A 113,288-nucleotide genomic window follows, 5' to 3' on the forward strand; every position below is an offset into this window, starting at 1 on the left:
CAGAGCGGCCGTGCTGGCCCGGCCGGTGTGGTTGGTGAGGGCGAGGGTGTGCTTGCTGGAGATGGCGACGCCCTCGGGGCCGGGGTGGCCCTTGGCGAAGCCGGCCTTGTCGATCAGCCAGGCGGCGCTGATCTTCACCAGGTCACCGGCCCCGGGCCAGGACGGCGGCTCACCGAGGTCGGCCGCGCGTTCCCGGAGCAACTGGTAGGCCTCGCGGTCGAGCACCGGGTTGGTGAAGAACGAGCCGACCGACCAGGTGTCCGGGTCGCTGTCGTCGAGCACCATGCCCTTGCCGGCGCGCAGCCGCAGCACGGTGGCCCGGGCGTCGGCCAGCGGCACCCGGTCGCCCACCTCGACGCCGAGCGCGCGGGCCAGTTCGGCGTAGCGGACCGGGCCGGAGAGCGGGGAGCGGGTCAGCCGGAAGTCGACCGAGAGCACGACCCACCGGTCGCTGTACTTGAAGATGCTGCCCCGGTACGCGAACCCGCAGTCCGCCGCGTCGATCCGGCCGACGCCGCCCTCGGTGCGGTCGTAAACCTGCACGCCGGTGATGGTCTCGGCGACCTCCTGGCCGTAGGCCCCGACGTTCTGGATCGGGGTGGCGCCGGCCGAGCCGGGGATGCCGGAGAGGCACTCCAGTCCGGACCAGCCGTTGGCGACGGTGGCGGCGACGAAGTCGTCCCAGGGCTCGCCGGCCTCGACCCGTACGGTGACGGTGTCGGCCTCCTCGGCGACCACCCGCAGCCCCCGGGAGCGCACCAGCACGACGGTGCCGGGGAAGCCCTGGTCGCCGACCACCACGTTGCTGCCACCCGCGAGGATCAGGACCGGGTCGTCCCGCCGTTCCGCTTCCTGCACCTTATGTACGATTTCCTCGGCACTGGTGGCGGTCGCCAACCGACCGGCGGTGCCACCGAGGCGGAGCGTGGTGTATCTCGCCAGGATGGCCGGGTCGGTCGGTTCGGCTCCGGTCGTCGGTTCGGCGTAGACGTCTGACACGCCTTTCACCCTAGGCTGAGGGGTAGCCGCGGCACCCACTGGTGGCCCGGTCACCCCCGGGAGGATTGCGATGAGCAGACTGCACGGCACGAAGGACTTCTGGATCGGCGCGCTGCGGACCGAGGGCCCCGCCTTCGCCGCCGCGGTCGCCGAGGCGCCGCCGGAGACACCCGTGCTGTCCTGTCCCGGCTGGACCGTCGCCGACCTCGCCACCCACCTCGCCGGTGTCTACGCCTGGGTCCGGGGCGTCGCGGGCTCCGGCACGACGGTGGCGCCGGAGCGCCGCCAGCACCCCGACGCGCCCGCCGGGCTCAGCCCCGCCGAGTGGTACCGGCAGGAGTACGACCAGCTCGTCGCGGTGCTGGAGGGACTCGACCCGGAGGCGCCGGCCTGGAACTGGGCGCCGCAACCGAAGAAGGCGGGCTTCTGGCCGCGCCGGGTGGCGCACGAGACGGCCGTGCACCGGTGGGACGCCCAGCTCGCCATCGCGGCCGGCGAGCCGATCGAGGCCAAGCTCGCCGCCGACGGGGTGAGCGAGGTGCTGGACACCTGGCTGCCGGCCGGGCGGCGCAAGGCGTCCGGCCAGTGGCACGGCGTGGTGCAGCTGAGCGCGACCGACGCCGCGCAGGAGTGGTACCTGCGGCTGCGCGGCGAGGGAATGGCCCTGCTGGACACCGCCACCCTCCTCGACCACGACGACCACCACGCCCGGGCGCAGGTCAGCGGCACCGCCAGCGACCTGCTGCTGGCGCTCTGGGGTCGGGTCAGTTTCGACACGCTCGGCGTGAGCGGCGACCCGCGCCTGCTGGACGGTCTGCGGGTGGGCTGACCCGACCGGGCGGGTCCCCGCCCACCGCGAGCACCACGAGGAGTGGCCTTCCCCCGTCGGAAGGCCACTCCTCGTCGTTGTCGGCGCGCTCCGGGACCCCTTTGGTAACGGTCTGAGAGCGCTCTCTTGACAGAAATTGAGACAGGGACCACCCTTTCGTGAGAGCGCTCTCTGAGTCAAGCGAAACACCTCCACCACCCGTACGACCTGAGGGGTCAGATAAGAGATGGCTACCTTCACGCGCCGCCGCCTGGCGGCGGTGGCCCTCGTTGCCACCACCGCACTGCTCGGCACCGCCGCCTGTGGTGGCGGCGACGACGACAAGTCCGCCGCCGGCGGGCCGGTCACCCTGACCGTCGACGTCTTCGGCCAGTTCGGCTACGACGACCTGTACAAGGAGTACATGGCCAGCCACCCCAACGTGAAGATCGTTGAGCGGGGCACCGGCAGCAACCTGGACGAGTACTCGCCGAAGCTGACCCAGTGGCTGGCGGCGGGCAAGGGCGCCGGCGACATCGTCGCCATCGAGGAAGGCCTGCTGGTCGAGTACAAGGCCAACCCGCAGAACTTCGTCAACCTGCTGGACCACGGCGCGGCCGACCTGAAGGGCAACTTCCTCGACTGGAAGTGGAACCAGGGCCTCACCGCCGACGGCAAGCAGCTGATCGGTCTCGGCACCGACGTCGGCGGCATGGCCATGTGCTACCGCAAGGACCTCTTCGCCAAGGCCGGCCTGCCGACCGACCGGGACGCCGTCTCCAAGCTCTGGCCCACCTGGCAGGACTACATCAAGGTCGGCGAGCAGTACAAGGCGAAGAACACCGGCACCGCGTTCCTCGACGGCGCGACCAACACCTTCAACACCATCCTGCTCCAGGCCGCCGGCAACAGCACCGGCTACAGCTACTACGACACCAGCAACAACCTGGTCGTGGACAGCAACCCGGCCGTCAAGCAGGCGTACGACACCACGCTGGACATCATCGACTCCGGCCTCTCCGGCAAGTACGGCTCCTGGTCCGAGGAGTGGGTGTCGGCGTTCAAGCAATCGAAGTTCGCCACCATCGCCTGCCCGGCCTGGATGACCGGTGTCATCGAGGGCAACGCCGGCCCGTCCGCCAAGGGCAAGTGGGACATCGCCAAGATCCCCGGCAACGGGGGCAACTGGGGCGGCTCGTTCCTCGCCGTGCCGAAGCAGGGCAAGCACCAGGCCGAGGCGATCGAGCTGGCCAAGTTCCTGACCAGCGCCAAGGGCCAGATCGGCGCCTTCAAGGCCAAGGGCCCGCTGCCGTCCTCGCCGCAGGCGCTGGAGGACCCGGCGATCGTCGCCTCCACCAACGAGTACTTCTCCGGCGCCTCCGTCGGCAAGATCTTCGCCGAGGGTGCCAAGAGCCTGAAGCCGGTCTACATGGGCCCGAAGAACCAGGCCGTCCGTACCGAGGTGGAGAACGCGGTCCGCACCGTCGAGCTGGGGCAGCGCAGCCCTGAGCAGGGCTGGACCGACGCGGTCAACAACGCCAAGAAGGCCGCCGCCAAGTAGTCCGAGAAGCCAGCGTGCGGGCGGGCCCCGGCAACGGGGTACCGCCCGCACGGCGGAAAGGAGTCACGGGCCATGGCCGTCCAGCTCGACGCCCGGCCGCCGGTCGCACCGGCGCACCGCACCCCCCGCCCCTCCCGGGTCGTCCGGCTCAGCCGGTTCGACACCCGGTACTCGCCGTACCTCTACATCGCCCCGTTCTTCCTGCTCTTCGGGGTGTTCGGGATCTACCCGCTGATCTACACGTTCTGGGTCTCGCTGCACGACTGGGACCTGCTCGGCGCCGAACACCCCTTCATCGGGTTCGACAACTACACCCAGCTGCTGGCCGACCCGGACTTCTGGCACTCGGTCGTCAACACCCTCGGCATCTTCGTCATCTCCACCGTCCCGCAGCTGCTCCTCGCGCTCTGGCTGGCCAACCTGCTCAACCGCCAGCTCCGGGCCCGGACCACCTGGCGGATGGCGGTGCTGATCCCGAACGTCACCTCGACCGCCGCCGTCGCAATCGTCTTCGCGGTGCTCTTCGGTCGCGAGTTCGGAATGATCAACTGGCTGCTGGACCACGTCGGCATCGCCGCGATCGACTGGAAGGCGAACCGGCTCGCCGCCTGGACCGCCATCTCGACCATGGTCGACTGGCGATGGACCGGCTACAACGCGCTGATCTTCCTGGCCGCGATGCAGTCCATCCCCCGCGACCTGTACGAGTCCGCCTCGATCGACGGTGCGAGCCGGTCGCGGCAGTTCTGGTCGATCACCGTGCCGCTGCTCAAGCCGACGATCGTCTTCGCGGTGATCATCTCCACCATCGGCGGGCTCCAGCTCTTCACCGAGCCCCGCCTCTTCAACTCCGGCACCAACGCGATCCGCGGCGGACCGCTGCGCGAGTCGCAGACGGTGACCATGTACATGTTCGAGAACGCCTTCGCGCCGCACTACAACTTCGGCTACGGCTCGGCCATCGCCTGGCTGCTCTTCGCCCTGATCGCGGTGGTCGCGGCCATCAACGTACTGCTGCTGCGCCGGCTCGGCGGCGGCGTCAAGGGGGAGAACTGATGTCCCGGATCTGGTCGGCCGGCCGACTCACCTACCTGGCGCTGACCCTCACCGCCTTCCTGTCGATCTTCCCGATCTACTGGATGTTCGTGGTGGCCAGCAAGACCAGCGACGCGATGGGGCAGGTGCCACCCCCGGTCACCCCGGGCGGCAACCTCGGTGCCAACATCGCCCGGCTCTTCGAGAACACCGACGCGTACTTCCTCACCGGTCTGATCAACTCGGCGATCGTGGCCGGCACGGTGACCGTCTCGGTGGTCTTCTTCTCCACGCTGGCCGGGTTCGCCTTCGCGAAGCTGCGCTTCCGGGGACGTAACGCGCTGCTGCTGACGATCGTCGCCACCATGATGGTGCCGACCCAGCTCGGCGTCATCCCGCTGTACATGCTGATGACGAAGCTGAACTGGAACGACCGGCTGCCGGCGGTCATCGTGCCGGCCCTGGTGACCGGCTTCGGGGTGTTCATGATGCGGCAGTACGCCGGCCAGGCGGTCAGCACCGAGCTGATCGAGGCGGCCCGGATGGACGGCTGCAACACGGCCCGGATCTACTGGAACGTCGTGCTGCCGGCACTGCGCCCGGCCGCCGCGGTGCTCGGCCTGCTCACCTTCATGACCACCTGGAACGACTTCCTCTGGCCGTACGCCGTGCTCAACGACCCGGAGAACCCGACCGTGCAGCTCTCGCTGCGGGCCCTGTCGGACGGCTACTACCAGGACATGTCGCAGGTGTTCACCGGGACGGCCATCGCCACCCTGCCCCTGTTGCTGGTCTTCGTCGTGTTCGGCCGCCAGATCATCGGCGGCATCATGGAAGGCGCGGTCAAGGCGTGAGCGCGAGGAGTGAGGCGGTTCTGCGAGCCCCGCAGTCGCGAACGAGGGTAGGTGCAGCATGAGCGCGAGGAGTGAGGCGGTTCTGCGGGCCCGGCAGTCGCGAACGAAAGAGGACACGGTGAGTGAGCTGCGATTTCCCGAGAACTTCGTCTGGGGGGCGGCCACCGCCGCGTACCAGATCGAGGGTGCGGCCCGGACCGACGGCCGGGGCGAGTCCATCTGGGACACCTTCAGCCGTACCCCGGGGAAGGTGTTCCAGGGGCACACCGGGGACGTGGCCTGCGACCACTACCACCGGTACGCCGACGACGTGGCCCTGATGGCGGAGCTGGGCCTGCGGTCGTACCGCTTCTCGATCGCCTGGCCCCGGATCCAGCCGGACGGCACCGGCCCGGTCAACCCACGCGGCCTGGACTTCTACGACCGACTGGTGGACGAGCTGCTGCGCCGGGGCATCGACCCGATCGTCACGCTCTACCACTGGGACCTGCCGCAGACGCTCCAGGACCGGGGCGGCTGGACCAACCGGGACACCGCCGAGCACTTCGCCGACTACTCGCTGGCGGTGCACGCCCGGCTCGGTGACCGGGTGGGCACCTGGACCACGCTGAACGAGCCGTGGTGCTCGGCCTACCTGGGCTACGGCAACGGGGTGCACGCACCCGGCGAGCAGGACGCCGGGGCGGCCTTCACCGCCGTACACCATCTGCTGCTGGGGCACGGCCTGGCGGCCCGGGCGCTGCGGTCGGCCGGGGTGGAGACCCTGGGGGTCACGATCAACCCGGCGGACGTGCAGCCGGCGGACCCGCACAGCGAGGCGGACGCCGAGGCGGTGCGCCTGGTCGACGGCCTGCACAACCGGATCTTCCTGGACCCGCTCACCGGCGCGGGCTACCCGGCCGACGTGCTGGAGCACGTGGCCCGGCACGTCGACCCGGCGTTCGTCCGGGACGGGGACGAGAAGATCATCGCGGCGCCGATCGACCTGCTCGGGATCAACTACTACTCCCCCACCTATGTCGCGGGCCGGGCGGGCGGGGCCGGCGGCAGCGCCTATCCGGGCACCGACGGGGTGGTGGAGTTCCTGCCGCCGGTCGGCCCGCTGACCGAGATGGGCTGGATGATCGAGCCGGCCGGGCTGACCCGGCTGCTGGAGCGGATCGGCACCGACTACCCGGGGCTGCCGCTGATGATCACCGAGAACGGCGGGGCGTTCCCGGACGAGACGGGCACCGAGGGCCCCGACGGGGCCGGCTGGGTGGCCGACACCGACCGGGTGGCGTACCTCGACGGGCACCTGCGCGCCGTGCACGAGGCCATCGCCCGAGGGGTCGACGTACGCGGCTATCTCGTATGGTCGTTGTTGGACAACTTCGAATGGGCCGAGGGTTACCGGAAGCGGTTCGGAATTGTCCACGTCGACTACCTGACCCAGCGGCGCACACCGAAGGAAAGTGCCCGCTGGTACCGGGAGGTGATTGCCCGGAACGGGCTGTGACGAGGTGGTGGTAACGGGGATGACGACGGCACAGCGACCGACCCTGGAGGCGGTGGCCCGGCGCGCAGGCGTGTCCCGGGCCACGGTCTCCCGGGTGGTCAACGGCTCCACCACCGTCGCGGAGTCCATCCAGCAGGCGGTCCGCCGGGCCGTCGAGGAGCTGGGGTACGTCCCGAACCTCGCCGCCCGGAGCCTGGTCACCCAACGGACCGACTCCGTCGCCCTGGTGATGCCCGAGGAGGCGACCCGCGTCTTCTCGGACGACCAGGTCTTCCCGGGCATCATCCGGGGCGTCAGCCAGGAGCTGGAGGCGGCCGACAAGCAGCTCGTGCTGATGCTGGCCGGCTCGCCCGCCGGCCACGAACGGGTCGAGCGCTACACCACCGGGCGGCACGTCGACGGGGTGCTCTTCGCCTCGCTGCACGGCGCGGACCCGCTGCCGGGCACCCTGTCCCGGCTGGGCATCCCGGTGGTCTGCGCCGGCCGGCCGCTCGACGGCGCCGAGGTCCCGTACGTGGACGTCGACAACGTCGGCGGGGTCACCCGGGCGGTGCGGCACCTGATCTCCGGCGGCCGGCGTCGGATCGCCACCATCGCCGGCCCGCAGGACATGGTCGCCGGCATCGAACGACTCGCCGGCTACCGGGAGGCCGTGGCCGCGGCCGGGCTGCCCAGCCGGGAGGCGTTCGGGGACTTCACCCGGGAGTCGGGGGCGGCGGCCATGCGGCAGCTGCTCGCCGCCCACCCCGACCTGGACGCGGTCTTCGCCGCCTCCGACCTGATGGCGCACGCCGCCCTGCGCACCCTGCGGGAGGCGGGTCGGCGGGTGCCGCAGGACGTCGCGGTGATCGGGTTCGACGACATCGAGACGGCGGCCTACACCGAACCGCCGCTGACCACGGTCCGGCAGCCGATAGTGGAACTGGGCCGGGCGATGACCCGGCAGCTGCTCCGGATCGCCGCCGGTGAGCCGATCGAGCACGCCCTCATGCTGCCGACCGAACTGGTCGTCCGCGACTCCGCCTGAGGCCCCCTGGGCAGCGCCCGGCGTTGCCCAGGGGGCCGGTTTAACCGGTCGCCCGGCAGCGCGCCCGGCACTACGGTCGGCGGGGTGACCGTAGCCCTCGTCCACGTGCCCGAGCTCTCCGACGTCGCCGAGTACGCGTACGCCGCGACCGTCTCCCCGGCCCGGCTGGTCTTCACCGCCGGGGCCTGCCCGCTGGACGCCGACGGTCGTACCGTCGCGCCCGGCGACCACGCCGCGCAGGCCCGACAGGTGATGGCCAACCTGGCGACCGCCCTGGCCGCCGCCGGGGCCCGGCTGACCGACGTCGTCAAGACCACGGTGTACGTCGCCACGACCGACCGGGCCGACCTGGTGACCGTCTGGGAGGTGGTCCGGGACGGCTTCGGCGACCACGACCCGCCGAGCACCCTGCTGGGGGTGACCGTGCTGGGCTACCCCGACCAGCTCGTCGAGGTCGAGGCCGTCGCCGCCGTCGGCGAGGCGAGCTGACCCGACCGCTCAGCCGGCGGCGGCGATCCGCTCGGCGGTGGCGTACGTGTCGCGGCCGAAGAGCACCAGGCGCGCCTCGGTGACGTGCGCCGGGGTCGCCGCGCGGAGCACCGTCAGCGCCTGGCGTACCGCGTCGTCGACCGGCCAGCCGTAGATGCCGGCGGAGATCAGCGGGAAGGCCACGGTGGCCGCGCCCAGTTCGTCGGCGACCCGGAGGCTGTTGGCGTAGCAGTCGCGCAGCAGCGCCGAGCGGTCCTCGCCGGCCGTGTGGACCGGGCCGACGGTGTGCACCACCCAGCGGGCCGGCAGGTTGCCGGCGGTGGTGGCGACGGCCTGCCCGGTGGGCAGCCCCCGGCCGTAGCGGGAGGCGCGCAGCGCCCGGCACTCCGCCAGGATGGCCGGCCCGCCCCGGCGGTGGATCGCCCCGTCCACCCCGCCACCGCCGAGCAGCGAGGAGTTGGCGGCGTTCACGATCGCGTCGACCTGCTGGGCGGTGATGTCCCCCTCGACCAGGGTGATCCGCATGTCAGCGCTCCTCGATGGGCTGGCCGAGCGACCGGCGGGCGAGCAGGGTGGCCCCCGCCACCGCGGCCGGCATGACCAGCACCGCGCCGAGCGGGATCAGGAAGCAGAGGAAGACCGCGACCCCGAACCCGAGCGTGGTCGGCCGGTCGGCCTTGAGCAGCGAACGGCGGTCGGGCAGCCGCATGCCGCGCCGGTAGAACGGGGCGCCGACCAGCTCCAGCGCGAGGAACCAGCCGCCCACCGCCGCGCCGATCACGGGCACGACGGTCTGCCCGACCACCGGGATGAAGCCGGCCGCGAAGAGCGGGATGCCGACCAGCGCGGTGACCGCCACCAGCCGCAGCGAGTCGGCCACGCTGCGCCGCAGCGACGCCCAGAACGGTACGTCGACCGCGCCGGGGGTGCCGCCGTACCGCTCCTCGACGCGTTCGGAGATCTTCTCGTAGAACGGGTCACCGATGACCAGGGTGACCGCGGTGAAGGTGAGCACCCCGAGCAGCCCGCCGAGGCCGAGGAAGGCCAGCCCGGCGACCACCCGTACGGCGCTGCGCCAGGTCGACGACCAGTCGTCGGCGAACGGGGTGACCAGCGCCGCGAGGTCGTCCACGAAGTACACCAGGGCGACGAACGCGCCGAGGAAGAGCGCGCCGGAGATCAGCGCCGGCACGACGCCGAGCAGCATCAGTCCGGGGCTGCGGACGTACAGGCCGATGCCGCGCAGCAGCAGGCCGGCCCCGGAGAGGAACCGGGTGGCGGCGCCGGTGACGGGCGCGGCCGGGCGGGGTGCGTTCACGACCGCACAGCCTAACCGCCGGGCGCACCGGCGGCCGGGGTCCGCGCCTGGACAATGGACGGGTGCGGGCGTCCCGGTTGATCTCGTTGGTGCTGCTGCTCCAGGCGCGGGAGACGATGACGGCGGCCGAGCTGGCCCGGGAGCTGGAGGTGTCCGAGCGGACGGTCTACCGGGACGTGCTGGCGCTCTCCGCCGCCGGGGTGCCGGTCTATGCCGACCGGGGGCGGGCCGGCGGCTACCGGCTGCTCGGCGGCTTCCGGACCCGGCTGACCGGGCTGACCCGCGAGGAGGCGGAGGCGCTCTTCCTCGCCGGGCTGCCCGGACCGGCCGGCGACATGGGGCTGGCCGACGCGGTGGCCGCCGCCGAGTTGAAGGTGCTGGCCGCGCTGCCGACGAGCCTGCGGGACGCGTCCGCCCGGACCGGGCAGCGGTTCCACCTCGACGTGCCGGGCTGGTTCCGGGAGTCGGCACCGCCGCCGTGGCTGACCGAACTGGCCCGGGCGGTCTGGGGGGACCGGGTGGTCGAGCTGCGCTACCGGCGCGGCGAGCGGGAGGTGACCCGCACCGTGCAGCCGTACGGGCTGGTGCTCAAGAGCGGGGTCTGGTACCTGGTGGGCCGGGTCGGCGCGGACGTCCGGACGTACCGGGTGGACCGGGTGACGGGCGTCGAGGTGGGCGAGGAGAGCTTCGCCCGGGACGAGGGCTTCGACCTGGGCGGGTACTGGCGGGAGCAGGCCGAGGCGTTCCTGCGGGGCATGCTGCGGGCCGAGGTCACCGTCCGGCTCAGCCCCGCCGGCCTGCGCGCGCTCCGGCACGTGGCCGAGGCCCCCTTCGCGTACGAGGAGGCGGTGGCCGCCGCGGGCGGACCCGACGGGCAGGGCTGGGTGGTCACCCGGCTGCCCGTCGAGTCCGTCCCGGTGGCGTACGACGTGCTGCTCCGGCTGGGTCCGGAGGTGGAGGTGCTCGACCCGCCGGAGCTGCGGGCGCGCTTCGCCGAGGCGGCCCGCCGGTCGGCCGCCCGCTACGCCGGCCCTCCCGAACGGCCGGGCGGGCCGGACGCCGGTCAGCGGTAGCCGGTGTCGTCGGCCGGCCGGCCCGGCTCGACCACCTCCGTGTAGTAGCGCGCCCAGTTCGGCCGGGTGCCGTCGAGGTCGGTGAAGCCGTACACCTGGGCGAGGCCGCCGCTGTCGACGGACCGGCCGTTCCAGCGGGCCCGGTCCGGGTCGGCGGCCAGCGCGGCGACCGCCCGCCCGACGAGGGCCGGCGTCTCCGACATGACGAAGTGCGGCTCCTTCGCGGCACCGTCCCGCCAGTTCGCCTCGGTGACGCCGAAGTGCTCCAGCATCGCCTCGGACCGCAGCCAGCCGGGCGTCAGCGCCACCGCCGTGCAGCCGTACGGCGCCAGCTCGTGCGCCTGGGTGAAGGCGAGCCGGTTGACCGACGTCTTGGCCAGGTCGTAGAAGACCGAGAGCCGGTAGTTGGCGTCGTTGTGTTCCTTGGTGCCGTCGCCGATCTCGACCACCAGCCCGCCGGGCTTGCGGATCAGCAGTGGCAGCGCGAAGTGGCTGGTGATGATGTGCGTGTCTACGGCCAGCCGCAGCATCCGGAAGCCCGCGTCGAGGGGCTGCTTCCAGACCGGCTTCTCCCAGGTGATCAGCGGGTCGCCGCCCCAGACGTCGTTGACCAGCACGTCGAGGCGGCCCTGCTCGGCGTCGATCCGTTCGACCAGGCGGCGTACCTGGTCGGGGTCCAGGTGGTCGACGGCGGCGGCGATGCCGGTGCCCCCGGCGGCGCTGACCAGCTCGGCGGTCTCCTCGATGGTCTCCGGCCGGTCCAGCTCGGAGCGGCGGGCCCGGGTGCTGCGGCCGGTGCAGTAGACGGTGGCCCCGGCGGCGCCGAGCTGGACGGCGATCTGCCGCCCGGCACCCCGGGTCGCCCCGGCGACGAGGGCGATCTTTCCTGTCAGCGATGTCGTCATGCCACCGACGATGTCAGCGATACCTGACAGCCGGCGTCCGATTTCTTGAGTACCGCCGCATCCCCCAATCGGACACTGACGCCTGTCGATATTTGAGCCTATCTTTCTGATGGCATCTCCGGCGACGGCCCGACACCCCCATTGCGTCCCGCGCCGGCCTCCCCACCCCAGGAGGGACACATGACCCGCAACCGTCTCCACCGGTGGCTCGCCGCCGCCGGCGGGCTCGTCCTCGCCGCCGCCGGGCTCACCGGCGTCGCCGGACCCGCCTCGGCCGGCGCCGCGAACACCCTGGCCTGCACCGCCGCCCAGGTCGTCGCCAACCCGGGCTTCGAATCGGGTACGGCGTCCTGGACCGCCTCGTCCGGCGTGATCGGCGCGGCCGGCGGGCAGACCCCGCACGGCGGCACCCAGTACGCCTGGCTCGACGGGTACGGCTCGACCCACACCGACACGCTCTCCCAGTCGGTCACCCTGCCGGCCGGGTGCACCACCGCCACCCTCCGGTACTGGCTGCACATCGACACCGCGGAGACCGGCAGCACCGCGTACGACAAGCTGACCGTGCAGCTCGGCGCCACCACCCTCGCCACCTGGTCCAACGTCAACGCGGCCGGCGGGTACGTGCAGCGCAGCGTCGACGTCTCCGGGTTCGCCGGCCAGACTGTCACGCTGAAGTTCACCGGGGTGGAGGACGCCAGCCTCCAGACCAGCTTCGTCCTCGACGACATCACCCTCGACGTCTCCGGCACGGGCGGCGGCGGGGGCGGCACCGATCCGACCCGCACCCCGTACCAGGCCGCGTACACGGTCAACCTGACCAGCGACACCAGCGGGGCGAACTGGTCCGGTCGGGAGAGCGTCACCTTCCGCAACGCCTCGCCGCTCGCCCTGTCCGAGGTCTACCTGCGCCTCTGGGACAACGCGCACGGCACCTGCCCGACCGACCAGCCGATCAGGGTGACCAACGTGACCGGCGGGACGGCCGGCGCGCTGGAGGTCTCCTGCACCGCGTTGAAGGTCACCCTGCCCACTCCGCTGGCCCAGGGCGCCCAGGCCACCGTCGGGTTCGACCTCTCCATCGTGGTGCCCAGCGGGAGCGACCGGTTCGGCCGGGACGGGTCGTACAACTTCATCGGTAACGCGCTGCCGGTGCTCGCGGTCCGCGACGGCGCGGGCTGGCACCTCGACCCGTACACCGACAACGGGGAGAGCTTCTATCAGCTCGCCAGCAACTACACCGTCACCCTGGACCACCCGAGCGCGGTGCTGACCCCCACCACCGGGACGGCCACCGAGACGCCGGGCTCGACCGGACGTACGGTCACCACCGCCACCGCCAGCAACGTGCGGGAGTTCGCCTGGGCGGCCGGGCCGTTCAGCCGCTCGTCGACCACCTCGACCGGCGGCGTGAAGGTCAACACCTGGTGGACCTCCGGGGTCACCAGCAGCACCGCCACCAGCATGCAGTCCACCGCCGCGTCCGCCATGGACGGGCACGGCGCGCGGTTCGGCGCCTACCCGTACGGCGAGGTGGACCTGGTGCTGCACAACAACTTCTGGTTCGGCGGCATGGAGTACCCGGGCTTCGTGCTCTCCCAGACCTCGGCCACCCCGGTCATCCACGAGCTGGCCCACCAGTGGTGGTACGGCATCGTCGGCGACGACGAGTACGCCACCCCGTTCCTCGACGAGTCGTTCACCGACTACGCCACCGACCTGCAGCGCGGTGTCACCGGGACGAACTGCTGGAGCAGCGTCTCCTGGGCCTCCTCGGCGGAGAAGATCACCAACTCGATGGCGTACTGGGACGCGAACCCGAGCCGCTACTCCACCGTGGTCTACACGTACGGCAAGTGCGCGCTGCACGACCTGCGCCGGCTGATCGGCGACACCGCGATGACCAACCTGCTCAGGAACTACGCCCAGAGCCACTGGTACGGCGTCTCCACGGTGGCCGAGTTCAAGGCCGCCGCGCAGGCGGCCACCACCACCGACCTGAGCTCGTTCTGGACCACCCACCGGATCGAGGGCTGACGCACCGCGCCCCGCTCCCGGCCGCGTCCGCGCGGCCGGGAGCGGGGGTACGGCGTACGTCTCAGTCGGCCAACCGCACGCGGACCCGGCGGTTGGCGCGGCCCTTGCTCTCCACCTTGACCACCTGGACCTTGCCGATCTGGGCGGTCGACGCGACGTGTGTACCCCCGTCGGCCTGCACGTCCAGCCCGACGATGTCCACGATCCGGACCTCCTGCTCATCCGGCGGGATCAGGTTGGACTGGGTCCGGATGATGTCCGGCAGCGCGAGGGCCTCGGCCCGGGGCAGCACCCGGACGGCGACCGACCGGTCGGCGACCACCTCCGCGTTGACCAGTTCCTCGATCCGGGCCTTGAAGTCCGGCGGCACCTCGGGGAGGTTGAAGTCCATCCGGGCCTCGCCGGGTTCCATCGAGTTCCCGGTCACCAGCGCGCCGAAGTCCCGGAACACCACCCCGCACAGCACGTGCAGGCCGGAGTGGGTACGCATCAACATGGTCCGCCGGTCGTCCTCGACCGCGCCGGTGACGGCGGTGCCGACCGGCGGCAGCGGGTCACCCTCGGCCGGGATCAGCCACAGGTCGTCGCCCTTGCGGGTGCCGACGATCCGGGTCTGCACCCCCTGCCAGAGCAGCACCCCGTGGTCCGGCGGCTGGCCGCCGCCGCCCGGGTAGAAGGCCGACCGGTCCAGCACGATGCCCTGTTCGGGGTCGGCCGCCAGCACCGTGCACGCCCACTCCCGCAGGGTGGGGTCGAAGAGGTCCAGACGGTGCGTACGGCCGTGGTGTGTGACGCCCATGACAGGGGACGTTACCCGTTGAGGAACGACGAGATCCGCTCCCGGAGGTCGGCGCGGTCGGACCAGAGGACGCCCGGACGGTCGTACACGTGCAGGGTGGCGTGCGGCAGCGCGGCGGCCAGCTCCTCGGCGACCGCCGCCGGGTGCAGGTCGTCGCCCGCACAGCCGATCACCAGCGCCGGTGCGGTGACGGCGGCGAGCGCGGTGGCGTCGCGCAGCGGCGCCTGCTCGGGGAGGTCCGCCAGCCCGGGAGCGAGCCCGTCGCGGAGCAGCTGGTCCAGCCGCTGGCGGAGGTAGGCCCACCCGGCGGGGGTGTTCCGCACCGATGGCGGCAGCTCCGTCGCGACCACGTCGGCGACGGCGGAGGCATCCCCGCTCTCCACCGTGCCGAGCAGGGCGGTCAGCCGGGCCCGGGCCACCTCGCCGCGCGGCCGGTCGAGCACGGCGGGCAGGAAGAAGACCAGCTTCTCGAAGCGGTCGGGGCTCTCCACCAGCAGCCGGCAGAGGGCGCCGGCACCCAGGCTGGCGCCGAAGGCCCGGCTCGCCCCGCCGAGGTCGGCGACCGCACGCAGGTCACGGGCCAGGTCGAGATAGCTCCACGGACCGGGCGGCGAGTCGGAGCGCCCGTGCCCACGGAACTGGAAGAAGATCCGGCGGCCGGTGACCGCGCTGCCGAACGGGCGGGTGGTGGCGATGCCGTTGCCCAGCCCGTGCGCGAACACCGTCACCGGATCACCGGAGCCGGTGACCAGCCGTTCCAGTCGTACCCCGTGCGGGGTGGTGACCAGTTCGGTCTCCGGCTCCGGCAGCGCGGGGCGGCCGGTACGCGGCCCGCCGGGGCCGGGACCCCAGGTGCGGGGGCCGCCGTCCGGCGGCGGGGGCCAGCGGAAACCCCTCACCAGAAGCCTTTGCCGTCGTGCAGGTCACGCAGCCCGACCCGGACGTCGAGCAGATAGATCAGTCCGGCCGCGATGCCGACCAGCCCGAAGATGCTGAGCACCCCGCCGAAGCCGAAGAACGGCAGGGTCAGCAGCAGGCAGACCGCCAGGATGGCGATCCAGCCCCCCTTGGGCAGGGTGCCGATCGCGGGGAAGGCGTCGGAGCGCTGGGTGATCGCGTGCACCAGCGCGACGCCCTCGACCACCAGGGCGAAGACGAGCAGGAGCAGCTCGATCACGTAGCGGACGTCGAAGGCGAAGATCGGCGCGGCGTAGGCCATGCCGGCAAGCTTATGCCGACGGCCCCGCAAACGTCCCGTAGGACGCTTCCGGGGCCGTCGGTCCAGGTTCGACTACTGCGCGGCCGGGCGGGTCCGCTTGGTCGCCTTCGGCAGCTTCGCCGACGGGGTGGCGGTGGTGGCCTTCGCGGCGGTGGCCTTGGTGGCCCGGGTCCGCGGGGTCTTCGCGGCGGCCGGCTTGGCCTCGACGATCTCGGCCACCTCGGCCGGGGTCGGCACCTCGGCCGGGGCGACGACGGGCTCCGCCGGCAGGGTCGCGACGGCCTCGGGGGTGACGGCCTCGGTCGCCTCGATGTCCGCGTTCACCGTGTCGGCGGCCTCCAGCACGCCGGCGCCGACGACCCGCTCACCGCGGGCGACCAGCTCGGCGTACGCGGCCAGCGCCCGCGCCTGCGCGGCCTGCGCACCGGCCAGGGCGCGCTCCTGCGCGGCCTCGGCGGCGGCCAGCACGGCGGCGGCGTTGCGGGTCGCGGCCTCGCGGAGCTTGTCCAGGTCGAGGTCGGCCGGGACGGCCTTCTCCCGCAGCCCGGTCGCGGTGACGTTGGCGGTCTTCAGCGTCTCGGTGGCCTTCTGGCGCAGCTCGAAGCCCTGGACGACGGCCTTGCCACCGAGGTCGGCGACGACCCGGGTGCCGAGGTCGGTGACCACGGTGGGGAGCTTGCGCATGCTGGAGGGCCAGCTCGCCGGCGCCGGCGGCGGCGTAGAGCGGGCCGGGATGCGGTTGGTCTTCGGCTGGGTCATCACTTCTCCTCTTCGGCCGCACCGGCGGCCTTGCGAGCGGTCTTCTTCTCGGGCGTGGCGGTGGTCGGGGCGGGGGCGGGACCCGCCTCGGTGACGGCGACCGACTCGAGGACGGCCTCGGTCGGGGTGCCGGCCGGCGTGGTGGGGCCGGTCGCGGCCGGCGCGACGGTGGCCGGGGCCTCCGGCGCGGTGGCCGGCTCGGCGACCGGCGGAACCGGCTCGGTGGCCGGCTGCGCGGCGGCGGTCGCCTCGGCGAGCCGCGCGTTCTCCCGGCGGAACGTCTCGTAGATCTGGGTGAGCGACTGCTTCTGCGCCATGGTCAGCTCGGGGTCGACCGCGATGGCCGCGAGCACCCCCTGGCCCTCCTTGTCGTCCAGCAGCCCGGCCCGCAGGTACATCGCCGGGGTGGAGACCCGCAGCGCGCTGGCCAGCTGCTGGAGCACCTCGGCGCTGGGCTTGCGCAGGCCGCGCTCGATCTGGCTGAGGTAGGGGTTGCTGACCCCGGCCTGCTCGGCGAGCTGCCGGAGCGAGATCTTCGCGTTGCGCCGCAGGTCGCGAATGAACCCGCCGACGTCGGGAAGGTCCTTGGAGGTGGCCATGACTCGACGGTATCCCGGCCTGCTAGCTGCTGCAAGCAAAACGCTAGCGGGAGTTAGCAAGGTCTCAGGAAGGCCGTTGCGTACCCGTCGTCCGGTCCGTACCGTCCTGGGGTGGCCAAGATCGAAGTGAACGGTGCCCTGCTCGCGTACGACGAGGCCGGCAGCGGTTCGCCGGTGGTGCTGCTGCACGCCGGCATCGCCGACCGGCGGATGTGGCGTGCCCAGGTGCCCGCGCTCGCCACCCGGCACCGGGTCGTCGCCCTCGACCTGCGCGGCTACGGCGACTCGGAACTGCCGCCCGCCGACTTCGCCCACCACGACGACGTGGTGGGACTGCTGGACGCGCTCGACATCGGGCGGGCCGCACTGGTCGGCTGCTCCTTCGGGGGCAAGGTGGCGGTGGACACCGCGTTGGCCCACCCGGACCGGGTGAGCGCGCTCGCGCTCCTCGGCAGCCCCGTCTCCGGCAACCAGTGGTCGGAGGAGACCGAGCAGCTCTGGGACACGCTGGTCGGCGAGGTCGATCCCGAGGACTTCACCGCCAGCGCCGCCGGTGAGGTGCGGTTCTGGGTGGTCGGCCCGCACCGCCGGCCGGAGGACGTGGACCCTGAGCTGATCCGGTTCGCCGAGGAGATGGACCGGCGGGCGCTCGCCGCCGAGCTGGCGCTCAGCGCCGTCGAGGCCGGCGAACTCGACCCACCGGCGATCGACCGGCTCGGCGAGCTGCGGATGCCGGTGCTGGCCACCGCCGGTGCCGCCGACGTGCCGGACATCAGTCGGCTCGCCGACCGGATCGCCGCCGAGGCGCCGCACGGGATCCGGCTGCCGGACGTCCCCGACGCCGGGCACCTGCTGCCGCTGGAGCGACCGGAGCCGGTCAACGCCGCCTTGCTCGACTTCCTCGCCTGACCCCGACGCGCGGGGTCCGGGCCCGGCGGCGTCGAGCCCTCGCCGGCCGAGGGTCACCACACGGCGCGGACCGCGCCCACCGGCAGGCCGCCGCCGAGCTGCGGCAGCTCGGCGTACTCGGCCAGGACCGGGGCGTCGACGCCGAGCCGGCGCAGCGCCGAGACCAATACCGGCATCCGCGCGCGGACCGCGCCGTCGTCGATCTTGAGGGCGACGGCGCCGACGCCCGGGACCGCCGCGGCGAAGACACCCTCCGCACCCACCTTGGCCAGCAACCCGGGTACGCCCCGCATCAGCCGGGTGTCGTCGGCCCGGGTGCCGCCCACCAGCTCCGGGTACGCCCGCATCGCGTCCGCCACCGTCCGCTCCACGGTGCCCGGCTCACCCTCGACCAGCCGTCGGAACGCCCCGGCCAGCCCGGTCAGCGACACGGCGAGCACCGGCGCTCCGCAGCCGTCGACGCCGACGGCCGCCGCCTCCTCGCCGGTGAACTCCTCGACCGCGGCCCGCAGGACCTGCTGGAGCGGGTGCTCCGGCCGCCAGTACCGGTCCAGCGGCCAGCCGGCGGCCAGACAGGTCAGCAGCATGCCGCTGTGCTTGCCCGAGCAGTTCATCTGGATCCGGGTGGGACCGCCACCGGCCCGCAGCACCGCCACCCGGGCGTCGTCCCCGAAGGGCAGGTCCGGCGGGCAGTGCAGCGCCGACTCGTCCAGGCCGGCACCGTGCAGCAGCGCGGCGACCCGTTCCAGGTGGAACTGCTCGCCCGCATGGCTCGCCGAGACCAGGGCGACGTCCGCCGGCTCGGTCAGCGTCAGCCCGGCGCGGAGCATGCCGATGGCCTGCATCGGCTTGCTGGCCGAACGCGGGAAGATCGGCGAGGTGACGTCCCCCGCCCCGGCCACCGTCGCACCGGCGGCGTCGAGCACCACCACCGAACCGCGGTGGATGCCCTCCACGAACTCGGACCGGACCACCTCGGCGAGCGGCACGCCGCCCTCGTACGTCTTTCCCACGGGGTGGACGGTACCGACGCCCCGGGAGCGGCCCGCAGCGGGGTGACCAGGGACGTCGACGTGCCGCGTACAGGGGTGGGCGGCGGTGCCGTCCTTACAGGCCGAGCAGCGTACGGGCCTCGGCGGTGGTCAGGGGCGGACGCTGCGCGAGCTGGGCGAAGCCGACCGCGCGGGCGACGAGCTGCATGTTGGACTCGACCGGCCGACCCTTGGCGTAGCTGACCGTGTCCTCCATGCCGACCCGCAGGTGGCCCCCGGCCGAGAGCGACGCCAGCAGCACCGGGATGGTGCTGCGCCCGATCCCGGTGGCCGAGAAGGTGGTGCCCTCGGGCAGGTCCCGCAGCATCTGCTGGGCGGCGACCAGGGTCGCCGTGGTGCCCGGCATGCCACCCGGTACGCCCATCACGAAGTCGACGTGCACGTGCCCGCCGTGCGGCAGGCCGTACTTGCCGAGCAGGCGCTGCAGGGCGGTCAGGTGACCCAGCTCGAAGATCTCGTACTCGGGCACGACGCCCTTCTCCTGCATCCGGGTGTGCAGGTCGACGATGAACTCCCAGCGGTTGAGGAAGACGTCGTCGCCGAAGTTGACCGTCCCCATGGTGCAGGAGGCCATGTCCGGCGCGGCGTCCAGCACGGCGAGCCGGGCCGACTCGGGGTCGGTCACCGCACCGCCCGAGGAGAGCTGCACGATCAGGTCGGTGCTGTCCCGCAGCGCCGCCACGGTGTCCCGCAGGCGACCCTGGTCCAGGGTCGGCTTCGCCTCGTCGTCGCGGATGTGGACGTGGATCACGGCGGCGCCGAGCGCCTCGCACTCCTTGGCGGTCAGCAGCAGCTCGTCGAGGGTCACCGGCAGCGCCGGCACCTCCGCCTTGGCCGACTCCGCGCCGGTGGGGGCAACCGTGATCAACGTCCCTGTCGTCATGCCGGGGATCCTAGCCGCGACGGCCGTTCCCGGTCGACGGCCGGGCCACCGATTTCCGGAAGAATCATGGTTGACGCCCCGGAGAAGCGGAAGAATTCCCGCCTCCGGGGCGTCGTGACGGCACCCTTACTCCGGGTCGATGGCGGCGGCGATCTCCCCGACCAGCAGCCGGGCGTCGGCGGGCACGTTGCGCTTCAGCACCGCGAGGGCGACCTGGCCCAGCTCGTGGTGGTGCACGGCGGTGCCCACGAAGCCGACCGCCCGGCCGTCCAGCGTCACCGGCGTACCGGCGGTCGGGGGCTGGTCGGTGGTCACCCCGTCCAGGTGCAGCAGGACCAGGCGACGCGGCGGCTTGCCCATGTTGTGCACCCGGGCCACCGTCTCCTGGCCCCGGTAGCAGCCCTTGTCCAGGTGCACGGCCGGGGCGATCAACCCCACCTCGGCGGGAATGGTCCGGTGGTCGGTGTCCACCCCGACCCGGGGCTGCCGGGCGGCCACCCGCACCGCCTCGTACGCCCACAGCCCGGCCACCGGCACCCCGGCACCCCGCAGCTCGTCCACCACCTGGGTCATCGCCGCCCGGGGCACCAGCAGGTCCACGCCGAGCGCCACCCGCCGGGCCCACCCGCCGATCGGCAGCGGCCGTACGTCGTACACGACGGTGGGCCGTGCCGGCAGCTCGCCGGCGCGGAACTTCGGACCCGGCACCGCGACCACGTCGGGCGCGGCGAGCCCGGTCACGCCGAGCGGGGCGAGCGCGTCGGCGGCCGCCGGCCCGACCAGCGACAGCAGCGCGTGGTCGGCGGTCGCGTCGCGCGGCTCGACCTTGCTGAAGAAACGCATCCGCTCCAGGTAGGACAGCAGGCCGGCGGTGGCCCCCGGCTCGGTGTCCAGCCAGGTGGTCGCGCCGTCCTCGGCGACCATCGCGTGCTGCTCGACGTGCCCGTGCGGGGAGAGCACCAGCAGCTCGGTGCCCTGGCCGGCGCTCAACGTGGCGAGGTGCTGACTGGTCAGGGTGTGCAGCCAGGAGATCCGTTCCTCGCCGGGCACCGCCAGCACGCCCCGGTGCGACCGGTCCACCAGGCCGACCGCGGTGGAGAGGGTGCGCTGCTCCCGCATCGGGTCGCCGTAGTGGGCGGCCACGCCCCGCACCCCGGCCGCCCGGTGGGCCGGGTCGGGCTGGTCCCGGGTCTCCTCGTCGATCGCCTCGGCGACCACCGCTCCCGCGATGTCGATCATTCCTGTTCCCCGTCCTCGCAGTGGCCGCAGACGCCGAAGAGCGCCACGTGCCCGATGTCGACCCGGAATCCGCGCTGGGTGGCCAGCTGGTCGGCGAGCGGGCGGAGCAGCTCGGGATCGATCTCGTCGATCCCGCCGCACTCCCGGCAGACCAGGTGGACGTGCTGGTGCTCGCCGGCCGCGTGATAGGTCGGCGAGCCGTGCGACAGGTGGGTGTGGGTCACCAGGCCGAGCCGTTCCAGCAGCTCCAGCGTGCGGTAGATGGTGGTGATGTTGACCCCGGCGGCGACCTCCCGGACCGCGGTGTGCACCTGCTCCGGCGTGGCGTGCCCCAGCTCCAGCACCGCCTGGAGGACCAGTTGCCGCTGCGCCGTCAGCCGCAGCCCACGGGAGCGGAGCAGTTCCGCCAGGGAGGATTCGGACACCGTCCGATCATAGTTCGCGCCGCCGCGCCGATCCGGCCACCGATGGCGTACGCCACTAGGCTCGACGGTCGTGGTGGCAGCGCGGGTGGCGGTGCTCGGCCGGGGTGTCGTACCGGCCGGGGAGGTGGTGCTGCGCGGCGACGACCGGGGCGCACTGCACGGCGACGGGCTCTTCGAGACCCTGCACCTGCGCGCCGGCCGGCCCTGGCTGCTCGACGCCCACCTGGCCCGGCTCCGGGCCGGCGCGGCGGCCGTGGAGCTACCGCTGCCCCCCGACGGCGTGCTGGTCGAGCTGCTGGACACGGTCGCCGCGGGCTGGCCGGCCGAGGTCGAGGGGGCGCTGCGGCTGGTGTGCACCCGGGGTCCGGAGGGGGGCGGGCCACCGAGCGTCTGGGCCACCCTCGCCGAGGTGCCGGCGGCATCCCGGCGGGCCCGCCGGGACGGGGTGACCGTGGCGACCCTTCCGCTCGGGGTGTCGGCCGAGGTCCGTGCCGGGCTGGACTGGCTGCCGACCGGCACCAAGTCCACGTCGTACGCGGTGAACACCGCCGCCCAGCGCTGGGCCACCCGCAACGGCGTGGACGACGTGCTCTGGCTCTCCACCGAGGGCTACGTGCTGGAGGGGCCGAGGTCGAACGTGGTCTGGCTCTCCGGTGGGACGCTCTGCACGGTGCCGCCCGCCCGGACCGGAGTACTGCCCGGCACCACCGCCGGCTGGCTCCTGGCCCACGCCCCCGACCTGGGCCTGACCGCGGCCGAGCGGATGGTCACCCCGGCGGAGCTGGTCACCGCCGACGGCGCCTGGCTCACCTCGTCCATCCGCGGCCTCACCGAGATCCGCACCCTGGACACCACCCCCCGCCCGCGCTCCGACCACACCCGAACCCTCCAAACCCTCCTCGGCTTCCCCGTCCCACCCCCATCCCCGCCCACCTCGGCGAGTTGATCATGGGATTGGCGGCGTTCTCGATCTCCTGAACTGCCGCCAACCCCATGATCGACAGGGACTGGCCGTGGGGTCAGCCGGCTACGCGGGTGAGGCGGGCGGAGAGGTGGGGGCTGAGGGGGTGGCCCACGGCGGCCATTTCCTGGGCGTAGAGGAGGGCGCCCTCGACGATGCCGAAGAGGCGGGCACCGGCGGTGACCTCCTTGGCGGTGGCGGTCCGGACCACCGCGTCGGTGGCGAACTCGATCTGCGTGCCCTTGCGCTTGCCGATGTGCAGCTCCATCACACCGGTCGGCACGGTCATCAGCGCCTCGATCTCGTCGGTGACCCGGTCACCGTCCATCACCGGGCGCCACCAGCCGACCTCACGCCCGGCCGGGCGCACCGGCCGACTCTGCTCGTCCAGGATCCAGGCCCGGGACTCGTAGAACAGGAACGGCCGGCCGTCGTGGCTGATCCGGATCTTCTGCGCGAAGTCGAAGTCCTCGATGCTGGGGAAACCGCCCCGCCCGCGCCCCCGCCACACCCCGATGTACGGCAGCAGGCCGTCCAGGCTCGGGTGCAGCTTCGGGCCGACACGCAGGTCGTGGCTCTCCTCGTACGGGTACTCCTCGACCGGCGGCGCGTTCAGCCATGGCGGCTGAAGCGGGTTCTCGCTCACCGGGCCACCTTCGTTCGCGACTGCGGGGCTCGCAAACCCGGCTCACTCCTCGCGCTCACGGGGCCACCTTCGTTCGCGACTGCGGGGCTCGCAAACCCGGCTCACTCCTCGCGCTCACGGGGCCACCTTCGTTCGCGACTGCGGGGCTCGCAAACCCGGCTCACTCCTCGCGCTCACCGGGCCACCTTCGTTCGCGACTGCGGGGCTCGCAAACCCGGCTCACTCCTCGCGCTCACCATTTTCCTCTCGAGATGCGTACGGCCAGATAGACCAGGCCACCGGCGAGCGCGCCCAGGCCGGCGACCAGCAGGCTGACGAACCCGATCTCGGTAACCATCCCGGCCATCCTATGCTGGGCCCCATGGCCCGCTCACTCGTCGTCAAGGTCACCGCCGGCGCGGACGCACCGGAGCGCTGCGCCCAGGCGTTCACCGTCGCGGCGACCGCCGTAGCGGCCGGGGTGGACGTGTCGCTCTGGCTGACCGGTGAGTCGACCTGGTTCGCGCTGCCGGGCCGGGCGCAGGAGTTCGAGCTGCCGCACTCCGCGCCGCTGCCGGAACTGCTGCACGTGATCCTCACCGCCGGGCGGGTGACGGCCTGCACCCAGTGCGCCGCCCGACGGGACATCGGGCCCGAGGACGTGATCCCGGGCGTACGGATCGCCGGGGCGGCGGTCTTCGTCGAGGAAGCGCTGGCCGAGGGCGCGCAGGCCCTGGTCTACTGACCTCCACCCCGCCCGGCCGTCCCTTTCGGGCGGACTGCGGATACCGGCCCGACATGTCCGGCCACTGCCTACGATTCGGTTGTGGGCGAGGCGATCGAGCGGTTCTTCGCGGCACTGCCGGCGCGGGCCCAGGCCGCGGGATGCGGCCCGGTCAGCGGCACGCTCCAGGTCAACCTGACCACCGGCAACCGCACCGAACACTGGCTCGTCGAGCTGCGCCCCCGGTCGGCCCGGGTCAGCCGGGGCCAGGGGAGAGCCGACGCCACCTGGTACGGCAGCCACGACCTCTTCGAACGGCTGATCACCGGTCGCGAGGCCGGCCTGGCCGCGATGATCCGCAACGAGAGCACCTTCACCGGAAAGGTGGCGCTCTTCCTCGCCTTCCGGCGCTTCTTCCCGGCCCCGCCCGGCACCCGGGACCCCCGGGAGACCGCCCGAGAGCAAGCCGGCCGGCCCTGATGAAGGAACGGGTGAGCATCCTCGACGGCAACACCTTCCTGGTCTCCGACCGGCGCGGCGACATCGAACCGTCCTACGACTTCCCGACCGGGCTCTTCTCCTTCGACACCCGGTTCCTCTCCACCTGGCTGCTCACCCTCAACGGGCAACGGCTGCACGCCCTCTCCATCGACGACGCCGAGTCGTACCGGACCCGGTTCTTCCTGGTCCCCGGCGAACCGACGCACTACCTCGACGCCCAGGTGTCGGTGATCCGCAGCCGCTCGATCGGCGGCAGCTTCTCCGAGGAGCTGACCGTGCTGAACCACTCGGCGCAGGAGGTCGGCTTCACGCTCCGGGTCGACATGGGCGCCGACTTCGCCGACCTGTTCGAGATCAAGCACCAGCAGCAGAAGAAGGGACACGCCACGCCGACCGTCGGTGCCGGCGAACTCCGGATCAGCTATCAGCGGGAGGCGTTCCGCCGGGAGGCGGTGATCAGCACCTCCGCCCCGGGCGAGATCGACGACCACGGCATGACGTTCCGGATCCGGGTCGCCCCGCACGGCGAGTGGACCACCCGGCTGCACGTCGCCACCGTCATCTACGGCGCCCGGGGCGAGGACATCCGGGCCACCCTGCCGCTCGGCGGCCACCGCTCGGCCGGCGCGATCCGTACCGAGCAGGACGAGCTGATCGATCGGGCGCCGAAGCTGGGCTGCGACTGCCAGCCGCTGGCCGGGGCGTACCGGCGCAGCCTCAACGACCTCGCGGCGCTCCGGTACGAGTCGATCACCCTGGGCGTACGGCTGCTCGCCGCCGGTCTGCCCTGGTTCATGACCCTCTTCGGCCGGGACAGCATGCTCACCTCGTTGCAGGTGCTGCCCTTCCTGCCCGAACTGGTCCCGCCCACCATCCTGGTGCTGGCCGGTCTGCAGGGCAGCCGGCTGGACGACTTCCGGGACGAGGAGCCGGGCAAGATCCTGCACGAGCTCCGGTACGGCGAGACGTCCGGTTTCGAGGAGCAGCCGCACTCCCCGTACTACGGTTCGGCGGACTCCACCGCGCTCTTCGTCATCCTGCTCGACGAGTACGAGCGGTGGACCGGCGACGCCGACCTGGTCCGCCAGCTGGAGTTCCCGGTCCGGTCGGCGCTGGACTGGATCGACAGCTACGGCGACCTGCTCGGCACCGGCTACGTCTGGTACCGCACCCGCAACCCGGAGACCGGCCTGCAGAACCAGTGCTGGAAGGACTCCTGGGACGCCATCTCCTACCGCGACGGCCGGCTGCCCGGGTTCCCCCGCGCCACCTGCGAACTCCAGGGGTACGCCTACGACGCCAAGCTGCGCGGCGCCCGGCTGGCCCGGACCTTCTGGAACGACCCCGCGTACGCCGACCGGCTGGAACGGGAGGCCGCCGCGCTGAAGGAGCGGTTCAACCGGGACTTCTGGATCCCGGAGCGGGAGTACTACGCGCTGGCGCTGGACCCGGAGGGGCGGCACGTGGACGCCCTCTCCTCCAACGTCGGGCACCTGCTGTGGAGCGGGATCGTCGACGAATCCCGGGCCGGCCGGATCGCCGAACACCTGCTCGGTCCCCGGCTCTTCTCCGGCTGGGGGGTGCGGACCCTCGCCGACGACGAGGGGCGCTACAACCCGATCGGCTACCACGTCGGCACGGTCTGGCCGTTCGACAACTCGATCATCGCCTGGGGGCTGTGGAAGTACGGCTTCCGCGAGGAGGCCGGCCGGATCTGCGAGGCGATCCTGGACGCGTCCCAGTTCTTCGACGGGCGGCTACCGGAGGCGTTCGCCGGCTACGAGCGCGGCCTGACCGACTACCCGGTGCAGTACCCGACCGCGTGCAGCCCGCAGGCCTGGTCCGCCGGCACGCCGCTGTTGCTGCTGCGGGTGATGCTCGGTCTCGAACCGCAGGGCGAGCACCTGATCATCGACCCGGCCGTGCCCGACGGGATGGGCCGGGTGGAGCTGCTCGACATCCCCGGGCGCTGGGGTCGGGTGGACGCGCTGGGCCGCAGCCGCACCCCGCACGACCACCGGGGCGTCCACTGACGGCTCAGGCGGGGCAGCCGGTGGTGACGGTGACCCGGATCCGGCCGTCGAGCCGTTCGGCGATCACGGAGGTGTCGGCGGCGCGCCACGCGTACACCTCGGGGGTGTCCCGGACTCGGGCGGCGCTGCCGCGCGCCGACGCCAGGGCCTCGGCCAGCGACGGGCGGTCGGGTGCGGCGGCCGAGTCGGCGCGGGCGTGCGGGCGGTCCCGCCGCCCGGGCAGGTCACGGTGGAGACGTCCGGCGGGTCCACCGGCCCGCCCCAGGCGCGCAGCAGCCCGGTGGCCCGGTCGGACTCCGGGCCGCCCGCACCGGCCGGCACCGGGTAGCCGTCGCCGAGCGGCCGTGCAGCCGGTCCCGGCGGTCAGCTTCACCCGGTCCGCGCCGGTGGCGCGGCCTGCACCGTGACGAACTCACCGGCGTCGGCCCGCAGCACCGGCCCGTCGCCGGTGGTCTCGACCTCGGCCCGCCAGCTCGCCGGCAGCCGGTCGGCCACCCGCTGGAGCAGCCCTCGCGCGTCGTCACCGGGGAGCACCACCTCGACCGCGCGGGTCAGCGAGACACCGTCCTCCATCGGGGTGATCCGGCAGCCGGGGCGCAGGTCGCCCGGCAGGAGCCGGGCCGCGCCGCCGTCGCCGGCCGCCGCCAGCAGCTCGCCCACCGCGCGGTCGACCACCGGCCCGGACTGGGTCAGGCTGCGCTGCTCGCGTACGGTCGGCGGGTCGTCGCGGACGGAGAGCCAGGCCAGCACGGCGAGCAGCACCGCCCACAGCACGGTCGCGGCCACCAGCCAGCGCAACCACCGCCGGCCGGGCGCCGGCTGGTCGGGACCGGTCGGCGGGGCGTACCCCGCCTGGACAGCACCACTCACCGGGCCATCGTGTCACGCTGCGGCACGTCGCCACCGCCGGCCCGGGACTCCGGTACGGCGACGGGGCCAGCCGTCCCGACGTGCGGGTGGCCGGCCCCGGGGCCGAGCGGAGCCTGGGTCAGGGGGCGACGGCGACCGTCACCTCGTTGATCCCGCGGGCGGCGGTCACGGCGGTGTCGCCGTTGCCGTGCCGGGAGAGGGCCCGGAGGGTCCAGTTGCCCGGCGCGGCGAAGAAGCGGAACTGACCGGCCGGGGAGGTCACCACCTCGGCGGTGAACTCACCGGTGCCGTCGAGCAGCCGGACGTACGCGCCCGGGACGACCTCGCCGGCCTCGGACCGGACCACGCCGGTGATGACGGTTTCCTTCTCCAGGTCCAGGCTGGCCGGCAGCGGGGCGGCCTGGTCGGGCGCGGCGCACCCGGCAGCGGTAGGAGCAGTCATGATCAGGCCTCCCCGGGCTCGTCGCCGAGCGCGACCGGCACGCCGACCAGCGAGCCGTACTCGGTCCAGGATCCGTCGTAGTTCTTCACGTTCCGGTGGCCGAGCAGCTCCTGGAGCACGAACCAGGTGTGCGAGGAGCGCTCGCCGATCCGGCAGTACGCGATGGTCTCCTTGCCGTCGTCCAGACCGGCTGCGGCGTAGATCTTGCGCAGCTCGTCGTCGGACTTGAAGGTGCCGTCCTCGTTGGCCGCCTTCGACCACGGGACGCTGATCGCGGTGGGCACGTGGCCGGCGCGCTGCGCCTGCTCCTGCGGCAGGTGGGCCGGGGCGAGCAGCCGGCCGGCGTACTCGTCGGGGCTGCGCACGTCGACCAGGTTCTTGGTGCCGATCGCGTCCACGACCTCGTCGCGGAAGGCCCGGATCGAGGTGTCCGGCTCCTGCGCCACGTACTGGGTGGCCGGCCGGGAGACCTTGTCGGTGACCAGCGGGCGGGCGTCCAGCTCCCACTTCTTGCGGCCACCGTCGAGGAGCTTGACATCGCCGTGGCCGTAGAGCTTGAAGTACCAGTACGCGTACGCGGCGAACCAGTTGTTGTTGCCGCCGTAGAGGATCACGGTGTCGTCGTTCGCAATGCCACGCTCGGAGAGCAGCGCCTCGAACTGGGACTTGTTGACGAAGTCCCGGCGGATCGGGTCCTGGAGGTCGGTCCGCCAGTCCAGCTTGATCGCGCCGGCGATGTGGCCGGTGTCGTAGGCCGAGGTGTCCTCGTCGACCTCGACGAAGACGACGCCCGGGGCGTCGATGTTCTTCTCGGCCCACTCGGCCGAGACGAGTGCGGTGTCGCGACTCATCAGATCACTCCCTGGTGAGGATGGGTGGTGAGCCAGCGCGTGGAGATCGAAGTTGGTGATTGTCGCACCACGCGCGGGACCCTGAGCTAGGAACGGATCACGGGTTCGTGCGACGGCGCCGCTGCCGGGCGAAGAGGGGAGCACCGGAGGGTGTGTTGACCCTGCGGGCGGATGGCCGCTAGGCAGCCGGGGACAGCCCCGCCGTCAGATGACGGGGCGACACAGGCAGGTGGCCACGCGGCACAGGTCGACCGCGCGCCGTTTGGTGAGGAGCGTCCCCATGACCAGGGAGCCTACCGAGCCGGGCCGCCGGACGCCAGCGCGCCGACCAGCATCCGGGACGCGACCCCGGCCACACCGACGGCCCGACCGGATCGGTCGGGCCGTCGGTGGGGACCTGCGGTCAGCGCACCGAGTTGATGGGTACGTCCCGCGCGTCGGCGGTCACGGTGAGCCCCTCGGGCCTCGGCTCCACCTTGCGGACGTTGAGCTGGAACGGCAGCTCCGGCAGGGGTACGTCGATCGAGATGCCCTTGGCGTAGTTGGTCAGCACCTGACGGGCCAGCGGCAGGTTGGGCAACCCCTCGGCGGTCAGGTCGTTGAAGCGCAACGCCACCTTGCCGTTGTTGACGGTCACCTCGGCGATGCCGTTGACCGTGAGCTTCACGCCCAGCACGTCCACCGGCGCGGTGACGACCAGCTTGCCGCCCCGCTCGCCGAGGGTCAGTCCGGGCCGGTCCAGCAGCTTGGCCAGGCTGTCGTAGGTGATGGTGCCGACGCCGTCCACCCGCTCGGCGACCACGTCGCCCTGGCCCGAGCGGAGGGTGTCCAGCGACGCCTTCACGTTACGGGCGTCGACGTCGAGCCGGGGCACGCTGACCGCCTCGCCCTGCACCGGGCCCTGCACGTCGGTCAGCACGATGGAGATGTGCTGGTATTTCCCGGCGAGCACCTGGGTGAGGAAGGGGACGCCGTCCACCTGCACCTTCGGCGCCGAGGACCGGGCGTCCTGCTTGGCGAGCTCCTGCTTCACCTGGTCGGCGATGGCCCGCTCGGCCATCCCGGCGGCCACCCGGTCGGCGACGACCAGCAGGCCGGCCAGGACCAGGAGCAGGACGACGAGGGTGACCAGCGCCTTCCGTCCGCGTCGCCGGGGACGTTCCTCGTACGCCGGGTAGGCCTCTGCCACCACGCCTCCTGTCTGCGCTGCCGGTGCCGCGTCGCGGCGGATCGTTCGTACCCGATGGCGGCCCGCCTCAACCGCGCTCTCAGAGGAACAGCACGCACATGGCGTACGCGGCGGGCGCGGCGAGCGCGAACCCGCCCAGGGGGCCCTGCATGTGCCGGGCGATCCACATGGTGGGCAGCTCACCGGCCATCAGCCGGCCCGCCTCGGCATAGCCGACGGCCAGATCGGCGAGGACCGCCGTGGCGGCGGTGACCAGCCCGATCAGCGCCCCGCTGGTCGGGGTGAAGCCGACCAGGTAGCTGCCGAGGACCGCGCTGGCGAGGGTGCCCAGCATGGCTCCGACGACCACGCCGGCGGCACCCCGGGGGACCTGCGGGGCGAGCCGCGGCCAGGGGGCGACCGCGTCGGTGATCCGGGCGACGGTGAGCGCGACGGCGGTGGCGGTCAGGCAGACGGTGATCGCCTGGGTGCCCTTCGGTACCCGGCTGAGCACGACCAGGGTGGCGAAGGCGACCACGCCGACCACGAGCAGCAGGGTGCTGCCGAGGGAGTCGGTGACCCGGACCCGGTCGACCCGGCGGACGAGCTGGCCGAGCACGGCGGCGAGGAAGCCGCCGGCGGCCACGTAGCCGAGCGGCGCGAGGCCGGCGATGTCGGACTGCACCGCGGCGGTGTCCGCCGCGGCGGCGGCGCCGGCACTGATCAGGGCGACCAGCAGCAGCGCGGGCGGCCGGATCGCCATCGTCCAGGCGAGGACGAAGAGCAGCTGCACGCCGAAGATGATGAACGCGAAGGGCAGCCGGTGCCCCGGCCCGGCGGTCTGCGCGCCGAGCACCAGGCCGACCCCGAGCAGCGCGGCGAAGCCGGCGACGGTGAGCGCCAGGGGGCGGTGCACCTCGACCGGCTCCGCCTCCTCCTCGGCGTCCTCGTCCACGGGCTCGTCGTCGGCCGGCGGGCCGGTCCGCTCTTGCGGAGCCGGCGCGGTCCGCCCCGGTCACCCCGCTCCCCGCCGTCGTCGGCCGGGCCGGGGGGGGCCCGGCGGGCGGCCGTGGAGGGGTCCGGCCGACGCGTCGTCGGCCCACGGGTCGCGGCCGGTCTCGGGCGAGGTGGAGGGAAACACGCCCCGATCGTGCCAGACCGGGCCGCTCCGGCGGAGGTCACGGTTTCGGCAACGTTAAAACCTGCGGCGCGATCACGGGCAGATCAGACAAACAGGAAAGGACACGGGGGGCGGCGGCCAGGCGATCCGTTACGCTCGACCCGTTACCCGCCCGTCAGCGACGCCGGGACCCACGCAAGTTCTCAGCGCCGCCCTCGCGGGCGTGCCGCTGGTCGCGCGCGGCCACGCCGGCCGCCGGGACGGAGGTGATCGTGTGGAGATCCTGCTGCTGGTGAGCGCACGCGCAGGCGAACCTTCGGCGGTGCTGCCGGCACTCGACCTGCTACCGCACTCGGTCCGTACCGCACCGCGTGACGTCCGCACCCTGGTGTCCGGTCCGAGCCCGGACGCGGTGCTGGTGGACGCCCGCTCCGAGCTGAGCGAGGCACGGGCCACCTGCCGGATGTTGCACGCCACCGGGCTCGGCGTGCCGCTGGTCGCGGTGGTCACCGAGGCCGGCCTGATCGCGCTCAATGCCGACTGGGGCGTGGACGACGTGATCCTGGCCGGGGCCGGCCCGGCCGAGGTGGAGGCACGGCTGCGGCTCGCGGTGGGCCGGTTGAGCAACGCGACCGCCGGGGCCGGCGGCTCGATCCGGGCCGGCGAGCTGACCATCGACCCGGACACCTACGCGGCGAAGCTGAAGGGTCGCCCGCTCGACCTCACCTACAAGGAGTTCGAGCTGCTGAAGTTCCTGGCCCAGCACCCGGGTCGGGTGTTCACCCGGGACCAGCTGCTCCGCGAGGTCTGGGGCTACGACTACTTCGGCGGCACCCGCACGGTGGACGTGCACGTCCGGCGACTGCGGGCCAAGCTCGGCTCCGAGTACGAGTCGATGATCGGCACGGTGCGCCAGGTCGGTTACAAGTTCGTCGTCCCGCCGTCGCGTTCGCTGCCGGAGTCGGAGCACGCCCCGCTCCCGGTCTGACCCGGTCCGGGATCGACGCCGCCCGTCGACCCCATAGGCAATTCTCCGGTACGCCCGATTTGCACAACTTGTCGCCATATCCTGACTGACGGGACTGTCAGGGTGCGAGGGGGCGGCGGTGCGTGCGGTGACCATGGGGGCGACGACATTCCGCGCGGCCGGTGCCCTGACCCTGGCGGTGGCCGCCCTGCTCGGGTCCGCGTACGCCCTCGGCCGGAGCATGGTCCCCGAGCAGCCACCCCGCACCACCGCCTCGACGGTGCACGCCGACGGCCCGCGCTACGCCGACCAGCCACCGGACGACTCCCCCACGCCGCACACCGATGCGCCGGCCTCTCCCGTGCCGGCCTCGCCCGTGCCCGACCAGCGGCCGGCCGGCGACGGCGACGGCCCGTACGGCGCCTGGATGCACACCGGCACGGACCGGGTGGCGCTCACCTTCGACGACGGGCCGGACCCGCAGTACACGCCGCAGGTGCTCGACCTGCTCCGCAGCTACGGCGTCAAGGCGACCTTCTGCGTGGTGGGCGAGAACGCACAGAACCACCCCGATCTGATCGAGGCGATCGTGGCCGAGGGGCACACCCTCTGCAACCACTCCTGGAACCACGACACCACCCTCGGCAAACGCTCGCCGGAGTCGATCCGGGCCGACCTGCTCCGGACCAACGACGCCATCCGGGCAGCCGTCCCGGACGCCCGGATCACCTGGTTCCGGCAGCCCGGCGGCGAATGGACGTATCCCGTGGCGTCGATCTGCGCCGAGCTGGGGATGACGCCGCTGCACTGGGCGGTGGACCCGGCGGACTGGCAGGCGCCCGGGGCCGAGAAGGTCACCTCGGCGGTGCTGAGCGACACCGGCCCGGGCTCCATCGTGCTGATGCACGACGCCGGCGGGGACCGGCGGGGCACCGTCGAGGCGCTGCACCGGATCCTGCCGGAGCTGGTCGGCCGGTACCAGCTGGAGGCACTCCCCACGAACCCCACGTGACCCGCATCGCCCCGCCGGGCCTCCGCGCCGAGCCTGCGGAGTCGACCCCCGGGCCGCTACGGTGACGGAATGAGCAGCACCGAGCCGACCGCAGACCGGGTCTCCCGCGCCGACCGGCTGGCGCCGGTCGAGGTCGCCGAGGTGCTGGCGCTGGCCCGGACGGCCGGGGACGCCGACGGTGCCGACCCGCTCGACGAGCACGTGCTGCTGCGGCTGCGCGACCCGGAGGCGCCCGCGGTGCACCTGACCGCGCGCGCGGTGGACGGCACGTTGACCGGTTACGCGCACCTGGACACCACCGACGCCACCGGGATCGGGGTGGAGTTGGTGGTGCACCCGGCGTACCGGCGGCGCGGCACCGGGCGGGCGCTGGCGCGGGGGTGCTGGCCGCGGCCGGCGGCCCGCTGCGCGCCTGGGCGCACGGCGACCATCCGTCCGCCGCCGCGCTCGCCGTCGACCTGGGCTTCGCACGCGCCCGGGTGCTGTGGCAGCTGCGCCGGCCGCTCACCACCGCGCTGCCGGAGCTCCGCCTGCCCGACGGGGTCGAGTTGCGGGCGTTCCGGCCGGGTGAGGACGACGAGGCGTGGCTGGCGCTCAACAACGCCGCCTTCGCCACGCACCCCGAGCAGGGCCGGTGGACCCTCGACGACCTGCGGGTACGCCTCGCCGAGCCGTGGTTCGACCCGGCCGGCTTCCTGCTCGCCGTCGAGTCGGCGTCCGGCCGGCTGCGCGGCTTCCACTGGACCAAGGTGCACGAGCGCCCGGGTTCGGCCCGGATCGGCGAGGTCTACGTGCTGGGGGTGGACCCGACGGCGCACGGCGGCGGGCTCGGCCGGGCGCTGACCACGGCGGGCCTGGCCCACCTGCGGGACCGGCGTGGGCTGGACCGGGTGATGCTCTACGTGGACGAGTCGAACACCGCCGCGGTGGCCCTCTACGAGCGGCTCGGCTTCGCCCGCTGGTGCGGGCACGTCAACTACCGGCTGGGCTGAACGGCCCGCCACCCGTCCCACCGAACGGTCATGCCGGTGCACCCGGTGGGACGACGGCCGTGGTGGACATATCGCCTCAACAGCGACAACGGGTCGCGAGTTCACGAAAAGGACAACCGCTCCTCAGCCACCGGCCACCGGACCGGGCGCACCTGTTCATCTTCCGTTCACTTGTGACCGGCGAACCGTCTACCTGGCACTTCTAGCTTTCACATCAGCCGGTCCGCCCGGCACCCGGGCCTCCATCCGGGCGACCTGACCAAAGATGTGAAGGGAAACCCCTCAGGTGAAGCTCCAGCGGCACGGCGCCATTGCCTGCCTCGCTCTTACTGCGGTGCTCGGTCTCAGCGCTTGCGGCTCGGACAACAACGAGTCGTCCGCTGCCTCCCCCTCCGGCTCGGCCGCTGCGGCCGACTGCGCCAAGGGCACGCTGAACGCGCAGGGCTCCTCGGCCCAGAAGAACGCCATGGCCGAGTGGATCAAGGCGTACCAGCAGAAGTGTGCCGGCAGCACGATCAACTACGAGCCGTCCGGCTCGGGCGCGGGCATCCAGGCCTTCATCGCGGGCACCGCCGACTTCGCCGGCTCGGACTCGGCGCTCAAGCCGGAGGAGCAGCCGCAGGCCGACGCCAAGTGCTCGGGCGGCAAGGCCATCCACCTGCCGATGGTGATCGGCCCGATCGCGGTCGCCTACAACGTCAGCGGCGTGGACAACCTCCAGCTCAGCCCGAACACGCTGGCCAAGATCTTCGCCGGCAAGGTCACCAAGTGGGACGACGCGGCGATCAAGGCGGACAACCCGGACGCCAAGCTGCCGGCGACCACCATCCAGACGGTGCACCGCTCGGACGAGTCCGGCACCACCGACAACTTCACCAAGTACCTGTCGAAGACCGCCGACGCGGACTGGACCTTCGCCAACGCCAAGGCGTGGAAGGCCCCGGGCGGCACCGGCGCCAAGGGCTCCGACGGCGTGGCCAGCTCGGTCAAGGGCGCGGACGGCTCGATCGGCTACATGGAGCTCTCCTTCGCCGAGAACGCCGGGCTGAAGAAGGCCAAGATCAAGAACGGTGCCGGTGAGTACACCGAGCTGACCGGCGAGGCGGCCGGCAAGACCATCGCCGGGGCCAAGGTCGAGGGCCAGGGCGACGACCTCAAGATGTCGATCGACTACAAGACCACCGAGGCCGGGGCGTACCCGATCGTCCTGGTGACCTACGAGATCGTCTGCAGCAAGGGCCTCGCGGCCGACAAGCTGCCGCTGGTCAAGGGCCTGCTCGGGCACGCGGCCAGCAGTGAGGGCCAGGCCGAGCTGAGCGAGCTGGGCTACGCCCCGCTGCCCGACTCGGTCCGCACCAAGGTCGAGGCCGCGGTCAAGAACCTCTCCTGACCGTCCCGAGCGACACCACTCCTCAATTCGAAGCGAGCGAGCAGATGGGTGAAACCCCTCCCGGCTCGGCGCACGCCGGCACCGGCGGGACCCGCGTGGCCTCAGGTCACGAGTGGACCGCCGGTGCCTCGGCGCGTGTGGCCGAGACCTCTGTCAGCACCCGTACCCCCGACGGGAACGGGTTGGGCGGCGGCGGCGCGACGCTGCCCCGGGCCCGGGCGTTCGGCGCGGAACGGGCGTTCCGCGGTCTCACCCTGGCCGCCGGCACCGCCGTGCTGGTCATCATCGCGGCGATCGCGGTCTTCCTGATCGCCAAGGCCGTGCCGGCGCTGCGCGCGGACACCGAGAACTTCTGGACCTACGAGGGCTGGTCGCCCAACCAGACCGAACCGAAGTTCGGCATCGGCACGCTCGCCTTCGGCACCGTGCTCAGCTCCGCGCTGGCGCTGCTCATCGCGGTGCCGGTGGCGCTGGGCATCGCGCTCTACCTGTCGCACTACGCCCCCCGCCGGCTGGGCACCGCCCTCGGCTTCCTGATCGACCTGCTGGCCGCCGTGCCCAGCGTCGTGTTCGGCCTCTGGGGCCGGGACGTCTTCATCAACCCGGTACGGGACTTCTCCGTCTGGCTGAACGAGTACTTCGGCTGGCTGCCGATCTTCGGTGGCGACGGCCCGTTCGGCAAGTCGGTCATGCTCGGCTCGCTGGTGCTGGCCATCATGGTGCTGCCGATCATCACCTCGCTCTCCCGCGAGGTGTTCCTGCAGACCCCGACCGCCAACGAGGAAGCCGCCCTCGCCCTGGGCGCCACCCGCTGGGAGATGCTCCGCACCGCGGTGCTGCCGTACGGCCGGCCGGGCATCATCGCCGCGGTCATGCTCGGCCTGGGCCGCGCCCTCGGCGAGACCATCGCGCTGGCGATGACCCTCGGCATCACCTTCGGCATCTCGTTCAACCTGATCCAGAACGGCGGCAACACCATCGCCGCGAACATCGCCAACGCGTTCGGCGAGGCGAACGAGACCGGCCGGGGCGCCCTGATCGCCTCCGGCCTGGTGCTCTTCACCATCACGCTGATCGTCAACATCACGGCGCGCGTGATCATCTATCGCCGCCGCGAGTTCACGGAGTCGGCCGCATGACCACCACCGTCGCGAACCACCGCACCCGACCGCCGGCCCAGCCGGCCACGCTGCGTACCAGGCGGCTGCCGAGGTACGCCGCGCCCGCCATCGCCCTGGCGGCCCTCCTGGTCGCCGCCGGGATCGTGTACGGCGCCGGCATCGGTGGCCCGGTCCTGGTCGTGGTCATCGGCGCGCTGCTCTACCTGGCCGGCCTCTTCGTCGCCGCGAACGCGGTGGAGGGGCGCCGGTCGGCGCGCGACCGCACCTGGAGCGCGCTGATCCACTCGGCCTTCGTGCTGGCCGTGCTGCCGCTGGCCTCGGTGGTGTGGACCCTGGTCAGCAAGGGCGCCGAACGCCTGGACGGCAACTTCTTCGGCACCTCGATGAACAACATCGGCGCCCGGGACGCCAACGGCGGCGCCTACCACGCCATCATCGGCACCCTGGAGCAGGTCGGCATCGCCGCCCTGATCACGGTCCCGCTCGGCATCCTCTGCGCCATCTACGTCGTCGAGTACGGGCGCGGCCGGTTCGCCTTCGCGATCCGGTTCTTCGTCGACGTGATGACCGGCATCCCGTCGATCGTCTCCGGCCTCTTCGTCCTGGCGTTCTGGGTGCTCGTGGTGTCACCGACGTTCAACGACGGGCGGCCGAGCTTCTCCGGTTTCGCCGCCGCGCTCGCGCTGAGCGTGCTGATGCTGCCGACCGTGGTCCGTTCCACCGAGGAGATGCTGCGGCTCGTCCCGCCGCCGCTGCGCGAGGGTGCGTACGCCCTCGGCGTGCCGAAGTGGAAGACCATCCTGCGGGTGGTCCTGCCGACCGCGCTGCCGGGCATCGTCACCGGCGTCATGCTCGCCATCGCGCGGGCCGCCGGCGAGACGGCCCCGGTGCTGCTCGTGGCCGGCGGCGGCGCGGCGATCAACTTCAACCCGTTCGAGAACAACCAGTCGTCGCTGGCCCTCTTCGTCTACCAGCAGGCCGGCGACGCCTCCAAGTACTCGCCGGCACGGGCCTGGACCGCGGCGCTGACCCTGGTCGCCCTCGTGCTCGTCCTGACCATCGCGGCGAAGTTGCTGGCCCGCCGCAACCGGCTCGGCCGATGAACCCCGGAGGTACCACCACCATGGCCAAGCGCATCTCCGCCACGAACGTCACCGCCTACTACGGCGCCTTCAAGGCGATCGAGAACATCAACCTGACGGTCGAGCCGAAGACGGTCACCGCCCTGATCGGCCCGTCCGGCTGCGGCAAGTCGACCTTCCTGCGGTCGATCAACCGGATGCACGAGGTGCTGCCCGGTGCCCGGGTCGAGGGCAGCCTGACCATCGACGACCAGGACATCTACGACCGGGACGTGGACGTGACCGCGGTCCGCCGGACCATCGGCATGGTCTTCCAGCGCCCCAACCCGTTCCCCACCATGTCGATCTTCGACAACGTGGTGGCCGGCCTCAAGCTGAACGGGGTCCGGAAGAAGTCGATCCTGGAGGAGGCGGCCGAGAAGGCGCTCCGCTCGGCGAACCTCTGGGACGAGGTGAAGGACCGCCTCGGCAAGCCCGGCGCCGGCCTCTCCGGCGGTCAGCAGCAGCGGCTCTGCATCGCCCGGACCATCGCGGTCGAGCCGCAGGTCGTCCTGATGGACGAGCCCTGCTCGGCACTCGACCCGATCTCCACGCTGGCCATCGAGGACCTGATGTTCCAGCTCAAGGACAAGTTCACCATCATCATCGTCACGCACAACATGCAGCAGGCCGCCCGCGTCTCGGACCGTACCGCCTTCTTCTCCATCGAGAAGACCGGCGACCCCGGCCGCCTCATCGAGTACGACAACACCCAGAAGATCTTCAGCAACCCCGCCATGAAGAAGACCGAGGACTACATCACCGGCCGCTTCGGCTGACCCCCCTCACCCCCCCGCCCCGCCTGGGCGCAATTTCACGGAAAGAGTGGCCATCCGGTGCCGGATGGCCACTCTTTCCGTGAACGAGGGGCCTCACCCGCGAGCGGGGCGGGGCGGGGGGCGGGGTGGGGTGGGGTGGGGCGGGGGTGGGGTGGGACGGTGCGGGCTCAGCGGAGGTGGAAGCGGGCGGTGCCGTCGGCGGCGAGGTCCAGGTGCGGGGTGATGGGGGTGGCGGCGTCGCGGGTGGCCGAGGCGGCCACCACTCCGGCCAGGTCGCCGGCGGCGGCCACCTCGGCGAGGGTGACCATCGTCGGCGGCAGCATCGTCAGCTCCCCGGCCTCCGCCCGGGCCAGGGCGTCCGCGGGACGGATCCACATCGTGTGGTCGGCCTCGCCGGAGACGTCCCGGGTCCGCTGCCCCTCCGGCAGCAACGCCAGGAAGAAGTACGTGTCGAAGCGGCGCGGCTCGAACTCCGGGGTGATCCAGCGGCTCCACGGCAGCAGCAGGTCGGAGCGGAGGGTGAGCTGTCGCCCGGCCAGCAGGTCGGCGAAGCCGACCCGGCGCCCCTCCAGGTCCTGCCGGGCGGTCTCCCAGTCGTCCCCGCTGACGTCGCCCACCACGGTCGCCGCGTCCGGGCCGGCCAGCAGCACACCGGCCTCCTCGAAGACCTCCCGCGCGGCGGCACAGACCACCGCCTGGGCGGCGTCCGGCGCCTGGCCGAGCCGCTCGCCCCAGGTCGCCGGCTCCGGGCCGGCCCAGTCCAGGTGCGCCTGGGAGTCGGAGCGGTCCACGCCGCCGCCGGGGAAGGCGTACATGCCGCCGAAGCTCATCGCGGCGACCCGGCGGATGACGTACACCTGGAAGTCGGTGCCGGCCGGGCGGAGCAGCAGCACCGTGGCCGCGACCCGCGCGGTGGCCGGGGTGCCGCCCTCGGCCCGGAACCGGCGGTAGTGCTCCACCAGGGCGGGGGGTGCGGCGAAGCCGTCGGTCGTCATCCCGCGAGCCTAGTTCCCGCCGACCGGGACGGCGCACCGGCGGGACGTCGCCCGCCTGCCCACCGAGCCGGCCCCCGGTCCGCCGGGGGCCGACCAACCGGACCAGGGGCAGGTGCCCGGCCGCCGGACATCCGCCGCCGGGCCACCGGCCGGGCGGGGGCTTCCCGACGGGTGGATCTTCCGCCCGGTGGTCGGGCGGCCCGGGATAGCGTGCCGGCATGACGCGTTGGGGAATCCTGGCCACCGGACACATCGCCGGCCGCTTCGCCGAGGACCTGAAACTGGTCCCCGACGCCGAGCTGGTCGCCGTCGGCTCGCGTACCCGGGAGAGCGCGGAACTCTTCGCGGCCCGGCACGGCGCGTCCCGGGCGTACGCCTCCTGGGCGGAACTGGCCGCGGACCCGGACCTGGACGTGATCTATGTGGCCACCCCGCACGCCGCCCACCACGAGGCGGCCATGACCTGCCTGGCCGGTGGCAAGGCCGTGCTGGTGGAGAAGCCCTGCACGCTGGACCTGGCCACCACCACGGAGCTGGTGGAGACCGCCCGGGCCCGCGGGGTCTTCCTGATGGAGGCCATGTGGATGCGGACCAACCCGATGATCCTGCGGGTGGTCGAGCTGATCGCCGACGGGGCGATCGGTGAGGTGACCCACGTACGGGCGGACTTCGGGGCGGCGGGGCCGTTCCCGCCCGAGCACCGGATGCGGGCCCGGACGCTGGGTGGTGGCGCCCTGCTCGACCTCGGGGTCTATCCGCTCAGCCTGGCCCACCTGCTGCTCGGCGTGCCGCAGCACATGCAGGCGTGGGCGAAGCTCGGCCCGGAGGGCGTGGACGAGAACACCGGCATCGTGCTCGGCTGGGAGTCCGGCGCGGTCGCCACGCTGAGCTGCGGCATGGTCGGCGCGACCGCGATCACCGCCGCGATCACCGGCACCACCGGCCGGATCGACCTGCCCGAGCCGTTCTTCCGGCCGGGCTCGGCGGTGCTGCACCGGCTCGGCGCCGAGCCGGAGACCATCCCCGCCGACCTGACCGGCGGGGGCTACCAGCACGAGGCGGTCGAGGTGCAGCGCTGCCTGGCCGCCGGGCTGACCGAGAGCCCGCTGGTCCCGCACGCCGCCACCCTGGAAGTGATGGCGCTGCTCGACGACGTCCGCGCCCGGATCGGCGTGGACTACGCGTGAGAAAGGGGCCCTCGTCGTCGACGAGGGCCCCTTCGCGTCGGCTCAGAAGAGCGGGCGGATGACCAGGTAGGTGAGGCAGGCGATCAGCGCGGCCGCCGGGAACGTGATGACCCAGGCGATCACGATGTTGCCGGCGACGTTCCAGCGCACCGCGGAGAGCCGCTTGGTCGCGCCCACACCCATGATCGCCGAGGTGATCGTGTGGGTGGTGGAGATCGGCGCCTTCAGCACCAGGGCGTTGAAGTAGAGCACCGCGCTGGCCACCGTCTCAGCCGCGAAGCCCTCCGGCGGGCCCAGATCGATGATCTTGCGACCGAGGGTACGGATGATCCGCCACCCACCGGAGTACGTGCCCAGCGCCAGCATGGTGGCCGAGGTCCAGAACACCCAGCCCGGGATGTGCGTCTTGTCGGACTGGTAGCCGCCGGTGTAGAGCGCCAGGACGATGATGCCCATCGTCTTCGCGGCGTCCTGCATGCCGTGGCCGACCGACATGGCCGCCGCCGAGGCGGTCTGCGCCCAGCGGAAGCCCCGGTTCAGCTTGCCCGGCTGCCCCTTCCGGAACAGCCAGAGGATGGCCAGCATCACCAGGAAGCCCAGGATCAGACCCACCACCGGCGAGAGCACCATCGGGATGATGACCTTCTCGATGATGTTGCCCCACTGCACCACGCCGTCGGCGGCGAAGAGGGTCGCCCCCACCAGGCCGCCGAAGAGGGCGTGCGAGGAGGACGAGGGCAGGCCGAAATACCAGGTGATCAGGTTCCAGACGATCGCACCGAGCACCCCGGCGAAGACCACCCCCAGGCTGACCACCCCCGGGGGCAGGGTCACCAGGCCGTCGCCGACGGTCTTGGCCACCCCGGCGCCGAAGTGCGCGCCGACGAAGTTGCCGACGGCCGCCAGCGCGAGGGCGACCCGGGGTGTCAGCGCCCGGGTGGAGATGCTGGTGGCGATCGCGTTCGCCGCGTCATGGAAGCCGTTCGTGTAGTCGAACGCCATGGCGGCCACGATCACCGCCAGTACGGCGATGAGTTCGGGACTCACGGGATCAGGACTCCTTGACCGTGATGGTCTCGACGGTGTTCGCCACGTGCTCGAAGGCGTCGCAGGCGGCCTCCAGCTCGTCGGCGACCTCCTTCATCTTCAGCACGGTGAGCGCGTCGTACTCGCCGGAGAAGAGGCGGACCAGCAGCATCCGGTACGCCTGGTCGCCGTCGTTCTCCAGCCGGTTGCACTCGATCCAGTAGTCCTCGAGGTCCTTCATCGACTTCAGCCGGGGCATCGCCTCGGCGGTCAGCTTGGCCTGCTGGTCCAGCACGTTCACCAGCTCGTGCAGCTCGCGCGGCAGCGCGGGGAGCTTGGTGAGGCCGTACAGGTAGAGCAGGTTGCCGACCGCCTCCAGGTGGTCCATCACGTCGTCGAGCAGCGAGCCCAGACGGTAGATGTCCTCCCGGTCGAACGGGGTGATGAAGGTAGAGTTGATCTTCTTGTACAGCTCGTGGGTGATCTGGTCGCTGTCGTGCTCGACCTCGGTGAGCCGCTCGCTGACCGACTGCACGTCGACATCCGGCAGGCCCAGCTCGTTGAGGAGCTCGGTACCCCGCACCAGGTTCTGCGCGGCCCTGGTGAAGAGCTCGTAGAAGGCGCCCTCGGTGGGACGGAAGGAAAACTTCACAGCACGGACCTCGTCGTGTCGGGTGGAAGGGTCGCGGACGCCAGGGCACCCGCTGATGGGCATGCTAGGGACCCGGTGGAACCGCGAATTCGCCGGCCCACCCCTGGTCAGGCCGCATTCACCGCTCGTTCACCTGCCGTTCACCTTGCCCGCTCGATCCGTCCCGCAACCGTCGGCGCTCCTGCTCCACGTCGAATCCGGCGGCCGGATACCCGAGATCCAACCCGTCGAACGTCTCCCGCAGCAGGTGGGCCACCGCCCAGTCCCGATACCACTTCCGGTCCGCCGGGACCACGAACCAGGGCGCGGCGTCCGTGTCGCACCGACCCAGGGCCTCGGCGTACGCGGCCCGGTAGTCGTCCCAGCGGGCCCGGGAATCCAGGTCGCTCGGGTTGTACTTCCAGTACTTGTGCGGGTCGGTGAGCCGTTCCATCAGCCGCTCGCCCTGCTCGGCGTACGAGATGTGCAGCATCACCTTCACCACCGTGACCTGGCCCTCGACCAGCTCCCGCTCGAAGGCGTTGATCTCGTCGTAGCGGGCCCGCCAGGTGGCCTCGTCGACCAGCGACTCGACCCGGGCGACCAGCACGTCCTCGTAGTGCGAGCGGTTGAAGACGCCGACGTAGCCGGGCGGCGGCAGGGCCCGCCGGATCCGCCACAGGAAGTCGTGCCGCGACTCCTCCTCCGTCGGCGGGCCGAACGAGCGGATGTGCAGGCCGAGTGGGTTCATCGCGCCGGCCACCCGCCGGATCGTGCCGTCCTTGCCGCCGCAGTCCATCGCCTGGAGCACCAGCAGCAGCCGGCGCGGCCGGTCACCGTCGAGGTGGGCGTCGGCCGCCGTCGGGGCGCCGGTCGGGGCCTCCGGGCCGGCGGCGCCCTTCGCGGCGGCGTACAGCATCTCCTGCTGCCGGCCCAGCTCGGCGCCGACCAGCTCGACCTGCTCCCGGGCCCACGCCTTGCGCTGCTTACCGTGGCCGGCCGCGCCCGGCAGCCCCGGCGTGGACCGCGGGTCGATCCCGGCCAGCTCGACCCGCCCGCCGTCCGGCGTCACCCGCAGCAACTCCCGCATCGCGCCGCCCTCCGGCCGCACGACGCCCGACTCGTCGACTCCGCTCATGTCTCGATCCTCACCCACCCCGCTGCCGTTCGCCTCCCGTGGACGCCGGATGGCGGTGTCACGTTCCGGGGCGCTGTCGCGTCCGGTGGGAGGGCAGAATGCGCCCCGGGGGAGGGAGAGCGTGGTGGAAGAGCTCGCGACAGGGTTCACGGCCGAGTTCGAGGCGGAGCGGGGGCACCTGACCGCGGTCGCGTACCGGATGCTGGGCAGCCGCAGCGAGGCCGAGGACGCCGTGCAGGAGACCTGGCTGCGGTACGCGGGCGCGCTCGCCGACCCGGCCACCCGCGCCCAGGTGCGCCAGCTGCGCGGCTGGCTCACCACCACCTGCTCGCGGATCTGCCTGGACGTGCTCCGGTCCGCCCGGGTACGCCGCGAGACGTACCCCGGCCAGTGGCTGCCGGAGCCGGTGGTGCGGGACCTGCCGACGGCCGACGGCTTCGCCCCCGACCCGGCGGAACGGGCTGTCCGGGCCGACCAGCTCGGCACCGCCCTGCTGGTGGTCCTGGAACGGCTCACGCCCGAGCAGCGGGTCGCCTTCGTGCTGCACGACGTCTTCGCGGTGCCGTTCGCCACCGTCGCCGAGGTGCTCGGCACCACCACCGAGGCGGCCCGGCAGCTCGCCTCCCGGGCCCGCCGCGCGGTCACCGCGCCGGACGTGCCCCGGCACACCGCCGACCTGGCCGAGCAGCAGCGGGTGCTCGCCGCGTTCACCGCCGCCGTCGAGTCCGGCGAGCTGGACCGGCTGGTCCGGGTGCTCGCCCCGGACGTGGTGCTGATCGGCGACGGCGGCGGGGTCCTCCCGGCGGGTCGCCGGCCGATCGTCGGCGCCGACACGGTGGCCCGCTTCCTGCTCGGCCTCTACGGCCAGGCGCTCCGGCCCGGCACCCGGCTGCGGGTCCGGCCGGTGCTGGTCGACGGCGGCCTCGGCTGGCAGCTGGACCTGGCGCGTCCCGACGGCCGCCGGGTGCTCATGGTGAGCGCCTACGCGGTGCACGACGGACGGATCACCGGCGTCTTCCACCAGCTCAACCCGGCGAAGCTGACCGGGCTGCCGGCGTTCGGGCCGGACGACAGCTGGCCGCCGCCGGCCTAGACCACCAGGGCCAACCACTTCCGGTACGACGTGGCGAACGGCTCGGTGCCGTCGCCGAGCGCGTCGAGCAGCCACCGGGCCGCCGCCTCCGCCTCGACCACCAGGTCGTCCGGGTAGCCGAAGCGCTCCCGGTGCTCGGCGAACTCGTCCTCGTCGCGCAGCTCGACCAGGCCCGTCGTCCGGCGGCGCACCACGTCCAGGTCGAGGTCGACCAGGTGGACGGTGTCCGTCCCCTCCCAGCGGGCCGGGGTGGCGATGTCGCAGTAGACCTCGCTGGTCCGGGGCGGCGGGTTGAACATGCCGGTCCACCACGCGTGGTGCGGCACCAGCAGGACGAAGGGGATCTGCTCGACCGACGGCCGGCCGTGGTAGACCGACTCGGTGCCGGCCGGCACGCCGAGCCAGACGCCGAGGTCGTCCTCGGCCAGCCGGCGGGCCGGGTAGTCGCGGTGCGCGCTGCCGTCGTACTTGCGGTAGACCACGCGGACCACATCGCTCGGCATGACTGGCACCATAACCGATTCCGCCCACGCGCCGCGATCGGCCCGTAACCGGACGCGACCCGGCAACCGGACCCGCGCCACGCGGCGGATCGGCGCGGCCGGTGTCGGCGGTGCCGGGTACCGTCGCACGGTGACCCCGCCCCGCGCCGCCACCGGTTCCACCGTCCCCAAGAGGGGTCGGGGCAACCGGCCGAGCGGGCTCGACCTGCTCGCCGCGGCGGTCGGCGCGGTGCCCGGCGGAGCCGCCCGCCCCGGCCAGCAGCAGATGGCCGAGGCGATCGGACGGAGCATCGCCGACCGCGAGCACCTGCTGGTCCAGGCCGGCACCGGCACCGGCAAGTCGCTGGCCTACCTCGCCCCGGCGCTCACCGTGGACGGCCCGGTGGTGGTCTCCACGGCCACCCTGGCGTTGCAGTCCCAGCTGGTCGAGCACGACCTGCCCCGGCTCGCCGACGCGGTGGAGCCGGTGCTCGGCCGGCGGCCCACCTTCGCCGTGCTCAAGGGGCGGCACCACTACCTCTGCCTGGCCCGGCTGGACAACTCGACCGAGGACGAGCCGGAGGACACCCTCTTCGACGCCCCCGCCCGGCCGGCCGGTGGCACGAAGTGGCTCGGCGAGGCCGGCCGGATGGGCAAGCAGATCCAGCGGCTGCGCGACTGGGCGGAGAAGACCGACACCGGCGACCGGGACGAGCTGGACCCGGGCGTGGACGACCAGGCCTGGCGGCTGGTGTCGATGCCGGCCCGGGAGTGCGTCGGGGCGGCCCGCTGCCCGTTCGGGGCCGAGTGCTTCGCCGAGGCGTCCCGGGCCCGCGCCCGGGAGGCCGACGTGGTGGTCACCAACCACAGCCTGCTCGCCGTCGACATGCTCGCCGGCCGGCACATCGTGCCGCCGCACAAGCTGCTCATCGTCGACGAGGCACACGAACTGGCCGACCGGGTCTCCTCCGCCGCGCAGGCCGAGCTGGTGCCCGAGCTGATCGACCGGTCCGCCCGCCGGGCCCGCCCGCTGCTGCGGCCGGAGGTCGCCGACCGGCTCACCGAGGCCGGTGACGCCCTCGCGGTCGGGCTGGCGGAGGCCCCGGCCGGGCGGCTCACCGCCGGCCTGCCCGGCCCGCTGCGCGAGGCGTGCACGCTGCTCGACGCGGCGACCCGGGCCGCGCTGGAGGCGATCGGCGACGTCAAGGCCGACGACCCCGACCCGGTCCGCAAGCAGCAGGCCAAGGCGGCACTCGACGAGCTCTCCACCACCGCCCAGCGGCTCCTGGAAGAGGGCGACCACGACGTGGCCTGGGTGGAGAAGCCCGACAACGGCAGCCGGCGCGCCCTGGTGGTCGCCCCGCTGTCGGTCGCCGGCACCCTCGCCACCCACCTCTACGACGAGCGGACCGTGGTGGCCACCTCGGCCACCCTCGCGTTGGGCGGCCGGTTCGACACGGTGGCCCGGGCGCTGGGGCTGGACGCGCCCCCTCCCACCCCGCCGACCCCGGCCGCCGCCGCCCTCGCGGCCAGCACGACGCGCGGCGACGCCGCCACCGCCCCGGTGGCCACCGCGCCCGGCAGCAATGCCGCCACCGGCACCGTACCGGCGACGTCCGGGCCGGGCTGGCGGTCGCTCGACGTCGGCTCCCCGTTCGACTACGCCCGGCAGGGCATCCTCTACGTCGCCGCACACCTGCCCCGGCCCAGCGTCTCCGGGCTGCCCGAGGCGGCCGGCGAGGAGTTGCTGGCGCTGGTCGGGGCGCTCGGTGGGCGTACCCTCGGGCTCTTCTCCTCGCGGCGGGCCGCGCAGCAGGCCGCGGAGCTGGTCCGGGCGCGGACCGACCTGCCGGTGCTGCTACAGGGCGAGGAGGCGCTGCCGCTGCTGGTCCGCCGCTTCCGCCAGGAGCGGGAGAGCTGCCTGTTCGGGGTGATGTCGCTCTGGCAGGGGGTGGACGTGCCGGGCGACGCCTGCCAGCTCGTGGTGATCGACCGGCTGCCGTTCCCCCGCCCCGACGAACCGCTCGCGGCGGCGCGGGCCGCGGCGGTCGACGCGGGCGGTGGCTCCGGCTTCGCGGCCGTCAGCGTGCCGATCGCCGCCGTGCGGCTGGCCCAGGGCGTGGGGCGGCTGATCCGTGCCACCGGTGACCGGGGCGTGGTCGCGGTGCTCGACTCCCGGCTGGAGACCGCCCGGGGCTACGGCCCCTTCCTGCGCCGGTCGCTGCCGCCGTTCTGGTACACCACCCGCGCGGACGTGGCGCGCGGCGCGCTGGAGCGGCTGGCCAAGAGCTGACGCCCGCGTCCGGGTTCGGACGCGGGCGTCGGGACGAGCGAGCGGTCAGGGCACCTGGGAGCCGACCACCACCGCGTCCGGCGGGGTGTCCGGCACGGTCCGGGCGGCCAGCCGACGTACGGCGGTGTTGAGCACCGCGATCAGCGGCACCGCGACCAGCGCACCGGCGATCCCGGCGAGGACCACCCCGGCGGCGATGCCGATGATCACGGCGAGCGGATGGATGGCCACCGCCCGACCCATGATCAGCGGCTGGAGCAGGTGCCCCTCCACCTGCTGCACACCGATCACCACGCCCAGGATGATCAACGCGGTCACCGGGCCGCTGTCGACCAGCGCCACCAGCACCGCCACCACCCCGGACAGGGCCGCGCCGACGATCGGGATGAACGCCCCCAGGAAGACCAGTGCGGCCAGCGGGAAGGCGAACGGGATGTCGAAGATGACCAGGAAGATGCCGATGCCGACCGCGTCGATGAACGCGACCAGCACGGTCGCCCGGACGTACGCGCCCAGCGTCGACCAGGACGCCCGGCCCGCGTCGTCCACCTTCCAGCGCGCCGCCACCGGCAGCAGCCGGACCAGGAAACGCCAGATGTTGTTGCCGTCGCGGAGGAAGAAGAACGTCGCGAAGAGCACCAGGATGGTGCCGGTGAGCACCTCGGCCAGGGTGGCGGCGGTGGAGAGCGCCCCGCTGGTGAACTTCGAGGTGTTGCCGTTGATCCAGCCCTGCGCCTCGTCGATGTAGCGGTTGAGCTGGCCGTCCGACAGGTGCAGCGGGCCGGTCTTGAGCCAGTTCTGGATCTGCCGGACCCCCTCCGACGACTTGTCGCTCAACTGCGGCACCCCGGCGATGAACTCGTTCACCACCAGGGTCAGCGTGCCGATCACCGCGGCCAGGCCACCGACCAGCACCACCCCGGTCGCCAGCGACCTGGGGAAGCGGGCCCTGAGCAGCCAGCCGACCGCCGGGGCGAGCAGCGCCGACAGCAGCAGCGCCACCGCCAGCGGGATGATCACGATGCTGATGGTGCCCACGATCTTGAGCAGCGCCCACGTCACCACGCCGATCACGATCAGGCGCCACGACCAGGCCGCGGCGATCCGCAGCGCATGCGGCACGTCCGCGTCGTCCCGGCTGGAGGTGGAGTTGTGCAGGGCGGCCGGCGGCTCCACGCCCACCACGGTCGCCGCGGTCGGTGCCACCGGGCCCGGCACGGCCGGCGAGGCCACCCTCGCCTCCCCCGGTGCGTCGTCGACGTCCCGGCGGCCCGCGCGCACCGACTCACGTCCGGACTCGTACGCGCGGCGGAGCCGTCCGCGTACCCGCTCGAAGCGGCTCAAGCGCACCTCCTGCAACAGAACCGGCCCACCCACGTCGACGGGGGGCCAGGATACGTCGAACCGCCTCACCGTAAGGCGGTTCCGCCACATTGCCCAGCGTGGCCCTCGCGTAACCACCGGCCGGAGCGCCCCGGGCCACCGGGTACCGTCTCCGGCGTGACCGCCGACCAGAACCTCGACTCCGGCCTGCCGATCCGCCTGCTGCACGACCGCGTACTGGTGCGGATGGAGGGCAGCGAGGGCGAGCGCCGCTCCACCGCCGGCATCGTCATCCCGGCCACCGCCGCCGTGGGCAAGCGGCTGGCCTGGGCGACCGCCGTGGGGGTGGGCCCCCACGTCCGCACCGTCGTCGCCGGCGACCGGGTGCTCTTCGACCCCGACGAACGCTCCGAGGTCGAACTGCACGGCCGGGCGTACGTCCTGCTCCGCGAGCGCGACGTGCACGCGGTCGCCGCCGAGCGGGTCGAGAAGGAACCCACCGGCTCCACCGGTCTCTACCTGTAGCTCCCCGCCGTTTGCGCGGCTGCGCGGCGGGAAGCCAGGCACCTCCAGCGCGCCCTGGGGAGGGACCATGCCGGTATTCGTCAAGAAGCTGCTGACCTGGGGAAGCGTCGCGTTCCTGATCTACTTCATGGCGTTCCGGCCGGACGGGGCGGCGCAGATCTTCAAGGCGATCGGCGGGCTGCTGATGGCGATGGCCCAGGGCCTCGGCGACTTCCTCACCGGCCTGATGACCTGACCCGGCACCCGGGCGGTCAGGCGCCCGGCGGCCAGGGTGCGGCCGGGCGCGGGCCGTACCAGCCGGGCGGGCCGTAGCCGGCCGGCCAGGCCGGGGGCGGCGGTGGGGCGAGCACCACCGGGATCGGCACCACCGGCTCGTCGGGCGCCTCGACGGCGCGCTGCGACCCGTCCGGGAACCGCAGGTGGTAGCGGTCCCCGTCCCAGACCCCGACCGGCGCCTGCGGGTCCCGACCCACGAAGAAAGTCCGGTACGCGGCGATCGCGTCCAGCAACTCCCGTTCCTCCCGGGCCGTCCGGTCCCGGTCGGCCTGCTTGCGGTCCAGTCCCCGGCGCATCCCGTCCCGCAGCAGCGCCAGCCGGGTCGCCGCGAACTGGTAGCCGCGCATCGCCTTCAGCCCCCCGTCGCCGGCCACCCGGCGGGCCCAGGTCCGGGCCGCGTGCCGGCGACCGAGGCTGCCCAGCGCCGCCACCTCCGGCGGGGTGAGCCAGCCGGCGCGGACGTAGTCCGGCAGGGTGCGCTCGGTGAGCCGTCCCTCCCAGGCGCGCAGCCAGATCGCCAGCCCGACCATGCCGAAGAAGATCGGCACCATCACCCCGATGTAGCCGTAGAGCGCGATCAGCGGCTGACCGGTCGCCGCGGCCAGCGACGGCAGCAGGTTCCAGGTGCCGTGCAGCATCATCGCCAGCAGCAGGCCGGCGATCGGGGCGAGGACGCGCAGCCGGCGGTCCGCCGCCCGGGCGCTGACGCCCAGCCCCACCCCGGTCATCGAGGTGAACAGCGGGTGGGCGAAGCCGAAGAGCAGGATCCGGACGATGAAGATGGCGATCACCTGTCGGGCGCCGGTCGCCGGGCCGTACTCCTCGACACCCACCCGGTAGCCGTAGCCGCCCAGGTAGAGGATGTTCTCCACCATGGCGAAGCCCACCGCGGAGAGCCCGCAGTAGACCAGGCCGTCGGTGATCCCGGACCATTCCCGCCGCCGGAAGACCAGCAGCAGGATCGGCCCGAGGGCCTTGGTCAGCTCCTCGATGAACGGGGCCACCAGCACGGCGGTCAGCGCGCTGGGCAGCCCCCAGTCCTTGAACTGCCCGGCGAAGAACTCGTTGACCTTCAGCGAGATGGCGGTGGAGACGAACGCGCCCCAGGCGAAACAGAAGATCAGGTATTTCAGCGGCTCCGGCTCGTAGCGGTCGAGCCAGAGGAAGCAGGCGACCAGCACCGGGACCGGCAGGATCGCCGCGATCACGCCGATCAGCAGCGCCTCGGCACCGAGGTTCTCGCCGAGCGTCCACACCATGAAGACCGCGCCGGCGGCGATCACCAGGACGACTGCGGCCAGCGCCAGGAACCGCCGCCAGCCGAGCCGGCGCAGCGGCATCCGGGGGGCCGGCGCGCCGGACGGCGGAACGGCGGGCGCGGTCGGCGGCGGCAGGGCTCCGCCGGGCGGGGTGTCGGCCATGCGGTCAGCGTAGTCACCTCCGGCCCACTGGTCCGGCCGCATTCCGACCGCTATGCTGCCGGGCAGGTCACGAGTGCCAGCGCGAAGCCCCGGCTTGCTGGCCGGCAACCCTCGTCGAGTTCGCGGTGGGGTGCCCCGGGTGATGACCGGGCCCAGCCCGAACGGCGTGCTGGGCAAGCGCGGACCCCGTCCCGGTGCCCACACCCCGGGGTCCCCAGGACCCTGGAGGCTGCTGGCATGACCGTCACTCTCGTACCCCCGACGCCCGTCCTCCCGGCCCCGGCCCGGACCGACCCGCTCGGCGTGCTCGGCGTGCCGGGTGAGATCAACCTGGACTACGCGGCCAGCGCGCCCTGCGCGCGGGCCGCGGCCGACGCGGTGGCCGAGCTGCTGCCCTGGTACGCCAGCGTGCACCGCGGCGCGGGCGCGCTGTCGCGACGCTGCACCCTCGCCTACGAGCGGGCCCGGCAGACGGTCGGCGACTTCGTCGGCGCGCGGGCCGGGGACCACGTGGTCTTCACCCGCAACACCACCGACGCGTTGAACCTGCTGGCCCGGGCGCTCCCGGCCGGCACCACGGTGGTCACCTTCGCCGGTGAGCACCACGCCAACCTGCTGCCCTGGCCGCGCGGCTCGGTCCGGCTGCCGGTGCCGGCCAGCCCCGCCGAGGCGGTACGCGCGCTGGACGCCGCCCTCGGCGAGCTGCGCCGGGTGCCCGCCGGCCGGCCCGCCCCGACCCCCGCCGGCCCACCGGTGCTGGTGGCGGTGACCGGGGCGAGCAACGTGACCGGGGAGCGCTGGCCGGTGGCCGAGCTGGCCCGGGTGGCCCGCCGGCACGCCGCCCGGATCGTGGTGGACGCCGCCCAGCTCGCCCCGCACGCCCCGGTCGACCTCGCCGCCCTGGACGTCGACTACGTGGCGCTCTCCGGCCACAAGCTGTACGCGCCGTTCGGCGCGGGGCCCTGGTCGGCCGGGCCGACTGGCTGGACGCGGCACCGCCGTACCTGGTCGGGGGCGGGGCGACCAGCCACGTCGGGGCGGGCACCCACGAGGTGCGCTGGACCACCGGCCCGGCCCGGCACGAGGCGGGTACGCCGAACCTGCTCGGCGCGGTGGCCCTGGCGGCGGTCTGCGCGGCGCTCGCCGAGGCGGACCGGCCCGCGCTGCACGCCCGCGAGCAGGCGCTGCTGACCCGGCTGCGGGACGGGCTGGCGGCCCTGCCGCACGTCGTGGAGCTGCGCACGTTCGGCCCCCCGACGCGCCCCGGGTCGGCATCGTCTCGTTCGTGGTGGCCGGCCGGGACTCCGCCGAGGTCGCCGCCCGGCTCGCCACCGCGCACCGGATCGGGCTGCGGGACGGGTTGTTCTGCGCCCATCCGCTGGCCCGGCGGCTGCTCACCGAGGCCGCCGCGCGCAGCGGCCGGCGGGACCTGCCGGCCACCGCGTTGCGGGCCAGCATCGGCCTGGGCAGCACCGCCGCCGACGTGGACCGTCTGCTCACCGCGCTGCGTCCGCTCGGGTCGGGCCGCTGACCGGTCGCCACCCGGGCGGTCGGGCCGGGACCGGGGCGCTCAGCCGAGCGGTGGGGCGGTGGGGGGTTTGGGGGCCGGGTTGGCCTCGGCCGGGCCGGCGGACGGTTTGTCGTGGTCGCCGAAGGCCTGGCGGACCAACCGGTTCGCCTCGTCCTGGTCGACACCGGAGGCCACCATCAGGTCACTGGCGGTGGTCCGCACCTGGGCGACCACCACGCTGCCGGAGAAGCCCACCCCCGCCCCGTACGCCCGGCCGGCCTCGCTGACCGCGCGTAGGCACCGCTCCCGGGCCTGCTGCGGCTCCTCGCCGGCGGCGAACTCGTGCCGGAGCAGGCGTACCGACTCGGCGAGGTGCGCGACGGCGTCCGGCATCGGCTCCGGGATCGGCTCCTCGTCCTCGATCATCGTGACCGAACGGCGGATCAGGGTGCCGCTGTTGCGCATCGCCCGGTCGATCGGCTCGGCGGCCTCGGCGTAGTGGGTGAGCTCGCTGCGCCGGTGCCAGCGGGCCGGCGAGATGGTGATGGTCTCCTTGGCGCCCTCGATCGCCTCGGAGAGCGCATTCAGCTCCTCCTTGTTCTCCCGCAGCCGGAACAGCGCCTGCTGCGCCGCGCCCCGGTCCCGGGTACGCAGCGCCTCCGCGCAGACGTCGAGCTGCGCGGAGAGCAGGTCCAGCGCCGGCCGGGCGGCCCGGTTGATCACCCGTAGCGGGTTCAGCGGCAACAGGATCGCGGTGACCAGCAGCGCGATGCCACCACCCACGAAGGCGTCCACGAAGCGCGGGATCTCCAGGTTCTGGGTGGACGGGGTGAGCGTCACGATCAGCACCGCGGTGGCCGCCGCCTGGATCACGATCGCCACGCTGGCCCCGGCGAAGACGGTCACCACGATGGCCGCGGTGACCACCAGGCCGAGCTGCCACGCGCCGGCGCCGAGCAGATAGATCAGCAGGTCGCCGAGGAACACGCCCACCGCCACCCCGGCGATCAGCTCCACGGTCCGGCGCAGCCGTTGACCGACGGAGGCGGCCAGCGTGCCCACTGCGGAGATCGGCGCGAAGACCGGCTGCGGGTTGCCCAGGAACTGGTGGGACACGATCCAGGCCAGCGCGGCGGCCAGTCCCGCCTGCACGGCCAGGCCGAACGCGGCGCGCACCCGGTGCATCCGGTCGTGCAGGGTGGCCTTGCTGCGCTGCCGCAGCTCCTGCATCCCCTCGGCGATCCGGGCCGAGTCGGCGTCCACCAGCCCCTCGCGCAGCACCCCACGGCGCATGAACGGAGGTCTTCGGTCCCGGGCCACGGCGCGGACTACCCGCCCCGGACCCGGCGAATCCTCGCACCGGTGCGGCAGACTGCACCGGGTGGACGAGTTGATCGAGCGGTGGCGGGACGCGGCCCGCGCGGCGGGCGCCACCGACCCGGGTGCGGTGGACCGGGCCGGGGAGCGGCTGCTGGCCGGCTGGCGGGAGCCGCACCGGCACTACCACACCCTCGACCACCTGCTGGCGGTGCTCGACGTCGTCGACGCGTACGCCGGGCTGGCCCGACGGCCGGCGCTGGTCCGGCTGGCGGCCTGGGCCCACGACGCGGTCTACGATCCCCGGGCCGCGGGCGACGCCAACGAGCGGGCCAGCGCCGACCTCGCCGCCGGGCTGCTCGCCGCCGCCGGCACGCCGGCCGACGCGGTGACCGAGGTACGCCGACTGGTGCTCCTCACCGCCGGCCACACGGTCACCGCCGGCGACCCCGACGGCGCCCTGCTCTGCGACGCCGACCTGGCGATCCTGGCCGCCCCACCCGCCCGCTACGACCGCTACGCCGCCGCCGTCCGTCGCGAGTACGCGCACGTGCCCGAGCCGGACTTCCGGGCCGGCCGGGCCCGGGTGCTGACCGCCCTGCTCGCCCTGCCGGCCCGCTACCGGCTCCCGCCGCTGCACGCCCGCTGGGAGGCCGCCGCCCGCGCCAACCTCACCCGCGAACTCGCCGCCCTCACGAGCTGAGGGCGCTCGGTTCAGCGGTGCAGGTGCCGGGGGCGGCGCAGGCCGGCGGCGCGCAGCAGGCGGACCAGTTCCCGGCTGGGGACGACCTGCGCGCCGAGCCAGACCGCCATCGGGAAGCGTTCCGCCGGGATGTCGTAGTGGTCCCGGTCGAAGCCACGGCGGGGCGCGCCCAGCGCCTCGGCGAAGGCGTGCAGCTCGGCGTAGGAGACGTCGCTGATCAGGTGCGACCAGAGCCGCCCCCGCCAGGGCACGGCCGGCCGGTCGAGATACAGCATGGCGGCCACCCTAGCCGGGGACGCGCCCGGTTGATGATCACGCGGGGACGACCTAGCCTTCCCCGCATGGCCGACAGCCCCCTCCTCGACGACCTGCGGGCCGCCCTCGGCGACGCCGCCGTGCTCACCGACCCGGACCTGCTCCGGCTGCACGAGCGGGACGAGGCCGATCTCTGCGCCGCCGGCACGCCGCTCGTGGTCACCCGGCCGCGCAGCACAGACGAGGTGGTGGCGGTGGTCCGGGCCGCCGCCCGGCACGGCGTACCGGTGGTGCCGCAGGGTGCCCGGACCGGGCTGGCCGGCGCCGCGAACGCCGTCGACGGCGCGGTGGTGCTGAGCACCGTGGCGATGGACCGGATCCTGGAGATCGACCCGGTGAGCCGGATCGCCGTGGTCCAGCCCGGCGTCGTCAACGCCACGCTGGCCGGCGCGGTGGCGGAGCAGGGGCTCTACTATCCCCCGGACCCGGGTTCCTGGGAGTCCTCCACCATCGGTGGCAACGTGTCCACCAACGCCGGTGGCATGTGCTGCGTCAAGTACGGCGTCACCACCGAATACGTCCTCGGCCTGGAGGTGGTGCTCGCCTCCGGCGAGGTGCTGCGTACCGGCCGGCGGACCGCCAAGGGCGTCGCCGGGTACGACCTGACCCGGCTCTTCGTCGGCTCCGAGGGCACCCTCGGCGTGGTCACCGAGGTGACCGTGTCGCTGCGGCCCGCCCCCGAGGAGTCGCTGACCCTGGTCGCCGTCTTTCCCTCCACCGCCACCGCCGGCACGGCCGTCGCCGGGATCGCCGAACGGGGACTCAGCCCCAGCCTGCTGGAGCTGCTGGACCGCACCCATCTGGTGGCGATCGAGGCGTACCAGCCGATGGGGCTGCGCACCGACGCGGAGGCGCTGCTGCTGGCCGCCGTGGACACCGGCTCCCGGGCGGCCGACGACCTGGCCCGGATCGCCGAGGTCTGCACGGCGGCCGGCGCCGACGAGGTCTACGCGGCCACCGACGCCGTCGAGGCGGCGGCCCTGCTCCAGGCCCGTCGCCTGGCCCACCCGGCGATGGAGAAGTTCGCCGCGACGACCTTCCCGGACGGCAACGGCGGCCTGGTGATCGACGACGTGGCGGTGCCGCGCGGCGCGCTCGCCGAACTGCTCGACGGGGTGGCCCGGATCGCCCGGGAGTGCGACGTGCCGATCGGCGTGGTCGGGCACGCCGGCGACGGGAACATGCACCCCAACATCGTGGTCGACCGGGCCGACCCGGCCAGTGTCGAGCGGGGCCGGCGGGCCTTCGACGAGATCATGCGGTTGGGCCTGGAACTCGGTGGCACCTGCACCGGGGAGCACGGCGTCGGGCTGCTCAAGCGGGACTGGCTGGCCCGGGAGATCGGCCCGGTCGGGGTCCGGGTGCACCACGCGATCAAGGCCGCGCTCGACCCGGACGGCCTGTTCAACCCCGGCAAGGTGCTCTGACGCTCAGCCCTTCACCTCGGCCGGGGTGGCCTGGGTGAGCAGCAGCAGGATCTCGCCGGCCACCGGGGGCCGCTCCTCGCCCGGGCAGTCCTGCTGGGTGATGGTCAGCCCCGGCGGGATGAGCAGCGTGGAGGTCAGCGTGTCGATGCAGGAGAGCTTGTAGGCGCGTGCCTGGTCGGTCTCCTTCGCCAGCTGCGGATCGGTGGCCATCCGCTGCAACCGCTGGGTCTGCTCCGGGGTGAGCCGGCCGGTCGAGTTGACCCCGTCACCGGCGCAGTCCCGGCAGTCCCAGCTGCCGTCCGGCTTCACCAGGAGCGTCCGGACCGAGCCGTCCGCGCCGACCTTCTGCAGCAGCTCGATCGGGCGGGGACCGGCCGTCCCGGACGCTCCGCCGGTCGGCGCTGTCCCGGTCTTCGCGGTGGCGTCCTCCGCCCGGTCGAGCATCGAGCAGCCGGTGAGGGCGACCGCCAGCAGGGCACCGGCCGAGAAAGGGATGAGACGCGTCCAGGAAGGGCGAAACACGCAGGCGAACCTATCTCACCGCGGCCCGGAGCCGGTACCGGCCGACCGGCCGCCAGGTGAACACCTAGTGGCGCGGCGTCGGATCGACTACCGGGAGGACGAGGGAAGTTCGACGCTGTCGCCGTCGACCCCCCGGTCGGCCGCGAAGCCGCGCACGTCGGGCGCGCCGAGCCGGGCCGCGTCCGCTGCCACGTCGTCCACCATCAGCTGCGACTGCCGCTCCGCCGCCACCCGCGCCCGGTAGTGGGTCACCTCGCGGGCCCGGGTCCCGGCGTCCCAGCCGAGCACCGCGCCCATCAGCTCGGCGGCGTGCTCCGCCGACTCCAGGCCGCGGTGGCTGGTCTCGAAGGAGATCCGGGTACGCCGGGTCAGCACGTCCTCCAGGTGCAGCGCCCCCTCGGCCCGGGCCGCGTACGTCACCTCGGCGGCCAGGTATTCCGGGGCGCCGGCCAGCGGCGAGCCGAGCAGCGGGTCCGCCTCGATCAGGGCGAGCAGTTCCCGGGTGAGCGTGCCGTACCGCTCCAGCAGGTGTTCGACCACGCCGACCGGCACCCCGTGCCGGCGGGCCAGGTCGGCCCGGTCCCGCCACATCGCCGCGTACCCGTCGGCGCCGAGCAGCGGCAGGTCGGCGGTACGCGACGGTCGGTTCCAGCCCAGCCGGTGCACCGCCCGGTCCACCACGTCGGCGGCCATCACCCGGTACGTCGTGTACTTGCCGCCGGCCACCAGCAGCAGCCCGAGCATCGGCTCGACCACCGCGTGCTCCCGGGACAGCTTCGAGGTGGAGTCGGCCTCGCCGGCCAGCAGCGGGCGCAGCCCGGCATAGACGCCCTCGATGTCGGCCGTGGTGAGCGGCCGGTCGAGCACGGTGTTGACCTGCTCCAGCAGATAGTCGATGTCCTTGGCGGTGGCCGACGGGTGGCCCCGGTCCAGCCGCCAGTCGGTGTCCGTGGTGCCGATGATCCAGTGGCCACCCCACGGGATGACGAAGAGCACGCTGGACGCGGTGCGCAGGATCAGCCCGGTCTCGCCGGTGATCGCCGAGCGGGGCACCACCAGGTGCACCCCCTTGGAGGCCCGGACCCGGACCCCGGGGCGCAGCCCGACGTCGTTGAGCATCCGCGACATGTCGTCGCTCCACACGCCGGTGGCGGCGATGACCGTGCGGGCGCGTACCTCGAACTCGGCGTCCGGGGAGTCGGCGGGGGCCTCCAGGTCGCGGACGCGGACCCCGGTCACCTCGCGGGCCTGCCGGATCAGGCCGACCGCGCGGGCGCTGGTCACCACGGTCGCCCCCAGGCTCGCCGCGGTCCGCGCCAGCGTCACCACCAGCCGGGCGTCGTCGACCTGCCCGTCGTAGTAGCGGATCGCGCCGGCCAGGGTGTCCGGGCGGAGGCTGGGGAAGATCCGGCGGGCACCCTCCCGGGTCAGGTGCCGGTGCAGGGGCATGCCCCGCCCACCGCCGAAGACCCCGGCGAAGGCGTCGTACGTCGCCACCCCGAGCCCGTAGTAGGAGCGGCGGAACAGCCGGACCGGCAGGTCGCGCGGGCCCCGGCCGGCGGGGAGCGGGACCAGGAACGGCACCGGGCGGACCAGGTGCGGCGCGAGCCGGGTGGCGAGCAGCCCGCGCTCGGTCAGCGCCTCGTGGACCAGGTGGAACTCCAACTGCTCCAGGTAACGCAGGCCGCCGTGGATGAGCTTGCTGGACCGGCTGGACGTGCCGGCGGCGAAGTCGCGGGCCTCCACCAGCGCCACCTTCAGCCCTCGGGAGGCGGCGTCGAGCGCGGCTCCCGCCCCGGTCACCCCACCGCCGATGACCAGCACGTCGAACTGCTCGGTACGCAGTCGGCGCAGGTCGTCGGCGCGGCGGGCGATGGAGAGCTGGCCGGCGGCGGCTCGGGACACGTTGGGGTCACGCACCCGTCCACGGTAACCGTCCCGCCGTGACAGCGACATCTCCCGTCCGGGCCGTACCGTGATCGGCATGGAGATCGGTCCCCGGCTGCCCGCCCCGCCGCCCGGCCCCGCACCCGACCGGACCGGCCCGTGGCCGGTGGTGGCGGCGGTGCTCGTCGGCGGCTGGGCCGTGCTGGTGACGGTGCTCGGGCAGGTGGTCGGCTGGGCCGCCGACCAGGCGGTGCTCGCCACCGGCCTGCACCGGGTGGTGGCGACCTGGCCGCTGGTCGCCCTGGGCACCGTGCTGCTGGTGGGCGGGCCCACGCTGGCCCTGGCCCTGGTCCCGCGCGCACCGGCGGTCCGGGCCGTCGGCCGGGTCTGGCTGGCCGGCGCGCTGGCGGCGGGCGCGCTGACGCTGCTGCGGACCCTGCCGCCGGTGCACCAGGAGGCGTACCTGGCCGCGCTCGCCGGCACCGGGGCGCTGGTGGCGGTCGTGCTGGCCCGGCTGACCCGCCGCCGCCCCACCGCCGGTCCGGCGACGGCGATCGACCCGTCCGCGCCCGCCGCCGACGGGTATGCCGACGCGGACCGACAGCGCGCAGCCCGAAACCGGGCGCGAGCCGACGACGCACCCGGACGGCACCGGGGCGGCGCACCCCGGAACGGTCCGGCCGACGGCGGGTGGCCGACGGCGGGTCGGTCCGGTGACGCTGCTCGCGGTCGCGGCGGGGCTGGCCCTGCTGCTGCCGTGGGCCTGGGTCGGCGCGCTCGGCGGGCCGCTGGAGACGCTGCTCGCGGTGCTCGCCGCCGCCGCGCTCGGCGGGCTGGCCGGGGTGCTGCTCGGTCCCGCCTTCTGGACGCACTTCACGGTCGGCACGCCGCCCCGACCGGCCCGGCTGGTGCTGGTCGGCGGGCTGGTCGCCGGGGTGGTCCTGGTGCTGCTGGCGGCCGGCGCCGGGCAGTCCGGGGCGCAACTGCCGGCGCTGTTCGCGCTGCCGCCGCTCGGCTTCACGCTGGCCGCGCTGCACGCGGCGGCAGTGCGGGCCGACGGGCCGGCCGGGTCGGCCCCGGTGCGCTGGCTGGTCGGCCTCGGGCTGCTGGGGCCGCTCGCCCTGGTCGACCCGGAAGAGGTCACCGTGCTGCTGGCCGCCGGCCGCGACCTGCCGTTCTGGGTCGCCGTCGCGACGGGCGGCGCGCTCGCCGTCGCGGTGCTGCTCGCCATCGGGTACGCCGTCCTGCTGGCCCGGCCCGCGCGCCGCCCCGCGCCGCCGGGTCGCCGGGCTGACCGCCACCGCCCTGCTCGCCGCCGTCGCCGTGGTTCATGTCGTCCCCGGCCAGCCCGGCCTGTACGGGGAACGGCTGCTGGTGGTGCTCCGCGAGCAGGCAGATCTGAGCGGCGTACCGGCCGGGGTGCCGGGGCGGGCCGGTCGGGACGCCCGGGCCGCCGAGGTCTATCGGCGACTCGTCGCCACGGCCGACCGCACCCAGGGGGACCTGCGCCGCGAGCTGACCCGGCTGCACCTGCACCCGACGCCGTACTACCTGGTGAACGCGATCGCGACGGATGGCGGGCCGGCGGTGCGCGCCTGGCTCTCGGGGCGGCCCGAGGTGGCCCGGGTGCTGGTCGACCAGCGGCTGCGTCCCCTGCCGGCGGCGGCTCCACCGGCGCGCGGCGACCGGCCCGCCCCGACCGGCCCGGTCTGGAACGTCTCCCTGATCGGCGCCGACCGGGTCTGGAACGAGCTGGGCGTGACCGGGGCGGGCATCGTGGTCGGCAGCTCCGACTCGGGGGTGGACGGGCGGCACCCGGCGCTGGCCGGCGGCTTCCGGGGCGGCGACGACTCCTGGTACGACCCCTGGTCCCACACCCGTACGCCGACCGACCGGGGCGGTCACGGCACCCACACGGTGGGCAGCGCGGTGGGGCGCGACGGCATCGGGGTGGCCCCCGGCGCCCGCTGGGTCGGCTGCGTCAACCTGGACCGCAACCTGGGCAGCCCGGCCCACTACCTCGACTGCCTCCAGTTCATGCTGGCGCCCTTCCCGGCAGGCGGGGACCCGTTCACCGACGGCCGGCCCCAGCGGGCACCCGACGTGCTGACCAACTCGTGGGGCTGCCCGCCGATCGAGGGCTGCGACGCGGGGGCGCTCCGTCCGGCCACCGCCGCGCTGGCCGCCGCCGGCATCCTGGTGGTCGCCGCGGCGGGCAACACCGGCCCGTACTGCGGGTCGGTGGCGGACCCGCCCGCGCCCTATCCGGACGTGCTGACCGTCGGCGCGGTGGACCGGCAGCGGCAGCTCGCCCGCTTCTCCAGCCGGGGACCGGCGCCGGACGGGCTCGCCAAACCGGACCTGGTGGCCCCGGGCGCGGACGTGCTGTCGGCGTTCCCCGGTGGCGGCTACGCCAGCCTGGCCGGCACCTCGATGGCCACCCCGCAGGTCGCCGGGGTGGTGGCGCTGATGTGGTCGGCGAACCCGGCGCTGGTCGGCGACCTGGCCCGTACCCGCCGGCTCCTGCGGGACACCGCCAGCCCGGCCGGCGTGCCGGCCGACGCCGACCGCTGCGGCGGCGACGCCGACCTGACCGGTGCCGGCCTCGTCGACGCGTACGCCGCCGTCCGCGCCGCCCGCGGGTGAAAGCACGGGCCCCCTGTTAACGCCTCCGGTAGAGCAGGGGTCCCCTGTTAACAGCCTCGTGGCGGCGGGTCGGACGGTGTCGGGGGCGGGTCGGATGACCTAGGGTCGGCGACCATGGACGTGGAGATCATCGAACTGGGCCCCGACCGGCTGCCCACCGTCGTCGACCTCTGCCGGCGGGCGCTGGACCTGCCGGAGGACGCGGCCGAGGCGACGGCGGTGGTGGACACCCTCGCGGTGCGCGCGGCGGCGGACCGGCCGGTGGTGCTGGTCGGCGCGGTCCGGGGCACGGAGCTGGTCGGGGTGCTGATCGGCTCGGTCGCGCAGCGGGACCCGGGGCGCGGGCACGTCGACCTGCTGGCGGTGGCGCCGGCGGACCGGCGGCGGGGCATCGGACGGGCCCTGCTGGCGGCGGCGGAGCGGCGGCTCGCCGGGCTCGGCGCGGTCGAGCTGCTGCTGGCCGGCAACCCGCCGTACTACGCCTGGCCGGGCATCGACGTGCGCTACACGCCGGCCGTCTGCGCGGCGCTGCGGCTCGGCTTCCGGCAGGACCGTACCGCCTGGAACATGACCGCGGACCTGACCGCCGGCTCCGCGGCGTTGCGGCCGACGGAGGCCGCGGAGCGCCGCCTGGCCGACCAGGGCGTGACGGTACGCCGGGCCGGGCCGGCGGACCTGCCGGCGCTGACCGCCTTCGCCCGGTCCACCTTCGGCGGCTCGTGGGACGGCGAGCTGGCCGGCTCGGTGGGCCGGCCGGACGCCGGGGCGCACCTGGCGGAGCGCGACGGCGAGCTTCTCGGCTTCGCCGCCTACGGGTCGTCGCGGCCGAGCTGGTTCGGCCCGATGGGCACCGCCCCGGCGGCGGAGGGTTCCGGGATCGGCGGGGTGCTGCTGCGCCGCTGCCTGCGGGACCAGGCGGCGGCGGGCCACGGGTCCGCGCAGATCGGCTGGGTGGGGCCGGTGCCGTTCTATGCGGGCAGCGCGGGCGCCCGGATCGAGCGGGTGTTCTGGCTCTACCGGAAACCGATCGACGCAGCTCCGGCGTGACCGAAAGGCGAAAGGGATATAGGCGCTAATAGCGCCATTCCCCCGCGTCCGCCATCGACGGCCCCCTACGGTGCTGCGTAGAGGGAGGCAGCCATGACCACGGACGACGAACAGGCCGACGACCAGCCGGCGGGCTGGCCACCGGCCGGGGAGGTCACCGGCCGACTGCCGTTCGACCGGCTCGACTACGGCGACGCCGAACAACGCGCCGAACTGACCGACGTCGACGCGCCCGCCGCCGAGGAACCGCTGGAACTGGTCGACGAGCCGGTCGTCGTGCCACCGCCGTACGACCGCTCGCACAAGCGCCGCAACCAACGGCGGATACCGGGCTGACCGGCGGCTGCCACACCGACGCGGACGACGGAAAGGGGCGGACCGCTGACGCGGCCCGCCCCTTTCGGCGTACTGGGAGAGCTGGACTCAGAAGTCCATGTCCCCGCCACCCGGGCCAGCCGGGGCGGCCGGGGTCTTCTCCGGCTTGTCCGCCACGACGGCCTCGGTGGTGAGGAAGAGCGCCGCGATGGACGCGGCGTTCTGCAGCGCCGACCGGGTCACCTTGGCCGGGTCGATGATGCCCGCAGCCAGCAGGTCGACGTACTCGCCGCTGGCGGCGTTGAGGCCGTGCCCGGCGTCCAGGTTGCGGACGCGCTCGACGACCACGCCACCCTCGAGGCCGGCGTTGACGGCGATCTGCCGCAGCGGGGCGTCCAGCGCGATCTTGACGATCTGCGCGCCGGTCGCCTCGTCGCCGGTCAGGTCCAGCTTGTCGAAGGCGGTCTTGCCGGCCTGCACCAGCGCGACGCCACCACCCGGGACGATGCCCTCCTCGACGGCGGCCTTCGCGTTGCGGACGGCGTCCTCGATGCGGTGCTTGCGCTCCTTGAGCTCGACCTCGGTGGCCGCGCCGACCTTGATCACCGCGACACCGCCGGCCAGCTTGGCCAGGCGCTCCTGCAGCTTCTCGCGGTCGTAGTCGGAGTCGCTCTTGTCGATCTCGGCCCGGATCTGGTTGACCCGGCCCTGGATCTGCTCGGCGTCACCGGCACCGTCGACGATGGTGGTCTCGTCCTTGGTCACCACGACCTTGCGGGCGCGGCCCAGCATGTCGAGGCCGACGGCGTCCAGCTTGAGGCCGACCTCCTCGCTGATGACCTGGCCACCGGTGAGGATGGCGATGTCGGCGAGCATGGCCTTGCGGCGGTCACCGAAGCCCGGCGCCTTGACGGCGACCGACTTGAAGGTGCCCCGGACCTTGTTGACGACCAGGGTGGCCAGGGCCTCGCCCTCGATGTCCTCGGAGATGATCAGCAGCGGCTTGCCGGACTGCATGACCTTCTCCAGGATCGGGAGCAGGTCCTTCACCGACGAGATCTTGCTGTTGACGATGAGCAGGTAGGGGTCGTCGAAGACGGCCTCCATCCGCTCCGGGTCGGTCATGAAGTACGCGGAGATGTAGCCCTTGTCGAAGCGCATACCCTCGGTGAGCTCGAGCTCCAGGCCGAAGGTGTTGCTCTCCTCGACGGTGATGACGCCTTCCTTGCCGACCTTGTCCATCGCCTCGGCGATGATCTCGCCGACGGTGTTGTCACCGGCCGAGATGGAGGCGGTGGAGGCGATCTGCTCCTTGGTCTCCACGTCCTTGGCGAGCTTGAGCAGCTCCTCCGAGACGCTGGCGACGGCGGTCTCGATGCCCCGCTTCAGGGCCATCGGGTTGGCGCCGGCGGCCACGTTGCGCAGGCCCTCACGGACCAGGGCCTGGGCCAGGACGGTCGCCGTCGTCGTGCCGTCACCGGCAACGTCGTCGGTCTTCTTGGCGACCTCCTTGACCAGCTCAGCGCCGATCTTCTCGTACGGGTCCTCGAGCTCGATCTCCTTGGCGATGCTCACACCATCGTTGGTGATGGTGGGGGCACCCCACTTCTTCTCGAGCACGACGTTGCGGCCCTTGGGGCCGAGCGTCACCTTCACGGCGTCGGCGAGCTGGTTCATGCCCCGCTCGAGGCCGCGGCGCGCCTCTTCGTCGAACGCGATCATCTTGGCCATACGGCGTTGTCCTCCTGGACACTCACGGGCCACCCGAGTGTTGTGCCCCGGATGGGCCGCCTGGTGTACGCACCTTGGGGACGTCGCCACCTGGCGACGACGACGTCCTCCTCGGTCGGGCCGGACAGCCCGCGACGACCGGCCATGTGCCACCCGTGCGCCATCGAGACGCCCGTGCGGCCGTGGCCCTACCGCCCCGACCATTGGCACTCACCGTATGCGAGTGCCAATGACAGGTTTAGCACTCTCCCTTGCCGAGTGCAAGCACGATGGCCCGGGTCAGCCGAGTTCCGCGGCCAGTCGGGCGGCGTTCACCGGGCCCTCGTGGGCCCGCTGCTCGGCGTACGTGACGACCAGCCCGATCAGCTGCGCCACGTTGACCGGCACGACCACCACGGCCACCACCAGGGACACCGCCACGGCGCCCAGCGCCGTGCCCGAGGCGGACAACGGGTGCGCCCCGAACGGGAGCTGCCCGACCGACTCCAGCACGAAGCTGACCAGCGCACCGACCACGATCACCGCGGCGACCAGCGCGAGCCGGCCGAGCACCAGGCCGAACCGCTGGTGGAACATCCCGACCGAGCGACCGACCGGGTTCTGCCGCTCGAAGAGATAGACCGGGCCGACCAGCGCGAGGGCGAAGGCCGCGTAGATCCCCGGCAGCACGCAGAAGCAGACGCCGACCCCGATCAGCAGCGAGGTCACCAACGACCAGCCCCAGAGACCGAGGACCCGGCGCACCCCGTACCCGATCGCGGCCCCGAACCCGACCGGCTCGCCGGCCGCCTGCCGGGCGACCACCCAGGTGCCCGCCGCCCACCCCACGTTCTGCAGCAGGCCGAGCAGCAGGCTGGCGACGAGCACGGTGACGTAGAAGGCGAGCGCGTCGCGCAGGTAGCCGTCCGGCAGGACCGGCGCCCCGTCCGGCCCGGTCGTCGGCTCACCGGTCGGCGCGAGGGCGAGGCCGATCACCGAGACCACCGCGCCCGGCACCGCCTGGGTGAGCAGCATGATCGGCAGCAGCAGCCGCCACCCTCGGCGCAGCGCGCCGCCGACCCGGGAGAACCAGCCGCCGACACCGGCGTGCGGCGGCGTGACCAGCGGATCGGCCGGGTCCCAGCCCGGGCCACCGGGCTGCCAGACGTACGGCTGGCCGGGCATCGGCGGTTGACCCGGGTACGGCTGGCCCGGGTACGGCTGGCCGGGCATCGGCGGTTGACCCGGGTACGGCTGGCCGGGGTGGGCGCCGCCGGCCGCCGGCCAGGTCCACCCCGGCGGCTGCCCGCCCGGCTGGGCCGGGTACGCGGTCCCGGGCTGCCCGGGAGCGCCCGGCACGGCGTACCCCGGGTGGCCGGGCTGCGGAGGGCCGGCCGGTGGTGGTGGCGGGTCGGCCGGCAGGCCGGCGCCGGACGGCGCCGGGTCGGTCGGACCCGGCGGGGGCTGGTCGGACATGGACCCTCCTCAGCGGCAATGGCTGGAACGGCTCATGATCTTCCCCGGTACGCACCCGCACCGCAGCCCCGGATCCCCGGGTGGAGACGCCGCCCGCCGGGCGGCGAGCGGATCAGGCGATGACGCGGACGCGCTCGGCCTGCGGGCCCTTCTGCCCCTGGGCGATCTCGAACTCGACCCGCTGGCCGTCGTCCAACGCCTTGTAGCCGTCCATCTCGATCGCGGAGAAGTGGACGAAGACGTCCTGCCCGCCGTCGACGGCGATGAAGCCGTAGCCCTTTTCGGAGTTGAACCACTTCACGGTGCCCTGTGCCACGGTGCACTTCCTCACTCTGCGCGGCGTTCCACCAGCTCGGACGCCGCGCGGGGCCGCGCCCGGACCACCGTTCCGGCGATCGGCGACGGTCGCTGAACCGGGGATGCGAAATCGCACGCTACACGAGGAGTGACGGCCACGCACGACCCCAGATCGGGCATGTTCCGGCCCGATTCCGCGACCGGTACGACATGGACGGTCATGGTTGGAGTATGCATGCGGAATGACCAGCGCGACCGTCGGCCCGCCCGTCCGGACCACCACCGTCCGCCGGGTCCGCCCCCGCGACGCCGGCCGGATGCGGGCGCTCCGGCTGGAGATGCTCGCCGACTCACCGCTGGCCTTCCTGGAGACGGTCGCCGAGGCGGCGGCCCGCCCGCACGCCGAGTACGCCGCCCGGGTCGCGGCGGTCTCCACCGGCACCGGCGCGGCCCAGTTCGTCGCCGACCCCGGCGGACGGTTCGTCGGTCACGCAGGTGGCATCGCCGCCCCCGGCGAGCCCGCCGTGACGGTGGTCTACGCGGTCTACCTGACGCCCGCCTGGCGGGGCAGCGGACTCCTCGCCGACCTCGTCGAGGCGGTGGCCGCCTGGTCCCGGGAGTGCGGGCGCCCGGAGCTGATGCTGGAGGTGGTGGTCGGCAACGACCGCGCCTACCGGGCCTACCAGCGCCTGGGCTTCACCGACACCGGCGTACGCGTCCCCCACCCCCGCCTCCCCGCCCTGCACGAACTCCAAATGCGCCGCCGAGCCTGACCCACCCGGCGATCATGGACTTGTGGTGTCCGACTCGTCGGCTTCCGCCCGTTCCGCGAGCCGCCACAAGTCCATGATCGACGAGGTGGACCGGGTCAGGCGTGGCGGCGGGACTGCACGATGCGGAAGCGGTTCGCCACGTACGCGCCGTCGGTGAGGGCGGAGTTGGCGGCCGGGTTGGCGCCGCTGCCGTGGAAGTCGGAGAAGGCCGCCGACTGGTTGACGAAGACACCGCCGGTCAGGTTGCAGGACAGGTGCACCCCGGCGTCGATCGCCGCCGCCTCGGCCGCGTCCAGCACCGCCTCGTCGGTGGAGTAGACGGCCGCGGTCAGCGCGCCCTTCTCCCCCACCGTCGCGCGCAGGATCTCCAGGCTGTGCGCCGTGGAGTCGGTGGCGATGGCGAACGAGATCGGCCCGAACCACTCCCGCGAGTAGGTCGCCGTGTCGCCGGCGGCCAGCTTGACGATGGTCGGCGTACGGATCACCGCGCCGGGGAAGGCCGGGTGCTCGACGGTCCGCGACTCCAGCACCGGCTCGCCGACCTTGGTCACCTCGTCGAGGCGTTCCAGCACGCCGTCGTTGACGATCGCGCCGGTCAGCTCGACGCCACGCGCCGGGTCGGCGGTGAGCTTGCCGACCGCGCCGGCGATCCCGGCGGCCACCTCGTCGAAGCTCTTGTGCCCTTGGTCGGTCTCGATACCGTCCCGGGGGATCAGGAGGTTCTGCGAGGTGGTGCACATCTGGCCGCTGTAGAGGGTCAGCGTGAAGCCCAGGTTGCGGCACATCCCGGCGAAGTCGTCGGTGGAGTCGATCACCACCGTGTTCAGGCCGGCCTTCTCGGTGTAGACGGCGGCCTGCCGGGCGTTCGCCTCCAGCCAGTCGCCGTACTCGGTGGAACCGGTGAAGTCGACGATCTTCACGGCCGGGTGCAGGGCCAGCGTGGAGGCCAGCTTCTCGCCGGGGGCCTCGGGGGCGAGCTGGACCAGGTTCGGGTCGAAGCCGGCCTCGGCGAGCACCTGACGGGCGTACTTCACGGTGATCGCCAGCGGCAGCACGGCGCGCGGGTGCGGCTTGACGACCACCGGGTTGCCGGTGACCAGCGAGGCGAAGAGCCCCGGGTACGAGTTCCAGGTCGGGAAGGTGTTGCAGCCGATGACCAGCGCCACCCCGCGCGGGACCACGTGGAACGTCTTGGTCATCCGCAGCGGGTCGCCCTTGCCGGCGGCCTTCTCCCAGCCGGCCGTCCCCGGGTGCCGGGTCATCTCCGCGTACGCGTAGGCGACGGCCTCCAGCGCGCGGTCCAGCGCGTGCGCGCCACCGGCCTGGAAGGCCATCACGAACGCCTGGCCGCTGGTGAACTGCACCGCGTTGGCCAGCTCGAAGATGTGCTTGTGCAGCCGGTCCAGGATCTCCAGGCAGACCCCGACCCGGGCCTGCGGGCCGGCGTCGCGCCAGGCCGGCAGGGCGGCCGAGGCGGCGGCCACCAGCTGGTCGGCGGAGGCGTGCGGGTAGCGGACGTCCAGCGCCAGCCCGAACGGGCTCGCCTCGGTGGCGACCGTGTCGCCGTCCGTCGGCTGGTCCAGGGGGAAGTCGCCGTTCAGGTACGCCTCGAAGGCGGCCTTACCGTCGGCGGCGGCGGTCTCGCCGTAGACCCGAGGGCTGGGCGACTCCGGGTAGGCGGACCAGTAGCCCCGCTCCGTGATCGCGGTCAGCGCACGGTTCAGGGTGTCGGCGTGCCTGTCGTACAGGGGGTGCGGGGTCTCCGTCATGTCCGCCATCATGCAACAGGAAGCCACCAGATCAGTAGACCCGTGTCACATCTCAAACCGTCAACTGCCAGTCCGTCCAGGCGTCGACCGGCCGGAAGCCGAGCTGCTCGTTGATCGCCACCATGTGGTGGTTCTCGGCGGCGTTCCAGGTGTCGATCGCGCGCAGGGCGGGCTCGTGGTCCAGCACGTAGCGCAGATTGTCGATCTTGGTGAGCAGGCCGAGCCGGTGCCCCCGGTGCGGCGGGTCGACCAGGGTGATCTGCTGGTACGCGTGCCAGTCCGCGCTCGGACCGAGGTCGATCAGGGTCCAGGCCACCAGCCGGCCGGACTCCTCGTGCCGCACCGCGTGGTGGTAGCGGCGGCGGCCCCGCGCGTCCAGCGCCCGCTCGGTGCCCCGCAGCCGGGCCACGTCGACCTGCTCCGGCTCCCACTCCAGGTCACCCAGGGGCGCGTCGGTCATCAGCCGACCGTCGAGGTAGGCCACGTCGGCGGCGTACTCCTCGGGGGTGTCGCCCTGCCAGCGGACCGTGCGGTAGCCGACGGCGCGCGCCCGGGCCTCCGCGGCCAGGGCGTCGAGTACGGCATGGTCGAGCCGGCCGGTGTCGAGCCGGCGGCGCACCTCGGCGAGCACCGGCCGGGCGCCCGTCATGGCGGCGAACGCCGCAGGCGCCTCCGGGCGGGCGACTCCGTCCGGCAGCGCCGCGACGGTCATCCACGCCACCCGCTTGCGGCCGTCCTCGCGCAGCACCCGCAACCCGTGCTCGTGCAGGGCCCGGCCGACGCCCCGCCGACGCAGGTCGGGATGCACCACCAGCTCGGCGTTGGCGTTCTCGGTGTTGTCGAGCTGCGGCAGGTCCAGCCGGAGATAGCCGGCCGGTACGCCGTCCAGCCGGGCCAGCGCCCAGCGCGGCGCGTTGCCCGGCATCGGGTGGTGGATCCCGGCGTCGAAGCGCCGCCGGCAGAACGGCGGGAAGTCCGGCAGGTCGGCGGCGTTGGCCGCCGCGCCGATCCGGTACGCCTCGTCGATCGCGCCCCGGTCGGCGGCGTCGAACGGCGCGATCGTGATGCTCATGGGAGCGAGAGTGGTCGCAAACGGCGATCGGGGCCAGCGAATTTCGCTGACCCCGACGGCGACGTTGGTCGGGAGGGACGATCGCACAACGCCTCCGGCGTTGGGTCGTAAGAACTTAGAAAGTCTCCGGCGAAACGCCCTCCCGCACGGAGCATCTTGCGCCGTCCGAATCCTGCCGTCAAGTCCTTACCGGCGGGTTTTTCACACTCACAGCGAAACGCCAGTTACCCCCTGATGCGCCCGATCCCCCCTTCGGGCGATCCCACCCTCCCCCACCCAGCCAGTCGCCCCCGCCTCCCTCGTCGATCATGGAGGCGTGGCGGGCGACAAAACTCGCGAAAGCCGTCTCCCGGGCGCGACAAGTCCATGATCGACGCCGAGGGGGCGGGCGGGACGGGGCGGTGGGGGTGGGGGTGGGGTCAGGTGAGGAGGCCGGCGTCGCGGGCGGCGCGAAGGGAGGGCTTGATGCGGTGGGTGGGGCCGACCTCGGCGGCCACCGCGTCGAGGGTCTTGAGGCCCTCGCCGGTGTTGAAGACCACCGTCTCGGCGGCCGGGTCGAGCTTTCCGGACTCGACCAGCTTGCGCAGGACCGCCACGGTGACGCCGCCTGCGGTCTCCGCGAAGACCCCGGTGGTACGGGCCAGGTCACGGATGCCGGCGCGGATCTCGTCGTCGTCGGCGTACTCCATCCAGCCGCCAGTGCGGCGGACCGCCTCCAACGCGTAGAGGCCGGCGGCCGGGTCGCCGATGTTCAGCGACTTGGCGATGCCGGTGGGCTTGACCGGGGTGATGGTGTCGGTGTCCGCGTGCAGCGCGGTGGCGATCGGATTGCAGCCGGCCGACTGGGCGCCGAACACCTTCCAGCCACCGGCCGGCGCCTCGACCAGGCCGATCTCGACCAGCTCGGCGAACGCCTTGTCGATCTTCGTGAGCAGTTCGCCGGAGGCCATCGGGATCACCACCTGGGCGGGGATCCGCCAGCCGAGCTGCTCGGCCACCTCGTACCCGAGGGTCTTGGAGCCCTCCGCGTAGTAGGGCCGGACGTTGACGTTGACGAACGCGGTGTCCTCGAACTCGTCGGTCTCCACCAGCTCACCGCAGAGCCGGTTCACGTCGTCGTACGAGCCGTCGATGGCGACCAGCTCGCCGCCGTAGACAGCGGTGGTGACGACCTTGCCCTGCTCCAGGTCGCTGGGGATGAAGACCACCGACGGGACGCCGGCCCGGGCGGCGTGTGCGGCGACCGAGTTGGCCAGGTTACCGGTGGAGGCACAGGCGTACCGGGTGAAACCGAGCGCCCGGGCGGCGGTCAGCGCCACCGAGACCACCCGGTCCTTGAACGAGTGGGTCGGGTTGGCACTGTCGTCCTTCACCCAGAGCGGACCGGTGAGGCCCAGCTCGGCGGCGAGGTTCGGGGCGGCGACCAGCGGGGTGAGGCCCGGGTCGACGGTCACCCGGGTGGCCGGGTCCTGGCCGGCCGGCAGCAGGGCCGCGTACCGCCAGATGCTGTTCGGGCCGGCCTCGATCTGGGCGCGGGTGACGGTGGCCAGGGCGGCGGTGTCGTAGTCGACCTCCAGCGGGCCGAAGCACTCGTAGCAGGCGTGCTGCGCGGCGAGCGGGTAGCGCGCCGAACAGGCGCGACAGACCAGGGCACGGGCCGGGCTGAGGGTGGTGTCGATGCCGGTGGCGGCGGGAAGCGTCGACGTCATGTCGAGGAGGTCCTCTCATCTTTCCCCGCATCGCACCCTGCGACGGGGACGGAATTGGCACCTGCCCACGCGGCTCGTCGTCGAGCGTGCGGGTGGTTGCCGGGGCGTCGTCGGGCCGTATCCCTCAGCCCCTCTGGATGAGGTATTCAGTTGTACCGCCGAGTCTAAGCACTCCGTCCACCACCGCCACCCGCGGTTCCCACGCTGTGAGCCACCTGACCCGCACCGCGCACCCACCGGCCCGGAAGCCGCAGCACCGCTCACCGCGGTGCGGTGGGGTCGGGGGTCAGCGGGCGGCCACGGCGAGGGGGTCGACGACCGCCGGGCGGTCGGTGACGGCGCTGGGAGCAGGCGCGCGTGTGGCGTCGGGAACGGCGCGGGACCGGGTCACCAGGTTCGCGGCGACCAGGGCGGCGATGGTCAGGGCCGCACCGACCAGCTCCACCACGCCGGGCCGGTAGCCGCGCGCGGTCTGCACCACGAAGGTGGTCACCGGGACCAGGTTCATGAAGAGCGCGGCGTCCGCCGCGCCCAGCCGGCGGACCCCGGTGTTCCACGCGAGCACCGCGAGCACGGCGGCGACCAGCACGGCGTACGCCAGCTGCGGGGCGACCGCGACGAGGTCGGCGGCGGCGGGCGCGTGCTGGACGCCGGTACGGTCGGCGACGGCGCTGGCGACGAGCATCGCCACGGTGCCGGCGACCGCGGTCAGCGTGGTGTAGCGCAACGGGGACCAGTCGGCGAACCGGCTCGCTCCGTGGGTGTAGACGGCCCAGCCGAGCACCGCGCCGATCATCAACAACCCGCCGACCCCGAACTGACCGAGCCCGTCGAGCCGACCCCGGGTGATCACCAGGCCGACACCGAGCAGGGCGAAGAGCGAGACCACCAGCAACGCCGGCCGGGGTCGTACGCCGTCCCGCACCCAGCGGACCAGCTGGGTGACCAGCGGCACGGTGGCGACGAAGAGGGCGATCTGCTGCGGGGCGGCGTGCCCGAGGGCCAGGTTGGTGAGCACGTTGAAGCCGGCGAAGCCGAGCACCCCGAGCACCACCACCTCGACCGCCCGGCCACCGGAGCGCAACGCGCCGGGACCCTCCCGGAGCAGCAGGAGCGCGACCAGGACGGCGGTGGCGAGCAGGTAGCGGACGGTGGTGAGGTTCAGCGGGTCGACCCGGGTGAGGGCGCTGGCCAGGACGGGGAACATGACGCCCCAGCTGAGCACGGCGAAGAGCGGGAAGGTGGCGTGACGAGAGCGCATCGCAGCTCCAATGTTCGAGTATCGTCGAACCAACGACGCCGACTCTAGGAGCTTGTTCGACGAAAGTCGAACAACGGTTACACTGGTCACATGGAGCTGCACGAGCCCGAGCTGCGCGACGTACCGGTCACCGCCGTCCTGGCGGCGTTGGCCGACGAGGTCCGGCTGCAGATCGTGCGGACCCTCGCCGGGGGTGGCGAGCACGTCTGCGGCACCTTCGAGCTGGGCATCTCCAAGGCCACCCGGAGCCACCACCTGAAGGTGCTGCGCGAGGCGGGACTGACCCGGACCCGGGTCGCCGGCACCAGCCGGTACGTCCGACTGCGCCGCGACGAACTGGACCGCCTCTATCCCGGCCTGCTCGATGCGGTCCTCGCCGCACCCCACCGCCCCTGAGGGCTGAGCCCCGGCGGGGAACGTCCCTTCCCCGCCGGGGCTGACCGCGGCACGGCGTGGCCGGTCAGGCCGGCACCGAGGAACGCGGGGCCGGTCGGGGGCCGGCGGTGGCGGTCCGGCTGCGCCGGAGCACCGCGTCCAGCGCCCAACTGCCCGGGCCGAGGACCGCGATCAGCACGAACGCCCAGCAGAAGAGGACCGCCGGCTCGCCGCCGTTGCGGATCGGCAGCAGCCCTTCGGGCTGGTGCACGGTGAAATAGGCGTACGCCATGGAACCGGAGGCGAGGAGGGCGGCGGGGCGGGTGAGGAGCCCGACGAGCACCAGCGCACCGCAGACCGCCTGGATCAGCGCCGCCCACCAGCCCGGCCACTGCCCCGCCGGCACCGCGTGGCCGGTGCCCCGGTTGCCGCCCAGGACGCCGAGCAGCGACGAGAGGCCGTGACAGAGGAAGAGAAGGCCGACGACCATGCGGTACAGGGAGAGGGCCGGACCGTTCAGCCGGTCGAGACTCATGATGCCTCCATTGATGGGGATGAATGGATTTCTCATCATGGGGCACGTAGACATAGAAGTTAATAGATTCCTTGTGGATGGGAAGGCGTCCCGGTGGCACCGGCTCAGTACGGTGCGGGCACCTTCCCCGAGAGAGGACCCCCCGCCCATGCGCCGGACCCTGCCGAGCCTCGCGACCCTCGCCCTGGTCGGTCTGCTGACCGCCTGTGGAGGCGACTCCGGCCCGGTCGCCTCCGCGGTCACCACGGTCACCCCGCCGGCCGACACCCCGACCGCCGCCGCGACCACCTCCGACGCCACGCCGACCACCCCTGACGAGACGCCGAGCAGCACCACGGCCGCGCCGGTGGCCACCACCAAGGCCCCCGCCCCGAAGCCGGTGCCGGCCACGGTGCCGGCGCTCACCTGCAAGCAACTCGCCGGGGCGCACGTCGGCAGCGCGAAGGTGAAGTTCAACGGCTACCCCGACTACATCCCGCTGCTCGACGGCATCTGGAACGGCGAGGACGGGGCGAGCGTCGAGCTGCAGAAGCCGTGCGGCATCGGCGACTTGGACGGCGACAAGGCCGCCGACGCGGTCGGCGTGGTGACGTTGCGGGCCGGTGGCGTCGGACAGTTCTGGACCGTCGTGGTGTGGCACAACTCGGCCGGCAAGCCGGCCTACCGGACCCTGGTCGACCTCGGCGACCGCAACCCGGTCACCTCGATCAGCGTGAGCGGGCAGCGGGCCACCGTGGTCTGGCTGACCCGCAGCGACGGCCGGAGCATGGCCGAGCTGGACATCAAGCGGACCACGGTCTACCAGCTCGCCGGAACCGCGCTGACGGAGGTCGGCCACACCGACGCCGCGTACACCCCCTGACGTCGTGGGCGGTGACGGCCGGGGCGTCCGCGCCGGCCCCACCGCGCCCACCGTCCGCGCGCCGACCTCAGCTGGTGATGTCCTTGCGGGTGAAGCGCCAGAAGGCCAGCCCCCAGAACAGCGTGGCGTAGCTGACCGCCGAGATGGTGCCGCGCACCACGTCGTCGGTCTGCACCGGGGTGGAGAGCAACCCCAGCCAGGCGCTGGCGTAGTGGGTCGGCAGGAAGGCGCGCAGCGCGCCCAGCGCGGTGATCTGGTCCAGGATGCTGGAGAGGATCCAGAGCAGCACCGCACCGCCGACCGCGCCCAACGCGGCGTCCGTCGTCACCGAGAGCAGGAACGCCAGGCCGGCCACCACCAGGAGTACGACCGCCAGATAGCCGAGCACCGCCAGCAGCCGGAGCAGCCCGTCGGTCGGGGCCAGCTCGGCGGAGACCTGGCTGCGCAGCGGCGACCAGCCGTACCGGAGGGTGCCGGCGAGCAGGGCGGTGCCGGCGAGCAGCAGCAGCGCCAGCGCCGAGTACGCGAGCGCCACCACCAGCTTCACCGTGAGCAGCCGGGCCCGGGGCACCGGGACCGCCAGCAGGTAGCGCAGGCTGCCCCAGCTCGCCTCGCTGGCCACCGTGTCCCCGCAGAACAGCGCCACCACCACGACCAGCAGGAACGACGCCGACACGAAGATCGAGAAGAGGGTGAAGTTGAGCCCGCCCGAGGTGGCCAGGTCGACCAGGCTGGCGAACTCGTTGCGCCCGTTGTCGCCGTCGTTGCCCGAGTCGAACTGGAAGGCGACCAGGATGATCAGCGGCAGCAGCACCATGAACCCGAGCGCCAACTGGGTACGCCGCCGCGACGCCTGCCGGCGGAACTCCGCCCGGAACGGCAGCGTCACCGACGGCCGGTAGCCGACCGCCGCCCCACCCGGACCGACCGGGTCCGTCGTCGAGCCGACCGAAGAGCCCGCCATCACCGGTCACCGCTTCCCCGAGAGTTCTCGCCCACCAGGGCGAGGAACGCGTCCTCCAGGCGGCGCCTCGGCACCACCCGGTCCACCCCGATGCCGGCCCGTACCAGCTCCGCCACCACGTCGCTGCGTGGCGTGCCGTTGGTGTCCACCACCAGGCCGCCGTCGCCGTCGGGCAGCACCCGGACGCCGTGCAGCCGGTCCAGCACCGTCCGGGCGGCGTCCGGGTCGGAGACCTCGAAGAGCACGCTCGGCGACTCACCGACGATCTCCTCGACCGGGCCGGACGCCACGATCCGCCCCTTGTTCACCACCACCGCGTGGGTGCAGGTCTGCTCCACCTCGGCCAGCAGGTGGCTGGAGACCAGCACCGCCCGGCCGTCGGTGGCGTACCGCTGGAGCACCCGGCGCATCTCGGCGATCTGCGGCGGGTCCAGGCCGTCCGTCGGCTCGTCCAGCACCAGCAGCTCGGGCAGGCCGAGCATGGCCTGGGCGATGGCCAGCCGCTGGCGCATGCCGTGGCTGTAGTTCTTCGTCCGCCGGTGCACCGAGTCGCCCAGACCGGCAATCTCCAGCGCCTGGTCGAAGTGCGCGTCGTCCCAGGGCCGCCCGGTCGCCCGCCAGTACGCCTTCAGGTTGTCCAGCCCGGACAGGTGCGGCAGGAAGCCCGGCCCCTCCACCAGCGCGCCGATCCGGGACAGCACCGGCGAGCCCGGCACCAGCCGGTGCCCGAAGACATAGATCTCCCCGGCCGTCGGCTGGGTCAGCCCCATCAGCACCCGCAGCGTGGTGGTCTTGCCGGCGCCGTTCGGGCCGAGCAGGCCCACCACCTGACCGGGGTGCACCTCGAAGTCCACGTTCGAGACGGCGACGAAGCCGTCGGCGTACTCCTTGCGGAGTTGGCGGACCGCGAGCGGGATGCCCGCGTACTCCGGGTGCACGGAGCTGTCCTGGCGGCCACGCCGGCGGCGGGCGAGCAGGACGACCACGACGAGCCCGACCGCGATCGCGGCGAGCAGCCCGACCAGCACCCAGCGCCAGACGGTGGCGGTGGTGGGGATCGGCTCGCCGTCGACCGTCGGCACGGTCAGCGGCCCGGCGGCGGCGACCGTGTAGACGGCCGGCTCGGCGGGGCCGGCGTACGCCTGGTCGGCGGTGGCCACCACGATTCGCAGCCGGTGCCCGGCCTCGACCCGGCGGACGATCGCCGGCAGGGTCACCGTGACCGGCTGGGCGGCGTCGACGGTCCTCGGCAGGCCGGTCAGCCGGACCGGCGCGACCAGGCCGTCGGGGAGCGTGGCGGCGCCCTGCGGGTCGACGTCGTAGAGCTTGACGAAGAGCACCGCCTCGCCGGTCGCCGACGCGGCGCGGAGCCGGACCGTCGGGGAGCCCACCACGTCGACCGCGTCGTCCAGCGGCGCGGACTCGAAGCGGGCGTGCTGGCCGGGGATGTCGCCGGCCACCCCGTCGAGCAGCGAGCCGAGCGCCCCGGCGAAGGGCACCGACGAGATGGCCGCCGGGTTGCCGTTGGGCGGGTTCGCGATCGCCTGGCCCGGGCCGGTCACCTCGACCTCGCGCCGGGTGTCCCCGTCGACGCCGGGATAGTCGGCGGTGCGGTAGCCGGTGGCGACCAGGCCCCGGTCGAGCGCGTCGAAGCCGGCGATCCGGGAGAAGGTGAACCCGTCGCCGGGTGCCGGGCCGTCGCCCTTGACGTAGTGGTCGAGCCACTGCGCGGTCAGGAACTTCACCCGGTCGGAGTCGGAGGTCGGGCCCGAGCCGCCGTCGTGGCCGCCGGTGAACCAGGCGACCCGCACCGGCGTACCGGCGGCGGCGATGCCCCGGGCGTTGGCGTCCGCCTCGGCGAGCGGGAAGAGGGTGTCGGCCTCCCCCTGCACCAGCAGGGTGGGCGCCTTGATCCGGTCCAGCACGCCGGCCGGCGACGAACGGCGCAGCAGGTCCACCGCCGCCTGGTCGGCCCGTCCGGTGGTGGCGATCCGCAGGTAGGCGGCGCAGACGTCGGCGGCGAACCGGCCGCAGGACGGGTCGGCGGCGCCACCGGGGGCGCGGCCGGAGCCGGTGCCGGGGCCCCCGCCGGGCCGGGGGCTGGGCGGGCCGGCCGACGCCGGGGCGCCCTCCGGCTGACCGGCCGTGCCGCCGGAGACGCCGGCCGGACCGGAGCCGGCGCTGCCGCCGCCCCCGAAGAAGATCCCGGCCCAGCCCTTCTTGAACACGCCCTCGGTGGGCGGCTTCCCGGTGCTCTCCGGCAGGAAGGCCCGGGAGAGGTCGTTCCAGGTGATCATCGGGACGATCGCGTCGACCCGGGGGTCCTGGGCGGCGAGCAGCAGGGCCAGGCCACCGCCGTACGAGCCGCCGACCACACCGACCCGGGGGTCACCGGCGGCGTCGGTGCGGATGTCCGGGCGGGCGGCCAGCCGGTCGAGCAGGCGCTGGGCGTCCCGTACCTCGTAGTCGGGGTTGTCCAGGTGGATCTCGCCGCCGCTGCGGCCGAAGCCCCGGGCGGTCCAGGTCAGCACCGCGTAGCCGCGCTCGACCAGGTCCTCCGCGTCGGGACGGACCGACTCCTTGGTGCCGCCGAAGCCGTGCGCCAGCAGCACCGCGGGCACCTTGCGCGTGGCCGAGGCGTCCGCCGGCAGATAGAGCGTGGTGTCCAGGTCGACCGGCTGGTCGCCGGCCGGTCCGGAGCGCACGGTCACCGTCGCCGACTCGGTCCGGAAGACCGGCGGTCCGGACCGGGCCGCCCAGAACACGCCGGCGGCGGCCAGACCGAGCACGACCGCCGCGGCGACGACACGGCGTCGGCGGGTGGCGAGGGCACGCCGGACCCGCGCGGTCGGCAGCGGTGATCTCATGGCGCACACGGTACGGCGCGGAACCTGAGCATTACCTGAGATCCGCCGTACGTCCGTCCGGTAGCGCCGATCGGTGTCCGAGTCCGATCGACCGCGCAGCGTCCAGCACATCCCAGCGGGATGAATTCGGATCACGTGAATTCACATCTACGTTCGCAAACCGTAATCGATGCCGCCATACGACTGCCCAACGGAACGCACGGTGCCGGCCCGGTGAACACCGTGTGACACCGCCCGAAGTGACGCGAAGCCGACTGAGCGACGGCGCTCCCACCGGCGCGCGGTTCGGTTAGTTTCCGGTCCGGTGTACGGGACCACCGCGGCGACCCCGCCCACCCACCCAGAATCCCCCGCCGTCGCCGGAGGAGACCGATCATGACCGTCCCCGCGTCGCGGGCCAGTCGACGGCCCCGGCTGTCGGGCCGCGTCCTGCCGCTGCTGCTCGTGCTGGCCCTGGTCGCCCCGGTCGGGCTGCTCTTCACGCAGACGTACCGGCTGACCGGGGACGACCGGGAACTGGCCGGCCGGGAACGGCTCGGGGTGCGTTACCTGCGCGCCCTCGGCCCGGTGACCGACGCGCTGGTCGAGGCCCAGTCCACCACCGTCGGCGGCGGATCGGTCTCCCGCGGCGCGCTCACCGCCGCCGTCGAGCAGATGGCCACCGTGGACAGCGCCGTCGGCGACGAGCTGCGCAGCCACGAACGGTGGTCCGGGCTCCGGGCCAAGCTGGAGGCCCTGCCGGACCGGGCGATCACCGACCCGGAGGCGGCCTTCGTCGCGTACGGGGAGGCCACCGACCTGCTGCTGCAGCTGTACCGGAAGGTGCGGGAGAGCTCCGGGCTGACCCGCGACCCACAGTCCGACTCGTTCTTCCTCCAGGACGCCATCACCGGGGACCTCCCCACCGCCACGGTGTACGCCGGCCGGCTCGTGGACATGTCCCGGCTGGCTCCCCGACGCCCGGCCGCCGAACGGCCGAAGGCCCTCCTCCAGCTGGCCGAACTTCGGGTGGCCGCCCTCGTCCCGGCCACCGACCTGGTGGCTGACCTGCGGGCCGCGGTGGACAGCTCGGAGAGCACCGACCTGGGCGCCAACGTGCTGACCCCACTGGACACCTACCAGCGCTCGCTCGAGGCGTTCGGCGCGTACGGCACGCCGGCCGCCGGCACCGCGGCACCCGACCCGGCCGGGCTCTCCGCCAGCGGCGGCACCGCCCAGGCCGCCGCCAAGCAGCTGCGCGGCGTCATCTTCGACCAGCTCGACGCGCTGCTGGCCGAGCGCATCGACCGGCTCGACCGGGACCGCTGGGTGGCCGTGGCCGCCGTGGGAGCCGCCGCGCTGCTGCTGGCGGTGCTGGTCTGGACGTTGCTCGCGGCCCTGGGCCGGCCCGCCGGGCCGAGCAGGAACGGCGGGAGCGGCAGGACGCCGACACGCTGCCCGACCCGTGGCAGCCGCCCGCCGAGCCGCGCCAGCTCCAGCCGGTCGGCCCGGTCCGCGGCACCGAGCCGGAACGGTGGGGACCCTTCGATGCTGCTCGGTAGGCTGCGGATCCGGGGCAAGCTCGCCCTGCTCGTGATCATCCCGCTGGTGAGCATGGTGGGGCTCGCCGTACCGGTCGTCCTCGGCCGGGTGGCCGCCGCGCAGCGGGCCGGCGACACCGCCGCCACCGTCCGGGTCGCCAGCCGGATCGGCAGCCTCGTGCAGGACCTCCAGCAGGAACGGCTGCTCTCGGTGGGGCTGCTGCTGGGCCGGGTGAGCCGTACCGAGCTGATCCAGAAGTCGGCGACGGTGGACGACCAGGTCGCCGACCTGCGCGCCGAGTCGCTCCCCGGCCGGGTCGCGGCGGCCCTCGACGGCGTACGCAAACTGGCCGACCTGCGTACCGCCGTGCTCGCCGGGAAGGCCACCCCGGAGCAGATCCTGGCGGCCTTCGGGCCGGTCGACACGGCGCTGATCGAGGCGCTGCGGCTGCCGTTCCAGGTGGACACCGACACCTCCGCCGGGCGGCAGGTGCTGGCGCTGGACGCGCTGCTGCGCGCCGACGAGGGGCTGAGCGCCTGCGCCACCCTGATCGTGCTGGTCAAGGCGACGGGCGACCCGAAGGTCTCGGCGGCCTACATCGCCTGCATGTCCGCGCTCCAGGTGGACAACCTGCGGTTCCGTGGCCTGATCACCCGCGAGCAGTACCAGCTCGCCATGCTGGACGACGCGGCGGTGGCCGCCCGGACCTCGCCCACCTTCCTGGTCGACAGCGTCCGGGACCCGGTCGCCGCGATCGCCGCCGTGCCGCTGGACGCGCTCTTCCCGTCCGTCCGCTCGATGATCACGCTCGGTCAGTTCGTGGAGAAGAAGGTCGTCGCGGACGTCATCGCCGAGACCACCGCCGACCAGCGGCGGGCGCTCACCGTCGCCTGGCTGGTGGGCCTGGCCGCCGCCCTGGTCCTGCTGGTCGTGGTGCTGCTCAGCATGGCCGTCGCCCGGACGGTGGCCCGCCCGCTGACCCGGCTCACCCGCTCCGCCGACCGGGTCGCCCGGGTCGCCGAGGCCGAACTGGTCCGGGTCGCCGACGACGAGTCCGAGTCCGTCCAGCCGGTCCGCCTCGACCCGGTCGACGTCCGGGCCCGGGACGAGATCGGCGACCTGGCGCGGGCCTTCGAACGGGTGCAGAGCACCGCCGCCCGGCTGGTCGAACGGCAGGTCGCCGGCCGGCGCAACGTGGCGCAGATGTTCGGCCACGTCGGCCGCCGTACGCAGAACCTGGTCGGCCGGCAGATCGCCCTGATCGACCGGCTGGAACGGCAGGAGACCGACCCGGGCCGGCTGGAGCACCTGTACCGCCTCGACCACATCTCCAGCCGGCTGCGCCGCAACGCCGGGAGCCTGGTCGTCCTCTCCGGGTCGGCCGGCACCGACGGCCACGTCGCACCGGTGCCGCTGGCCGACGTGGTGCGGCTGGCGCTCGGCGAGATCGAGGACTACACCCGGGTCGACGTGCAGGTCCCGCCCGGCGTGTCGGCCGCGCCGGCCACCGTCGGCGACCTGGTGCTGGCGCTCGCCGAGCTGATGGAGAACGCCACCGTCTCCTCCCCGCCGCACACCCGGGTGGTGGTGGCCGGCGAGCTGACCGACGGAGGCGCCCGGCTGACCGTGGTCGACCGGGGCATCGGCATGACCGCCGAACGCCTCGCCGAGGAGAACGCCCGGCTGACCCGGCGGGAACGACTCGACCTGGCCCCGACCGAGGTGCTCGGCCTCTTCGTGGTCGGGCGGCTGGCCCGCCGGCACGGCTGGAAGGTGGACCTCGTACCGACCGCCGGTGGCGGGGTGACCGCCCGGCTGGAGATCCCCCGGGCGCTGCTGGTGATCCGCCGGCCGGAGCGGGCCGGGGTCACGGTGGCGCGGGCCGCCGTACCGGCCCGGGACCGGCGGTCGCCGGAACACCGGGGGCCGAGCGCCGCCCCGGTCGACGGGCGGAGCGCGCTCGCCGCGCCGACGGAGGACCGGCGGCCGGCCGCTGCGGAGCTGGCCCTGCCCGGCTTCGACCCGGCGCTGCTGAGCCGGGCCACCCGCAGCATGGCGGCGGGCGAGCCGTGGAACGCCTTCGGCACCACCGATGCGGTCGATGCCACCGCGACGGACGCCCCGGCCGCGCGGACCGGGACCGACCAGCCGCAGCAGCCGGTGGCCGGGCCGCCCTGCTCGCCGCCGGGCCGCCCGCCGCGCCGGCCACCGGGGTACGACCGCTGATCCGGCAGCGGGTGCCGGGCGCGAGCCTGCCGCGGACCGGCCCGGTGGGCCGGCCGGTCGACGTCCCGCCGGCCGACCCGGCGGCCGTCCGCGCGCTGGTCGAGGAGTTCCAGTCCGGCATCCTCCGGGCGGAACGCACCCGGCCGAGCACCACCGGGCCGATCCGGACGGACGTCCCGGAACCGATCCGGGCCGACGTCCCCGAAGCGATCCGGGCGGACGCCGCCGAAGCTTTCCGGGCGGCCACGACCGAACCGACCCGGGCCGGCGTCGTCGGGCCGGACCCGGCGGGACCGGTGGAGCCCACGCCCGAGCGACCGCGGCTCAGTCGGCGGGTCCCCGGGGCGAACCTCACCGTCACCGCACCGCACGCACCACCGCCCAGCCCGCACCCCGGCGACCCGGCCGAGGTACGCGACCTCATCACCCAGTTCGAGGCGGGCGTCGCCCGTGCTCTGCGCGAAGTCAGTCCAGACCGCCGCAACGAAGAGGGATCATCACGGTGACCAGCCCTTTCCTGCACGACAACGTCGACAGCCACCCCGGCGAGCTCAGCCCGGAGGCCCGCACCTTCAACTGGCTGCTCGACTCGTTCACCTCCAGCACCGCGGGGTGATGGAGGCGATCGCGGTCTCCTCGGACGGCCTGCTGATGGCCATGTCCGCGATCAAGGACCGCTCCAACGCGGAACGGCTCGCCGCCGTGGTGTCCGGGATGACCAGCCTGGCCGGCGGCGCCGCCAGCTGGTACGCCCTCGGCGGCCTGAACCGGGTGATCGTCGACATGGCCGAGGGCTACCTGCTGATCAGCGCGATCAGCAGCGGCTCGGTGCTCGGCGTCGTCGCGGACCGGTCCGCCAACCTCGGCACCGTCGCGTACGAGATGACGCTCTTCGCCGGGCGGGCCGGTGGCGCGCTGACCCCGCGCCTCATCGCCGAGCTGAAGAACGCCGTTCAGCAATGACCCCCGAGGTCGCCGGCGAGGAACCGGATCCGGACCCCGCCGTCCGGATCCGGCCCTACCTGCGGTCGTCCCCGCCGGCCCGCCCCCGCCGGCGGAGCCGGGAGGGGTCGACACCGGCCCGGACCGGCCGGCCAGCCCGCGACCGTTCGTGCTGACCGCCGGGCGGACGACCGGAGCCGACCCGGCGATCGGCCTGGAGACCCAGGTGACCGCCCGCCCGGAGACCGGCTCGTGGGCGGTGTCGTCCCGGCTCGCCCCCGAACTCCAGGCGATCGTCGCGCTCTGCGGCGAGCCGATCTCGGTCGCCGAGATCTCCGCCCGGATGCGGATGCACTTCGGCGTGACCCGGGTCCTGGTCGGCGACCTGCGCGCCGCCGGCCACCTCGACGTGCACGTCGGCGGTACCGAGGACGTCTTCGACCCGGCCCTCATCCTGCGACTGATTGATGGACTCCGTGCGATCTCCTGAATGGCCCGTCCCGTCGGCGGGCGGGCTCGCCGCCAACAGCGCCGCCGCCCGCTACGGCACCCCGGCCGGTCCCGGTTCCGCTCGGCCGGCCGGTGCCGCCACCGCCCGCGCCGGCACCACCCGGGCCCGCACCCACCTCCGCGCCGCCGCCGTACCGGCCGCCGGGCGGGTCCGCGCCGGCGGTCACGGGCACCCCGGCCAGGACGGCGCCGATCCCGGTGAAGATCCTCATCGCCGGCGGGTTCGGGGTGGGCAAGACCACCACGGTGGGCGCGATCTCCGAGATCGCCCCGCTGACCACCGAGGCCGAGATGACCAGCGCCGGGATCGGCGTCGACGACCCGGGCGTACGGTCGACCAAGACCACCACCACGGTGGCGATGGACTTCGGCTGCGTGACCATCGACCGCAGCCTGAAGCTCTATCTCTTCGGCACCCCCGGCCAGACGCGGTTCGGGTTCATGTGGGAGGACCTGGCCCGGGGCGCGCTCGGGGCACTGGTGGTGGCGGACAGCGCCCGGCTCGACGACTGCTTCCCGGCGATCGACTTCTTCGAGCGGGCCGGGTTGCCCTTCGTGGTGGGGGTGAACGCCTTCGACGGGCGGCTGGCGCACGACCTGGCGTCGGTCCGTTGGGCGCTGGCCATCGGTGACCACGTACCGGTGGTGCAGTTCGACGCACGGGAACGGCTCTCCGTCCGGGACGCCCTGCTGGTCGTCCTGGACCGCGCGCTGGAACGGGCGACCCGGGAGCGGGACGCCTGATCGACGGCTCGACCCGCTTGCCGGAAGAGGGGGACGTGATGAGAGGTGATCTGGACGAGACACTGGCCCGGATGGCCCGCCGGGAGGAGGCGCTGCGGCGCCGGGCGGGCACTCCGGACGACGAGGCCGACGGGATCGCACCGGCCCGGCCCGCCGGTGGGGCGGGGACGTACCGGTCGCGGGACGGGCGTGAGCCGGTCACCCGGGAGCCGGACGGGCGGCAGCCCGTCGCCCGGGAGACGGACGGCAGGCAGCCCGTCGCCCGGGAGCCGGAGGCCGGCCGACCGCTCGCCGGGCAGCCGGTCGCCCGCGACCCGGTGGAGGAGGTCGCCGAGGCGGTCCGCCGGGTGGTCGCCGCGCATCCCGGGCTGGCCGTCACCCTACGGGTGGAGCACGACGGGCGGGCGTACCCCCTGCGGGTGTCCTGGGCCGGGCCGGACGTGACGGTCGGCGCGGAGGCCGTGGCGAAGCCGCCGCCCGCCTGGCCGATGTCGGTGAAGACCGTGTCGGCGCCCGGCCAGGACGGGCCCGGCGCGGACCCGGCCGCCCGGCTCGCCGAGCTGATCCGGCGCGACCCGTCGCTGCTCGCGGACCCCGGTCCGCTGCCCTGACCGGGCGCGCGTCCGCCCGCGCCGCCGCCCGCGCGACCGGGGGCCGGCGGCGGCTACTGTCGGGCGGTGGCGGAACCCGACCTCACCCTGACCGCGAGCCTGCGACCGGCCGCGCTGGACGCCCGGCGCGGCGTGGTCCGCCTGCACCCCGAGGTGCTGACCGCGCTCGCGCTGCGCCCCGGCGACCCGGTACGCCTGGCCGGCCGCCGGGTGACCGCCGGCATCGCGGCCCCGGCCGACCGGAACGCGAGCACCGCCCTGCTGTACGCCGACGACCTGCTCCTGGGCAACCTGGGCCTGCGCGACGGCGGGCAGGTGACGGTGAGCCCGCTGCCGGTCACCCCCGCCCGCCGGGTCACCCTGACCGGCCCGGCGGAGATCGTCGCCGCGGTCTCCCCGGAGATGCTGCGGCTGGCGCTGCTCGGCAAGGTCGTCACCGCCGGGGACGACGTGTCGCTGCTGCCCCGGGACGTGCTCCCGGACGCCCCGGTGCGCAGCCTCGTCGAGGCGGCCCGGCGCAGCCTCGCCAGCGCCGTCGGCTATGCCTGGACCAGCACCCTGCTCACCGTGGTCGCCGTCGAGCCGGCCGCCGGGACGCTGGTCACCATGGACACCGTGGTCGGCTGGGACGACGGCACCGCCACCCGCGGTTCCGGGCCGGTCGGCCAGGACAGCACCGGCCGGCTGACCGACGCACCGCCACCCGGCGGCCCGGCCGGGACACCGGAGCGGGTCCGGCCGGACGACGCACCGGCGCGGGTCGGAGCGGACGGGGCACCGGACCAGGCCGGGGCGGACGGCGCACCGGAGCTGGTCGGGCCGGACGGGGCGCCGAGCGTCGACGAGCTGCCCGGGCTGCGGGCGCAGGCCGACCAGCTGACCGAACTGCTCGACCTCGGCTTCCACCACCGCGAGGTGCTGGGCCGGCTGGGCACCACCGTGTCGCTGGGTGTGCTGCTGAGCGGGCCGGCCGGCTCGGGCAAGTCGGCGCTGGTCCGGGCGGTCGCCGCCCGGGTACGCGCCCGGGTCTACCTGCGCCGCTCTGGGCACCGGAGCTGGCGGCGTTGACCAACGACGCCGCGGCGGCCCGGCTGCGCGCCGCCGCCGAGGCGGTACGCGCCGACGGGCCCGCCGTCCTGCTGGTCACCGACGTGGAGGCGCTCGCCCCGGCCGACGAGCCGGGCCCGCTGGCCACCGTGTTCCGGCAGGTGCTCGCCGAGACCGTACGGGCCGGGGCGGCGGTCGTCTGCACCACCGGCCGGCCGGAGTCCGTGGACCCCGCGTTGCGCGCTCCCGACCTGCTCTCGCTGCGGATCACCGTGCCGCTGCCGGACCAGCCGATGCGCCGCGAACAGTTGACCGTGCTGACCCGGCAGGTGCCGCTCGCCGAGGACGTCCGGCTGGACGAGGTCGCCGGGCGTACGCCGGGGTTCGTCGCGGCGGACCTGGCGGCGCTGGTCCGGGAGGCCGGGGTACGGGCGGCGCTGCGGCAGAGGTCGGCCGAGTCACCGACGGTGGCGATGGCCGACCTCGACGCCGCGCTGGAGGTGGTCCGCCCGACCACGATGGCCGGCTCGGCGAGCCTGGAACTGGCCTCGGTGACCCTGGACGACGTGGGCGGCCTGCACGAGGTGAAGGAGACGCTGACCGAGTCGGTGCTCTGGCCGCTGACCTATCCGGACACCTTCGCCCGGCTCGGCGTGCAGCCGCCCCGGGGCGTGCTGCTCTACGGGCCGCCCGGCTGCGGCAAGACCTACCTGGTCACCGCGCTCGCCGGGTCGGGGCGGGCGAACGTGCTGTCGGTGAAGGGCGCGGAGCTGCTCTCGAAGTGGGTGGGCGAGAGCGAGCGCGCGGTCCGGGAGCTGTTCCGCCGGGCCCGCGAGGCCGCGCCCACACTGGTCTTCCTGGACGAGATGGACGCCCTGGCCCCGGTGCGCGGTCAGGCCACCGACGGGGGTACGACCGACCGGGTGGTCGCCGCGCTGCTGACCGAGCTGGACGGGGTGGAGACGCTGCGCAACGTGGTGGTGGTCGGCGCGACCAACCGCCCCGACCTGGTCGACCCGGCGCTACTGCGTCCGGGCCGGTTGGAGCGGCTGGTCTACGTACCGCCGCCGGACGGGCCGGCCCGGGCGGAGATCCTGCGCGCCGCCGCCCGGAACGTGCCGCTCGCACCGGACGTGGACCTGGCCGGGCTGGGCGAGGAGTTGGACGGCTTCTCGGCCGCCGACTGCGCGGCCCTGGTCCGCGAGTCCGCCCTGGCCGCGATGCGCGAGTCCCTCACCGCCGCCACCGTCACCACCGCCCACGTCGCGGCGGCCCGCGCCCGGGTCCGCCCCTCCCTCGACCCCGGCCAGGTGGCCTGGCTGGCGGCGTACGCGCAGCAGCGGGCCGGCTGACAACCTCCCGCGACGGCTCGACCGTCTGATCAGGAGAGTGGGTCTCGTCGGAGAGGCCCACCGTCCGATCAGGCGGTGATGTGCATGCGTGTTTCTCGCTTCCCGATGCTGCTCAGACTGGTGGCGGCGGCAACCGTCCTCACCCTGCCCGGTACGGCTGTCCTCACCCCGGTCGAGCCGGCGGCGGCCGCGGGGGCCGTCCGCCCGTTCCCGTCCCGGATCCCGCTGCCCGACGGCTTCACCCCCGAGGGCCTCACCGTGGGGCGCGGCGGCACGGTCTACGTCACCTCGATCCTCGACGGCGCGGTCTGGCGCGGTGACCTGCGGACCGGACGCGGCGAGGTGCTGATCCCCGGGGTGCCCGGCACCGACAAGGCGGGCGTGAAGCTCGACCGGTCCGGTCGGCTCTGGACGGCCGACTTCTCCGGCGGCGCCGCCAGCGTGTACGACGCGCGGACCGGTGCCCTGCTGGCCCGCTACCGGTTCACCGACCGACCCGGCAGCCTGGTCAACGACCTGGTGATCACGGAGCGGGCGGTGTACTTCACCGACTCCGCCCGGCCGGTGCTGTACGTCGTACCGCTCGGGCCGGGCGGTCGGCTGCCCGCCGCGTCGGCGGTCCGGGAGTTGCCGCTGACCGGTCCGGCGGCGGTGCCGGACGCCTACCACAACGGGATCGTGGCGCTGCCCGACGGTGACCTGCTGGTGGCGCAGATGCTCCCCGGCCGGCTGGTCCGGGTGGACCCGGTGACCGGCGCCAGCCGCCTGGTGGACCTGGGTGGCTATTCCGTCGAGCGCGCCGACGGCCTGGTCCGCCGCGGCCACACCCTCTGGGTGGTGCGCAACCTGACCAACATGGTCGTCGAGATCCGGCTCGACCCCACCTTCACCCGGGGCACCGTCACCCACGAGACCACCGGCCCCGAACTCCGCGTCCCCACCACCGCCGACCTCTTCGGCAACGCCCTCTACGTGGTCAACGCCCGCTTCGACACCGACCAGACCCCCGAGACCGACTACGACATCATCCGCCTCCCCGCCTGACCCTCCCTGACCCCTCCCCTCACCTCCCCGACCCGGTGATCATGGGGTTGGCGGCAGTCATGGAGATCTACAACGCCGTCAACCTCATGATCACCGGGGCGCTCACCGCCGGGGACGCGAGGCCCGGGGGTTCACCGCCGGGGAGGCGAGGCCCGGGGAAGGGATCAGTCGGTGGGGAGGAGGGGGCCGAGGGGGCCCAGGTCGAGGTTGAGGTCTTCGGGGGAGAGGCCGAAGTAGTCGCGCAGGTGGGTCATCTGCTCCTCCAGCGCCATCAGGGTGGCGCCGACGCGTTCGATCTGGTCGTCGGTGAGGTCACCCAGGTCGACGCGGCGCAGGGCCTGGCGCTCCATGAGCTGGCGGAGCAGCTCGACGACGGTGAGCACCAGGCTGGCCAGGCCCCGCTCGACCGAGTCGGCGTCGACGGCCAGCCGACGGTCCAGCGGCCGGACCCGGGGCTTCTCCCACTGCGGCTCCCCCAGCACGGCGGCCAGTTCAGCCGCCTCGTCCCGGCCGGTCACGACGTCCCCTCCGCCGCCGCACCGGGCAACTCCGGCGACGCGAGCCCGCCGGGCAGCTCCGGCGACGCCAGCCCGCCGGGCAACTCCGGCGACGCCAGCCCGCCGGGCAACTCCGGCGACCCGAGCGGGGTGGGCGGGGCGGGCAGCTCCGGCGGGGCGAGCGCGCCGACGGAGGCGACCAGCGCGCGCAGCGAGATCCGGACCAGGTCGATGTCGGCGATGGCCAGGGTGATGTCGCCGCTGATCACCACGCCGGTGGCCAGCACCCGGTCCAGCAGGTCGACCAGGGCCACCTGGTGGTGGGCCAGCGGATCGTCGGCGCTGCTCGGCGCGAGCGAGGTCACCCCCATCCCGGCCCCCAAACCCCGGTCACACCGGCTCCCCGCGCGCCGGTTCGGCATGCGTCGGCTCCGCGTGCGTCGACTCTCCGCGCACCGGGTCCGCGGGCACCGGGTCCGCCGAGGGTTCCGCCACGAAGGAGTACGGCGGCCACGGGCCGGTCAGCTCCAGCCGCAGCTCCGGGTGCCGCTCGGCCAGCTCGCCGACCAGCGCCGCGAAACCGTCCAGCGCGGCCCGGTCGACCAGGTACGCGCCGTTGAGCACCATCGCGGTGGCCGCCCCGGAGAGCCGCCGGTCCTGCGGGGCGTGCCGGCGGGCGGCGACCGCGTACCCGGCGAGGGCGGTGTGCACGGCGCTGGACGCCTCCGCCGCGATCCGCTGCCCCTCCTCCCGGGCGGTGAGCTGGGCCCGCCGCCGCCGCAGGTACGCCGCACCGGCCCCGCCCCCGCCGACCGGTTCCTCGGTCCGGGGCGTCGCGCCGGGCACCACGTACCCCTTGACGCCCCACTCCTCGCGGCCGGTGAGCCGGGCGAGGGTGGCGGTCAGCTCGGCGCGCCGCTCGGTCAGCACCCGGGCGACCCGCTCGTCGTCGCGGTGCACGGTGGCCAGCCGGGCCGGCACCACCGCGCCCGCCCGGGACAGCGCGTCCACCACCGCGTGGTGGGCCCGGGCGGCCCGCTCCAGCCAGGCCAGGTCCTCCAGGTTGCGGCGCAGCGGCTCCTCGCCGTACTCGGTTAGCGGGGCGCTGCTGACGACGGCGACCAGGCCGGCGGCGCGGACCGCGCGGACCGGCGTGCCGTCCATCCCGGTGATCCCGCCGAGCGTCTGCGGGTCGACCTCGCGGGCCACCCCGTGCAGCCAGGCGCCGACCCCGAGGGCGGCGTCCGCCGAGGTGGACTCAGCGGTCGTACTCATTCCGTTCCTCCCTCAGGGCGCGGGCGGCGACCCGGGGACGCCGGGACGCCTCCACCTCCTCCGGGTCGCGAGGGCCGGGCTCGACGGGCGGCCGGGCCCGGGAACTGAGCCACGGGTCGTGCTCCCACCAGTCGATGCCGATCTGCCGCGCGGTGTCCACCGAGGCGATCACCAGCCGCAGCTTGAGCGTCAGCAGCTCGATGTCGAGCAGGCTGACCCGGATGTCGCCGGCGATCACGATGCCCCGGTCGAGGACCCGTTCGAGGATGTCGCCCAGGTTCGCCGGCTCGTGCCCGGCACCCATCACCTGGCCGCTGTTCTGCACCACCGGGGAAGGTCGTGGAGTCGTCATCTCAGCTCACGTCCCCCTTGCCGCGCTGGTAGCGGCGGGTCCGCCGGTAGCCGAGCAGGCTGCCCGCCATGTCCAGCTCGACCTCGTAGAGGCCGAGCAGGTCGGTCGACGCCGGGATCCGGTGGTCCTCGACCACCTCCACCCCGACCAGCCAGCCGTCGTCGGTGGGCTGGATCGAGGTGATCCCGAGCGGGTCCCTGCCGGTCAGCCCGACGAGCTGGCGCAGCCCCTCCCGGGCGGCCTCGGCGGCCGTGACCGGCTCGTAGTCCTCGTCGTCGGCGTACCGGTCGGGCTCCTCCCGGCCGCCCCGGTCCCGCCACCGCTCCCGGTCGCCGTCGCCGCGGATCCGTACTCCCGTCATCTCATCTCCCTCGCCGGCGGTCCTGGTCAGCCCGTCCGTCCGTGGACCGACGCCGGGCCGGGGGCGGCCGGCGACCCGGGCCGGCGGGCCGGGACGGCGTACGTCCGGTGCCGCCGGCCGGGGTGGTCAACCGGTCCAGCACCTGCTGCTGGCCCCGGTCCCGTTCCTCGGGCGTGATGTCGCCGGCCGCCGCCGCCCGGTCCAGCTCCTCCAGCTCGTGCCGGATGTTGACCGGGTTGTACTGCCGGGTCTCCGCCTCCCGGGCGATCACCTTGACCACCGAGGTCAGCCCCCGCACGGGTGCGTACGGCAGGGTCAGCAACGCCCACAGGATGTCCATGGGTCACTCCACCAGCTGGTGCGCGCTCACGAAGTCGTACGGGGCCAGCGGGCCGAGCAGTCGCATCCGGATCAGGTCCCGACGCTGCTCGGCGAAGTCCTCCACCGCCCGGACGAACTCCTCCTCGTCGTCCGCGCCGACCAGGAAGGCCACGTTCACCGCGTCCAGTTCACTGCTCGGTTGGCGGGGCGCGTTCGCCACCGCGTACGGGGTGAGCGCCTCGACCAGCTCGCGGTTCTCCGCCTCCCGGCGCAGCTCCACCGCTTGGCTGATCATCTCGCCGAGCCGGATCCGCTGCTCCCGGCTCTCCGCCTCCGGCCGGCCGCGTACCTGGTCGGCCAGTGCGGCGGCACCCGCGTCGGCGGCCAGCACCTCGCTGATCAGCTCCGCCTCGTCGAAGCGCCCGTGCACCGTGTACTGGAGCCGGTCCTCGAACTCGTCGAGCGCGGCGGCGAACCGCTCGTGGTGCGCCTCCAACAGGTCGGCCACCGCGTCCGGCCCGGTCACCACCGTGCCGAACCGGACCGGCAGCACCGGCGCGACCGCCGCCGTGCCGTCCAGCAGCGTCTGGTACGCGGTCAGGTCGGCGGGCCGACCCATCGGCTCCTCCAGCCCGACCTCGCTGACCAGGGCGGTCAGGTCGCCGTGCCGGACGGCGGTGATCTCGCCCGGCGGGGTGCCGACCCCCTCCGCGTCGGGGGTCGGCTCCACGTCGGACGGCACGATGCCGTAGATGAACAGGCCGGTCTCGTCGGCCGGCGGAGTCTGCTCGTCGGTCATCTCAGCCCTCCTCGCCCCGGCGGCGACGCGGACGGTCCCGCTTGCGCTCGGCGCGGTCGCTGATCGACTCGGCCACCGCGCCGCTGATCTCCTGCGCGGCCTTGCCCAGGCCGGAGATGGCCTTGCCCTTGGTCGCCGCCCCGGCGGCGTCGCCCACCAGGTCGGGCAGCCCCTTGGTGCCCTTCGGGGTGATGTCGTACCGGTCGACCGCCTCGGCGAACCGCAGGTACGTCTCCACGCTGGCGATCACGATCCGGGCGTTGATCTCCAGGAGGTTGATGCCGACCACGGCGATCGACACCTGCGCGTCGATCACCACGCCCTTGTCCAGCACCGTCTCCACCACGTCGGCGAGGCTTCCCCCGCCGCCACCGCCCCGTTCCAGGGCGCCACCGCCCTGACCGCTGCTCGTCGTCGCAACCGTCATTCGCCACGCTCCTCACGCCGGCGGCGGACCACCGGACGACGGGGCGGCTCGGGGGCCCGACGGGCGGCCGGGCGGGGACGCTCCTCACGCGGCTCCCGCTCCTCGCGCGGCTGCGGGCGGCGCGCCCGCTCCGGCTGGCGGCGGCGCACCGGAGGCCGCTCCTCCTCGGGCTCCTCCTCGTCGTAGCCCTCGTCGAAGTCCTCGCCCTCCTCGTACTCGTCGTACTCCTCCTCCTCGGGGGGACGACGACGCTGCGGCGCCCGACGGCGGCCACGCTCGGCGGGCCGGCGCTCCTCCTCGGGCTCCTCCGCCGCCTCGGGCTCCTCGGCCTCCTCGGCCCGGCCCTGCTGCTGCTGCTCGCGGGCCTCCTGCTCCTCCTGGAGCGCGGTCTCGTGGTCCTTGACCACCTGGGAGTCCTCAATCTCGCCGCGCCAGCCCTCGACCGAGTCCGGGTCGAGCACGGTCTGCGTCATCACGTGCCGGACGAAGTGCTTCAACTCCAGCCGCACCCGCCGGCCCTGGGCCCGCCACAGGTTGCCGGTGTGCTCGAAGAGGCCCTTCGGGTGGTACTCCAGCACGACCAGGATCTTCGTCAGCTCCGGGCCGACCTCGTGGAAGCTGACCGTGCCGTCGACGGAGCCCTTCTCGCCCTTGGACCGCCAGTGGATCAACCGGTCCGGGATCTGCCGGATGATCGTCGACTCCCAGCTGCGGTGCGACCAGAAGATCTGCGCCTTCCAGTTCATCTTCTCGTCTTCGGAGTTCTCCGCCAGCTCGACCTTCTTCATGAAGCTCGGGAAGTCACCGAAGGTGGTCCACTGGTTGTAGGCGACCCGGACCGGCACGCCGACCTCGATGGTCTCGACGATGTTGGTGACCTTGAGCTTCTTGCCGCCGCCCTTGCCACCCTTGCCGCCGCCGAACGCCGACATGAGTTTCTCCTTACCGCCGGCGAGGCCGGCATGGAACATGGCCTTCATCGGGGAGTGGCCCTCGGCGAGCTTCTGCGCGCCGGTGGCGGCGGCGATCAGACCGGGGCCACCGCCGGACTTCGCGTACTCACTGAGCCGACCGGTCGCGCCGGTGAGCCGCTCGGTCACCACCGTCACGGCCCGCTCACCGATCGCGGACGCCAGGTTGCGCAGTTCACCGCCGAGCTGGTCACGCGCCTTGTCGGCGAGGTTCGTCGTCGCTGCCATGGTCACCGCCCCCGCTGCCGGCGGGCGACGGCCGGCTGCCGCTCGTCCGAGTCGTCCTGGTCGAGGTCGTCCCGGGCCTCGGGCTGGTCCGCCAGTTCCTGCTCCTCGTCCGGCGCGGAGCGCTCGTCGGAGGCGTCGTCGGGCTGTGCGGCACCGGACTTCCGGCGCAGCGCGTCGGCGCTGCCCCGCAGCCGGCCGCTGAGGGCGTCGATGCCGCTGCCGGCGGCGGCGGTCGCGGCGGCCTTGCCGGCCGTGGCGAGGGGGGCGCCCAGCTTGCCGAGGTTGCCCAGCTGGGGGGTGCTGTTCAGCAGGTCCGTGCCGTACTTCAGCAGTCCGCCGGGGTTCTTGCTGGCCCGTCCGGCGGCCACCGCCGCGCCCAGGGTGAGGGCGGTACGCAACTTCTTCCGGCGGCCGAGGACGTAACCGAGGCCGACCGCCAACGCGATCCGAGCTCCGCTCTTCATCAGTTCTCCTTCGCTCCCCGGCGTACGGGACTCCCGTCACCACGTCGAGCCGGCCGAGAAACAGCTACCGGGGAATAGCGCAAAAATGGCCTGCGGACGGGCGTCCCGCTCAAGCGGACCCGGCCGTCACTACCCGCAGCCATATCCACAAAACATTTCCGCGCCATTACCGACAGACTCGTCACGGCACAAAGGGATGGCCCGCGACAGGGGTGACATACAAGCGCAAAGCGGTCAGCGGGATCGCGCCCAGCAGGGACTACGCGATAGCCGCCAGGCGAGCGGAAAAACGTCAGACGGCCGGGAGAGCGGCGTCCAGGCAAATCTGCGCGAGCACCGAGCCGTCATCTTCGTGCAATTTCGCGCCACATTTACGGAGTACCGAAATGGCGCCCGCGTTGTCCGGGGTGGTCCGCGCCACGACGGTGTGCATACCGGCCGCGGCGGCCAGGTGGAGCAGTTCCCGCAGCGCCGCCGCGCCGAGTCCCTGACCCCGCGCCGACCGGCCCAGCCACATCCCCGTCTCGACGGTCCCCGGCTCGTCGCAGCGGGCCATCCGGACCATGCCGACCACCTCACCGCCGGCGAGGATGGCGTACATCTGGGTCCCGGTCGGGCCGGCGAGGCCGGCGAAGTGGGCGCGGTGGAACTCCCGGAACGCGTCGCGGCGGGCGGTGGACCAGCCGGCCGGCGCGTCGACCGGGGGCATGACGTCGTCCGGTTCCGCCTCGGCCGCCGCTACCGACAGCAACGGCTCCAGGTTCCCCTCGCTCACCGGCTCCAGCCGTACCGCACCCGTCACGTGCCGCAGTCTGCCGCGCCTGGCGGCCCCAGTCCACCCCATCCGGCCCGGACTGCCGGTCCGGCGGAAGGTACCGGCCGGTCGGACCGGCCCCGTAATCCGCGTCACGCTCCGCTGTCGACGGCGGAGGCCGGTACGGCGACGTCAGGCCGGACCGAACTCGCAGAGCACCACCGAGGCGTCGTCGGCGCGCTTGAACCGGCGCAGCCGGTCCGGGTGGTCGCGTTCGGCGGACCGGACCCGGTCGATCAGCCCGGCCGGCCCCTCGGCGACTGTGACGTCGAGCAGGCCGGCCCAGTCGAAGAGCCCGAACTGCTCCACCGCGCAGGAGGCCCCGTCGCTGAGCAGCGCCGCCCGGCGCAACGCACCCGGCCCGTGCAGCGGCAGCGTCCCGGTCAGCGCGTGGTACGCCGCGTCCGGGTCGGTGGCCGCCGCCCAGTAGCCGTGCGTCCGGTTCATCCGTTCCCGCTGCGCGGTCACCGCCCGGCGGAACCGGGCCGCAGGGTCGTCCCCGGGCAGCTCGGCGGCGAGCCGCCGCAGGTCCGCCATCGCCGTGTCCAGCCGGTCGTCGGAGACCACGCTCACCTCGCCGCCCGCGTCCAGCACCAGCGGACTGTCGCAGAGCACCAGGTAGTCCACCTGTTCCCCGCCCTCGCGCAGCAGGCAGACGGTGGCCGACGGGGTGCCCGGATGGTCCAGGTCGCAGGCGTCGCCGTGGTCGGCGCGGACCGCCAGGATCGCCGCGGCGAGGCTGCTCATCAGCGTCGCGGCCGGTCGGGCGGCGACCGCCAGGCCGATCCGGGCGGCGAGGTGCCGCACCAACCAGGCCGGTCCGTGTACGCAGCCGGTGTCGAAGCCGTCCGGCACGGTCGCCCCGTCGAGCACCCCGACCAGCGGGCCGAACCGGAACACCAGGTCCTCGTTCTCCGGCCGGCCGGGGGCCGGGGCGGAGGCGGAGCGTACCCGCATCATCGGTGCCGCCCCGACGGGTCGCGCCGGTCGGCTCCCGGTCAGGTACCGGCGGTCCGGTGCCCCCATCCGTCCACTCCCTCCGTCGCCGCCCGCCTACCCGGCCCGGCCGGCGACATGCGGACGCGGACCGCCGGCGGCCTCCGTCAACCCAGCGGCATCACCCGACGACTCACGGTAGCGTCAGTTCTGGTTGGCCGTCCGGGCCGCCACCCCACCGGAGCCGGCACGGCGGCCGGTCACGCCCGGAGGCCGTCGACGCGACAGGGGGAATCGTCATGTTGGAACGGTTGCACGAGTCGGGGCTCAAGGCGGAGCACGCCTACCTCGCCGGGTTCGTGAGCATCGGGCTCTCCTTCACCAGCTGGTTCCTCTCCAAGCACCTGGAGCGGGCCGGTGTCGCCCGGGCGGACCGCTGGGGCATCTTCATCGGGGAGTGGGCGCCGACCTTCTTCGCCATCGGCAACGGGCTGCGCACCTACGAGAAGTGAGGCCGGTCAGCGCCGCCGGTTGCGGGCCCGGGAGGAACGCAGCCGGCGCAGCCGCCCGATCAGCACCGGCTCGGCGGCCAGCGCGGCCGGCTGGTCCAGCAATCCGTTGAGCAGCTGGTAGTAGCGGGTCGCGGAGAGGCCGAAGGTGTCCCGGATCGCCTGTTCCTTGGCGCCGGCGTGTTTCCACCACTGCTGTTCGAAGGCGAGGATCCGCCGTTCCCGCTCGGTGAGCCGATCCGCCGGCCCGTCCGGCGCGGCGCCGGCCCCGTCCGGCCGGGCATCCGACCCGTCGGGCGCGGCGTCGGTGTCGTCCGGCGCGGCGTCCGCGCCGGTCAGATCGTCGGGGTACGTCGACCCGTCGGCCGGATCGGCCTCGACGGTCCGGACCGGATCGGCCTCCACCACCGGGGTCGGGCCGGCCTCCGGGGCGGACCGTGGTGGGGGGACCACCGTCGTGCCCTCGCGGCGCCCGACGTCGACCCGGCCGGACGGCTCGGGCCGGTCGGCGGCCGTGGCGGCGTCGGCGGGCATGGCGCTCCTCGGGAGGCGGGGCCGGGCACGACGGCACCGACCGGGGGGACCCCAGCCTAACCAGGGCCCGCCCCGGTCGCACCGGACGCGACGTCCGCGTCGGTCACGGTCGGCGACCGCGGCGACCACGCGTCAGGAGATGTCCCGACGCCGCATCATCCAGAACGCCGCGACCAGCACCACGGCGGTGCCCACCCCGAACACCAGTGCCGAGTCCTGCCAGGTCACCAGCATCTCCTTGGGGGTGCACTGCCCCTGCACGAAGTCGCAGGACCGGTAGTCGATCAGCTTCCACTGCTTCTCGAACCAGGCCAGCGCATAGGTGGACAGCACGTAGCGGTCCCCGAAGCGCACGCCCGCCATCGACACGGCGATCCGGATGCCGATCTCGCTGATCACGCCGAGGCCGACCGCGACGCCGAGCGCCATCGCGGTGTGCCGGCCCAGGGAGGCGAGGGCGAAGGAGACGGCGGCGACCGCCAGCACCAGGGCCAGGGCCCGGACGCCGCTGATCGCGGTGGACTGCCAGACCTCGGAGGTGACCTTCGCGGTGCTGCCCCGATAGGTGCCGATCAGCCAGAAGGCCGCCGTCCACAGCGCGCCGAGCAGCACGGTCAGCCCGGACACGGCGGTGAGCACGGCGGCCAACTTGGTGCCGAGCACGGCGAGCCGTTTCGGCCGCCAGAGCAGCAGGTTCATCATCCCGCCGGTGCTCCACTCGGCCCCCACGAAGGAGGCGCCGACCAGGAACGCGAAGAGCGCCACGGCACCGGCGAAGACGGCGATGAAGTTGGCGAACTCGCTGCGGAAGTCGAACTGGTAGGGCAGGTTCCACTTCGGGTCGAACATGTCCGGTTGCGGCTGCCACTGCCGGCCGCAGTCGGGGCCGTACCGCTCCTCGGTCTGCTCGCCCCGCTTGGCCGCGGCGTCGCACTCGACGATCGACCGTTCCCACTCCTTGACCGCCTGGCGGTAGTCGGCGTCGGCCTTCGCCTGAGCCTGCGCGACGACCGCCGGGGAGAGCTTGTGGCTGGAGAAGGTGAAGGCGGTGGCGATGCCGGCCAGCCCGAGGACGAGCAGCACCAGCAACAGCCGGGTGAGCCGGCGCTTGGCCAGCCGGCGCAGTTCGGTGACGTACAGGCTCATGCGCCCCAACCTCCCCGGCTGCCGGCCTGGCCCGGCTCACCGACCTTCGTGGACTGGTCGACCTGCCGGTGCTGGCCGGGTACCGGCGCGGTGGCGGTCAGTTCGAGGAAGACGCTCTCCAGGTCGACCGCGATCGGGGCCAGCTCGCTGACATAGAGCCCCTGCTCGGCGAGGAGCCGACTGACGGCGGCCGGCTTCTCGACCCCGGCGAGCATCAGGTGGTCGGGCGCGGCGGTGACCCGCAGCCCGGCCCGGGTGAGCGTGTCGGCGGCCTGCGGCAGGTCGGTGACCGCCTCCAGGCGTACCCGGACGCTCTGCTGCGAGTGCTCCGCGAGCACCTGGTCGACGGGGCCGAAGGCGACCCGGCGACCCAGCGAGATGATGGTGACCGAGTCGCAGATGAGCTGGATCTCGCCGAGGATGTGGCTGGAGAGCACCACCGTCATCCCGGCTTCGGCCAGGTCCCGCATCAGCGACCGCATCTCCCGGATGCCGCCCGGGTCGAGGCCGTTGGCCGGCTCGTCGAGGATGAGCAGCTTCGGGTCCTTGAGCAGGGCCGAGGCGACGGCGAGCCGCTGTTTCATGCCGAGCGAGTAGGTCTTCACCCGCTCGCCGGCGCGGTCCCGCAGACCGACCAGTTCCAGCACCTCGTCGACCCGCTGCCGGGGCAGCCGGCCGGCACCGGCGAGCAGGCCCAGGGTGTCGCGGGCGGAGAAGTGCGGGAAGAACTGCGGACTCTCCACGATGGCCCCGACCTGGCTGGCGACCGTGGGCAGCGCCCGGGGCACCTCCTGGCCGAGGATGGCCATCCGGCCACCGTTGGGCCGGATCAGGCCGAGCAGCGTACGCAGGGTGGTGGTCTTGCCCGAGCCGTTCGGACCGAGGAAGCCGTGCACCTGCCCCGCCTCGACCCGCATGTCGAAGCCGTCGAGCGCGTGTCGCGTGCCGCGCCGACGGCTCCGGTACGTCTTGCGGAGACCTTCTATCTCCAGGACAGCCGACAAGCTGACCTCCCCCGATGAGTTCCGGTGACAGCACGACACCATACGCGGTATGCAGGCGCTGACAATACCCGGTATGCATCGGGGTTTTCCCGGATTCGCCTCAGGCGCAGATGACGTGTACTCCCGCGTCGCGGAACGCCTGCACCACCGCCGGGGCCGCGCCGGAGTCGGTGACCAGGGTCTCCACCCGGTCCACCGGGCAGATCCGGGCGAAGGCGTGACCGCCCAGCTTGGACGAGTCGGCGATGACCACCACCCGCTTGGCCCGCGCCACCATCAGGCTGTTCATCGCGGCCTCCCCCTCATGGTGCGCGGCCGCACCGAGGTGCGGATCGATCGCGTCCACGCCGAGCAGGGCGACGTCCAGGGTGACCTCGCGCAGCAGCGCCCCACCCAGCGGGCCGACCAGCTCGAACGACTTGGGCCGGACCACCCCGCCGGCCACCACCACCTTCATCCGGGACCGGACCAGCAGCTCGTTGGCGATGTTCAGCGCGTTGGTGACCACGGTGAGCTGGGCGCCCTCGGCACTGGTGTTCAGGTCCGGCCGGACGGCCAGCGCCCGGGCCACCTCGGTGCTGGTGGTGCCGCCGTTGAGGCCGACCACGGTGCCCGGGGTGACCAGCGCGGCGGCTGCCGCGCCGATCCGCTGCTTCTCGGCCGAGTGCTTGGCGGTCTTGTAGCGCAGCGGCAGGTCGTAGGAGACGCCGTTGGCCACCGCGCCACCCCGGGTACGGGTGATCATCTGCTGCTGCGCGAGCTGGTCGAAGTCACGCCGGATGGTGGCCTGGGAGACGTCGAGCCGCGCCGCCGCCTCCTCCACGCTCACCCGCCCGCTGTCGGTCAGCATTTCCAGCAGGGCGTTCCATCGGGCGTACCGGTCCACCGCGGGGGCCTCCACTGACTCTGCACGATCGGTGATTGATTGCGTGCACAGTAGTGCGCGAAACTACCGGTACGCAAAACCCTGGGTTGCGCGATGTGGGAGTTGGTTGCCACGGCCACCCGGCTTCGCGCAGAATAACGCGCGAAAGACGGCCATAACGAGCCGTATTGCGCAGGGTCTCTCCGGCAAGGAGTTGTCATGGCGTACGTGCACGCGGAGATCGCGAGCCAGCCCGACTGCTGGCGGGAGGCGGCGCAGCTCGCCCCGACCGTCGCCGACCGCCTGCCGCGCCCGGGCGAGCGGGTCGCCGTCGTCGGTTGCGGCACGTCGTGGTTCATGGCCTCGGCGTACGCCGGGCTGCGCGAGCACGCCGGCCAGGGCGAGACCGACGCCTTCCAGGCCTCCGAGTTCCCCACCGGGCGGCGCTACGACCGGCTCATCGCGATCACCCGCTCCGGCACCACCACCGAGGTGCTGGAGCTGCTCGGCGCGCTGCGCGGCCGGGTGCCGACCACGGTCCTCGTCGGCGACCCCGACTCCCCCGCCGTCGAGCTGGCCGACGCGGCGGTCACCATGCCCTTCGCCGACGAGCGGTCGGTGGTGCAGACCCGCTTCGCCACCACCGCGCTGGCGCTGCTCCGCGCCCACCTCGGTGACGACATCGGCCGGCTCGCCGCCGACGCCGAGGTGGCCGTCCGGGCCCCGCTGCCGATCGACCCGGCCCGGATCGAGCAGGTCACCTTCCTCGGTCGCGGCTGGACCGTCGGGCTCGCCCAGGAGGCCGCGCTGAAGTGCCGCGAGGCGGCCACCTTCTGGGCCGAGGCGTACCCGGCCATGGACTACCGGCACGGTCCCATCTCGGTGGGCGCGCCGGGCCGGCTGGTCTGGGCGTTCGGCGGGATCCCGGACGGGCTGCCCGAGGACGTCGCGGCCACCGGCGCCACCTTCGTGCACAGCCGCACCCACGGCTGCCGCACCGTGCTGACCAGTTGGGCGGCGGGACGTACCCCGGTCGACCCGATGGCCGACCTGATCCTGGCCCAGCGCTTCGCCGTCGCGCTGGCCACCAGCCGGGGCCTCGACCCGGACGCGCCCCGCCACCTGACCCGCTCCGTGGTCCTCGCGTGACCGATCGGAGCGTCGTCGTCGCACTGGACGTGGGCGGCACCGGGATGAAGTGCGCCCTGGTCCGCCCGGACGGCAGCACCGTGCACACCGAGCGCCACCCCACCGACGCCGGGCGCGGACCGGACGCGGTGGTCGACACGATCCTCGAGGTGGCCGAGGGGCTGGCCGGCAAGGCCCGCGCCGCCGACCTGACCCCGGTGGCCTGCGGCATCGCCGTGCCGGGCGTGGTCGACGAGGCCCGCGGGGTGGCGGTCTGGTCGGCGAACGTGGGCTTCCGGGACGTACCGCTGCGGGAGCTGGCGGCGGCGCGGCTCGGCCTGCCGACGGCGCTCGGTCACGACGTGCGCGTCGGCGGCCTGGCCGAGGCCCGGCTCGGCGCCGGACGCGGCACCGGCCACGTGCTCTTCGTCGCGATCGGCACCGGCATCGCCGCCGCCCACGTGGTCGACGGGTCGGCCGCCACCGGGGCGCACGGCGCCGCCGGCGAGATCGGCCACATCCTGGTACGCCCCGACGGCCCGCGCTGCGGCTGCGGTCGCCCCGGCTGCCTGGAGGCGGTGGCGTCGGCCGCCGCGGTGGCCCGCCGCTACGCCGAGCTGACCGGCGACCCGGTGACGGCGGCCGAGGTGGCGGACCGGGCCGCAGCCGGCGAGCCCGCGGCGGCCCGGGTCTGGCAGGAGACCGTGGCGGCACTCGCCGACGGACTCGCCACCGGGCAGGCCCTCTTCGACGTGGAGACCGTGGTCATCGGCGGTGGACTCGCCCAGGCCGGTCCCCGCCTGCTGGACCCGCTGCGCGTCGCGCTGCACGAGCGGATGACCTTCCACCGGGAACCGCGCCTGGTCGGTGCGGCCCTCGGCGACGAGGCCGGCTGCCTCGGTGCGGCGCTGCTGGCCCTCGACGCCCTACCCTGAGCTGCCCCCACCCCCGACCACGAGGAGAGAGCTGATGACCCTGCGGGTGACCGGGAAGGTGGTGACCCCGACCGGCGTGATCCGGCAGGGTTGCGTGGAGGTCGCCGGTGATCGGATCCGGGCGGTCGCCGAATACCCGTCGGTGCGCGACGGGCACTGGATCGTCCCCGGCTTCGTGGACATGCACACCCACGGGGGCGGCGGGCACACCTTCACCACCGGCGACGCCGACTCGGCCCGACAGGCCGCCGCGTTCCACCTCGGCCACGGCACCACCACCCTGCTGGCCAGCCTGGTCAGCTCCCCGTTCGAGCTGATGCGGGACGCCACCGCCGCCTACCGACCGCTGGTCTCCTCGGGGGTGCTGGCCGGCGTCCACTTCGAGGGTCCCTACCTGTCGGCGGCCCGCTGCGGCGCGCAGAACCCCGAGTTCCTCCGCGACCCGTCCACCGACGAACTGGCCGAGCTGGTCGAGCTGGGCGGCGGCGCGGTCCGGATGGTGACCGTCGCCCCCGAGCGGGACGGGGCGCTGGACGCGATCAAGCTGCTCGTCTCGCACGGCGTGGTCGCCGCGGTCGGCCACACCGACGCCACCTGGGCGCAGACCCGGGCCGCCGTGGCGGCGGGCGCGAGCGTCGGCACCCACCTGTTCAACGGCATGCGCCCGGTGCACCACCGGGAGCCCGGACCGGTGGTGGCCCTGCTGGAGGCCCCGAACGTGGTCTGCGAGCTGGTCGCCGACGGCGTCCACCTGCACGACGGCATGCTCGGCTTCGCCACCTCCGTCGCCGGCCCGGAGCGGGCCGCGCTGATCACCGACGCGATGGCCGCCGCCGGCATGCCCGACGGCGAGTACGAACTCGGTGGTCAGGCCGTCACCGTGGCCGACGGGGTGGCCCGGTTGACCGACGGCGGGGCGATCGCCGGCAGCACCCTCACCATGGACGCCGCCCTCCGGCACGCCGTGGCGGCCGGCGTCCCGCTGCCCGACGCCTGCCGGATGGTGGCCACCACCCCGGCCCGGGCCATCGGCCTCGGCGACCAGGTGGGCACCCTCCAGGCCGGCCTCCGCGCCGACCTCGTCGTGCTCGACGACGACCTGAACGTGGTGCGGGTGATGCGCGCGGGCGCCTGGGTGGAGTGACGCTGCGAGGCGGGGGTCACGCGACCACGATCGACGCCACGTACCCCGGCCGTTCCTGGCGTGACGGTGCTGGCGTGGCGATCCTGACGTGATGCTGTGACGATCGGGCTGGCGTGCCCGCCGTGGTGGTGACGACGGCAGTCCGGCGTGCCGCCATGGTGGTGGCGACGGCGCGCCGCGCCGCGCTGGTCGCGGATCGTCGGGTGGTGCAAGAACGTCGGTCCGGTGCTGTCGCCCGCCGTCCTCGTGGGTGAGTACTCAATGGACGCTACGAGTTTGATGACGTTGATGAATCACCCGGCAGGGTCGGGAAGGGCCGAGCCGGGCAGCGGCCCGCGATTCATTTACGTCATCAAACTCGTAGGCGACACGAGAGGCGCCGCCACGGCCGGCGGACGCAGCGCGTGTCCCCGCCGCTCGCAGCTCGCAGGACCATCGCGGAACGGTCGATCGGGCCAGGTGCCGGGCCGGCAACGACACTGTGAGCGGCCGCAGCCCGCCAACCGAGCGCACGTCAACCAGCCGCGGGCCCAACAGGGGGCGCCCGCCAACCAGCCGGGTCAGCCGGCGGTGGGCACCTCGACGCCGAGGACGGCCTGCTCGTCGGGGCGGTGCACCAGCACGTCCGCCAGATAGGAGTGCACCGCCTGGCGCATGCCCACGTCCCGGCCGGCCTGCTCGGAGAGCAGCCACTTGTGCTCGATGATCTGCGCGAAGAGCTCCTGCGGCTCCAGCTTGCGGCGCAGGTGCGCCGGCACCGCCCGGACCACCGGCTCGAAGACCTCGGTGAGCCAGCGGTGCGCGGCCTGCTGCTCGTCGACCAGGTCGCTCTCCACCCGGTAGGCGTCCAGGTCGTTGAGGAGCCGCCGGGCCTGGTTCTCCTCGGCGTCCAGGCCGGTCAGCCGGAGCAGCCGACGGGTGTGGTAGCCGGCGTCGACCACCTTGGGCCGAACCAGGTAACGCCCGTTGTCGGCGGTCGACATGGCCACCTCGGCGACGTCGAAGCCCAGCTCGTTGAGGCGGCGGATCCGGCCCTCGATGTCGTGCCGGGCCTCCCGCTCGATCTGCTGCTCGTAGGTGATCTCGTGCCAGAGCCGCTCGTAGCGGGCCACGACCTCCTCGCAGACCACCTCCGGGTCGATCGACTCGTGCAGCAGCCCGGCGGCCTGCAGGTCCAGCGCCTCACCGAAGATGTTGACCCGCGCGATCTCCAGGTCCTCGCCGCGCTGGCCCTCGGAGAGCGAGGTGTGCAGCGCCCCCGTCTCGGCGTCCACCAGGTAGGCGGCGAAGGCACCCGCGTCCCGGCGGAACAGCGTGTTCGACAGCGAGCAGTCGCCCCAGAAGAAACCGGTCAGGTGCATCCGTACGATCAGCGCGGCGAGCGCGTCCAGCAGCCGGTTCATCGTCTCCGGCCGGAGCGTGTTGGAGAAGAGCGCCCGGTAGGGCAGCGAGAACTGCAGGTGCCGGGTGATCAGCACCGACTCCAGCGGCTCCCCGTCGTCGGTCTGCCGGTCGGCGACGACCGCCACCGCCTCGACCGACGGGAAGTCGATCCGTTCCAGGGCGCGGAGCAGGTCGTACTCCCGCTCGGCGATCCGCTCGCGGGTCTCCTTGAACGCGTACACGTAGTCGCCGAGGCGGACGAAGCGCACGATGTGCCGCGAGATGCCCTGCGGCAGCGCGACCAGGTGCTGGGCAGGCCACTCCTCCAGCGGGGTCGACCAGGGAAGGTCGAGCAGCGCCGGGTCGACGAGAGCCGAGGTGATCCGCACGGGGACAAGTGTGCCGGCTCACCCCGCCGGAGCGCTTCCCTTCGTGGGCCGGCACACAGCGATCGACGCCCGCGCGGCTCCGGCACCGCCCGCGGCCGGTAGCGTGGTCGCGTGCGCCAGACCTCGGGGGTACGCGAGAAGCTGCGACTCCGCCCCGTCCGACCGGCCGGCTGGTGGTGGGACGCGGCCCTGCTGGCCGCCCTCGTCGCGCTGACCGTGGCGCTCGCCACCGGCCACCTGTTCGGCCTGGACCGGGCGGTCGCCGACTGGGCGGGGGCCCACCGGCCGACCGCGGCCCGTTGGCTCGCCATGATCCTCAACTACCTGGGCCAGGGCACCCCGCTGACACTGCTCGCCGCCGGGCTGGGCGTGCTGCTGGCGGTCCGGCTCCGGTCGGTCCGCCCGGTGCTGCCGCCGGTGACCGCGTTCGTGCTCACCTTCCTGACCATCGGCCCGCTGAAGGTGTGGACCGCCCGACCGGCACCCACCGCCAGCGTCAAGGAGCCGTTTCTGCCGCCGGACCGGACGCTGCCGCTGTTCCAGCACGACCTGCCGGTGAGCTACGCCCAGTCGTACCCGTCCGGGCACGTCGCCAACGCCATCGTCTGGTACGGCGTGCTCGCGCTGCTGCTCGGTCCGCTGCTGGCCAGCTTCGGCCGGACGGTCCCGCCCCACCTGGTCACCCTGGTCCGGGTGCTGCCGCCGGTGATCGTGCTCGGCACCACCACCTACCTGGGCTGGCACTGGCTGACCGACTCGGTCGCCGGGCTGCTGCTGGGGCTGCTGCTGGACCGGATCCTGCGCCGGGTGCCCTGGGACGACCTGCCCCTGCCGGGCAGGTTCCGGAACTGGAACCGGCCGTTCACCTCGTACCCCTAGGGTCCGGACCGTGGACGAACTGCGGCGGCGGCTGGGCGTACCCGATGCGGTGGTCATCGGTCTGGGGTCGATGCTCGGCGCGGGCGTCTTCGTGGTCTTCGCCCCGGCCGCGGCGGCGGCCGGTGGGGCCGGAGTGCTCGTCGCGCTGGCCCTGGCCGGCTTCATCGCCTGGTGCAACGCGACCAGCTCGGCGCGGCTGGCCGCCCGCTACCCGGAGTCCGGCGGCACCTACGTCTACGGCCGGGAACGGCTGCACCCGTTCGCCGGCTTCGTCGCCGGCTGGGGATTCGTGGTCGGCAAGACGGCGAGCTGCGCGGCGATGGCGTTGACCATCGGGGCGTACCTCTGGCCCGGCCGGGCGCGGCTCGTCGCGGTCGTGGCGGTGGTGGCGGTGACCGCGGTGAACCTGCGCGGCATCGGCAAGACCGCGATGGCGACGTGCGCGCTGGTCGCCGTCGTGCTGTCGGTGCTCACGTTGGTCGCGGTGACCGGTGCGCCGCACGTCGCGGTGGACCGGCTGGACGGTCTGGCCGGCACCGGGATCCGGGGCGTGCTCACCGCTGCCGGGCTGCTCTTCTTCGCCTTCGCCGGGTACGCCCGGATCGCCACCCTGGGCGAGGAGGTCCGCGACCCGGCCCGGACCATCCCCCGCGCGGTGCCGCTGGCCCTGGGTACGGTGCTGGCGATCTACCTGGTGCTGGCCGTCGTCGCGCTGGGCGTGCTCGGCGAGGACCGGCTGGCCGCCTCGACCGCGCCGCTGGCCGACGTGGTGACCGCCGCCGGGCTGCCCGGCCTGGCCTGGGTGGTCCGGGCCGGCGCGACCGTGGCGGTGACCGGGGTGCTGCTCTCCCTGCTCGCCGGGGTGGGCCGGACGACCCTCGCGATGGCCCGCCGCCGCGACCTGCCCCACGGGCTGGCCGCCGTGCACCCCCGGTACGGGGTGCCGCACCGCGCCGAGGTGGCGGTCGCCGCCGTGGTGGTCGTGGTGGTGGCGCTCGGCGACGTCCGCAGCGCGATCGGCTTCTCCAGCTGCACGGTGCTGGTCTACTACGCGATCGCCAACGCCTCCGCGCTCACCCTCGGCCGGGAGCCGGGACGGCGGACGCCGGTGCAGCTGCTCGCCGCCCTGGGACTGGTCGGCTGCCTGGTGCTGGCGGTCAGCCTGCCCACGGCCAGCGTGCTCGCCGGCTTCGGCGTCCTCGCCCTCGGCGCTGCCGGGTACGCCCTCCGCCACGCCGTCACCCGACGGGCCTGACCCGGTGTCACTCCTCCGGCTGTCTCGGCACGGGTGTGCCGGCCGGGGCGGGGGGCGGGGCGGGGGAGGTCTCGCGGAGCAGGGCGCTCAGCCCGGCCCGCCGGGCCACCACGGTCAACCGGTCCCCCGCCGAGATCATCATGCGCGGGTCGGCGGTCCAGTCGGCCTTCTGCCCCGCCCGGGTGTACGCCAGCAGCCGTACCTCGCCGGGCCGGTTCACCGCCGCGAGCGGGCGGCCGTCCAGCGCGGAACCGGCCACCACCGGCACCTCGGTGACCAGCAGGGCGTGCCGGCCGACCGGGATGGTGGCGATCACCGCCCGGTCCAGCAGCGCCGCCACGAACGAGGGCGCCGCCAGGTAGGACACGCTGCGCGAGATGCCGATGCCGAACGCCTTCTGGATCCGCTCGGCGAAGTCGCCGTCGAAGAGGCGCAGCACCACCCGCAGGTCGGCGTTGAGCGAACGGGCGTTCAAGGCGGCCCGCAGGTTGGTGCCGTCGTCGGTGGAGACCACCACGAGCGCCTGGCAGGTGTCGACCGAGGCGGCCCGGAGCGTCTCCTCCAGCCCGGCGTCCCCGACGATCAGCGGTACGCCCAGCCGGTGCGCCAGCGGTGCGCCCCGGGCGTCCGGGTCCTTGTCGATCGTCACCACCTCGACGCCGAAGTCCTGCAGCTGGGCCATCACCCGGGTGCCGATGTTGCCGAGCCCGACCACCACCACGTGACCGGCCCGGGCCGGTTGGATCCGGCCGGCGTGCAGGGCCAGCCGGGCGTTCACGATGCCGTCCACCACCACCGCGGTGATCAGCGGGATCAGCGCCAGCCCGGCGAGGTTGAGCACCACCTGCATGACCTGCGCGGCGGCCGGCTTGTGGACGTCCGGGTCCTGACCGCTGAGCGTGGTGACCAGGGTCAGATAGAGCGCCTCGGCCCAGTCGACGCCGGAGGCACGGGAGTTCAGCCAGCCGAGCAGGGCGATCACCCCGAGCAGCAGGAGCACCGCCATGCCGATCTTGCGGGTGGCGAAGCTGCGGACCGCCCGCAGCAGCACCACCACCGGCTGCCGGCGCCGCCGGGCCCGGACCAGCCGGCGGGCGGCCAGTTCGGTGCCGGGCGGCTGCCCGGTCGCCTCGGCGAGCACCAGGTCGGCCGTCGCCTGGTCCGCCGGCAGCAACCGGGCCGGTGCCGGGTCGGTGGTCACGGCCAGCCCGCAGACGACGTCGGCCGGGCGTACGTCGGCGCGGCGGGCCACGTAGAGGGTGCGTCCGCCGTGCCGGAAGTGGGTGGGCGCGACCTCGCCGAGCGCGGCGGCGACGAACGCCGGGGCGGCCATCGACGCGTCGGAGAGCACCGCCGAGTCCGGGAAGAGCTGCCGTACGCCGTTCGCCAGGCTGGTGTTGAACATGCGGACCACCAGGCGCAGCCGGGGCTCGACCTCCTGGGCGCAGAGCGCCGCGTGCATGTTGCCCACGTCGTCCTGGTGCAGCAGGGCCAAGCCGTCCGCACCGGCCAGCCCGGCCCGGCGGAAGGTCGCCTCGTCCAGCCGGGCGGCGGTGATCACCTGGACACCGTCGAGGTCCCGCCCGTCCGGCCCGTCGGAGCGCCGCCGCTCCGGTACGACCAGGGTGACCCGCACCTGACCGGCGGGCGTCTCGGTGGCCAGCAGCGACCGGACCACCCAGTAGGCGAGCGGGTCGGAGCCGCAGACCACGTAGTGCGGGCGGGCGTCGCCGTTCATCCGCAGCCGCCAGCCGGTGGCGCGGCGGGCACGGTCGCGCAGCGGGTCGGCCATGCCCGGATGGTAGTCAGCCGCTCGCAGCCCGCGCAGCCCCGCGATCATGAACGCATGGCGTCCGCCCTGGCGGGTAGAGCAGCGGCATGCAGACGTTCCTGCCGTACCCGGACTTCCTGGCGAGCGCCCGGACGCTGGACCAGAAGCGCCTGGGCAAGCAGCGGGTGGAGAGCATCCAGGTGCTGCGTGGGCTGACCCGGCCGGACTACGGCTGGCGCAACCATCCGGCGGTGAAGATGTGGGCCGGGTACGAGGAGGCGCTGACCCGGTACGGGCTGGACATGTGCGCCGTGTGGTGCGAACCAGGCCGGGCGGACACCTGCGCGGCGACCATGGTCACCGATCTCGCCACCGCCTGCGGCATCGACGTGGTCCGCACCCAGGCGGAGCTGGCCGGGGCCGGCGAGCTGCCGCCCTGGCTGGGCCGCGACGACCTGCACCGCAGCCACCGCTCCTCGCTGCTGCGCAAGGACCCCGGCCACTACGCCCCGCAGTTCCCCGACACCCCACCCGACCTGGAGTACGTCTGGCCGCCGTCCGACCGCCCCCGCCGCTGCCTGCCCTGAAGGAAGGGCCCCTTCTTAACGCCTCCGGTAGAGCACGGGACCCTTATTAACGGGCGGTGTTAACAGGGGGCCCCTGTACAACGCGAGGCGTTAACAGGGGCCCCCTCCTTGCATCTCGGGCAGACTGGGGGACCCGTGATCCAGGAGAGGTGCTCATGGCGCTGTCGCAAGTGGTCGGCCGGCTGATCGGCGTACGGGAGCACGTGGTGGACCCGGGCGGTGGCGGCGCGGACCGGGTGCCGCGCCCCACGACGGCGGTCGTGGTGGGTGGCGGCATCGCCGGCATGTCGGCGGCGGTGGTGCTCGCCGAGCGCGGCGTGGACGTGACCGTGCTGGAGGCCGCCCCGACGCTGGGCGGCCGGCTGGGTGCCTGGCCGGAGGCGCTGCCCGACGGCGAGCAGCGCAACGAGCACGGTTTCCACGCCTTCTTCCGGCAGTACTACAACTGGCGGTCGATCCTGCGCCGGGTCGACCCGGGGCTGGGCTTCCTCAAGCCGATCCCCGGTTATCCAATTTTGAGCGAGCAGTGGCCGACGGAGGAGTTCGGCAAGTTGCCGCCCGCCCCGCCGGCGAACCTGCTGGCCCTGCTGCTGCGCAGTCCCAGCCTGCGCCTGGCCGACCTGCGCGGGATGGACCGGGACGCCGCGCTGCCGCTGCTCAGCTACGACCCGGTCCGCACCTACGCCGAGTTCGACGACACCACCGCCGACGAGCTGCTCAGCTCGCTGAAGCTGCCGGACCGGGCGCGGGCGATGCTCTTCGAGGTCTTCTCGCACTCGTTCTTCAACCACGAGGCGGAGATGTCGGCCGCCGAGATGATCGCCCAGTTCCACTTCTATCTGCTCGGCAACCCGGAGGGGCTGGCCTTCGACTGCCCCGACGAGGACTACGCGACGGCGATCTGGGAGCCGCTGACCCGGCACGTGTCGGAGCACGGTGGTCGGGTGCTCACCGGTGCCGCCGCCACCCGGCTGGACCACGGCCCGGAGGGCTGGCAGGTCACCGTCGCGGACGGGTCGTCGTACCGGGCCGGGCACGTCGTGCTCGCCGTCGACCCGCCCGCGCTGGCCGCGCTGGTCGCCGCCTCCCCCGGCCTGGTCGCCGTGGCACCGCAGCTGGTGGAGCGGATGCCCGCGTTCGGCCGGCCCGGGCCGCCGTACGCGGTGGCGCGCTACTGGATGGACGGCGACGTGCGCGCCGACCGGGCCGTGTTCAGCGGGGTGTCCCGGCAGCCCACGCTCGACTCGGTGACCCTCTACCACCGGCTGGAGAACGAGTCGCGGCGCTGGGCCGAGCGCACCGGCGGTTCGGTCGTCGAACTGCACGCGTACGCCTGCGAGCCGGACGTGCCGGCAGAGGAGCTGGCCGAGCGGATGCGGGTGGAGCTGACCCGGCTCTGGCCGGAGGCGGCCGACCTGCGGGTGCGGGAACTACGCGCCCGGGTGGAGGCGCAGGCGCCCGCGTTCACCCCGGGCAGCGACGCCTGGCGGCCCGGCGTACGCACCGACGCCGACGGCCTCTATCTGGCCGGGGACGGCATCCGGACGGAGTTCCCGAGCGCCCTGATGGAACGCTCGGCGGCCACCGGCATCATCGCCGCGAACCACATCCTGCGGGCGGCGGGCGGTGCGGCCGAACCGGTCCGCTCGATCCGCCCCCGTGGTCTGCTCGCCCGGAAGTGAGGCAGGGCCCCCGGTCGACGCGGCGATGTCGACCGGGGGCCCGCGGCCTCAGCGGGTCACGCCGTCCCACCGGGTGCCGTGGTACGCGGCCCGCATGAGTTGCTGCATGTCTTCCAGCATCGGCATCCGCGGGTTGGCCGGCGCGCACTGGTCCTCATACGCGTTCAGCGCCTGCTGCGGCAGTGCCGCCATGAACTCCTGCTCGTCCACCCCGATCCGGGCGAAGGACGGCTCGATGCCGACGGCGTCGCGGAGCCGTTCCACCGCGTCGGCGAGGGACGCCACCCCCTCGGCCGGCGTAGCGGCGGGCAGGCCGAGCAGCCGGGCGATCTCGGCGAAGCGCTCGGGCGCCCGGTAGCTCTCGTACCTGGGCCAGCCGGAGAGCTTCGACGGGACGGTGCCGTTGTAGCGGATGACGTGCGGCAGCAGCACCGCGTTGGTCCGCCCGTGGGCGATGTGGAAGGTCGCGCCGAGGGTGTGCGACATGGCGTGCACGATGCCGAGAAAGGCGCTGCCGAAGGCCATCCCGGCGATGGTGCCGGCGTTGTGCATCCGCTCCCGGGCCTCGTCGTCGCCGTTGACCACCGAGAGTTCCAGGTTGGCGAAGATCAGCCGGATGGCGTGCAGGGCCGGCCCGTCGGTGAAGTCGTTGGCATACACCGACACGTACGCCTCGATGGCGTGGGTGAGCGCGTCGAAGCCGCTGTCGGCGGCGATGGCGCGCGGCATGCTGGCGGTCAGCACCGGGTCGACGATGGCGACGGTGGGGGTGAGCGCGTAGTCGGCGAGCGGGTACTTCTTGCCGGTGCGGTGGTCGGTGATGACCGCGAACGGGGTCACCTCCGCCCCGGTGCCCGACGTGGTCGGTACGCACACCAGCCGCGCCTTCTCCCCGAGGTTGGGGAAGGTGAAGGCCCGCTTGCGGATGTCGAAGAACTTCTCCCGCATGTCGTCGAAGACGACCTCCGGGTGCTCGTACTTCAGCCACATCACCTTGGCCGCGTCCATGGCCGAGCCGCCGCCGAGGGCGACGATGGTGTCCGGCCGGAAGGCCCGCATCAGCGCGGCGCCTCGGTCGACGGTGGTGACACTCGGCTCGGGCTCCACGTCGTCGATGATCTGGAGGGCGATCTTCTCGGCCCGGCGTTGCAGGATCCGGTTGACCCGGTCGACGAAGCCCAGCCGGGTCATGGTGGCGTCGGTGACCACGGTGACCCGGTGCACGTCCGGCATCTCGGCGAGGTAGCGGAGCGCGTTCGGCTCGAAGTAGATCTTCGAGGGGACCTTGAACCACTGCATGTTGTTGGTCCGCCGGCCGATCCGCTTGATGTTGATCAGGTTGACCGCGGAGACGTTGTTGGAGACCGAGTTCCGGCCGTAGCTGCCGCAGCCGAGGGTGAGCGAGGGCAGGAAGGCGTTGTACATGTCGCCGATGCCGCCCTGCGAGGCCGGCGAGTTCCAGATGATCCGGACCGCCTTGATCCGCTGGCCGAACTCCTCGACCAGCTTCTCGTCCTCGGTGTGGATGACCGCGCTGTGCCCGAGGCCGTGGAACTCCACCATCTGCTGGGCGTAGGTCAGGCCCTGCTCGCGGGTGCCGGCGCGCAGCACGGCGAGGACCGGGCAGAGCTTCTCGCGGGTGAGCGGCTCGTCGGGGCCGACGCCGCCCACCTCCGCCAGGATGATCGAGGTACGCGGCGGCACCGTCATCCCGGCGGCCTCCGCGATCCATTCGGCGGTCCGCCCCACGACGTCCGGGTTGAGCCGGCCGTTGGGGAAGAGCAACGCCTCCAGCCGGCGCTTGTCCTCGGCCGTGGCCACGTACGCGTGCAGCGTCCGGAACTCGTCCAGCGCGGCGTCCCAGATCGCCTCGTCGACGATGGCGGCCTGTTCCGAGGCGCAGATCATGCCGTTGTCGAACGCCTTGGAGAGCACGATGTCGTTGACGGCCCGCTTCAGTTTCGCGCTCGCCTCGACATAGGCGGGCACGTTGCCGGCCCCGACGCCGAGCGCCGGCTTCCCCGCCGAGTACGCCGCCCGGACCATGCTGTTGCCGCCGGTGGCGAGGATCGTGGCGATGCCGGGGTGATGCATCAGCGCGGTGGTCGCCTCGACCGACGGCTGGTCGATCCACTGGATGCAGTGTGCGGGCGCCCCGGCGGCGACGGCCGCGTCGCGCACGGTGCGGGCCGCCTCGACGCTGCACCGCTGCGCCGAGGGGTGGAACGCGAAGACGATCGGGTTGCGGGTCTTCAACGCGAGCAACGCCTTGAAGATGGTGGTGGAGGTGGGGTTGGTGACGGGCGTGATGCCGGCGATCACGCCCACCGGGTCGGCGATCTCGACGATCCCGTTGATCTCGTCCCGGCTGATGACGCCGACCGTCTTCAGCGTCGCCATCGAGTGCGTGACGTGCTCGCAGGCGAAGATGTTCTTGACGGCCTTGTCCTCGAAGACGCCGCGTCCGGTCTCGTCGACGGCGAGTCGGGCGAGCGCGGCGTGCCGGTCGAGGGCGGCCACGGACGCCTTCCGGACGATGTGGTCGACCTGCTCCTGGGTGAACCGGTCGTAGTCGGCGAGCGCTTTCAGACCGTCGGCGACCAGGCTGTCGATCATGACGTCGAGTTCGGTGGACATGCTCTCTCACCTCGGCGGTTGTGGCGTCAGGGGCAGTTTCAGACTCGGCGGTCCGGCGGCGTGGCGGTGGTGCGGAAGGACCCG

General features: G+C 73.6%; 103 protein-coding genes, 9 pseudogenes and 2 riboswitches (1 of these 114 running past the window's edge). Of the genes and pseudogenes, 51 read left to right on the top strand and 61 right to left on the bottom strand.

Features of this window, described 5'->3' with window-relative positions:
• Positions 1-999, bottom strand: the 5' portion of a protein-coding gene (locus MRQ36_RS10275; protein WP_308194795.1) for a UDP-N-acetylmuramate dehydrogenase. Its footprint begins 93 nt before the window's first position; the window shows 999 of its 1,092 coding nt (coding positions 1-999); its start codon is at positions 997-999; its stop codon lies off the left edge, out of view.
• 70 nt (positions 1,000-1,069) lie between these two features.
• Between MRQ36_RS10275 and MRQ36_RS10280 the strand changes: the two genes are divergently transcribed.
• The 7 genes from MRQ36_RS10280 (at position 1,070) to MRQ36_RS10310 (ending at position 8,271) form a co-directional block, all read left to right on the top strand.
• Entirely contained in the window at positions 1,070-1,828 is a 759-nt protein-coding gene (locus MRQ36_RS10280; RefSeq protein ID WP_242794640.1) for a maleylpyruvate isomerase family mycothiol-dependent enzyme, read from the top strand.
• A 226-nt stretch (positions 1,829-2,054) separates the two neighbouring features.
• Positions 2,055-3,368 carry an ABC transporter substrate-binding protein gene (locus MRQ36_RS10285; RefSeq protein ID WP_242794641.1) on the top strand — a complete coding sequence of 438 codons (1,314 nt, stop codon included), beginning with the start codon at positions 2,055-2,057 and terminating at the stop codon, positions 3,366-3,368.
• Positions 3,369-3,440: 72 nt separating this feature from the next.
• Positions 3,441-4,424, top strand: a complete 984-nt coding sequence (locus tag MRQ36_RS10290; protein WP_242794642.1) for a carbohydrate ABC transporter permease — start codon at positions 3,441-3,443, stop codon at positions 4,422-4,424.
• Positions 4,424-5,257 (top strand): carbohydrate ABC transporter permease, encoded by an 834-nt coding sequence (locus MRQ36_RS10295; protein ID WP_242794643.1) that lies wholly within the window; start codon positions 4,424-4,426, stop codon positions 5,255-5,257. Before MRQ36_RS10290 ends, MRQ36_RS10295 begins: the two co-directional genes overlap by 1 nt.
• Before the next feature lie 118 nt (positions 5,258-5,375).
• Positions 5,376-6,755 carry a GH1 family beta-glucosidase gene (locus tag MRQ36_RS10300; RefSeq protein WP_242794644.1) on the top strand — a complete coding sequence of 460 codons (1,380 nt, stop codon included), beginning with the start codon at positions 5,376-5,378 and terminating at the stop codon, positions 6,753-6,755.
• Between the two features lie 19 nt (positions 6,756-6,774).
• On the top strand, positions 6,775-7,782 hold the full coding sequence (locus tag MRQ36_RS10305) for a LacI family DNA-binding transcriptional regulator (RefSeq protein WP_242794645.1): 1,008 nt from the start codon (positions 6,775-6,777) through the stop codon (positions 7,780-7,782).
• An 84-nt stretch (positions 7,783-7,866) separates the two neighbouring features.
• Positions 7,867-8,271: a RidA family protein gene (locus tag MRQ36_RS10310; protein WP_242794646.1), complete on the top strand. Its 405-nt coding sequence runs from the start codon at positions 7,867-7,869 to the stop codon at positions 8,269-8,271.
• Between the two features lie 9 nt (positions 8,272-8,280).
• On the opposite strand, the gene MRQ36_RS10315 is transcribed toward MRQ36_RS10310, so the two are convergent.
• Both MRQ36_RS10315 and MRQ36_RS10320 read right to left on the bottom strand, forming a co-directional pair.
• Positions 8,281-8,796, bottom strand: coding sequence for an O-acetyl-ADP-ribose deacetylase (locus MRQ36_RS10315; RefSeq protein WP_242794647.1), 516 nt, complete (start codon positions 8,794-8,796; stop codon positions 8,281-8,283).
• Between the two features lies 1 nt (position 8,797).
• The gene (locus MRQ36_RS10320) at positions 8,798-9,589 is read right to left on the bottom strand and encodes an EI24 domain-containing protein (RefSeq protein WP_242794648.1); all 792 of its coding nucleotides are present in this window, start codon (positions 9,587-9,589) and stop codon (positions 8,798-8,800) included.
• A gap of 62 nt (positions 9,590-9,651) precedes the next feature.
• On the opposite strand from MRQ36_RS10320, the gene MRQ36_RS10325 reads away from it, so the two are divergent.
• The gene (locus MRQ36_RS10325) at positions 9,652-10,662 is read left to right on the top strand and encodes a YafY family protein (RefSeq protein ID WP_242794649.1); all 1,011 of its coding nucleotides are present in this window, start codon (positions 9,652-9,654) and stop codon (positions 10,660-10,662) included.
• Here the strand turns inward: MRQ36_RS10325 and MRQ36_RS10330 are convergent.
• Positions 10,653-11,567 (bottom strand): SDR family oxidoreductase, encoded by a 915-nt coding sequence (locus tag MRQ36_RS10330; RefSeq protein WP_242794650.1) that lies wholly within the window; start codon positions 11,565-11,567, stop codon positions 10,653-10,655. The genes MRQ36_RS10325 and MRQ36_RS10330 overlap by 10 nt on opposite strands.
• Positions 11,568-11,747: 180 nt before the next feature.
• Here MRQ36_RS10330 and MRQ36_RS10335 point away from each other — a divergent pair, with 180 nt between their 5' ends.
• The gene (locus tag MRQ36_RS10335) at positions 11,748-13,604 is read left to right on the top strand and encodes a M1 family metallopeptidase (RefSeq protein ID WP_242794651.1); all 1,857 of its coding nucleotides are present in this window, start codon (positions 11,748-11,750) and stop codon (positions 13,602-13,604) included.
• Positions 13,605-13,665: 61 nt separating this feature from the next.
• Here MRQ36_RS10335 and MRQ36_RS10340 read toward each other — a convergent pair whose 3' ends face one another.
• The 5 genes and pseudogenes from MRQ36_RS10340 to MRQ36_RS10360 form a co-directional block, all read right to left on the bottom strand.
• Complete coding sequence (locus tag MRQ36_RS10340) at positions 13,666-14,403, bottom strand: alanyl-tRNA editing protein (RefSeq protein ID WP_242794652.1); 738 nt, start codon at positions 14,401-14,403, stop codon at positions 13,666-13,668.
• Between the two features lie 11 nt (positions 14,404-14,414).
• Entirely contained in the window at positions 14,415-15,302 is an 888-nt protein-coding gene (locus MRQ36_RS10345) for an alpha/beta fold hydrolase (RefSeq protein ID WP_242794653.1), read from the bottom strand.
• Positions 15,299-15,622 (bottom strand): DUF2516 family protein, encoded by a 324-nt coding sequence (locus tag MRQ36_RS10350; RefSeq protein ID WP_242794654.1) that lies wholly within the window; start codon positions 15,620-15,622, stop codon positions 15,299-15,301. The genes MRQ36_RS10345 and MRQ36_RS10350 overlap by 4 nt, the downstream gene beginning before the upstream one ends.
• 72 nt (positions 15,623-15,694) lie before the next feature.
• Positions 15,695-16,384: pseudogene (locus MRQ36_RS10355) on the bottom strand (hypothetical protein).
• Positions 16,381-16,980, bottom strand: a complete 600-nt coding sequence (locus MRQ36_RS10360; RefSeq protein WP_242794655.1) for a helix-turn-helix domain-containing protein — start codon at positions 16,978-16,980, stop codon at positions 16,381-16,383. The pseudogene MRQ36_RS10355 and the gene MRQ36_RS10360 overlap by 4 nt, the downstream one beginning before the upstream one ends.
• A 111-nt stretch (positions 16,981-17,091) precedes the next feature.
• Here MRQ36_RS10360 and MRQ36_RS10365 point away from each other — a divergent pair, with 111 nt between their 5' ends.
• Positions 17,092-17,889 carry an alpha/beta fold hydrolase gene (locus MRQ36_RS10365; RefSeq protein ID WP_242794656.1) on the top strand — a complete coding sequence of 266 codons (798 nt, stop codon included), beginning with the start codon at positions 17,092-17,094 and terminating at the stop codon, positions 17,887-17,889.
• A gap of 53 nt (positions 17,890-17,942) precedes the next feature.
• Here MRQ36_RS10365 and MRQ36_RS10370 read toward each other — a convergent pair whose 3' ends face one another.
• The 4 genes from MRQ36_RS10370 to MRQ36_RS10385 all read right to left on the bottom strand — a co-directional run bounded on the left by MRQ36_RS10370 (position 17,943) and on the right by MRQ36_RS10385 (position 21,488).
• On the bottom strand, positions 17,943-18,902 hold the full coding sequence (locus MRQ36_RS10370) for an asparaginase (RefSeq protein WP_242794657.1): 960 nt from the start codon (positions 18,900-18,902) through the stop codon (positions 17,943-17,945).
• 94 nt (positions 18,903-18,996) lie between these two features.
• Positions 18,997-19,824, bottom strand: a complete 828-nt coding sequence (locus MRQ36_RS10375) for a 3-keto-5-aminohexanoate cleavage protein (RefSeq protein ID WP_242794658.1) — start codon at positions 19,822-19,824, stop codon at positions 18,997-18,999.
• A 126-nt stretch (positions 19,825-19,950) separates the two neighbouring features.
• Positions 19,951-21,063, bottom strand: a complete 1,113-nt coding sequence (locus MRQ36_RS10380; protein WP_242794659.1) for a folate-binding protein YgfZ — start codon at positions 21,061-21,063, stop codon at positions 19,951-19,953.
• Complete coding sequence (locus tag MRQ36_RS10385; RefSeq protein ID WP_242794660.1) at positions 21,060-21,488, bottom strand: Fur family transcriptional regulator; 429 nt, start codon at positions 21,486-21,488, stop codon at positions 21,060-21,062. The genes MRQ36_RS10380 and MRQ36_RS10385 overlap by 4 nt, the downstream gene beginning before the upstream one ends.
• A gap of 70 nt (positions 21,489-21,558) precedes the next feature.
• On the opposite strand from MRQ36_RS10385, the gene MRQ36_RS10390 reads away from it, so the two are divergent.
• Positions 21,559-22,434 (top strand): aminotransferase class IV, encoded by an 876-nt coding sequence (locus tag MRQ36_RS10390; RefSeq protein ID WP_242794661.1) that lies wholly within the window; start codon positions 21,559-21,561, stop codon positions 22,432-22,434.
• A gap of 73 nt (positions 22,435-22,507) precedes the next feature.
• Here MRQ36_RS10390 and MRQ36_RS10395 read toward each other — a convergent pair whose 3' ends face one another.
• Together MRQ36_RS10395 and mtfM are read right to left on the bottom strand one after the other, a co-directional pair.
• On the bottom strand, positions 22,508-23,095 hold the full coding sequence (locus MRQ36_RS10395) for an FABP family protein (protein ID WP_242794662.1): 588 nt from the start codon (positions 23,093-23,095) through the stop codon (positions 22,508-22,510).
• A gap of 232 nt (positions 23,096-23,327) precedes the next feature.
• Positions 23,328-23,432, bottom strand: a complete 105-nt coding sequence (mtfM, locus tag MRQ36_RS33215) for a small membrane protein MtfM (RefSeq protein ID WP_046570768.1) — start codon at positions 23,430-23,432, stop codon at positions 23,328-23,330.
• Between the two features lie 12 nt (positions 23,433-23,444).
• On the opposite strand from mtfM, the gene MRQ36_RS10400 reads away from it, so the two are divergent.
• The 3 genes from MRQ36_RS10400 (at position 23,445) to MRQ36_RS10410 (ending at position 26,332) form a co-directional block, all read left to right on the top strand.
• Positions 23,445-23,819, top strand: a complete 375-nt coding sequence (locus MRQ36_RS10400) for a DsrE family protein (protein ID WP_242794663.1) — start codon at positions 23,445-23,447, stop codon at positions 23,817-23,819.
• 81 nt (positions 23,820-23,900) lie between these two features.
• Positions 23,901-24,278 (top strand): SCP2 sterol-binding domain-containing protein, encoded by a 378-nt coding sequence (locus MRQ36_RS10405; protein ID WP_242794664.1) that lies wholly within the window; start codon positions 23,901-23,903, stop codon positions 24,276-24,278.
• Positions 24,278-26,332, top strand: coding sequence for a glycogen debranching N-terminal domain-containing protein (locus tag MRQ36_RS10410; RefSeq protein WP_242794665.1), 2,055 nt, complete (start codon positions 24,278-24,280; stop codon positions 26,330-26,332). Before MRQ36_RS10405 ends, MRQ36_RS10410 begins: the two co-directional genes overlap by 1 nt.
• Positions 26,333-26,701: 369 nt before the next feature.
• On the opposite strand, the gene MRQ36_RS10415 is transcribed toward MRQ36_RS10410, so the two are convergent.
• The 6 genes and pseudogenes from MRQ36_RS10415 to MRQ36_RS10435 form a co-directional block, all read right to left on the bottom strand.
• Entirely contained in the window at positions 26,702-27,202 is a 501-nt protein-coding gene (locus tag MRQ36_RS10415; protein ID WP_242794666.1) for a hypothetical protein, read from the bottom strand.
• Between the two features lie 118 nt (positions 27,203-27,320).
• The gene (locus MRQ36_RS10420; RefSeq protein WP_242794667.1) at positions 27,321-27,644 is read right to left on the bottom strand and encodes a DUF1416 domain-containing protein; all 324 of its coding nucleotides are present in this window, start codon (positions 27,642-27,644) and stop codon (positions 27,321-27,323) included.
• A gap of 2 nt (positions 27,645-27,646) precedes the next feature.
• A complete protein-coding gene (locus MRQ36_RS10425; RefSeq protein ID WP_242794668.1) occupies positions 27,647-28,495 on the bottom strand; it encodes a sulfurtransferase in 849 nt (282 codons plus the stop codon).
• A 204-nt stretch (positions 28,496-28,699) separates the two neighbouring features.
• Complete coding sequence (locus MRQ36_RS34415; protein ID WP_311202345.1) at positions 28,700-28,777, bottom strand: Ms5788A family Cys-rich leader peptide; 78 nt, start codon at positions 28,775-28,777, stop codon at positions 28,700-28,702.
• A 121-nt stretch (positions 28,778-28,898) separates the two neighbouring features.
• Positions 28,899-29,684: a DUF2993 domain-containing protein gene (locus MRQ36_RS10430; RefSeq protein WP_242794669.1), complete on the bottom strand. Its 786-nt coding sequence runs from the start codon at positions 29,682-29,684 to the stop codon at positions 28,899-28,901.
• A gap of 79 nt (positions 29,685-29,763) precedes the next feature.
• Positions 29,764-30,804: pseudogene (locus tag MRQ36_RS10435) on the bottom strand (hypothetical protein).
• 253 nt (positions 30,805-31,057) lie between these two features.
• Here MRQ36_RS10435 and MRQ36_RS10440 point away from each other — a divergent pair.
• The 7 genes and pseudogenes from MRQ36_RS10440 (at position 31,058) to pstB (ending at position 38,165) form a co-directional block, all read left to right on the top strand.
• A complete protein-coding gene (locus MRQ36_RS10440) occupies positions 31,058-31,771 on the top strand; it encodes a response regulator transcription factor (RefSeq protein ID WP_242794671.1) in 714 nt (237 codons plus the stop codon).
• Positions 31,772-31,904: 133 nt separating this feature from the next.
• A complete protein-coding gene (locus MRQ36_RS10445; RefSeq protein WP_242800995.1) occupies positions 31,905-32,762 on the top strand; it encodes a polysaccharide deacetylase family protein in 858 nt (285 codons plus the stop codon).
• 69 nt (positions 32,763-32,831) lie between these two features.
• Positions 32,832-33,754, top strand: a pseudogene (mshD, locus tag MRQ36_RS10450) (mycothiol synthase).
• A gap of 286 nt (positions 33,755-34,040) precedes the next feature.
• On the top strand, positions 34,041-35,144 hold the full coding sequence (gene pstS / locus MRQ36_RS10455; protein WP_242794672.1) for a phosphate ABC transporter substrate-binding protein PstS: 1,104 nt from the start codon (positions 34,041-34,043) through the stop codon (positions 35,142-35,144).
• A gap of 44 nt (positions 35,145-35,188) precedes the next feature.
• Complete coding sequence (gene pstC / locus MRQ36_RS10460; RefSeq protein ID WP_242794673.1) at positions 35,189-36,283, top strand: phosphate ABC transporter permease subunit PstC; 1,095 nt, start codon at positions 35,189-35,191, stop codon at positions 36,281-36,283.
• Positions 36,280-37,368: a phosphate ABC transporter permease PstA gene (pstA, locus tag MRQ36_RS10465; protein WP_242794674.1), complete on the top strand. Its 1,089-nt coding sequence runs from the start codon at positions 36,280-36,282 to the stop codon at positions 37,366-37,368. Before pstC ends, pstA begins: the two co-directional genes overlap by 4 nt.
• 20 nt (positions 37,369-37,388) lie before the next feature.
• Positions 37,389-38,165, top strand: a complete 777-nt coding sequence (pstB, locus tag MRQ36_RS10470) for a phosphate ABC transporter ATP-binding protein PstB (protein ID WP_242794675.1) — start codon at positions 37,389-37,391, stop codon at positions 38,163-38,165.
• 167 nt (positions 38,166-38,332) lie between these two features.
• Here pstB and MRQ36_RS10475 read toward each other — a convergent pair whose 3' ends face one another.
• The gene (locus tag MRQ36_RS10475; RefSeq protein WP_242794676.1) at positions 38,333-39,160 is read right to left on the bottom strand and encodes an NUDIX domain-containing protein; all 828 of its coding nucleotides are present in this window, start codon (positions 39,158-39,160) and stop codon (positions 38,333-38,335) included.
• A gap of 218 nt (positions 39,161-39,378) precedes the next feature.
• On the opposite strand from MRQ36_RS10475, the gene MRQ36_RS10480 reads away from it, so the two are divergent.
• Positions 39,379-40,347 (top strand): Gfo/Idh/MocA family protein, encoded by a 969-nt coding sequence (locus MRQ36_RS10480; protein ID WP_242794677.1) that lies wholly within the window; start codon positions 39,379-39,381, stop codon positions 40,345-40,347.
• 42 nt (positions 40,348-40,389) lie between these two features.
• Here MRQ36_RS10480 and MRQ36_RS10485 read toward each other — a convergent pair whose 3' ends face one another.
• The 3 genes from MRQ36_RS10485 to MRQ36_RS10495 all read right to left on the bottom strand — a co-directional run bounded on the left by MRQ36_RS10485 (position 40,390) and on the right by MRQ36_RS10495 (position 43,142).
• On the bottom strand, positions 40,390-41,394 hold the full coding sequence (locus MRQ36_RS10485; protein WP_242794678.1) for an inorganic phosphate transporter: 1,005 nt from the start codon (positions 41,392-41,394) through the stop codon (positions 40,390-40,392).
• A 4-nt stretch (positions 41,395-41,398) separates the two neighbouring features.
• Complete coding sequence (locus MRQ36_RS10490; RefSeq protein ID WP_242794679.1) at positions 41,399-42,025, bottom strand: DUF47 domain-containing protein; 627 nt, start codon at positions 42,023-42,025, stop codon at positions 41,399-41,401.
• A gap of 118 nt (positions 42,026-42,143) precedes the next feature.
• Positions 42,144-43,142 carry a PPK2 family polyphosphate kinase gene (locus tag MRQ36_RS10495; protein WP_242794680.1) on the bottom strand — a complete coding sequence of 333 codons (999 nt, stop codon included), beginning with the start codon at positions 43,140-43,142 and terminating at the stop codon, positions 42,144-42,146.
• 124 nt (positions 43,143-43,266) lie between these two features.
• Between MRQ36_RS10495 and sigJ the strand changes: the two genes are divergently transcribed.
• On the top strand, positions 43,267-44,235 hold the full coding sequence (sigJ, locus tag MRQ36_RS10500) for an RNA polymerase sigma factor SigJ (protein WP_308194796.1): 969 nt from the start codon (positions 43,267-43,269) through the stop codon (positions 44,233-44,235).
• Here sigJ and MRQ36_RS10505 read toward each other — a convergent pair.
• Complete coding sequence (locus MRQ36_RS10505) at positions 44,232-44,738, bottom strand: DUF402 domain-containing protein (protein WP_242794681.1); 507 nt, start codon at positions 44,736-44,738, stop codon at positions 44,232-44,234. The genes sigJ and MRQ36_RS10505 overlap by 4 nt on opposite strands.
• A gap of 130 nt (positions 44,739-44,868) precedes the next feature.
• Between MRQ36_RS10505 and MRQ36_RS10510 the strand changes: the two genes are divergently transcribed.
• Entirely contained in the window at positions 44,869-47,010 is a 2,142-nt protein-coding gene (locus MRQ36_RS10510) for an ATP-dependent DNA helicase (protein WP_242794682.1), read from the top strand.
• A 45-nt stretch (positions 47,011-47,055) separates the two neighbouring features.
• Here MRQ36_RS10510 and MRQ36_RS10515 read toward each other — a convergent pair whose 3' ends face one another.
• Entirely contained in the window at positions 47,056-48,354 is a 1,299-nt protein-coding gene (locus tag MRQ36_RS10515) for an AI-2E family transporter (protein WP_242794683.1), read from the bottom strand.
• 156 nt (positions 48,355-48,510) lie between these two features.
• Between MRQ36_RS10515 and MRQ36_RS10520 the strand changes: the two genes are divergently transcribed.
• Positions 48,511-48,858 (top strand): co-chaperone GroES, encoded by a 348-nt coding sequence (locus MRQ36_RS10520; RefSeq protein ID WP_242794684.1) that lies wholly within the window; start codon positions 48,511-48,513, stop codon positions 48,856-48,858.
• A gap of 67 nt (positions 48,859-48,925) precedes the next feature.
• The gene (locus MRQ36_RS10525; protein ID WP_242794685.1) at positions 48,926-49,093 is read left to right on the top strand and encodes a hypothetical protein; all 168 of its coding nucleotides are present in this window, start codon (positions 48,926-48,928) and stop codon (positions 49,091-49,093) included.
• 16 nt (positions 49,094-49,109) lie between these two features.
• Here MRQ36_RS10525 and MRQ36_RS10530 read toward each other — a convergent pair whose 3' ends face one another.
• Positions 49,110-50,597, bottom strand: a complete 1,488-nt coding sequence (locus MRQ36_RS10530) for a PrsW family intramembrane metalloprotease (RefSeq protein ID WP_242794686.1) — start codon at positions 50,595-50,597, stop codon at positions 49,110-49,112.
• A gap of 23 nt (positions 50,598-50,620) precedes the next feature.
• A riboswitch (SAM riboswitch) is annotated at positions 50,621-50,741 on the top strand.
• Between the two features lie 51 nt (positions 50,742-50,792).
• Here MRQ36_RS10530 and MRQ36_RS10535 point away from each other — a divergent pair.
• Positions 50,793-52,086, top strand: a pseudogene (locus MRQ36_RS10535) (aminotransferase class V-fold PLP-dependent enzyme).
• A 39-nt stretch (positions 52,087-52,125) separates the two neighbouring features.
• Here MRQ36_RS10535 and MRQ36_RS10540 read toward each other — a convergent pair.
• On the bottom strand, positions 52,126-53,328 hold the full coding sequence (locus tag MRQ36_RS10540) for an aromatic acid exporter family protein (RefSeq protein WP_242800999.1): 1,203 nt from the start codon (positions 53,326-53,328) through the stop codon (positions 52,126-52,128).
• A 118-nt stretch (positions 53,329-53,446) separates the two neighbouring features.
• Here MRQ36_RS10540 and MRQ36_RS10545 point away from each other — a divergent pair, with 118 nt between their 5' ends.
• Positions 53,447-54,085, top strand: a complete 639-nt coding sequence (locus MRQ36_RS10545) for a metal-dependent phosphohydrolase (RefSeq protein ID WP_242794687.1) — start codon at positions 53,447-53,449, stop codon at positions 54,083-54,085.
• A gap of 11 nt (positions 54,086-54,096) precedes the next feature.
• Here MRQ36_RS10545 and MRQ36_RS10550 read toward each other — a convergent pair whose 3' ends face one another.
• Positions 54,097-54,360 carry a DUF4031 domain-containing protein gene (locus tag MRQ36_RS10550; RefSeq protein ID WP_242794688.1) on the bottom strand — a complete coding sequence of 88 codons (264 nt, stop codon included), beginning with the start codon at positions 54,358-54,360 and terminating at the stop codon, positions 54,097-54,099.
• Between the two features lie 66 nt (positions 54,361-54,426).
• On the opposite strand from MRQ36_RS10550, the gene MRQ36_RS10555 reads away from it, so the two are divergent.
• Positions 54,427-55,827: an FAD-binding oxidoreductase gene (locus MRQ36_RS10555; RefSeq protein ID WP_242794689.1), complete on the top strand. Its 1,401-nt coding sequence runs from the start codon at positions 54,427-54,429 to the stop codon at positions 55,825-55,827.
• A 3-nt stretch (positions 55,828-55,830) separates the two neighbouring features.
• Here the strand turns inward: MRQ36_RS10555 and MRQ36_RS10560 are convergent, their stop codons facing one another.
• Both MRQ36_RS10560 and MRQ36_RS10565 read right to left on the bottom strand, forming a co-directional pair.
• Entirely contained in the window at positions 55,831-56,349 is a 519-nt protein-coding gene (locus tag MRQ36_RS10560) for a hypothetical protein (RefSeq protein ID WP_242794690.1), read from the bottom strand.
• An 87-nt stretch (positions 56,350-56,436) separates the two neighbouring features.
• Positions 56,437-58,254, bottom strand: coding sequence for a glycerol-3-phosphate dehydrogenase/oxidase (locus MRQ36_RS10565; protein WP_242801001.1), 1,818 nt, complete (start codon positions 58,252-58,254; stop codon positions 56,437-56,439).
• A gap of 148 nt (positions 58,255-58,402) precedes the next feature.
• Between MRQ36_RS10565 and MRQ36_RS10570 the strand changes: the two are divergent.
• From MRQ36_RS10570 to MRQ36_RS10580, 3 genes and pseudogenes are all read left to right on the top strand, one after another.
• Positions 58,403-60,882, top strand: a pseudogene (locus MRQ36_RS10570) (S8 family serine peptidase).
• A 114-nt stretch (positions 60,883-60,996) separates the two neighbouring features.
• Positions 60,997-61,929, top strand: a complete 933-nt coding sequence (locus MRQ36_RS10575; RefSeq protein ID WP_242794691.1) for a GNAT family N-acetyltransferase — start codon at positions 60,997-60,999, stop codon at positions 61,927-61,929.
• A 93-nt stretch (positions 61,930-62,022) separates the two neighbouring features.
• Positions 62,023-62,265 carry a hypothetical protein gene (locus tag MRQ36_RS10580; RefSeq protein ID WP_242794692.1) on the top strand — a complete coding sequence of 81 codons (243 nt, stop codon included), beginning with the start codon at positions 62,023-62,025 and terminating at the stop codon, positions 62,263-62,265.
• Positions 62,266-62,352: 87 nt separating this feature from the next.
• On the opposite strand, the gene groL is transcribed toward MRQ36_RS10580, so the two are convergent.
• From groL to MRQ36_RS10595, 3 genes are all read right to left on the bottom strand, one after another.
• Positions 62,353-63,975, bottom strand: a complete 1,623-nt coding sequence (gene groL, locus MRQ36_RS10585; RefSeq protein ID WP_242794693.1) for a chaperonin GroEL — start codon at positions 63,973-63,975, stop codon at positions 62,353-62,355.
• 279 nt (positions 63,976-64,254) lie between these two features.
• On the bottom strand, positions 64,255-65,430 hold the full coding sequence (locus MRQ36_RS10590; RefSeq protein WP_242794694.1) for a hypothetical protein: 1,176 nt from the start codon (positions 65,428-65,430) through the stop codon (positions 64,255-64,257).
• Between the two features lie 112 nt (positions 65,431-65,542).
• On the bottom strand, positions 65,543-65,746 hold the full coding sequence (locus tag MRQ36_RS10595) for a cold-shock protein (protein WP_067305333.1): 204 nt from the start codon (positions 65,744-65,746) through the stop codon (positions 65,543-65,545).
• A 223-nt stretch (positions 65,747-65,969) separates the two neighbouring features.
• Here MRQ36_RS10595 and MRQ36_RS10600 point away from each other — a divergent pair, with 223 nt between their 5' ends.
• Complete coding sequence (locus MRQ36_RS10600) at positions 65,970-66,500, top strand: GNAT family N-acetyltransferase (protein WP_242794695.1); 531 nt, start codon at positions 65,970-65,972, stop codon at positions 66,498-66,500.
• Between the two features lie 95 nt (positions 66,501-66,595).
• On the opposite strand, the gene paaN is transcribed toward MRQ36_RS10600, so the two are convergent.
• The 4 genes from paaN to MRQ36_RS10620 all read right to left on the bottom strand — a co-directional run bounded on the left by paaN (position 66,596) and on the right by MRQ36_RS10620 (position 72,311).
• Positions 66,596-68,269 carry a phenylacetic acid degradation protein PaaN gene (gene paaN, locus MRQ36_RS10605; protein WP_242794696.1) on the bottom strand — a complete coding sequence of 558 codons (1,674 nt, stop codon included), beginning with the start codon at positions 68,267-68,269 and terminating at the stop codon, positions 66,596-66,598.
• A 52-nt stretch (positions 68,270-68,321) separates the two neighbouring features.
• Positions 68,322-69,341: a GNAT family N-acetyltransferase gene (locus tag MRQ36_RS10610; protein WP_242794697.1), complete on the bottom strand. Its 1,020-nt coding sequence runs from the start codon at positions 69,339-69,341 to the stop codon at positions 68,322-68,324.
• Positions 69,342-69,760: 419 nt separating this feature from the next.
• On the bottom strand, positions 69,761-71,050 hold the full coding sequence (gene thrC / locus MRQ36_RS10615; protein WP_242794698.1) for a threonine synthase: 1,290 nt from the start codon (positions 71,048-71,050) through the stop codon (positions 69,761-69,763).
• Positions 71,051-71,062: 12 nt separating this feature from the next.
• Positions 71,063-71,194, bottom strand: a riboswitch (SAM riboswitch).
• Between the two features lie 142 nt (positions 71,195-71,336).
• The gene (locus MRQ36_RS10620) at positions 71,337-72,311 is read right to left on the bottom strand and encodes a DMT family transporter (protein WP_242794699.1); all 975 of its coding nucleotides are present in this window, start codon (positions 72,309-72,311) and stop codon (positions 71,337-71,339) included.
• A gap of 90 nt (positions 72,312-72,401) precedes the next feature.
• Between MRQ36_RS10620 and MRQ36_RS10625 the strand changes: the two genes are divergently transcribed.
• Positions 72,402-72,707 (top strand): helix-turn-helix transcriptional regulator, encoded by a 306-nt coding sequence (locus MRQ36_RS10625; protein ID WP_242794700.1) that lies wholly within the window; start codon positions 72,402-72,404, stop codon positions 72,705-72,707.
• 64 nt (positions 72,708-72,771) lie between these two features.
• On the opposite strand, the gene MRQ36_RS10630 is transcribed toward MRQ36_RS10625, so the two are convergent.
• The gene (locus MRQ36_RS10630) at positions 72,772-73,221 is read right to left on the bottom strand and encodes a DoxX family protein (RefSeq protein WP_242794701.1); all 450 of its coding nucleotides are present in this window, start codon (positions 73,219-73,221) and stop codon (positions 72,772-72,774) included.
• Between the two features lie 148 nt (positions 73,222-73,369).
• On the opposite strand from MRQ36_RS10630, the gene MRQ36_RS10635 reads away from it, so the two are divergent.
• Entirely contained in the window at positions 73,370-74,083 is a 714-nt protein-coding gene (locus MRQ36_RS10635; protein WP_242794702.1) for a hypothetical protein, read from the top strand.
• Positions 74,084-74,150: 67 nt separating this feature from the next.
• On the opposite strand, the gene MRQ36_RS10640 is transcribed toward MRQ36_RS10635, so the two are convergent.
• Positions 74,151-75,047 (bottom strand): ABC transporter permease, encoded by an 897-nt coding sequence (locus tag MRQ36_RS10640; protein WP_242794703.1) that lies wholly within the window; start codon positions 75,045-75,047, stop codon positions 74,151-74,153.
• Positions 75,047-77,914 carry an alpha/beta fold hydrolase gene (locus tag MRQ36_RS10645; RefSeq protein WP_242794704.1) on the bottom strand — a complete coding sequence of 956 codons (2,868 nt, stop codon included), beginning with the start codon at positions 77,912-77,914 and terminating at the stop codon, positions 75,047-75,049. The genes MRQ36_RS10640 and MRQ36_RS10645 overlap by 1 nt, the downstream gene beginning before the upstream one ends.
• A gap of 375 nt (positions 77,915-78,289) precedes the next feature.
• On the opposite strand from MRQ36_RS10645, the gene MRQ36_RS10650 reads away from it, so the two are divergent.
• The 8 genes and pseudogenes from MRQ36_RS10650 to MRQ36_RS10685 all read left to right on the top strand — a co-directional run bounded on the left by MRQ36_RS10650 (position 78,290) and on the right by MRQ36_RS10685 (position 87,911).
• Entirely contained in the window at positions 78,290-81,661 is a 3,372-nt protein-coding gene (locus MRQ36_RS10650) for a nitrate- and nitrite sensing domain-containing protein (protein ID WP_242794705.1), read from the top strand.
• 11 nt (positions 81,662-81,672) lie between these two features.
• Positions 81,673-82,167 carry a hypothetical protein gene (locus tag MRQ36_RS10655; RefSeq protein ID WP_242794706.1) on the top strand — a complete coding sequence of 165 codons (495 nt, stop codon included), beginning with the start codon at positions 81,673-81,675 and terminating at the stop codon, positions 82,165-82,167.
• A pseudogene (locus tag MRQ36_RS10660) lies at positions 82,164-82,624 on the top strand (roadblock/LC7 domain-containing protein). Before MRQ36_RS10655 ends, MRQ36_RS10660 begins: the two are co-directional and overlap by 4 nt.
• A 148-nt stretch (positions 82,625-82,772) precedes the next feature.
• Positions 82,773-83,093: a DUF742 domain-containing protein gene (locus MRQ36_RS10665; protein WP_308194798.1), complete on the top strand. Its 321-nt coding sequence runs from the start codon at positions 82,773-82,775 to the stop codon at positions 83,091-83,093.
• A gap of 218 nt (positions 83,094-83,311) precedes the next feature.
• Positions 83,312-83,857 (top strand): ATP/GTP-binding protein, encoded by a 546-nt coding sequence (locus tag MRQ36_RS10670; RefSeq protein WP_242794708.1) that lies wholly within the window; start codon positions 83,312-83,314, stop codon positions 83,855-83,857.
• Between the two features lie 38 nt (positions 83,858-83,895).
• A complete protein-coding gene (locus MRQ36_RS10675; RefSeq protein WP_242794709.1) occupies positions 83,896-84,468 on the top strand; it encodes a hypothetical protein in 573 nt (190 codons plus the stop codon).
• A 66-nt stretch (positions 84,469-84,534) separates the two neighbouring features.
• Positions 84,535-86,867: pseudogene (locus tag MRQ36_RS10680) on the top strand (AAA family ATPase).
• Between the two features lie 84 nt (positions 86,868-86,951).
• On the top strand, positions 86,952-87,911 hold the full coding sequence (locus MRQ36_RS10685) for an SMP-30/gluconolactonase/LRE family protein (protein WP_242794710.1): 960 nt from the start codon (positions 86,952-86,954) through the stop codon (positions 87,909-87,911).
• Positions 87,912-88,075: 164 nt separating this feature from the next.
• On the opposite strand, the gene MRQ36_RS10690 is transcribed toward MRQ36_RS10685, so the two are convergent.
• From MRQ36_RS10690 to MRQ36_RS10745, 12 genes and pseudogenes are all read right to left on the bottom strand, one after another.
• Positions 88,076-88,429, bottom strand: coding sequence for a gas vesicle protein K (locus MRQ36_RS10690; RefSeq protein WP_242794711.1), 354 nt, complete (start codon positions 88,427-88,429; stop codon positions 88,076-88,078).
• Positions 88,426-88,773, bottom strand: a complete 348-nt coding sequence (locus MRQ36_RS10695) for a gas vesicle protein (protein WP_242794712.1) — start codon at positions 88,771-88,773, stop codon at positions 88,426-88,428. Before MRQ36_RS10695 ends, MRQ36_RS10690 begins: the two co-directional genes overlap by 4 nt.
• Positions 88,774-88,798: 25 nt before the next feature.
• Positions 88,799-89,683: a GvpL/GvpF family gas vesicle protein gene (locus MRQ36_RS10700; RefSeq protein WP_242794713.1), complete on the bottom strand. Its 885-nt coding sequence runs from the start codon at positions 89,681-89,683 to the stop codon at positions 88,799-88,801.
• A gap of 151 nt (positions 89,684-89,834) precedes the next feature.
• Positions 89,835-89,987: pseudogene (gene gvpJ / locus MRQ36_RS34420) on the bottom strand (gas vesicle protein GvpJ); the annotation flags it as partial.
• Between the two features lie 49 nt (positions 89,988-90,036).
• Positions 90,037-90,396, bottom strand: a complete 360-nt coding sequence (locus MRQ36_RS10710; protein WP_242794715.1) for a gas vesicle protein — start codon at positions 90,394-90,396, stop codon at positions 90,037-90,039.
• Between the two features lies 1 nt (position 90,397).
• On the bottom strand, positions 90,398-90,736 hold the full coding sequence (locus tag MRQ36_RS10715) for a gas vesicle protein GvpG (RefSeq protein ID WP_242794716.1): 339 nt from the start codon (positions 90,734-90,736) through the stop codon (positions 90,398-90,400).
• 3 nt (positions 90,737-90,739) lie between these two features.
• Positions 90,740-91,516: a GvpL/GvpF family gas vesicle protein gene (locus MRQ36_RS10720; protein ID WP_242794717.1), complete on the bottom strand. Its 777-nt coding sequence runs from the start codon at positions 91,514-91,516 to the stop codon at positions 90,740-90,742.
• 205 nt (positions 91,517-91,721) lie between these two features.
• Positions 91,722-91,901 (bottom strand): annotated as a pseudogene (gene gvpJ, locus MRQ36_RS34425) (gas vesicle protein GvpJ); the annotation flags it as partial.
• A gap of 38 nt (positions 91,902-91,939) precedes the next feature.
• A complete protein-coding gene (locus MRQ36_RS10730) occupies positions 91,940-93,142 on the bottom strand; it encodes an SRPBCC family protein (protein ID WP_242794719.1) in 1,203 nt (400 codons plus the stop codon).
• A gap of 2 nt (positions 93,143-93,144) precedes the next feature.
• Complete coding sequence (locus tag MRQ36_RS10735; protein WP_242794720.1) at positions 93,145-93,606, bottom strand: hypothetical protein; 462 nt, start codon at positions 93,604-93,606, stop codon at positions 93,145-93,147.
• Positions 93,607-93,898: 292 nt separating this feature from the next.
• The gene (locus tag MRQ36_RS10740) at positions 93,899-94,450 is read right to left on the bottom strand and encodes a GNAT family N-acetyltransferase (protein ID WP_278187473.1); all 552 of its coding nucleotides are present in this window, start codon (positions 94,448-94,450) and stop codon (positions 93,899-93,901) included.
• 102 nt (positions 94,451-94,552) lie between these two features.
• Positions 94,553-95,446 (bottom strand): hypothetical protein, encoded by an 894-nt coding sequence (locus MRQ36_RS10745; protein ID WP_242794722.1) that lies wholly within the window; start codon positions 95,444-95,446, stop codon positions 94,553-94,555.
• 209 nt (positions 95,447-95,655) lie between these two features.
• Between MRQ36_RS10745 and MRQ36_RS10750 the strand changes: the two genes are divergently transcribed.
• Positions 95,656-95,868, top strand: coding sequence for a hypothetical protein (locus tag MRQ36_RS10750; protein ID WP_242794723.1), 213 nt, complete (start codon positions 95,656-95,658; stop codon positions 95,866-95,868).
• 6 nt (positions 95,869-95,874) lie between these two features.
• On the opposite strand, the gene MRQ36_RS10755 is transcribed toward MRQ36_RS10750, so the two are convergent.
• The 4 genes from MRQ36_RS10755 to MRQ36_RS10770 all read right to left on the bottom strand — a co-directional run bounded on the left by MRQ36_RS10755 (position 95,875) and on the right by MRQ36_RS10770 (position 99,435).
• Positions 95,875-96,399 (bottom strand): DUF3263 domain-containing protein, encoded by a 525-nt coding sequence (locus MRQ36_RS10755; RefSeq protein WP_242794724.1) that lies wholly within the window; start codon positions 96,397-96,399, stop codon positions 95,875-95,877.
• A gap of 132 nt (positions 96,400-96,531) precedes the next feature.
• Positions 96,532-97,545 carry an ABC transporter permease subunit gene (locus tag MRQ36_RS10760; RefSeq protein ID WP_242794725.1) on the bottom strand — a complete coding sequence of 338 codons (1,014 nt, stop codon included), beginning with the start codon at positions 97,543-97,545 and terminating at the stop codon, positions 96,532-96,534.
• On the bottom strand, positions 97,542-98,549 hold the full coding sequence (locus MRQ36_RS10765) for an ATP-binding cassette domain-containing protein (RefSeq protein WP_278187474.1): 1,008 nt from the start codon (positions 98,547-98,549) through the stop codon (positions 97,542-97,544). Before MRQ36_RS10765 ends, MRQ36_RS10760 begins: the two co-directional genes overlap by 4 nt.
• Positions 98,550-98,649: 100 nt before the next feature.
• Entirely contained in the window at positions 98,650-99,435 is a 786-nt protein-coding gene (locus MRQ36_RS10770; RefSeq protein WP_242801006.1) for a DeoR/GlpR family DNA-binding transcription regulator, read from the bottom strand.
• Between the two features lie 198 nt (positions 99,436-99,633).
• Between MRQ36_RS10770 and MRQ36_RS10775 the strand changes: the two genes are divergently transcribed.
• The 3 genes from MRQ36_RS10775 to nagA are packed head-to-tail and all read left to right on the top strand — an operon-like array spanning position 99,634 to position 102,621.
• Positions 99,634-100,563, top strand: coding sequence for an SIS domain-containing protein (locus MRQ36_RS10775; RefSeq protein WP_242794726.1), 930 nt, complete (start codon positions 99,634-99,636; stop codon positions 100,561-100,563).
• Positions 100,560-101,477, top strand: a complete 918-nt coding sequence (locus tag MRQ36_RS10780) for an ROK family protein (protein WP_308194799.1) — start codon at positions 100,560-100,562, stop codon at positions 101,475-101,477. Before MRQ36_RS10775 ends, MRQ36_RS10780 begins: the two co-directional genes overlap by 4 nt.
• A 34-nt stretch (positions 101,478-101,511) precedes the next feature.
• A complete protein-coding gene (gene nagA / locus MRQ36_RS10785; RefSeq protein WP_242794727.1) occupies positions 101,512-102,621 on the top strand; it encodes an N-acetylglucosamine-6-phosphate deacetylase in 1,110 nt (369 codons plus the stop codon).
• Between the two features lie 560 nt (positions 102,622-103,181).
• Here nagA and MRQ36_RS10790 read toward each other — a convergent pair.
• Positions 103,182-104,393 carry a DUF4032 domain-containing protein gene (locus tag MRQ36_RS10790; protein WP_242794728.1) on the bottom strand — a complete coding sequence of 404 codons (1,212 nt, stop codon included), beginning with the start codon at positions 104,391-104,393 and terminating at the stop codon, positions 103,182-103,184.
• A 141-nt stretch (positions 104,394-104,534) separates the two neighbouring features.
• On the opposite strand from MRQ36_RS10790, the gene MRQ36_RS10795 reads away from it, so the two are divergent.
• The gene (locus tag MRQ36_RS10795) at positions 104,535-105,272 is read left to right on the top strand and encodes a phosphatase PAP2 family protein (protein WP_242801010.1); all 738 of its coding nucleotides are present in this window, start codon (positions 104,535-104,537) and stop codon (positions 105,270-105,272) included.
• 10 nt (positions 105,273-105,282) lie between these two features.
• Entirely contained in the window at positions 105,283-106,527 is a 1,245-nt protein-coding gene (locus tag MRQ36_RS10800) for an APC family permease (RefSeq protein WP_242794729.1), read from the top strand.
• Between the two features lie 7 nt (positions 106,528-106,534).
• On the opposite strand, the gene MRQ36_RS10805 is transcribed toward MRQ36_RS10800, so the two are convergent.
• Positions 106,535-108,319, bottom strand: coding sequence for an NAD-binding protein (locus MRQ36_RS10805; RefSeq protein ID WP_374249960.1), 1,785 nt, complete (start codon positions 108,317-108,319; stop codon positions 106,535-106,537).
• A gap of 86 nt (positions 108,320-108,405) precedes the next feature.
• On the opposite strand from MRQ36_RS10805, the gene MRQ36_RS10810 reads away from it, so the two are divergent.
• A complete protein-coding gene (locus MRQ36_RS10810; RefSeq protein WP_242794730.1) occupies positions 108,406-108,885 on the top strand; it encodes an MSMEG_6728 family protein in 480 nt (159 codons plus the stop codon).
• 155 nt (positions 108,886-109,040) lie between these two features.
• Positions 109,041-110,567, top strand: coding sequence for an FAD-dependent oxidoreductase (locus tag MRQ36_RS10815; protein ID WP_242794731.1), 1,527 nt, complete (start codon positions 109,041-109,043; stop codon positions 110,565-110,567).
• Between the two features lie 48 nt (positions 110,568-110,615).
• On the opposite strand, the gene adhE is transcribed toward MRQ36_RS10815, so the two are convergent.
• Complete coding sequence (adhE, locus tag MRQ36_RS10820; protein WP_242794732.1) at positions 110,616-113,204, bottom strand: bifunctional acetaldehyde-CoA/alcohol dehydrogenase; 2,589 nt, start codon at positions 113,202-113,204, stop codon at positions 110,616-110,618.
• Between the last annotated feature and the right edge of the window lie 84 nt (positions 113,205-113,288).

The sequence above is a fragment of the Micromonospora sp. R77 genome (genome assembly GCF_022747945.1).
GTDB lineage: Bacteria > Actinomycetota > Actinomycetes > Mycobacteriales > Micromonosporaceae > Micromonospora.

Coding starts and splice junctions, on each gene's coding strand:
- MRQ36_RS10280 (WP_242794640.1), top strand. CDS start 1,070: ATGAGCAGACTGCACGGCACGAAGGACTTCTGGATCGGCGCGCTGCGG.
- MRQ36_RS10285 (WP_242794641.1), top strand. CDS start 2,055: ATGGCTACCTTCACGCGCCGCCGCCTGGCGGCGGTGGCCCTCGTTGCC.
- MRQ36_RS10290 (WP_242794642.1), top strand. CDS start 3,441: ATGGCCGTCCAGCTCGACGCCCGGCCGCCGGTCGCACCGGCGCACCGC.
- MRQ36_RS10295 (WP_242794643.1), top strand. CDS start 4,424: ATGTCCCGGATCTGGTCGGCCGGCCGACTCACCTACCTGGCGCTGACC.
- MRQ36_RS10305 (WP_242794645.1), top strand. CDS start 6,775: ATGACGACGGCACAGCGACCGACCCTGGAGGCGGTGGCCCGGCGCGCA.
- MRQ36_RS10315 (WP_242794647.1), bottom strand. CDS start 8,796: ATGCGGATCACCCTGGTCGAGGGGGACATCACCGCCCAGCAGGTCGAC.
- MRQ36_RS10330 (WP_242794650.1), bottom strand. CDS start 11,567: ATGACGACATCGCTGACAGGAAAGATCGCCCTCGTCGCCGGGGCGACC.
- MRQ36_RS10335 (WP_242794651.1), top strand. CDS start 11,748: ATGACCCGCAACCGTCTCCACCGGTGGCTCGCCGCCGCCGGCGGGCTC.
- MRQ36_RS10340 (WP_242794652.1), bottom strand. CDS start 14,403: ATGGGCGTCACACACCACGGCCGTACGCACCGTCTGGACCTCTTCGAC.
- MRQ36_RS10350 (WP_242794654.1), bottom strand. CDS start 15,622: ATGGCCTACGCCGCGCCGATCTTCGCCTTCGACGTCCGCTACGTGATC.
- MRQ36_RS10360 (WP_242794655.1), bottom strand. CDS start 16,980: ATGGCCACCTCCAAGGACCTTCCCGACGTCGGCGGGTTCATTCGCGAC.
- MRQ36_RS10375 (WP_242794658.1), bottom strand. CDS start 19,824: ATGACGACAGGGACGTTGATCACGGTTGCCCCCACCGGCGCGGAGTCG.
- MRQ36_RS10380 (WP_242794659.1), bottom strand. CDS start 21,063: ATGATCGACATCGCGGGAGCGGTGGTCGCCGAGGCGATCGACGAGGAG.
- mtfM (WP_046570768.1), bottom strand. CDS start 23,432: ATGGTTACCGAGATCGGGTTCGTCAGCCTGCTGGTCGCCGGCCTGGGC.
- MRQ36_RS10400 (WP_242794663.1), top strand. CDS start 23,445: ATGCTGGGCCCCATGGCCCGCTCACTCGTCGTCAAGGTCACCGCCGGC.
- MRQ36_RS10410 (WP_242794665.1), top strand. CDS start 24,278: ATGAAGGAACGGGTGAGCATCCTCGACGGCAACACCTTCCTGGTCTCC.
- MRQ36_RS10420 (WP_242794667.1), bottom strand. CDS start 27,644: ATGACTGCTCCTACCGCTGCCGGGTGCGCCGCGCCCGACCAGGCCGCC.
- MRQ36_RS10425 (WP_242794668.1), bottom strand. CDS start 28,495: ATGAGTCGCGACACCGCACTCGTCTCGGCCGAGTGGGCCGAGAAGAAC.
- MRQ36_RS34415 (WP_311202345.1), bottom strand. CDS start 28,777: ATGGGGACGCTCCTCACCAAACGGCGCGCGGTCGACCTGTGCCGCGTG.
- MRQ36_RS10445 (WP_242800995.1), top strand. CDS start 31,905: ATGGGGGCGACGACATTCCGCGCGGCCGGTGCCCTGACCCTGGCGGTG.
- pstC (WP_242794673.1), top strand. CDS start 35,189: ATGGGTGAAACCCCTCCCGGCTCGGCGCACGCCGGCACCGGCGGGACC.
- pstA (WP_242794674.1), top strand. CDS start 36,280: ATGACCACCACCGTCGCGAACCACCGCACCCGACCGCCGGCCCAGCCG.
- pstB (WP_242794675.1), top strand. CDS start 37,389: ATGGCCAAGCGCATCTCCGCCACGAACGTCACCGCCTACTACGGCGCC.
- MRQ36_RS10475 (WP_242794676.1), bottom strand. CDS start 39,160: ATGACGACCGACGGCTTCGCCGCACCCCCCGCCCTGGTGGAGCACTAC.
- MRQ36_RS10480 (WP_242794677.1), top strand. CDS start 39,379: ATGACGCGTTGGGGAATCCTGGCCACCGGACACATCGCCGGCCGCTTC.
- MRQ36_RS10495 (WP_242794680.1), bottom strand. CDS start 43,142: ATGAGCGGAGTCGACGAGTCGGGCGTCGTGCGGCCGGAGGGCGGCGCG.
- MRQ36_RS10505 (WP_242794681.1), bottom strand. CDS start 44,738: ATGCCGAGCGATGTGGTCCGCGTGGTCTACCGCAAGTACGACGGCAGC.
- MRQ36_RS10525 (WP_242794685.1), top strand. CDS start 48,926: ATGCCGGTATTCGTCAAGAAGCTGCTGACCTGGGGAAGCGTCGCGTTC.
- MRQ36_RS10530 (WP_242794686.1), bottom strand. CDS start 50,597: ATGCGGCCGGACCAGTGGGCCGGAGGTGACTACGCTGACCGCATGGCC.
- MRQ36_RS10550 (WP_242794688.1), bottom strand. CDS start 54,360: ATGCTGTATCTCGACCGGCCGGCCGTGCCCTGGCGGGGGCGGCTCTGG.
- MRQ36_RS10555 (WP_242794689.1), top strand. CDS start 54,427: ATGGCCGACAGCCCCCTCCTCGACGACCTGCGGGCCGCCCTCGGCGAC.
- MRQ36_RS10575 (WP_242794691.1), top strand. CDS start 60,997: ATGGACGTGGAGATCATCGAACTGGGCCCCGACCGGCTGCCCACCGTC.
- MRQ36_RS10580 (WP_242794692.1), top strand. CDS start 62,023: ATGACCACGGACGACGAACAGGCCGACGACCAGCCGGCGGGCTGGCCA.
- groL (WP_242794693.1), bottom strand. CDS start 63,975: ATGGCCAAGATGATCGCGTTCGACGAAGAGGCGCGCCGCGGCCTCGAG.
- MRQ36_RS10590 (WP_242794694.1), bottom strand. CDS start 65,430: ATGTCCGACCAGCCCCCGCCGGGTCCGACCGACCCGGCGCCGTCCGGC.
- MRQ36_RS10600 (WP_242794695.1), top strand. CDS start 65,970: ATGACCAGCGCGACCGTCGGCCCGCCCGTCCGGACCACCACCGTCCGC.
- paaN (WP_242794696.1), bottom strand. CDS start 68,269: ATGACGGAGACCCCGCACCCCCTGTACGACAGGCACGCCGACACCCTG.
- MRQ36_RS10610 (WP_242794697.1), bottom strand. CDS start 69,341: ATGAGCATCACGATCGCGCCGTTCGACGCCGCCGACCGGGGCGCGATC.
- thrC (WP_242794698.1), bottom strand. CDS start 71,050: ATGACGTCGACGCTTCCCGCCGCCACCGGCATCGACACCACCCTCAGC.
- MRQ36_RS10620 (WP_242794699.1), bottom strand. CDS start 72,311: ATGCGCTCTCGTCACGCCACCTTCCCGCTCTTCGCCGTGCTCAGCTGG.
- MRQ36_RS10625 (WP_242794700.1), top strand. CDS start 72,402: ATGGAGCTGCACGAGCCCGAGCTGCGCGACGTACCGGTCACCGCCGTC.
- MRQ36_RS10630 (WP_242794701.1), bottom strand. CDS start 73,221: ATGAGTCTCGACCGGCTGAACGGTCCGGCCCTCTCCCTGTACCGCATG.
- MRQ36_RS10635 (WP_242794702.1), top strand. CDS start 73,370: ATGCGCCGGACCCTGCCGAGCCTCGCGACCCTCGCCCTGGTCGGTCTG.
- MRQ36_RS10640 (WP_242794703.1), bottom strand. CDS start 75,047: ATGGCGGGCTCTTCGGTCGGCTCGACGACGGACCCGGTCGGTCCGGGT.
- MRQ36_RS10645 (WP_242794704.1), bottom strand. CDS start 77,914: ATGAGATCACCGCTGCCGACCGCGCGGGTCCGGCGTGCCCTCGCCACC.
- MRQ36_RS10650 (WP_242794705.1), top strand. CDS start 78,290: ATGACCGTCCCCGCGTCGCGGGCCAGTCGACGGCCCCGGCTGTCGGGC.
- MRQ36_RS10675 (WP_242794709.1), top strand. CDS start 83,896: ATGAGAGGTGATCTGGACGAGACACTGGCCCGGATGGCCCGCCGGGAG.
- MRQ36_RS10685 (WP_242794710.1), top strand. CDS start 86,952: ATGCGTGTTTCTCGCTTCCCGATGCTGCTCAGACTGGTGGCGGCGGCA.
- MRQ36_RS10700 (WP_242794713.1), bottom strand. CDS start 89,683: ATGAGTACGACCGCTGAGTCCACCTCGGCGGACGCCGCCCTCGGGGTC.
- MRQ36_RS10710 (WP_242794715.1), bottom strand. CDS start 90,396: ATGACGGGAGTACGGATCCGCGGCGACGGCGACCGGGAGCGGTGGCGG.
- MRQ36_RS10715 (WP_242794716.1), bottom strand. CDS start 90,736: ATGGACATCCTGTGGGCGTTGCTGACCCTGCCGTACGCACCCGTGCGG.
- MRQ36_RS10720 (WP_242794717.1), bottom strand. CDS start 91,516: ATGACCGACGAGCAGACTCCGCCGGCCGACGAGACCGGCCTGTTCATC.
- MRQ36_RS10730 (WP_242794719.1), bottom strand. CDS start 93,142: ATGGCAGCGACGACGAACCTCGCCGACAAGGCGCGTGACCAGCTCGGC.
- MRQ36_RS10735 (WP_242794720.1), bottom strand. CDS start 93,606: ATGAAGAGCGGAGCTCGGATCGCGTTGGCGGTCGGCCTCGGTTACGTC.
- MRQ36_RS10740 (WP_278187473.1), bottom strand. CDS start 94,450: ATGGGGTGGACTGGGGCCGCCAGGCGCGGCAGACTGCGGCACGTGACG.
- MRQ36_RS10745 (WP_242794722.1), bottom strand. CDS start 95,446: ATGGGGGCACCGGACCGCCGGTACCTGACCGGGAGCCGACCGGCGCGA.
- MRQ36_RS10750 (WP_242794723.1), top strand. CDS start 95,656: ATGTTGGAACGGTTGCACGAGTCGGGGCTCAAGGCGGAGCACGCCTAC.
- MRQ36_RS10755 (WP_242794724.1), bottom strand. CDS start 96,399: ATGCCCGCCGACGCCGCCACGGCCGCCGACCGGCCCGAGCCGTCCGGC.
- MRQ36_RS10760 (WP_242794725.1), bottom strand. CDS start 97,545: ATGAGCCTGTACGTCACCGAACTGCGCCGGCTGGCCAAGCGCCGGCTC.
- MRQ36_RS10775 (WP_242794726.1), top strand. CDS start 99,634: ATGGCGTACGTGCACGCGGAGATCGCGAGCCAGCCCGACTGCTGGCGG.
- nagA (WP_242794727.1), top strand. CDS start 101,512: ATGACCCTGCGGGTGACCGGGAAGGTGGTGACCCCGACCGGCGTGATC.
- MRQ36_RS10805 (WP_374249960.1), bottom strand. CDS start 108,319: ATGGCCGACCCGCTGCGCGACCGTGCCCGCCGCGCCACCGGCTGGCGG.
- MRQ36_RS10810 (WP_242794730.1), top strand. CDS start 108,406: ATGCAGACGTTCCTGCCGTACCCGGACTTCCTGGCGAGCGCCCGGACG.
- MRQ36_RS10815 (WP_242794731.1), top strand. CDS start 109,041: ATGGCGCTGTCGCAAGTGGTCGGCCGGCTGATCGGCGTACGGGAGCAC.
- adhE (WP_242794732.1), bottom strand. CDS start 113,204: ATGTCCACCGAACTCGACGTCATGATCGACAGCCTGGTCGCCGACGGT.